Source organism: Micromonospora cynarisoli (assembly GCF_030518815.1).
Classification (GTDB): Bacteria; Actinomycetota; Actinomycetes; order Mycobacteriales; family Micromonosporaceae; genus Micromonospora; species Micromonospora wenchangensis.
This window is the reverse complement of sequence record NZ_CP130426.1, coordinates 346,030-461,372: the sequence shown is the minus strand read 5'-3', so window position 1 is coordinate 461,372 and position 115,343 is coordinate 346,030. Positions and strand designations below refer to the sequence as shown.

General features: G+C 72.8%; 87 protein-coding genes (2 of these 87 only partly in view). 34 read left to right on the top strand and 53 right to left on the bottom strand.

All coding sequences use genetic code 11. The features are described 5' to 3' along the window. On the top strand, positions 1-582 hold the final stretch of the coding sequence (locus Q2K16_RS01600; protein WP_302743165.1) for an ABC transporter ATP-binding protein. 1,113 nt of this gene lie to the left of the window's left edge; 582 of the gene's 1,695 nt are visible here — the last part of the coding sequence; the start codon falls outside the window, past its left edge; it ends in the stop codon at positions 580-582. Then, positions 579-2,426, top strand: coding sequence for an ABC transporter ATP-binding protein (locus Q2K16_RS01595; protein WP_302743164.1), 1,848 nt, complete (start codon positions 579-581; stop codon positions 2,424-2,426). The genes Q2K16_RS01600 and Q2K16_RS01595 overlap by 4 nt, the downstream gene beginning before the upstream one ends. On the opposite strand, the gene rpsD is transcribed toward Q2K16_RS01595, so the two are convergent. Next, positions 2,414-3,022 (bottom strand): 30S ribosomal protein S4, encoded by a 609-nt coding sequence (gene rpsD / locus Q2K16_RS01590; RefSeq protein WP_088642561.1) that lies wholly within the window; start codon positions 3,020-3,022, stop codon positions 2,414-2,416. The genes Q2K16_RS01595 and rpsD overlap by 13 nt on opposite strands. A gap of 73 nt (positions 3,023-3,095) precedes the next feature. Between rpsD and Q2K16_RS01585 the strand changes: the two genes are divergently transcribed. Continuing rightward, complete coding sequence (locus tag Q2K16_RS01585; RefSeq protein ID WP_302743163.1) at positions 3,096-3,830, top strand: DUF2470 domain-containing protein; 735 nt, start codon at positions 3,096-3,098, stop codon at positions 3,828-3,830. A 280-nt stretch (positions 3,831-4,110) separates the two neighbouring features. On the opposite strand, the gene Q2K16_RS01580 is transcribed toward Q2K16_RS01585, so the two are convergent. The 11 genes from Q2K16_RS01580 to idi all read right to left on the bottom strand — a co-directional run bounded on the left by Q2K16_RS01580 (position 4,111) and on the right by idi (position 17,247). Next, on the bottom strand, positions 4,111-4,578 hold the full coding sequence (locus tag Q2K16_RS01580; protein WP_302743161.1) for a cellulose binding domain-containing protein: 468 nt from the start codon (positions 4,576-4,578) through the stop codon (positions 4,111-4,113). Positions 4,579-4,794: 216 nt separating this feature from the next. Beyond that, positions 4,795-6,099, bottom strand: a complete 1,305-nt coding sequence (locus Q2K16_RS01575; protein WP_302743159.1) for an FAD-binding oxidoreductase — start codon at positions 6,097-6,099, stop codon at positions 4,795-4,797. Further along, positions 6,099-6,908, bottom strand: coding sequence for a polyprenyl synthetase family protein (locus Q2K16_RS01570; RefSeq protein WP_302743157.1), 810 nt, complete (start codon positions 6,906-6,908; stop codon positions 6,099-6,101). The genes Q2K16_RS01575 and Q2K16_RS01570 overlap by 1 nt, the downstream gene beginning before the upstream one ends. Further along, a complete protein-coding gene (locus tag Q2K16_RS01565) occupies positions 6,892-7,707 on the bottom strand; it encodes an isoprenoid biosynthesis enzyme family protein (protein WP_302743156.1) in 816 nt (271 codons plus the stop codon). The genes Q2K16_RS01570 and Q2K16_RS01565 overlap by 17 nt, the downstream gene beginning before the upstream one ends. Then, a complete protein-coding gene (locus Q2K16_RS01560) occupies positions 7,692-8,960 on the bottom strand; it encodes a glycosyltransferase family protein (protein ID WP_302743154.1) in 1,269 nt (422 codons plus the stop codon). The genes Q2K16_RS01565 and Q2K16_RS01560 overlap by 16 nt, the downstream gene beginning before the upstream one ends. 28 nt (positions 8,961-8,988) lie before the next feature. Further along, positions 8,989-11,127 (bottom strand): geranylgeranylglyceryl/heptaprenylglyceryl phosphate synthase, encoded by a 2,139-nt coding sequence (locus Q2K16_RS01555; protein ID WP_302743152.1) that lies wholly within the window; start codon positions 11,125-11,127, stop codon positions 8,989-8,991. Further along, positions 11,097-11,933: a radical SAM/SPASM domain-containing protein gene (locus Q2K16_RS01550; RefSeq protein WP_302743150.1), complete on the bottom strand. Its 837-nt coding sequence runs from the start codon at positions 11,931-11,933 to the stop codon at positions 11,097-11,099. The genes Q2K16_RS01555 and Q2K16_RS01550 overlap by 31 nt, the downstream gene beginning before the upstream one ends. After that, positions 11,930-13,126 (bottom strand): glycosyltransferase, encoded by a 1,197-nt coding sequence (locus Q2K16_RS01545; RefSeq protein ID WP_302743148.1) that lies wholly within the window; start codon positions 13,124-13,126, stop codon positions 11,930-11,932. The genes Q2K16_RS01550 and Q2K16_RS01545 overlap by 4 nt, the downstream gene beginning before the upstream one ends. Before the next feature lie 18 nt (positions 13,127-13,144). After that, the gene (locus Q2K16_RS01540; RefSeq protein WP_302743147.1) at positions 13,145-14,914 is read right to left on the bottom strand and encodes an ATP-binding cassette domain-containing protein; all 1,770 of its coding nucleotides are present in this window, start codon (positions 14,912-14,914) and stop codon (positions 13,145-13,147) included. A gap of 1 nt (position 14,915) precedes the next feature. Beyond that, positions 14,916-16,655 (bottom strand): ABC transporter ATP-binding protein, encoded by a 1,740-nt coding sequence (locus Q2K16_RS01535; protein WP_302743146.1) that lies wholly within the window; start codon positions 16,653-16,655, stop codon positions 14,916-14,918. Between the two features lie 4 nt (positions 16,656-16,659). Further along, positions 16,660-17,247, bottom strand: coding sequence for an isopentenyl-diphosphate Delta-isomerase (gene idi / locus Q2K16_RS01530; RefSeq protein ID WP_302743144.1), 588 nt, complete (start codon positions 17,245-17,247; stop codon positions 16,660-16,662). A 345-nt stretch (positions 17,248-17,592) separates the two neighbouring features. On the opposite strand from idi, the gene Q2K16_RS01525 reads away from it, so the two are divergent. The 3 genes from Q2K16_RS01525 to Q2K16_RS01515 are packed head-to-tail and all read left to right on the top strand — an operon-like array spanning position 17,593 to position 20,455. Continuing rightward, on the top strand, positions 17,593-18,678 hold the full coding sequence (locus Q2K16_RS01525) for a polyprenyl synthetase family protein (protein ID WP_302743142.1): 1,086 nt from the start codon (positions 17,593-17,595) through the stop codon (positions 18,676-18,678). A 44-nt stretch (positions 18,679-18,722) separates the two neighbouring features. Then, a complete protein-coding gene (locus Q2K16_RS01520; RefSeq protein ID WP_302743141.1) occupies positions 18,723-19,658 on the top strand; it encodes an NAD-dependent epimerase/dehydratase family protein in 936 nt (311 codons plus the stop codon). Next, positions 19,658-20,455: a glycosyltransferase family 2 protein gene (locus Q2K16_RS01515; RefSeq protein ID WP_302743140.1), complete on the top strand. Its 798-nt coding sequence runs from the start codon at positions 19,658-19,660 to the stop codon at positions 20,453-20,455. Before Q2K16_RS01520 ends, Q2K16_RS01515 begins: the two co-directional genes overlap by 1 nt. Positions 20,456-20,496: 41 nt before the next feature. On the opposite strand, the gene Q2K16_RS01510 is transcribed toward Q2K16_RS01515, so the two are convergent. Further along, positions 20,497-21,195, bottom strand: a complete 699-nt coding sequence (locus Q2K16_RS01510; protein ID WP_302743138.1) for a hypothetical protein — start codon at positions 21,193-21,195, stop codon at positions 20,497-20,499. Next, positions 21,192-21,872, bottom strand: coding sequence for an ABC transporter ATP-binding protein (locus tag Q2K16_RS01505; RefSeq protein WP_302743136.1), 681 nt, complete (start codon positions 21,870-21,872; stop codon positions 21,192-21,194). Before Q2K16_RS01505 ends, Q2K16_RS01510 begins: the two co-directional genes overlap by 4 nt. Positions 21,873-22,263: 391 nt before the next feature. On the opposite strand from Q2K16_RS01505, the gene Q2K16_RS01500 reads away from it, so the two are divergent. Continuing rightward, positions 22,264-23,292, top strand: coding sequence for a hypothetical protein (locus tag Q2K16_RS01500; protein WP_302743134.1), 1,029 nt, complete (start codon positions 22,264-22,266; stop codon positions 23,290-23,292). Between the two features lie 90 nt (positions 23,293-23,382). Here Q2K16_RS01500 and Q2K16_RS01495 read toward each other — a convergent pair whose 3' ends face one another. Genes Q2K16_RS01495 through Q2K16_RS01485 form a run of 3 tightly spaced genes read right to left on the bottom strand, consistent with a single transcriptional unit; the run spans position 23,383 to position 25,806 of the window. Further along, the gene (locus Q2K16_RS01495; protein WP_302743132.1) at positions 23,383-23,847 is read right to left on the bottom strand and encodes a hypothetical protein; all 465 of its coding nucleotides are present in this window, start codon (positions 23,845-23,847) and stop codon (positions 23,383-23,385) included. A gap of 5 nt (positions 23,848-23,852) precedes the next feature. Continuing rightward, positions 23,853-24,464 carry an RNA polymerase sigma factor gene (locus Q2K16_RS01490; RefSeq protein ID WP_302743131.1) on the bottom strand — a complete coding sequence of 204 codons (612 nt, stop codon included), beginning with the start codon at positions 24,462-24,464 and terminating at the stop codon, positions 23,853-23,855. 28 nt (positions 24,465-24,492) lie between these two features. After that, positions 24,493-25,806 carry a S8/S53 family peptidase gene (locus Q2K16_RS01485; protein WP_302743130.1) on the bottom strand — a complete coding sequence of 438 codons (1,314 nt, stop codon included), beginning with the start codon at positions 25,804-25,806 and terminating at the stop codon, positions 24,493-24,495. Positions 25,807-25,994: 188 nt separating this feature from the next. Here Q2K16_RS01485 and Q2K16_RS01480 point away from each other — a divergent pair, with 188 nt between their 5' ends. Continuing rightward, positions 25,995-28,607 (top strand): CHAT domain-containing protein, encoded by a 2,613-nt coding sequence (locus Q2K16_RS01480; protein WP_302743129.1) that lies wholly within the window; start codon positions 25,995-25,997, stop codon positions 28,605-28,607. A 28-nt stretch (positions 28,608-28,635) separates the two neighbouring features. On the opposite strand, the gene Q2K16_RS01475 is transcribed toward Q2K16_RS01480, so the two are convergent. From Q2K16_RS01475 to Q2K16_RS01440, 8 genes are all read right to left on the bottom strand, one after another. Further along, positions 28,636-29,418 carry an inositol monophosphatase family protein gene (locus tag Q2K16_RS01475; RefSeq protein WP_302743128.1) on the bottom strand — a complete coding sequence of 261 codons (783 nt, stop codon included), beginning with the start codon at positions 29,416-29,418 and terminating at the stop codon, positions 28,636-28,638. 179 nt (positions 29,419-29,597) lie between these two features. Then, a complete protein-coding gene (locus Q2K16_RS01470; RefSeq protein ID WP_302743127.1) occupies positions 29,598-30,188 on the bottom strand; it encodes a hypothetical protein in 591 nt (196 codons plus the stop codon). Beyond that, positions 30,185-31,591 carry a hypothetical protein gene (locus Q2K16_RS01465; RefSeq protein WP_302743126.1) on the bottom strand — a complete coding sequence of 469 codons (1,407 nt, stop codon included), beginning with the start codon at positions 31,589-31,591 and terminating at the stop codon, positions 30,185-30,187. The genes Q2K16_RS01470 and Q2K16_RS01465 overlap by 4 nt, the downstream gene beginning before the upstream one ends. Then, positions 31,588-32,388, bottom strand: a complete 801-nt coding sequence (locus Q2K16_RS01460) for an ABC transporter ATP-binding protein (RefSeq protein WP_302743124.1) — start codon at positions 32,386-32,388, stop codon at positions 31,588-31,590. Before Q2K16_RS01460 ends, Q2K16_RS01465 begins: the two co-directional genes overlap by 4 nt. A 78-nt stretch (positions 32,389-32,466) precedes the next feature. Beyond that, positions 32,467-33,270, bottom strand: coding sequence for a cupin domain-containing protein (locus tag Q2K16_RS01455; RefSeq protein WP_302743123.1), 804 nt, complete (start codon positions 33,268-33,270; stop codon positions 32,467-32,469). Then, complete coding sequence (locus Q2K16_RS01450) at positions 33,267-33,824, bottom strand: RNA polymerase sigma factor (protein WP_302743122.1); 558 nt, start codon at positions 33,822-33,824, stop codon at positions 33,267-33,269. The genes Q2K16_RS01455 and Q2K16_RS01450 overlap by 4 nt, the downstream gene beginning before the upstream one ends. 161 nt (positions 33,825-33,985) lie before the next feature. Continuing rightward, entirely contained in the window at positions 33,986-35,836 is a 1,851-nt protein-coding gene (locus tag Q2K16_RS01445) for a putative bifunctional diguanylate cyclase/phosphodiesterase (protein ID WP_302743121.1), read from the bottom strand. Continuing rightward, positions 35,833-36,639 carry an SAM-dependent methyltransferase gene (locus Q2K16_RS01440; protein ID WP_302743119.1) on the bottom strand — a complete coding sequence of 269 codons (807 nt, stop codon included), beginning with the start codon at positions 36,637-36,639 and terminating at the stop codon, positions 35,833-35,835. The genes Q2K16_RS01445 and Q2K16_RS01440 overlap by 4 nt, the downstream gene beginning before the upstream one ends. Positions 36,640-37,029: 390 nt before the next feature. Here Q2K16_RS01440 and Q2K16_RS01435 point away from each other — a divergent pair, with 390 nt between their 5' ends. The 3 genes from Q2K16_RS01435 (at position 37,030) to Q2K16_RS01425 (ending at position 38,737) form a co-directional block, all read left to right on the top strand. Next, positions 37,030-38,106, top strand: coding sequence for a sporulation protein (locus Q2K16_RS01435; protein ID WP_302743117.1), 1,077 nt, complete (start codon positions 37,030-37,032; stop codon positions 38,104-38,106). Positions 38,107-38,210: 104 nt separating this feature from the next. Then, positions 38,211-38,432 (top strand): hypothetical protein, encoded by a 222-nt coding sequence (locus Q2K16_RS01430; RefSeq protein ID WP_302743115.1) that lies wholly within the window; start codon positions 38,211-38,213, stop codon positions 38,430-38,432. A 134-nt stretch (positions 38,433-38,566) separates the two neighbouring features. Further along, positions 38,567-38,737, top strand: coding sequence for a hypothetical protein (locus Q2K16_RS01425; protein WP_302743114.1), 171 nt, complete (start codon positions 38,567-38,569; stop codon positions 38,735-38,737). A gap of 133 nt (positions 38,738-38,870) precedes the next feature. Here Q2K16_RS01425 and sigJ read toward each other — a convergent pair whose 3' ends face one another. Beyond that, entirely contained in the window at positions 38,871-39,815 is a 945-nt protein-coding gene (gene sigJ, locus Q2K16_RS01420) for an RNA polymerase sigma factor SigJ (protein ID WP_302743113.1), read from the bottom strand. Positions 39,816-40,036: 221 nt separating this feature from the next. Between sigJ and Q2K16_RS01415 the strand changes: the two genes are divergently transcribed. After that, positions 40,037-40,339: an antibiotic biosynthesis monooxygenase family protein gene (locus tag Q2K16_RS01415; protein ID WP_302743112.1), complete on the top strand. Its 303-nt coding sequence runs from the start codon at positions 40,037-40,039 to the stop codon at positions 40,337-40,339. A 253-nt stretch (positions 40,340-40,592) separates the two neighbouring features. Continuing rightward, positions 40,593-41,360 (top strand): hypothetical protein, encoded by a 768-nt coding sequence (locus tag Q2K16_RS01410; protein ID WP_302743111.1) that lies wholly within the window; start codon positions 40,593-40,595, stop codon positions 41,358-41,360. 257 nt (positions 41,361-41,617) lie between these two features. Here Q2K16_RS01410 and Q2K16_RS01405 read toward each other — a convergent pair whose 3' ends face one another. From Q2K16_RS01405 to Q2K16_RS01395, 3 genes are read right to left on the bottom strand one after another with little or no spacing between them, the layout of a single operon-like run. After that, complete coding sequence (locus tag Q2K16_RS01405; RefSeq protein ID WP_302743109.1) at positions 41,618-43,099, bottom strand: hypothetical protein; 1,482 nt, start codon at positions 43,097-43,099, stop codon at positions 41,618-41,620. Then, positions 43,096-43,617: a hypothetical protein gene (locus Q2K16_RS01400; protein WP_302743107.1), complete on the bottom strand. Its 522-nt coding sequence runs from the start codon at positions 43,615-43,617 to the stop codon at positions 43,096-43,098. The genes Q2K16_RS01405 and Q2K16_RS01400 overlap by 4 nt, the downstream gene beginning before the upstream one ends. Beyond that, positions 43,614-43,799, bottom strand: coding sequence for a hypothetical protein (locus tag Q2K16_RS01395; RefSeq protein ID WP_302743106.1), 186 nt, complete (start codon positions 43,797-43,799; stop codon positions 43,614-43,616). The genes Q2K16_RS01400 and Q2K16_RS01395 overlap by 4 nt, the downstream gene beginning before the upstream one ends. Positions 43,800-43,953: 154 nt before the next feature. Here Q2K16_RS01395 and Q2K16_RS01390 point away from each other — a divergent pair, with 154 nt between their 5' ends. The 3 genes from Q2K16_RS01390 (at position 43,954) to Q2K16_RS01380 (ending at position 47,562) form a co-directional block, all read left to right on the top strand. Beyond that, on the top strand, positions 43,954-44,079 hold the full coding sequence (locus tag Q2K16_RS01390) for a hypothetical protein (protein WP_255470019.1): 126 nt from the start codon (positions 43,954-43,956) through the stop codon (positions 44,077-44,079). Positions 44,080-44,155: 76 nt separating this feature from the next. Beyond that, positions 44,156-45,403 carry a hypothetical protein gene (locus Q2K16_RS01385; RefSeq protein WP_302743105.1) on the top strand — a complete coding sequence of 416 codons (1,248 nt, stop codon included), beginning with the start codon at positions 44,156-44,158 and terminating at the stop codon, positions 45,401-45,403. A 62-nt stretch (positions 45,404-45,465) separates the two neighbouring features. Next, positions 45,466-47,562 carry a tetratricopeptide repeat protein gene (locus Q2K16_RS01380; RefSeq protein WP_302743104.1) on the top strand — a complete coding sequence of 699 codons (2,097 nt, stop codon included), beginning with the start codon at positions 45,466-45,468 and terminating at the stop codon, positions 47,560-47,562. A gap of 110 nt (positions 47,563-47,672) precedes the next feature. Here Q2K16_RS01380 and Q2K16_RS01375 read toward each other — a convergent pair whose 3' ends face one another. Both Q2K16_RS01375 and Q2K16_RS01370 read right to left on the bottom strand, forming a co-directional pair. After that, positions 47,673-48,296, bottom strand: a complete 624-nt coding sequence (locus Q2K16_RS01375) for a helix-turn-helix transcriptional regulator (RefSeq protein ID WP_302743102.1) — start codon at positions 48,294-48,296, stop codon at positions 47,673-47,675. A 134-nt stretch (positions 48,297-48,430) separates the two neighbouring features. Beyond that, positions 48,431-48,763: a hypothetical protein gene (locus tag Q2K16_RS01370; RefSeq protein WP_302743100.1), complete on the bottom strand. Its 333-nt coding sequence runs from the start codon at positions 48,761-48,763 to the stop codon at positions 48,431-48,433. Between the two features lie 228 nt (positions 48,764-48,991). Here Q2K16_RS01370 and Q2K16_RS01365 point away from each other — a divergent pair, with 228 nt between their 5' ends. Then, complete coding sequence (locus Q2K16_RS01365; RefSeq protein ID WP_302743099.1) at positions 48,992-51,382, top strand: ATP-binding protein; 2,391 nt, start codon at positions 48,992-48,994, stop codon at positions 51,380-51,382. Continuing rightward, positions 51,379-54,870, top strand: coding sequence for an ATP-binding protein (locus tag Q2K16_RS01360; RefSeq protein WP_302743097.1), 3,492 nt, complete (start codon positions 51,379-51,381; stop codon positions 54,868-54,870). Before Q2K16_RS01365 ends, Q2K16_RS01360 begins: the two co-directional genes overlap by 4 nt. On the opposite strand, the gene Q2K16_RS01355 is transcribed toward Q2K16_RS01360, so the two are convergent. The 13 genes from Q2K16_RS01355 to Q2K16_RS01295 all read right to left on the bottom strand — a co-directional run bounded on the left by Q2K16_RS01355 (position 54,840) and on the right by Q2K16_RS01295 (position 77,298). Then, entirely contained in the window at positions 54,840-56,405 is a 1,566-nt protein-coding gene (locus Q2K16_RS01355; protein ID WP_302743095.1) for a serine/threonine protein kinase, read from the bottom strand. The two genes, Q2K16_RS01360 and Q2K16_RS01355, sit on opposite strands and share 31 nt — an antisense overlap. A 162-nt stretch (positions 56,406-56,567) precedes the next feature. Further along, a complete protein-coding gene (locus Q2K16_RS01350) occupies positions 56,568-58,919 on the bottom strand; it encodes a hypothetical protein (protein WP_302743093.1) in 2,352 nt (783 codons plus the stop codon). Between the two features lie 33 nt (positions 58,920-58,952). Continuing rightward, the gene (locus Q2K16_RS01345; RefSeq protein ID WP_302743091.1) at positions 58,953-59,258 is read right to left on the bottom strand and encodes a YbaB/EbfC family nucleoid-associated protein; all 306 of its coding nucleotides are present in this window, start codon (positions 59,256-59,258) and stop codon (positions 58,953-58,955) included. Positions 59,259-59,269: 11 nt separating this feature from the next. After that, positions 59,270-62,596, bottom strand: a complete 3,327-nt coding sequence (locus Q2K16_RS01340; protein WP_302743089.1) for a right-handed parallel beta-helix repeat-containing protein — start codon at positions 62,594-62,596, stop codon at positions 59,270-59,272. Between the two features lie 7 nt (positions 62,597-62,603). After that, positions 62,604-65,456 carry a hypothetical protein gene (locus Q2K16_RS01335; protein WP_302743087.1) on the bottom strand — a complete coding sequence of 951 codons (2,853 nt, stop codon included), beginning with the start codon at positions 65,454-65,456 and terminating at the stop codon, positions 62,604-62,606. A 7-nt stretch (positions 65,457-65,463) separates the two neighbouring features. After that, positions 65,464-66,813, bottom strand: coding sequence for a type VII secretion protein EccB (gene eccB, locus Q2K16_RS01330; RefSeq protein ID WP_302743085.1), 1,350 nt, complete (start codon positions 66,811-66,813; stop codon positions 65,464-65,466). 6 nt (positions 66,814-66,819) lie between these two features. Next, a complete protein-coding gene (eccD, locus tag Q2K16_RS01325; RefSeq protein WP_302743083.1) occupies positions 66,820-68,220 on the bottom strand; it encodes a type VII secretion integral membrane protein EccD in 1,401 nt (466 codons plus the stop codon). 184 nt (positions 68,221-68,404) lie between these two features. Beyond that, complete coding sequence (gene eccCa, locus Q2K16_RS01320) at positions 68,405-72,361, bottom strand: type VII secretion protein EccCa (protein WP_302743081.1); 3,957 nt, start codon at positions 72,359-72,361, stop codon at positions 68,405-68,407. Positions 72,362-72,380: 19 nt separating this feature from the next. After that, positions 72,381-72,731, bottom strand: a complete 351-nt coding sequence (locus Q2K16_RS01315) for a hypothetical protein (protein ID WP_302743079.1) — start codon at positions 72,729-72,731, stop codon at positions 72,381-72,383. Beyond that, positions 72,724-75,549 (bottom strand): hypothetical protein, encoded by a 2,826-nt coding sequence (locus tag Q2K16_RS01310; RefSeq protein ID WP_302743077.1) that lies wholly within the window; start codon positions 75,547-75,549, stop codon positions 72,724-72,726. Before Q2K16_RS01310 ends, Q2K16_RS01315 begins: the two co-directional genes overlap by 8 nt. 78 nt (positions 75,550-75,627) lie before the next feature. Then, a complete protein-coding gene (locus Q2K16_RS01305) occupies positions 75,628-76,554 on the bottom strand; it encodes a hypothetical protein (RefSeq protein ID WP_302743075.1) in 927 nt (308 codons plus the stop codon). An 89-nt stretch (positions 76,555-76,643) separates the two neighbouring features. Continuing rightward, complete coding sequence (locus Q2K16_RS01300; protein ID WP_302743073.1) at positions 76,644-76,946, bottom strand: WXG100 family type VII secretion target; 303 nt, start codon at positions 76,944-76,946, stop codon at positions 76,644-76,646. Between the two features lie 31 nt (positions 76,947-76,977). After that, positions 76,978-77,298 carry a WXG100 family type VII secretion target gene (locus tag Q2K16_RS01295; RefSeq protein ID WP_368052534.1) on the bottom strand — a complete coding sequence of 107 codons (321 nt, stop codon included), beginning with the start codon at positions 77,296-77,298 and terminating at the stop codon, positions 76,978-76,980. Between the two features lie 307 nt (positions 77,299-77,605). On the opposite strand from Q2K16_RS01295, the gene Q2K16_RS01290 reads away from it, so the two are divergent. The 5 genes from Q2K16_RS01290 (at position 77,606) to Q2K16_RS01270 (ending at position 91,466) form a co-directional block, all read left to right on the top strand. Beyond that, positions 77,606-78,025 carry a YbaB/EbfC family nucleoid-associated protein gene (locus Q2K16_RS01290; RefSeq protein ID WP_302743071.1) on the top strand — a complete coding sequence of 140 codons (420 nt, stop codon included), beginning with the start codon at positions 77,606-77,608 and terminating at the stop codon, positions 78,023-78,025. Further along, complete coding sequence (locus tag Q2K16_RS01285; RefSeq protein ID WP_302743069.1) at positions 78,022-79,059, top strand: WXG100 family type VII secretion target; 1,038 nt, start codon at positions 78,022-78,024, stop codon at positions 79,057-79,059. Before Q2K16_RS01290 ends, Q2K16_RS01285 begins: the two co-directional genes overlap by 4 nt. Before the next feature lie 10 nt (positions 79,060-79,069). Next, a complete protein-coding gene (locus Q2K16_RS01280; RefSeq protein WP_302743067.1) occupies positions 79,070-90,043 on the top strand; it encodes a DUF6531 domain-containing protein in 10,974 nt (3,657 codons plus the stop codon). Positions 90,044-90,117: 74 nt separating this feature from the next. Beyond that, a complete protein-coding gene (locus Q2K16_RS01275; RefSeq protein ID WP_302743065.1) occupies positions 90,118-90,453 on the top strand; it encodes a YrhB domain-containing protein in 336 nt (111 codons plus the stop codon). Continuing rightward, positions 90,450-91,466 carry a GlcNAc-transferase family protein gene (locus tag Q2K16_RS01270; RefSeq protein ID WP_302743063.1) on the top strand — a complete coding sequence of 339 codons (1,017 nt, stop codon included), beginning with the start codon at positions 90,450-90,452 and terminating at the stop codon, positions 91,464-91,466. Before Q2K16_RS01275 ends, Q2K16_RS01270 begins: the two co-directional genes overlap by 4 nt. Here the strand turns inward: Q2K16_RS01270 and Q2K16_RS01265 are convergent. Together Q2K16_RS01265 and Q2K16_RS01260 are read right to left on the bottom strand one after the other, a co-directional pair. Then, entirely contained in the window at positions 91,374-93,221 is a 1,848-nt protein-coding gene (locus Q2K16_RS01265; RefSeq protein ID WP_302743061.1) for an ABC transporter permease, read from the bottom strand. The two genes, Q2K16_RS01270 and Q2K16_RS01265, sit on opposite strands and share 93 nt — an antisense overlap. 149 nt (positions 93,222-93,370) lie before the next feature. Continuing rightward, positions 93,371-94,807, bottom strand: a complete 1,437-nt coding sequence (locus tag Q2K16_RS01260) for an extracellular solute-binding protein (protein ID WP_302743059.1) — start codon at positions 94,805-94,807, stop codon at positions 93,371-93,373. 802 nt (positions 94,808-95,609) lie between these two features. Here Q2K16_RS01260 and Q2K16_RS01255 point away from each other — a divergent pair. Beyond that, positions 95,610-97,169, top strand: a complete 1,560-nt coding sequence (locus Q2K16_RS01255) for a cellulase family glycosylhydrolase (RefSeq protein WP_489671844.1) — start codon at positions 95,610-95,612, stop codon at positions 97,167-97,169. Positions 97,170-97,321: 152 nt separating this feature from the next. On the opposite strand, the gene Q2K16_RS01250 is transcribed toward Q2K16_RS01255, so the two are convergent. The 4 genes from Q2K16_RS01250 to Q2K16_RS01235 all read right to left on the bottom strand — a co-directional run bounded on the left by Q2K16_RS01250 (position 97,322) and on the right by Q2K16_RS01235 (position 100,994). Beyond that, a complete protein-coding gene (locus tag Q2K16_RS01250) occupies positions 97,322-98,533 on the bottom strand; it encodes a chitosanase (protein WP_302743055.1) in 1,212 nt (403 codons plus the stop codon). A 218-nt stretch (positions 98,534-98,751) separates the two neighbouring features. Further along, positions 98,752-99,573: an alpha/beta fold hydrolase gene (locus Q2K16_RS01245; RefSeq protein ID WP_302743053.1), complete on the bottom strand. Its 822-nt coding sequence runs from the start codon at positions 99,571-99,573 to the stop codon at positions 98,752-98,754. Between the two features lie 19 nt (positions 99,574-99,592). Further along, positions 99,593-100,162, bottom strand: coding sequence for a DJ-1/PfpI family protein (locus Q2K16_RS01240; RefSeq protein ID WP_302743051.1), 570 nt, complete (start codon positions 100,160-100,162; stop codon positions 99,593-99,595). Positions 100,163-100,250: 88 nt separating this feature from the next. Next, positions 100,251-100,994, bottom strand: coding sequence for a GntR family transcriptional regulator (locus Q2K16_RS01235; RefSeq protein WP_302743049.1), 744 nt, complete (start codon positions 100,992-100,994; stop codon positions 100,251-100,253). A gap of 465 nt (positions 100,995-101,459) precedes the next feature. On the opposite strand from Q2K16_RS01235, the gene Q2K16_RS01230 reads away from it, so the two are divergent. The 7 genes from Q2K16_RS01230 to Q2K16_RS01200 all read left to right on the top strand — a co-directional run bounded on the left by Q2K16_RS01230 (position 101,460) and on the right by Q2K16_RS01200 (position 109,709). Further along, entirely contained in the window at positions 101,460-102,824 is a 1,365-nt protein-coding gene (locus Q2K16_RS01230) for an extracellular solute-binding protein (RefSeq protein WP_302743047.1), read from the top strand. After that, positions 102,821-103,774, top strand: coding sequence for a carbohydrate ABC transporter permease (locus Q2K16_RS01225; RefSeq protein ID WP_302743045.1), 954 nt, complete (start codon positions 102,821-102,823; stop codon positions 103,772-103,774). Before Q2K16_RS01230 ends, Q2K16_RS01225 begins: the two co-directional genes overlap by 4 nt. Then, a complete protein-coding gene (locus Q2K16_RS01220) occupies positions 103,774-104,691 on the top strand; it encodes a carbohydrate ABC transporter permease (RefSeq protein WP_302743043.1) in 918 nt (305 codons plus the stop codon). The genes Q2K16_RS01225 and Q2K16_RS01220 overlap by 1 nt, the downstream gene beginning before the upstream one ends. Further along, a complete protein-coding gene (locus Q2K16_RS01215) occupies positions 104,691-105,758 on the top strand; it encodes an ABC transporter ATP-binding protein (RefSeq protein ID WP_302743041.1) in 1,068 nt (355 codons plus the stop codon). Before Q2K16_RS01220 ends, Q2K16_RS01215 begins: the two co-directional genes overlap by 1 nt. Further along, positions 105,758-106,834 (top strand): ABC transporter ATP-binding protein, encoded by a 1,077-nt coding sequence (locus Q2K16_RS01210; RefSeq protein WP_302743040.1) that lies wholly within the window; start codon positions 105,758-105,760, stop codon positions 106,832-106,834. The genes Q2K16_RS01215 and Q2K16_RS01210 overlap by 1 nt, the downstream gene beginning before the upstream one ends. A gap of 91 nt (positions 106,835-106,925) precedes the next feature. Beyond that, the gene (locus Q2K16_RS01205) at positions 106,926-108,386 is read left to right on the top strand and encodes an NAD-dependent succinate-semialdehyde dehydrogenase (RefSeq protein WP_302743039.1); all 1,461 of its coding nucleotides are present in this window, start codon (positions 106,926-106,928) and stop codon (positions 108,384-108,386) included. A gap of 114 nt (positions 108,387-108,500) precedes the next feature. Then, positions 108,501-109,709 carry an iron-containing alcohol dehydrogenase gene (locus tag Q2K16_RS01200; RefSeq protein ID WP_302743037.1) on the top strand — a complete coding sequence of 403 codons (1,209 nt, stop codon included), beginning with the start codon at positions 108,501-108,503 and terminating at the stop codon, positions 109,707-109,709. Between the two features lie 64 nt (positions 109,710-109,773). On the opposite strand, the gene Q2K16_RS01195 is transcribed toward Q2K16_RS01200, so the two are convergent. Further along, the gene (locus tag Q2K16_RS01195) at positions 109,774-110,511 is read right to left on the bottom strand and encodes a maleylpyruvate isomerase family mycothiol-dependent enzyme (protein WP_489671843.1); all 738 of its coding nucleotides are present in this window, start codon (positions 110,509-110,511) and stop codon (positions 109,774-109,776) included. Positions 110,512-110,604: 93 nt separating this feature from the next. Here Q2K16_RS01195 and Q2K16_RS01190 point away from each other — a divergent pair, with 93 nt between their 5' ends. Next, on the top strand, positions 110,605-111,219 hold the full coding sequence (locus Q2K16_RS01190; RefSeq protein WP_302743033.1) for a DUF1062 domain-containing protein: 615 nt from the start codon (positions 110,605-110,607) through the stop codon (positions 111,217-111,219). Between the two features lie 183 nt (positions 111,220-111,402). Here the strand turns inward: Q2K16_RS01190 and Q2K16_RS01185 are convergent, their stop codons facing one another. Together Q2K16_RS01185 and Q2K16_RS01180 are read right to left on the bottom strand one after the other, a co-directional pair. Then, positions 111,403-111,933, bottom strand: a complete 531-nt coding sequence (locus tag Q2K16_RS01185; protein WP_145920617.1) for a hypothetical protein — start codon at positions 111,931-111,933, stop codon at positions 111,403-111,405. Continuing rightward, positions 111,923-112,621, bottom strand: a complete 699-nt coding sequence (locus Q2K16_RS01180; RefSeq protein ID WP_489671891.1) for an NUDIX hydrolase — start codon at positions 112,619-112,621, stop codon at positions 111,923-111,925. Before Q2K16_RS01180 ends, Q2K16_RS01185 begins: the two co-directional genes overlap by 11 nt. Before the next feature lie 250 nt (positions 112,622-112,871). On the opposite strand from Q2K16_RS01180, the gene Q2K16_RS01175 reads away from it, so the two are divergent. Both Q2K16_RS01175 and Q2K16_RS01170 read left to right on the top strand, forming a co-directional pair. Further along, entirely contained in the window at positions 112,872-113,750 is an 879-nt protein-coding gene (locus tag Q2K16_RS01175; RefSeq protein ID WP_302743027.1) for a 5'-methylthioadenosine/S-adenosylhomocysteine nucleosidase family protein, read from the top strand. Further along, on the top strand, positions 113,743-115,343 hold the 5' portion of the coding sequence (locus tag Q2K16_RS01170) for a hypothetical protein (RefSeq protein WP_302743025.1). Its footprint extends 595 nt past the window's final position; 1,601 of the gene's 2,196 nt are visible here — the first part of the coding sequence; its start codon is at positions 113,743-113,745; its stop codon lies off the right edge, out of view. The genes Q2K16_RS01175 and Q2K16_RS01170 overlap by 8 nt, the downstream gene beginning before the upstream one ends.

Below are 115,343 nucleotides of genomic sequence, written 5' to 3'. Positions count from 1 at the left end.
CTGCTGGCGGTGCCCGACGGCCATTCGGGTGACGTCCTGCTCGGCGGCGAACGCCTGGAGACCGTGGACCGGGACCGGGCGCGCCGCCTGCTGCACAGCGAACCGCACCACACCGACCTGTTCAGCGGCACCCTCGCCACGAACGTCGCCCTGCACGACCACGACCACGACGGCGGACGGCTCGACGAGGCCCTGCGCGCCGCTGCCGCCGACGAGGTGGCGCACCTGCATCCGGAGGGCCTGCGCATGCCGGTCACCGAACGCGGCGCGAACCTCTCCGGCGGCCAGCGGCAACGCGTCGCGCTCGCCCGCGCGTTGCTCGCCGGACCGCCGCTGCTGGTCCTGCACGACCCGACCACCGCCGTCGACGCGGTCACCGAACAGGCCGTCGCCGACGGCATCCGTACGCTGCGGCACGGGTCGGACGGCGGGTACGGCACCGTCGTCATCACCAGCAGTCCGACGTTGCTGGCCGCCACCGACCGGGTCGTGTTCGTCGCCGACGGCGTCGTCGCCGCCGAGGGCGCGCACGCGGAACTCGTCACCCACGACGACAGCTACCGCCGGGCGGTGCTGCGGTGACGCCCCCGACCCTGCCCGTGGCCGGCCCGCGCGAGAGCAGGGCGTGGCTCGGGGCGCAGCTACGGGCCCGCCGGGGCGTCGCCGTCGGCACGCTGGTCGTCGGGCTGCTCGCCGCCGCCACCGCGATCGTTCCCGCCTACGCCTTCGGCCTGCTGGTCGACCGGGTCCGCGCCGGTGGCGGCACCGGGGCGCTCGTTCCGGTCGCCGTGCTCATCGTGACCGCCGCCGTCGTCGGCGGTGCGGCCACCGGCGTCAGCGCCCACCTGATCCGCCGGTTGGGCGCTGGCATCCTCGCCGACCTGCGCGAACGCACCCTGGACGTCGCGTTGCGGCTGCCCGTGGCGGTGCTCGACCGGGTGGGCCGGGGCGACCTGGTCTCGCGGGTCGGCGCGGACGTGAGCGCCATCGACCGGGCCGTCACCGAGGTTCTGCCCACCCTGGTCTCGGCCCTGTTGCTGGCGGCGATCAGCCTCGGCACGATCGTCGGCATCGACTGGCGGCTCGGGCTGGCCGGCGCGGTCGCCGTCCCGCTCTACGTGCTCGGTTCGCGGTGGTACCTCCCCCGGGCCGCGCCGGCCTACGCGGCCGAGCGGGTCGCCGTCGCGCAGCGGTCCCAGCGGTTCGTCGAGAGCGTGCAGGGCATCACCACGGTGCACGCCTACCGGCTGGAGGACCGCCACCTCGCCGGCATCGCGGACGCCTCCGCCCGTGCCCGGGACCTCTCGACGAGCGTGTTCGCCCTCTACACCCGGTTCGTGGGACGGATCAACGGGGCGGAGCTGGCCGGGCTCGGGGCGGTGCTGGTGGTGGGGTTCCTGCTCGTACGCCGGGGGGCTGTCACCCTCGGCGAGGTGTCGGCGGCCGCGTTGCTGCTGCACCGGCTGTTCGGCCCGGTCCTGCAGCTGATGGTCACCTTCGACAAAGCCCAGGACGCGGGGGCGAGCCTCGCCCGTCTCGTCGGGGTGCTGCGCATGGACCCGGACCGTCGCGCGGGAGGCACCGGGCCGTCGACGCACGACCTCGTGCTGGACGGCGTCAGCTTCAGCTACGACGGGGCGACGCCGGTGCTGCGTGACGTCTCCCTGCGGGTCGGGGCGGGCCGGGTGGTCGCGCTGGTCGGCTCCACCGGCGCCGGGAAGACCACGGTCGCGTCGATCGCCGCCGGGGTCCTGCGACCCGGGCACGGCGTGGCCACCCTGGGTGGCGTTCCGGTCGCCGAGCTGCCCGCCCGGACGATCGCCCTGGTCAGTCAGGAGACCCACGTGTTCGCCGGTCCGCTCGCCGAGGACCTGCGGCTGGCCCGACCCGGTGCCTCGCCGGAGGAGCTGACCGCGGCCCTGGCCCGGGTCGGCGCCCTGTCCTGGGCGCTCGCCCTCCCCGACGGGTTGGACACCGTGGTCGGCGAGGGCGGCCACCCACTGACCGCGGCGCAGGCGCAGCAGTTGGCGCTCGCCCGGGTGGTGCTGCTCGACCCGGCGGTCGTGGTGCTGGACGAGGCGACCGCGGAAGCCGGCAGCGCAGGAGCGCGCGATCTCGAACAGGCCGCCGCCGCGGCGTTGGCGGGACGTACCGCCCTGGTCGTCGCCCACCGCCTCACCCAGGCCGTGACCGCGGACCACATCGTCGTCATGGACCACGGCGAGATCGTCGAGAGCGGCCCGCACGCTGACCTGGTCACGGCCGGCGGCAGCTATGCCCGCCTGTGGACGGCGTGGGCCGCCCGCGCCGACGCGACGCCGACCCGGGCCGCGCCGGGGCCGGTGGTGGCCGGCGGCGACCCGCCGGCGCCGTACCGGCGGCACGCGCGGTGGACCGGGCCGCCGCTGACCACTCAGCGGGAGTAGAACTCCACCACGAGTTGCTCGTCGCAGATCACCGGGACCTCGTGCCGGGCGGGCTCGCGCAGCAGGGTGACGCGCAGCCCGGTCAGCTCCACCGACAGGTACGGCCGGGGTCGGTCGTCGGCGTGCGCGCCGGCGGCGGCGAGCTGGAACGGTGGCAGGGCGCGGCTGCGCTCGCGCACCGCGACCACCTGGCCGGGCCGCAGCCGGTACGAGGGCCGGTCGACCTTGCGTCCGTCGACGCTGAAGTGGCCGTGCCCGACGAGCTGACGTGCCTGGTAGATGCTGCGGGCCAGCCCGGCCCGCAGCACCACCGCGTCGAGTCGCCGTTCCAGGAGCGCGACCAGCGACTCGCCGGTCTTCCCGACGCCCCGGGCGGCCTCGTCGAACGTCCGGCGCAGCTGGGCCTCGCTGACGTTGTACTGGTGGCGCAACCGCTGCTTCTCCAGCAACCGCACCTGGTAGTCGGAGGTCTTGCGCCGGTTGCGGCCGTGCACGCCCGGCGGGTAGGGACGCCGCTCGAAGTACCGCACGCACTTGCGGGTCAGCGGGATGCCGAGAGCACGGGAGAGCCGGGCCTTGGGACGGGGGTGGTTCACGTTCGACGTCTCCGATCGGATGGTCTAGCCTGCCAGTTAGGTAAGGCTAACCTACATTGAGGAGATCGGGATCATGCGACCCAGCCCGGCGGAGATCGTGCGCACCCTCGTCGCGGGCCACCTGCCCGCCCTCGCCCACCTGGCCCGCACCCCCGGCCCGCAGCAGGTCCGGCACGCCACCGACCCGCAGGGCCGGGTGCTGCTGCTGGTGCCGGCGCTCGGCGACCTCGCCACGGCGCTCACCCCATCCACCGGGGACACCGACGTCGCCGCGGTCCTCGACGTGCTCGACCTGCCGCCCACCGCCGGCGCACCGTCGCTCGGCCGGGCCTGGCTGTCCGGCTGGGCCGAACGCCTCGACGGCGACGAGGCACGACAGGCCGCGGTGGACTTCGCCGCCACCCGACCGACAGGTGACCTGCTCGACGTGGGCAGCCGGTTCCTGCTGCACCGGTTCGCGGTGACCGAGGCCCGCTGGGAACGTGCCGGCGCGACGCGGCTGATCGATCCGCAGGCGTACGCGCAGGCCGAGCCCGACCCGCTGCACGCGGCCGAGGCCGACCTGGTGGCCGACCTCGCCGACCACCACGCCGAGCAGGTCGCCGCCCACCTGCGCCGGCGGTTGACGCTGCCCGGGACCGAGACGCCCCGGGTGGTCCGGATCGACAGGTACGGCCTGCTCGTCGCCCACGGCCGGCCCGACACCCTCCGCCGGACCCGGGTGGGCTTCGCGCGACCCGTCGCCGACGTCGACGAGTTGTCCCGGCTGCTGCACCCGATGCTCTGCCCCCGGCAGGCGGCCGCCTGATCCGGACCCGACGGACTGTTCCCGGGGTTTCGCCGGTTGCCGGTTGCGGGTGGGCGTGAACCGCGATCTCGTGACGGCGTTGCGGGCCGCCTGGGGCCTACCGGAGTTCTGCGACGGGGTGCGTCACGTCGTCGACCTCGACGAGGTGGCGCTGCTGCTGGCCGCCACGCCGTCCTGCGCTAACTGCGCCGCACCGCGCCCTCGCCGGACGACGCAGCGGCCTGAGAACGCGCTCCGTCCGACGAGACCTGCGGGTCGGCCACGTCGCCTGGCCGCCTGCTCAGCCCAGGGAGCAGGGCGTCCCGTTGAGGGTGAACGAGGTGGGACCGCCGGTGTTGCCGGCGTGGTCGGCCACGAACCCGATCGCGATCGCTCCGCCCGGCCCGATGGTGACGTTGTCGTCCAGGCCACGGGCGGTGACCGTGCCGCTGGACGGCGAGTACACCGCGTTCCAGCCGGTGGTGATGCGTTGCCCGGTGGGCAGCGGGAACGTCAGCCGCCAGGAGGTGATCGTGGTGACGCCGGTGTTGGTGACGGTGATGCTGCTCGTCAGGTAGGTGTCCCAGGTGTAGGCCGAGTACCGGACGGTGCAGGCGGCCCCGCTGGGCGGCGGGCTGCTCGGCACGGCGGTGCTGGAGGACGGGGTCGTGCCGGCCGAGGCCGTGGTGGGCACGCTGACGCCGCCCAGGGCGGCGGCCAGCGTCACGGCCGCCGCGGCGACGCCGAGAAGGCAGTTCTTCGGTCTCATGGCGGCTGTGGTTCCTCGGGGACGGCGCAGGGCTGCGCGGCGGAGCGAGGATGCCTGTCGGCACCGAGTGTCGGTGCACCTCGCGAGCACCAACACTAATCGATTTGCGTCGATCATCTGTGGAATCGGACCGCCCTCGACGTGACCCGGTCCGGAACCGACACCGCCGGCACCGCGCGGGCGGGCACCCGCCGGCGGGCCGGGCCACGAGACGGTTCAGATCGGCAGCCGTGGGCCGAGCACGGTTCCCGGGTCGTAGCGGCGCTTCACCTCCCGCCACCGGTCGACGGTCGGCGCACCGAACTGGGCCCGGTAGAAGTCCCGCTCCACCCGGTGGTAGCCGTGCAGGTAGACCCGGCCGCCGAGGTCGTGACAGAGCGCCCCCGCCGCGTCGAAGTGCTCCCGGTACGCGTCGACCCGATCCGGAGGCACGATGCAGTAGAAACCGAACGTGCGTACCCGGTCGGCGGCGGGCAGCGGGCTCAGCGGTGGCCGGGGCCGGTCCCCGGGGCGCAGGAACGCGCCGTTGACCACCGGGATCACGGCGGGGTCGGCGAACCTGTCGCGGACCCCGGCGAAGAAGGCGTCGGCCTTCTCCATCGGCAGGAAGAAGTCGCTCCACAGCCGACGCGCCTCGGCGTCGTCCGCCAGCAGACCCGCGGCGACCTGGGCGCGGGCGATGCCGACGGAGAATCCCGCCTCCGCCTCGAACAGCCGCTGGTGGTAATCGGCGACCGGGGTCTCGTCCGACCCGGCCGCCGTCTCAGCCGACGCTGCCCGGCCCACCTCGACCTTCCACCGGCGGGCGGCGGTGGAGTACACCGTGCGACACACCCGCAGCCGCTCGTCGCCCCACACCTGCTCCGCCACCGTGGCGAGGTCGTCGCCGCCGAGCCGGCGGACCAGGACGGCCGGTTCCGCGGGGACCACCCGCAGGTCGGCCCGGACGATCACCGCCACCTGGCCGAGACCGCAGAGCGCGTACCGGAACAACTCCGGGTGCGGGCCGTCGGCGGTCGCGTGCACGAGCGCGCCGTCACCCGTGACGACGTCCAGCGCCGTCACCTGGTCGACGACCGAGCCGACGAAGGGTGACGTCGGCCCGAACCCGCCGACCGACAGCGTCCCGCCGACCGTGGCGTGTTCGTTGCTGGTGACGACCGGCAGGGCGAGGCCGTGCTCGTGCAGCCAGCGGTGCAGAGTTCCCCAGCGCACCCCCGGCTCGACCCGCACCGTCGCCGCCCCGACCAGTTCGATCCGGTCCAACGCGGTGGTGTCCAGTTGCAGGCCGTCGGTGAGGCTCTGCCCGTTGCTGCTGCACCCGTTACCCCGTGCGACGACCGCCAGCCCGCCGGCGAGGGCGTACCGCACCGTCTCCTGCACGTCGGCGACGCCTGCGGGGAAGACGACCGCCTGCGGCTGCCGGCGGTGGAGCCGGCCGAAGTCCCGCTGACCGCCCTCGGGTGCCGGATCCAGCAGTTTCCCGGCCAGCAGCCGGGCGAGCGGTTGGTGTGGCGTCATCAGACGGTCGCCGCCGGCCGGCTGAGCAGGCCCTTGAGCTTCACCGCGAAGTGGTCGAAGAACGGCACCAGGTCGCACACCGGGTCGCCCTGCCGTACCGCCGCGGCGGCCCGGTCGCGCCACTCGTCGATCGCGGCGGCGACGTCGGTCAGGTCGACCGCGCCCGAGACGACCAGGTGGGCGAGGTTCCCGTCGCGCTCCTCGATCTCGTCGAAGTCGACCGCGTCGTCGCCGATCATGTAGAGCACGCCCAGTGCCTCACCGAACTCCCGGGCCGGCCCCACCATCTCGGGAACCCCGCCCGCGAGGCAGTTGACCGCGGCGTAGTTGGCGAGCATCACCCCGGCCTTGATCCGGGCTGCCGCGATCCAGGACTCGACGGTGGTCGGCCGGGGTGCGGCGACCTCGACGATCTCCTGCCGCCAGATGTCCCGGTAGTCGTCCTCGAGCGTCTTCAGCACCTCGACCGGGCGCTCGTGGCTGGCCAGCAGCGTGGTGCCGACCGAGAGCAACTGGACCCCGAAGATCTGGTCACGCGGCGAGAGCGGCTGATCGTCGTCGATGAGGTCGTCGATCAGCTTCACGCCGACCGCGTGGATCGACACCCCGGCGCCGAGGTCGGCCCGCACCCGGGGGTCGCGCACCCACAACGTCGTGTAGTACGGCGTACGCGGGTAGCCGGGGAGTTCGCGCACGAAATCCAGCCCCTGTCGGGACATGCCCAGACTGGTGAGTTCGGTGAGACACCGCTGGACCACCCGCGCCTGGCTGGCGTCCATCTCGGCCTTGAACTCAGGAAATGTCAACACGGTCGTCCTCCAGCAGAAACGTGATCAGGCGGTCGGCGAAGTCGGCCATGAAGCCGGCGATCGGGAACTCGGGCGGGAACTCCGCCAGGGCGCGCAGCGCCTGCGCGCGCCACCAGCGGGTTGCCGCGACAGCCGCGTCGCGGCTCACCCGACCGCTGCGGATCAGGTGGCACAGGTTGCCACCGGCCTCACCGAGGTCGCGGTGGTCACGGATGTCGTCACCGATCATGAACAGGACACCGAACGCCTCGCAGAACGCGCGCGCGGCGGGCAGCCGGTCCACGACGTCGGCGGCCAGGCAGGCGGCGGAGGCGTAGCACATCATCATCCGACCCGACTTGATGCTGGCGTAGTGGATCCAGCTGTCCAGGTCGTGTGCCGGGCGTTCCGCCTCGTTGATCTGCTCCCGCCAGATCACCCCGTAGTCCTCGTCGAAGACGCGCAGCACCTCGGCCGGCCGGTGGTGGGCCCCGAAGGTCGCCGTGCTGCTCTGGGTGAGGAACATGCCGAGGATCTGGTCCCAGGGCCGGATCGGCTGGTCACCGTCCATCAGGTCGTCGACGAGCTTGATCCCCATCGCGTGGGTGCAGATCGCGATCCCCAACTCCTGCCGTAGTGCCGGGTCCGGCACCCAGAGGGAGGCGAAGTAGGGGATGCGGGGATAGCCCTTCATCTGCCGGACGTACTCCAGCCCGGCCGGGGTCATGCCGATCCCGGCGAGCCGGTCGGTGACCCGGTCCAGCAGGACGCGCTGCGCGACCGCCCACTCGTCGTCCAGGCCGCTCACTCCGGAGAGCACGGTTCCTCCTCGTCGATCCGCACCGGCCCGCCGTCGAGCACCGCGGCGACGGCGGCCACGGTCCGCCGTCGGGCCCGGTCCGGGTCGAGCAGCGTACGGGCCAGGGTGGTGGCCAGGTGACGGCGTCGGGGCAGTTCGTCGGGGTCGCCCAGCCAACGCACGGCGACGTCGACCAGGTCCTCCATCCGGTCGAAGCCGCGGCCGACCTCGTGTTCGGCGAGGAACGGGCCGACCCACTCCTCCATCGGTAGGCCGGAGCGCACCAGCAGTTGCGGGATGCCGAAGTACAGCCCCTCCAGCATGGAGTTCGGTCCGGTCTTGGAGATGAACAGCGGCGCATCGGCGGCGTGGAGCCAGGACAGATACCGCAGGTAGTCGCCCTGCGCCAGCCGGTCGAAGGTCTGCCAGGCCGGCACCTTCAACTCGGTGAGCAGTTCGGCGGCCTCGGCGGCGAGCGCCGGATTGTTGTACGCGATGAAGACCAGCGCCGCGGCGGGATGGGCGTCGGCGATCCGCTCGACGGCGGCGAGATACTCCCGTCCGCCCCGGTTGGACAGGATCAGGACCCGGGTACGCGCCTCGGCCAGCGCCGACTCGATGGCATCGGCGTCGGTGCCACCGATGCGGCCACCCTGCGCGGCGCCCTCGAAGACCTGGGCGGCCTGGGCCTGCGCGAGCAGCCGGCCGACCGGCACGACCCGCTCGGGCCGGTACCCGTGCTCGTGGACGAGATAGTCCCTGGCCCGGTCGAACTGCACCAGGTGCACCGGCAGGTGCGGGGCCCGGTGCACCGGCAGCCGGAGCAGCCCTTCGTTGGTCACGTAGTTGACCACCGGGATCGCCAAGTCCGCGACCCGCAGCGCGGCGTGGCTCAGCCGGGAGATCACCCCCTTGGTGCCGATCACCAGGTCCGGCTTCGTCCGGGAGAAGTGCTCGACGACGGCGGTCAGCCGGTCGGCGGTCGCCGTCGGCACCGGGTCGTCGTCCAGGCCGCCCGGCAGCCGGCTGGTGAAGTCGGCCATCAGGCGCAGGTAGCCGGCCCGGACCTCGTCGGCGGGCAGCCGGGCCGCCACCAGCTCACGGATGGCGGCCCCGGCCTCGGCGAACTGCGGGAAGATCGTCTCGGCCTCGACGACGGTGACGTCGACGTCGTCGAGGCCGGCGGCCAGGGTCGCGGCGAGTGTCCGGCCGGCCAGGAGGTTCCCCAGCTCTCCCCAGGTGCGCATCGAGATGACCTGCACGCTGCGGGTCATGCCCACTCCCTCCGTCGCGCTCGCGGTGTCATGCCAGCAGTCCCGGATTGAACAGACCCTGCGGGTCCAGCTCCCGGCGTAGCCGGCGCAGGGTGGTGAGGTCGTCGCCGTACATCGACCGCAGGTCCGCCTCGTCCAGGTCGTACCAGCCGGCGAGGTAGGGCCGCCCGCCGAGCGCGAGGCACTCGGCCAGCACCCGACGGTGCAGGCCCTGCACCCGGTCGACGGCGGGCCGGTCCCCGCGCGGGACGCTGAAGTACAGCCCGAAGCCGAGCGCCAGGCCCCGCAGACCGGCCGCCGGGGTGAACGGCACGCCCGGACGCTGCTCCGGGTGGTGCACGCCGAGCATGAGCAGCCGCCCCGCGCCCTCCCGGTAGCCGGGGCTCGTCAGGATCTCCGCGTCGAGGAACCGGGCGAACGCGACGGCGGTCGGCAGCGACAGGCAGTAGTCGGCCCAAATGAAGTGCACCGACGGGTCGGCCGGGTTGCGCCGCGACTCGCGCATCGACCGCAACGGCCAGTCCGCCTCGACCCGGGTCTCGACCTGTCCGCGGAGTCGCTCCGGCAGTGGGGCGTCGCCCCGCATCCCGTACGTCGCGATGAAACCGCCCTCGTAGTGCTGGGCGGAGAAGAGGTCGACAGGCGACCGTTGCTCCTCGGCCATCCACCCGATGCTCTCGACCAGGGCGCTCAGCGACGGGTGCCGGCACGTCGCGATGGTGGTGTGCCGCTGGTGGTCGATGGTGCGCAGCACCACCCGGTCCAGCACGCCCAGGGTGCCGAGCGAGCCGATGCCGTACCGGAACAGCTCGGGCAGTTCGACGGGCGAGCACCACCGGGCCTGCCCGTCGGGCAGGATCAGCCGGAACCGCTGGACCAGGTCGACCTGGCCGCCGTGGGTGATCGTGCCCTCGCCGTAGCCGCCGACCGACAGGGTGCCGCCGATGGAGACCGTCAGATGGTTGGTCAGCACCGGGATACTGCGTCCCTGTGCGTTCAGGGCCAGCTCGGCGGCGTACCAGGGGGCCCGGGCGGACACCTCGGCGGTGCCGTCGTCGAGCACCCGGACGGCGGGGTCCCCCGGCTCACCGACGATCAGTACCCCGCCGTCGGACAGGCCCTGCCGGCCGAAGGAGTGTCCACTTCCCCGCACCGCGACGGGTGTGCCTGCCGCACGGGTCGTCCGCAGGACGTGCGCGACCTCCTCGGCCGAGGTCACCGGGGTCACCACGGCCGGCAGCAGCTCGTGCAGCCGACCGACGTTCGTGGCGTAGGCCTGTCGACCTGCCGGATCGGACCGTACGGGCCGGCGCAGCCCGCGCTGCAACGCGGCGGCGAGTGCCGGGGGGACGGCGGGGTCGCCGACGCTGCCGGGCCGTCCGCCCGGACGGCCGGACATGCCGTGCAGGGTGTCCCGCCAGTCGGCGGTCTCCAGGCCGTTGCCGACGACGACCCAGTCGACGCCGCAGTCGTGGTACTCGCGGACCTGACGGTACGAGCTGACCCCGCCGCCGACGAAGAGCAGTTGCTGGGGTGCCAGGCCGCGCCGGTAGGCACGCAGGACCCGGTCGGGGACCCGGCCGTGCCGGTAGAGCAGGTAGGCGAGGTCGAAGTCGGCGGCGGCGACCGCGGCCACCAGCCGGGGCAGTTCGACGCCGTCCTCGGCCGCCGGGAGGGCGCCGACCGCCTCGTGGGTCTTGCCGTCGGTGCCGAAGGCGAACGACGCCGAGCGCAGCAGTTCGGGTCCGTCCTCCCCGAGCGCGGTCGCGGTGCGGGCGGTCGCGGCCAGGCCACCGGTGACGAAGAAGGACCGCACCGAGTTCAGCACCGCGTGCACCAGCACCGCGTCGGCGCCCGGACAGAGCGGGGCGCCCCGTCCGGGTATCGACGGGAAGTGCAGGATGAGCGGCAGGTCGGTCCGCTCGCGCAGTTCGGCGACGTAGGGGGCCACCTGCTGGTCGAACGCGGGGTTGTCGGTGCTGCCGACCAGTAGCGCGGGATGACCGAGGTCGGCCATCGCCCGAGCCTTCTCGACCGCCTCGGCCAGCGGCACCTTGTACGGATCCACGACGTGCAGCAGCCCGGGGGCCTGTGCCCGGAGCGCCGTCAGCACCGGGGCGGCAGCCGGGACCGTGCTCAGATTCCCGGAAAGTCGCACTTCGCGCATAGGTCGGTCCGCTCCTTTCGCAGCAGGCTCGCGCGGCGGGCGGTGTACCTGTCGTTGTTCCAGATCTCCTCGATGGTGTTGTCGTTGACGTTGCCCATGACCTCCTGCACGCTCCAGTCCTGGCAGCACAGGACGACGCGGCCGTCGTGGGTGATGTAGAACTCGTTGAACGGCCGTACGCAGAACTGGTTGAGCAGTACGGTCGGCCGCCCCAGCACGTTGCCGGCCCGGTTGGTGAGGGTGGCGTCCGGGTCGCGGTCGACCAGCACCAGTTCGGGTCGTGCCGGGTACCGGCGGACCTTCTCCAGCACCGACAGGTCGGTGGTGTAGTCGTTGACGACGACGGTGGCGTACTTCGTCAGCTCGTCGGCCAACTCCTCGGTGAGCTTGGAGCCGTTGGTCTGGATGGAGATCGACGCCCTGGTGCGTTCCTTGGCCATCCGCACCATCTCGGGCAGCCGCCGGTCCAGCAGCGGCTCGTTGAACAGGTACGGGTGGATGACGCCGGTGAAGTCGGCGAGTTGGTCGAGCAGCGACTCGTAGAGCTCCATCGACATCCGGCCGGACGGCATCTTGATGGTGCCGATGGGGCAGAACGAGCAGCGGTAGTTGCAGCCGCTCATCGTCTCGATCGCGATCATGCTGAACTGCGGTGGCGTACGGCTGGACTTCTGCTTGAGCCAGGCGGCGTCGCTGAGCGTCTTGGTTCCGGTGCCGTTGAGGTAGGTGCGGGACACTCCGCTGAGCACGTTGAGGACACCCTTGCCCTGTGCCCGTTGTTTGATGTATTTCGCGATGTCTGTCATGCGCGTTCCCCTCCGGAGGTCGTGGGAGACAACGGGACCGACGAGGCCGTTGGTTTGGCGTGCTTCTTGTATGCCGACCAGGGGATCTCGCGTCGGGGCCGGCCGGCGAGGCCGCGTACGGCCAGCCCCAACGCCACCGTCGAGAACCAGCCGAAGTGGATCGACTTGAGCAGCCACTTCTTCGCCGCGAAGCGGACCCCCTGGCCCCGGGCGGCGGGTGCCAGCGGCCACAGCCCGTAGAAGTACATGCGCCAGTACCGACCGGCGACGTCGGCGGGAAAGTCGGCCATCAACACCGCAGCGGTCAGCAGCGAGCGGTTGACGCGCTGTCTGATCTCGCCCGCCGGGCCGCCGGTCAGGTGGTAGCTCACGGCGTCCGCGACGATGTGCGTACGGTGCAGCGGGTTCTCGTCGCGGGGGTCGAGTAGCGCGAAGCAGAAGTAGTCGTCCTCGCAGGTGTAGCGGTCCGGGATGCCCCGGGCCACCAGGTCGGCGTCGACCACCATGCAGCAGCCGTGCGGGTAGCTGAACTTCGGCGTCTTGGTGATCCCCTTGCCCCGGTGCAGCAGCCGGGCCGCCGCGTAGGGGTTGGGTTGGGGCACCTTGCTCGCCCCGACCGAGCCCCGGGCGTCACGGGCGAGGAAGTCCTCGAACAGCCGGCCGATGCAGCCGGTGCTGAACGTCACGTCGTCGTCGACCCACGCCACGCCGGCCAGGCCGAGGCCGGTGGCCATCGCGAACGCGGCGTTGAGCATCCGGCTCTTCCCGGCCTGTGGCATCGCGATGCCGACGAAGGTCAGCCCGCCCGGGAAGGCCGCGACCTCGCTCAGCCGGCTCAACCGCTCGACCGCCTCGTCGTGCTGGTCGTCGCGGTACTGCATGCCGACGACCAGCACGAGCGGGCGGGCGGCCACCGTCGGGGGGAGATCGGTGAGCTGACTGACGAGTTCCTCGACGCTCTCGCGGTGGCTCGACAGCGGTGCGCGACCCACGTAGGTCGGCAGGACCAACGCCAACCCACCGGCGAAGCCGTCGCCGAGCGCCGCGGCAACCGCCCGGGCCCCGATTCCGGACCGGGCGACGGTCGGTCCGGGGTGGACCACGATGCACTCGGTGGGCGGTGGATCGCCCTCGGCGGGCTGGTAGCCGCGCCGGATCGCCCACCGGACCGGCCGGGTCACAAGCTCGAACATCGGTACCTCCGGATGGGGTCAGTCGTGGGCGGCGGACCAGAGCCGGCGTATCTCCTCGGAGCTGTCGAGCAGGTCTTCCGGGGCCCCGGCCGCCGTCGGCCGACCGTCGTGCAGGACGACGACGAGGGCGGCCCGGCGGAGCACCTCGGGCCGGTGGGACACCGCCAGGACGGTGCTGCCGCCGTCGCGGAGGATCCCTTCCCACAGGGCGTCGCTCGTCTCGGGATCGAGTGCGCTGGAGACGTCGTCGCACAGCACCAACGGGGTACGTCGCACGAGCATCCGCGCCACGGCCACCCGTTGTGCCTGGCCACCGGAGAGGCGCAGGCCGCGCGGCCCGATCACCGTGTCGAGCCCGTCGGGCATCGCCGTCAGGTCGGCGTCGAGCGCCGACCGGGACACCGCCTCGGCCAGCCGGTCCTCCGGCAGCCCGAGCAGGATGTTCTCCCGGATGGTGCCGGTGAACAGTCGCGGCACCTGCGGCGTGTATGCGCACCGGGGCGGCACGAGCACCGCGCGGCGGTCGTCGGGCAGCGCGACGTCGTCCCAGCGCACCTCACCGGTGGCCCCCGGCACCTGGCCGAGCAGGGCACGCAACAGCGTGGTCTTGCCCGAGCCGACCTGGCCCATCACCACCGTCAGCTGCCCGGCCGGCATCGTGAAGCCGACGCCGGCCAGCCCGTGGGCCGCGCCCTCGTGCCGGGCGGTGAGGTCCGTGACCGTGATCGTGGGCGGGCCCGCGGCGGGCGGCGGGGGCGGTTGCCGCGGCGGGACACCGGTCATCGCACCGGGCCGGCCGTGATCGAGGTCCATCCCGTGCCGGGGGTGCAGCCGGCCACCCGTGATCGCCGTCATCCGGCGCAGCGCGACGAGCACGCGCTGCAACTGGACGGTGAGCACGCCGAGGGAGGCGAGGGTGTCGACGAGCAGTTGGAGGTAGAAGGTGAACAGCACCATGTCGCCGATGGACAGGCGGTTGCTGCTGAGGGCCGGGGCGGCGATCAGCAGCACGACCCCGGTGCCGAGCGGAGCGGCGTTCAGCAGGGTGCTGCGCTGCACGACGACGGCGAGTTCCTCGGCGATGGCGACCCTGGCCCGGTCGGCGTTGAGCCGGTCGAGGTGCCGGGTGACCGCCTTCTCGGCCCGCGCGGCCTGCACGCCCAGCGCCACACCCGTCACCTCGCGCAGCGCCTCGGTGACCCGTGCGGTCTGGGCGCGGCTCTGCTCGCGGTAGGCCACCATCCGCCCGTGCACCAGGCGCATCAGCGCCACGATCAGCACGAAGAGCCCGAGGATGCTCAGTGTGATGAGCACGTCGATGCGCATCATGATGGTGATCGCGGCGACCGCGAAGAGCCAGCGGGCGATGTTGATCGGTGACCACACCACGAAGAAGCCGGCGTCGGCGGCGTCGGTGCCGACGGTCGCGACCGCCTCGCCCACGCTGCCGTGGGCGGCCTGCGGTGGCGGTTCGAGCAGTGACTCGAACAGCGACATCCGCAACGCGCCGACGGTGTGGTACTGCATGCGCGGTTCGAGCCAGGGCACGACCGTGCTGAACTGCAGCGAGATGCGTGCGGCCTCGATGCCGGCGACGAGCGCGACGACACTCCACAGGTTCAGGCCGGCGGCCGACTGTCCACTGAGGGAGTCGAATGCCATCTGCATCAACAGTCCCAGGGCGAGCATGCCCAGGCGCAGCACTGCCCACACGGCGGTGAGCACGGCGTACCGGCGTCCGCGACCGGCCAACAGCAGGCGTGCCCGGCCGCCGTTCGTCGTGGTCATGTCAGGACCGCCCCACGGGGAACCGCTGGTCGGCCGGCTCGTCGGTGCCGCCCGTCGGGTCGGGCCGGGGCGTCAGGCTCACGACCCGCCCCTCCTCGACCACCATCACGTCGTCGACGATGGTGAGCGTCTCGGGCCGGTGCGCGATGACGAGCGCCGTGCGGCCCTCGATGAACCGTTCCATCGTCCGGCGCAGCCGCCGCTCCGCATGCGGGTCCAGGCGGGCCGACGGCTCGTCGAGGAGCACGATGTCGGGGTCGGTCAGCAGTGCCCGGGCCAGCGCGAGCAGTTGCTCCTCGCCGGCCGACAGCCCGGCTCCCCCCGGTCCGATCCGCGTGTCGAGACCTTCGGGCAGGGCGGCGTACCAGGTGCCCAGGCCGACCTCCTCCACCGACCGGAGCAGTTCCTCGTCGGACCACCGGTCGTCGTAGAAGGTCAGGTTGTCGCGCAGGGTGCCGGCTATGACGTGCACGTCCTGGGTGACGAGCGTGATGCGGGAGCGCAGCGCGACGACGTCCAGCTGCCGGACGTCCACCCCGCCGATCGAGACCGTCCCGGCCTGCGGGTCGTACTGGCGGAACAGCATCCGCAGGATGGTCGACTTCCCGCCGCCGCTGCGTCCGACCAGCGCCACCCGACGGCCGGCGGGGATCGTGAACGAGACGTCCGACAGCACCGGACGGTCGTCGTAGGCGAAGGTGACGCCGGTGAAGCTCACCGCGCCGTGTCCGGGCGGAAGGGCGTCGCCGCCGTCGGGGACGATGTGGGCCTCGCCGAACAGTTCCTCGATGCGGCGGACGCTGCCCAGGACGTTCTCCACGTCCTGGAACCGCGAGGTGATGCTGACCAGGGGCATCCGCAGCAGGATCGCGTACGACAGCCCGGCGAAGACGGTGCCGACGCTGGCCCCCCGGTGCTGGCTGAGCCACACGCCGGTGGCCAGCGCCGCGCAGAGGTTGACGGCGGTGAGCACCTGGACGGCCGCCGGCCAGGTGACCGTGGCCCGGGCGGCCCGCCGGGCGAGCCGGTAGTGGTGCGTGATCCGTTCCCAGGCCGTCTGGAGGGCGTGCGTCGTCCCGCCGTTGGCGTTGAGGTCCTCCCGCCCGGTCAGGTTCTCCTCGAGATAGCCGAGCAGGCCCGCCTCCGCCCGCTGGCGGTCGGCGATGAGCGGCACCGCGCGGCCGAGCAGACGCCGCAGCAGCAGGAGCATCACCACGGCGAGCGGGGTGAACAGCGCGCCGTACCGCCAGTCGAGCAGGAACAGCGCCACGACGATGCCGATGATCATCAGCAGTTGGACGGCGATGTCGAGCACGAGTTCGGACATCAGCTTGGCCAGCCGCGTGACGTCGCCGTCCATCCGGTCGACCAGTTCCCCGGGTGGGTGCCGGAGGAAGAACGTCGGTCCCTGCCGCAGCACGTGCGCGAGCAGGTCGTGACGCACCTCGTTGGTCGTCCGCCAGGCGACCCGGCCGGAGACCCAGCCGGTGCCCGTCGACAGCACCTGCCGCACGACCGCGAGCACCACGAAGACCATGGCGTATCCGGCCAGCTCGGCCTGCGACCGGCCGCCCACCGCCGCGTCGATGAACCGGCGCACGACCTGCGGCGCCACCAACTGGGTGCCGACGTCGAGGGGGATGAGCGCGGCCAGGAGCAGGAACCAGCGCCGGTGGCCGCCGACGTAGGCCACGTAACGCGCCCAGTTCGTCGCAGCCGTCCGCGGTTCGTGAGACGTCATCTGGTCAGCCGTGCCCGGCGACTGCGGCTCGGGCTGCGGGAGGCAGCTCGGCGGCGTCGCCGGTGGGCCACTCGCCCGGCACGGGGCCGAGCCCCGCCAGTTCGTCGACCTGCAGCCGGCACCACGGGGAGAGGGTCGGGTCGGTCCGGACCCGGCCCCGGAACGAGTCCCATTCGACCCACTCGACCTGGTCGACCTCGTCCGGGTTCGGCACCGGGTCGCCCACCGCGCGGGCCACGTAGACCGGGCACAGCTCGTTCTCGACCACACCGTCGAGTTCGGCGCGGTAGCGGAAGCGGGGCAGCGCCAGACGAAGGTCGCTCAGCGTGAGGCCCAGCTCAGCGGACGCCCGCCGGTGGACGGCGTCGGTCATCGCCTCACCTGGGGCGGGATGACCACAGAAGCTGTTGGTCCAGATACCTGGCCACGTCTTTTTCCGCAACGATCGGCGCGACATCAAAAAGCGCCCGTCATTGCCGAAGACGTAACAGGAAAATGCGAGGTGGAGCGGTGTGTGTCCGTCATGGACAGTGTGTTTGTCCTGCTCACCAACGGCTTGGCCATCGTGGTCGAGTAGCACGACCCGCTCCATACCGCTCCCCCACCGTCCGGATCGGTCAATTTTCGCTCGCACAACAATCCACGGTCAATCGACTCTAGTCAACCCCCTAGAAGAACAAAACGCCCCACACGGGAAATTGGGATAAGTGAAGTAGGGGGTCCCGGACACCCACCGATCGGCTACAGTGGATACCCAGTCAGCCACGAGGGGTCACGTAAGTGCAGGCCACCCCCCATAGGCCGTCACTGATCGTGATCACTTCACATCGGGGGTCGGCCTCGCTCTGCCGCATCCAGCCTGCGCGACCGTTCAACCCGGCGGGACCGGACACCGGTTACCTGCCGTCGGCATCGCCTGCGACCGGACGGGGGACAGATGACCGCCACCAGCGAAACCGCCCGAGGCGTGCCCGGCCTCTCCGGGTCCGCGCTCAGGGTCGAGGTGGAACGCACGATCGACAGCTTCCTCACCGCCCGGCGGGACATGAACGCCAACCCCGAGTGGCGCGACGGAGTCGACGCCCTACGCGCCCTGGCACTCGCGGGGGGCAAACGCACCCGACCGACGTTCTGCTGCCTGGGCTGGCGGGCGTTCGGCGGTGACGGGGATCCCGGCATCATCATGGCCGCCGCGGCGCTGGAGCTGTTCCACCTCTTCGCCCTGGTGCACGACGACATCATGGACGACAGCGACGTCCGGCGGGGCAATCCGACGTTGCACGTCACCATGGCCGAGGCACACCGCCGGCTCGGTTGGCGTGGCAACCCCGAAAACTACGGCCGTAACGCGGCAATCCTCTGGGGTGACCTCTGCCTGACCTGGTCCGACGAGGCGTTCCACAGTTGCGGCCTGCCTCCGGAGCGGGTGACGGCGGCGGCCGGGCTGCTCCAGAGCATGCGCGTCGAGGTGCTGCTCGGGCAGTATCTCGACGTCCGCGGCGAGGCCGTCCGGGCCGACCTGGCCGACTGCCTGACGATCCTGCTCTACAAGTCGGCGAAGTACACCGTGGAGCGTCCGCTGCAGATCGGCGCGATGCTGGCCGGCGCGACCCGACCCGAGGTGGACCAGCTCTCCCGGTTCGGCGTCCCGATCGGTGAGGCGTTCCAACTGCGTGACGACGTTCTCGGCGTGTTCGGCGACGACGCGGTCACCGGCAAGTCGACCCTGAGCGACCTGCGCAGCGGGAAGTCCACCGTGCTCATGGCGCTGACCAGGGAACGGGCGGATGCCACCCAGACCGCCGAGATATCCCGGTGGCACGGCAACCCGCGCCTCGGCGAGCGGGAGGCACTGCGGCTGCGGGACATCGTGCGGGACACCGGCGCGTTGCGGACGGTCGAAGAGATGATCCACGCCCGCACCGAGCAGGCGGTGGCGGCGCTCGACTCCCTGCCCATCGCCGCAGAGGTGCGGGGCGCGCTGACCGACCTGGCCCACACGCTGTCGGTCCGGCGCAGCTGAGAGTCCACCGCCACGCACGTCCCCAGACCAGGGAGGGCACGGAAATGACGGTTCACGACCCACGGCGTACGGTGCTGGTGACCGGTGCCGCCGGGTTCATCGGGCGACACCTGGTCGAGTACCTGGGCAGCCGGGGCCAGCCGGTGATCGGCGTCGACCTGCGGCCCCAGCCCGGGCCTGCGGGCGGCAGGCACGTCGTCGCCGACCTGCGCACCACGGACATCCGTCCGTTGCTCGACGGGGTCTCCTCGGTGGTCCATCTCGCCGCGCTGCCCGGGGTGCGGCCCTCGTGGGACCGCTTCGACGACTACGTCGAGTCGAACGTGATCGTCACCAGGCGGCTCCTGGAGGCAGGTGCGCAGACCGGACTACGACGACTGGTGATCGCCTCGTCGTCCAGCGTCTACGGCAACCAGCCGGACGGGGCGATGACCGAGGACCAACCTCCCGCACCGATCTCCCCGTACGCCGTCACCAAACTGGCGGCGGAACACCTCGCGCTGGCCTACGCGGCGCGCCCCGCCTCCGTGCTGACCAGTGTGGCGCTGCGGTTCTTCACGGTGTACGGCCCGCGGCAACGGCCCGACATGCTGATCTCACGGATCATCTCCGCGGTCCACGACGGCCGGGAGATCCGGGTCTTCGGCGACGGCTCGCAGCGTCGCGACTTCGTCTTCGTCACGGACGCGGTACGCGCCGTGGCGGCGGCGGTCGACGTGCCGGGCCCGAGCCGGGTGTGCAACGTCGGCACCGGTGAGCAGATCTCGGTCACCGGGATCATCGATCTGATCAGTGAGTTGATGGGCCGCCCGGCGAACGTCCGCGTCGAACCCCACCGGGCGGGCGACGTGGTGTCCACCCGTGCCGACGTCACCCGTACGGCCGAGGCGCTGGGCTTCCGCGCGTCGGTCCCCCTCCGGGAGGGGCTACGGGCGCACATCGACGCGGTGCGGAGCGAGTCGATGCCGGTCGGCGCCTGATGGGTGGGGAACCCCTGCTGACCGTCATCGTGCCGCACTTCCGCTGCGCCACCTACCTGTCCGAGTCGGTCGCCTCCGTGCTCGGGCAGACCCATCGGGACCTGCGGCTCGTGGTCGCGGACGACCACTCGCCGGACGACGACTGGATCACCGCGCTCGAACCCTGGAGGGACGATCCACGGCTCACGCTGCTGCGTGCGTCCCGCAACGCCGGACCGCTGCGACTGAAGAACGCGGTGGTCGAATCGGTGTCCACGCCGTACATCGGCTTCCAGGATGCCGACGACGTCAGCGAGCCCGACCGCTTCGCCCGCCAACTGGCCGTGCTCGAGCGGGGCCGGGCCGATCTGGTCGGCTGCGGGTACCGCGTCATCGATGCGTCGGGCAACCCGCAGGGGGTACGGCACATGCCGCGCAACGGCAACCTCGTGCACCGGTTCGGCCGGAAGACGGTCGCGCTGCACCCGGCGACGGTCGTCCGGCGCGAGGTCTTCACCCGGCTCAACGGCTTCGACGGCACCGCAGCCTTCGGTTCCGACACGGACTTCCAACTGCGGGTCGCCTGGCTCTACCGCATCCGCAACCTGCGCCGGCCGCTCTACCGCTACCGGGCCTGGGCGGCCTCGCTGACCGCGGCGCCGGAGACCGGCTTCGGGTCACCCGCGCGTGACGAGTGCATACGACGCATGGCCGAGTTGGAGCGCCGCCGCCGGCAGGCCCGTAACCACGCGGAGCGGCTTCCGTTGCTGGTGGCACCGCCGAACGACGTGTCGTTCGACCTGCAGAAGGTGGTGTGAGCGTCGTGCGGGCGTGGCGCGCCACGCCCGCACGGCCACTCCTACCGGACGGCCGTCCGCATCTGCATGTGCTTGCGCTGTCGTAGCCGCACGCTGGCCAGCACCGCCGTGACCAGAATGAGGCCGATGCAGTACAGGGCGCCGTGCAGGAGCCCCTTGCGAAGGTACTCCGGGTCGCCGCCGTCGAGACCGAAGGTCCCGACCTGTTGAGTCGACCAGAACGGCAGGGCCTTGCCGAGTTTCTGGTCCGGCTCGACGAGGAACTGCAACCCGGTGATCGAGATCAGGACGAGGGTGCCCTCCAGATCGTGGGGGGCGACGGCGCTGATCAGCAGGCCCAGTGGGGCGGCGACCACGATCGTGAGCCCGAACTCGATGGCGACCGCGCCGGGCCGGGCCAGGTTGTCCTGGTCGAGATAGATGAGCACCCAGTAGACCGTGGCGAGGACGGCGCCCAGTGTCAGCAGCGCGGTGAGCGTGCCGAGGTAGAGGTGCGCCGGCCGGTAGCCGATTTGGCGTAGCCGCCGCTCCACGGCCTTTGTCGTGTTGCTCAGGAAGAGGCCGGCCGTACTCACCGCCCAGGCCAGGCCGAGACCGGCGAAACGAATCGCCTTCTCGGGATTACCGTCATGACGGGCCATGTAGAACAACAGTGGAACGAATGCGAGCAGCGCGAGGGCTACACGCCGCCGGGTGAGATCCCGACCCATCATCTCCGCAACGGTGAAAAGCTTGGTCATGAGTCGGCGGCCGCCTTCGCTCCGAGATCGAGAACGCCGTCGACCCGATCGAGTGAATTCAACATGTGCGTGATGACAAGCGTCGACTTGCCGGCGTCACGTCGCTGTAACACCCAGTCCCAGAAGTCGATGTAGCTGCCCCGGTCGAAACCCTGATAGGGCTCGTCAAGCAGCAGGATGTCGGGATCGGTCAGCGCGGCGAGAATGAGGTTGAGTTTCTGCTGGGTCCCGCCGGAAAGATGCCTGGCCTGCGTTGTCATGCCGCCGTCCCAGGCCAGGCTTTTCGCGAGCTGCCGGCCGGTGGCCTGGGCTTCGCTTCGGCCCATCCCGTGCCCGGCACCGAACAACGCGAAGTGCTCGTCGGCGGTCAGGAAACCCATGAGCCCTGCCTGCTGAGGGCAGTAGGCCATGCTCTCGTCCACGTCCACCACGCCGCTGGACGGGCTGACGAGACCCGCACAGATCTTCATGAGCGTCGATTTTCCGCAGCCGTTGGCGCCGATGATGGCGACCACCTCGCCGGCGCGTACCGTGAGATCGACGCCCTTCAGGACATGGTTCTTGCCGTACCGCTTGTGAATGTTCGCCGCATGGAGCCGGATCGGTGTCGACGAGTTGCCCTCCGCTGGACCGTGTCGGGTAGCGGTCACCTGCGAGGCGCTGTCACTCAGATCCATAGGTGCAACCCTAGTACACCCCTACGCCCGGCAGTGGTCGCGATCACGTCGAAAGCAACGTGTCGTTCGGGCGACACCCCGCCACCGGGGCCGGCCAGCCTCTTTTCCGGATTACCGCCCTGGTGAAGACTGCGGAACCGCTGGCCGGGATCTCCGTTCCGAATCACCACCGAGGGAATCGCAACACGCCGGGACTTCCCCGGTCCCGCCCGGACCGCAGGCGCGGCAGACATCGACGGCTGTCTTATTTGCCGGTCCTGGCGTCATCTGCTGGCCGGCCCCGCGACGGTATTTCCCGCCACGTCCACGGCTCTTCAACGACGTCATCACGTCGACACGGCACCGCAACACGCCGGACTCGGCGTCCCCCGCCGATGGGAGAGAACCTGTCATGGGCAAGGTAGGAAAGCGCGTCCGCCGCTCGACGCTGGCCGTCCTCACGGGCGCGGCACTGGCCGGGCTGCTGGCGGTCACCGCAGCCGCCGCGGCACCCGGCGAGGCACCGCAGGGCAGAGCCGCCGTGGCGGCCCGCACCGACGTCTACATGAAGGACGTCGCCGCCGACACCGGCATCCAGCCACACTCGTACGGCCCCCTGTGGGCCAGCCCCGACATCAAGGTCTGCCCGACGGCGGTGGAGTGCTCCGTCAGCCAGAACCCGAGGGTCGGCGTCACCAACTTCCTCTTCCTGAAGGTCCGCAACAACGGCCCGTACGGTTCGGGCATCGACAACGGGGTGCTGCGGGTCTACCGGACGACGCCGGGCGGCGGTGCCACCTGGCCGACGCACTGGACCCAGATCGGCGCGGTCAGCGTGCCCGTCTACCCGGGCGTCACCACGGTGACGATCCCGTGGACCGGGGTGCCCGGACCGGGCCACTTCTGCCTGCTGGCACGCTGGGTGTCGCCCACCGACCCGATGACCTTCGAGGGCCCGAGCACCAGCGTCAACACCCAGTACAACAACAACATCGCCTGGCGCAACGTCGACTCGGTCCGACTCGTCTCGGGCGGCCCGCGGGTCGTCCGGCCGTTCGCCATCGGCAACGTGACCGCCGCGGAGACCAGGAACGACCTGGTCTTCACCCAGCCGGCGGAGCAGGCCCGGGGCGCCCGGGTCTTCGTCGACCTCGGCCCCACCCTGTTCGAGCGTTGGCAGGCCGCCGGCAAGGTCGGCACGGGAGTCCGTCAGGTCGGCACGACCGAGCTGGAGATCGTGGAACCGACGAAGGCCAGCATCAGCGGGCTGGTGTTGAAGCCCGGTGAGCGCCTCGAATTCTCGCTGGCCTTCTCGGCCGACACCGTCCTGGACAAGGAGACCGCGCTCAACGTGACCCAGTTCGGGCCGGACGCCGACGGCACCGAGCGGGCCGACCTCGGCGGGGTGCAGTACCTGCTGGCGGCCGAGCAGCGGGGGTGACCTCGTCGCCACCGGGGGTGGGGCGCGGGCCGGACGGCTCGCGCCCCACCGTCGTCGGTCGGGTCGGGGCCGGATTCCGGCCGCCGCCGTTCAGCGCAGACTGACCCAGGCGGTGGACACCGCGTAGCCGACCGTGCGCGCACACAACTGGACCGGGCCCGGTGGTGGGACGCCCAGCGAGAAGAAACCCACGGCGTCCACCGAGGCCTCGTCGTAGGTGCCGGCGGCCGTCCGGGCACTGACCCGTCCGCCACCGGACGGGGAGAGCTGCCCGACGATCCCGGCGTCGGTCACCTCGATCTCCACCAGCACCGACCCGGCGCGGAAGGACAGCGTCCGCGCGGACGCCGCGGAACGGGTCATGCCGGCCAGCTCGGCGTCGACCGCCGAGTCGAACGTCAGCTCGGCGACGGCCAGTTCCGCGTCGGCGGTACGCCAGGTGAACGCGGCCAGCGCCGCGCTCAGGTACGCCTCCGAGACCGGCCCGGTGTCCCACAGGGCCGCGCCCAGCTCCGTCGTGAGTGCCTCGTCATCCGCCGGCGGCCACGGGTCCATCCGGTTCACCCCCGTTTCGTGCCGATGGTGGAAGCTCCGAGAAACTCGACGATCGCCGGGCACTCCCGCAGCCTACGCAGGCACCGCGCCTGGGTGGGCCCGATGCTGCCGACCGGCACGTCGAGCCGCTCGGCGACCTCCCGGTAGCTCATCGGCGGGTCGGCCGTCAGCAGCGCCAGCAACGCCTGGCAGCGCGAGGGGAGCTGCACGAAACCCGCACGCAACGCCTGTCGACGCTCGGCGCGCAGCAACTCGTCGTCCGGCGCGGGCGTCATCGCGGCCAGGTCCCGGGAGAACCCGTGCTGGCTCTCAAGGCTCTGGTCGTACGGGTCGACGGGGTGGGACCGGCGGCTCAGCCGGGACAGCCGGTAGCACTCGCGGCGGGTCGTGGTGGCCAGCCAGCCCGGCAGCGCCTCGGGTTCGCGTACCCGGCCCAACTGCTCCACCAGGCGCAGCCAGACGGTCTGGTTGACGTCGGCCGCGTCGGAGCGGCTGAGGTCGTAGGCGCGGATGACCGCGTACACGATCGGGGTGTACCGGTGGACCAGCTCGGCCCAGGCCGACTCGTCCCCGCCGGCGGCGGCGGACAGCAGGCTGGTCGCGCTGGCACCGGTCACCGGGTCACCGCCCGGGTGTCGACGCGGCTCATCCGACCAGCACCCCGTAGTCGGGGTGCCAGCGGGGGGCGGCGAGCAGGCTCGTGCGCGCCGCGTCCGCGCTGAGGCCCCCGGCGGTCATCAGGGCGGCGAGCCGCCCCGAGACGTGTGCGGTGGCGAACGAGGTGCCGGCCCAGATGGCGAACCCGTGGAACTGCCGTACCGGCCTGCCGGGCAGGGGTAGCTGCCCCTCGACGTAGGTGCTGTGCCGCTCACCGACGGCGCAGGCGTCCACCCAGGGTCCGTAGCAGCTGTCGGCCGCCGGCACCGGGCCGCCGGTCGTCTGGCTGACCGCCGCGACCGCCAGTACCCGGTCCAGGGCGGCCGGCCAGACCGGTCGGCTGGTGCCGGCGTTGCCTGCCGCCGCGACCACGGCGCTCGTCGCCGGTAGCGCCGCCAACGCGTTGGCCAGTGGCAGCGACGGCTGATCGTCCAGGGTGTAGCCGCCCAGCGAGAGGTTGAACACGGCGACCTGCGGCGCGAGCCGGCTCAGGGCGGCCACCACCGTCGACTCGTCGCCCACCCCGGTCGGGTCCAGGGCCAGTTCCGGATCGACGCGTACGCCCGGGGCGGCCTGCCGGACCACGCCGGCGACGAAGGTGCCGTGCCCGCCCTGCGGGGCGAGCACGTCGGTGTGGACGTAGAGCGGGTCCTCGTCGTCGAGTTGCGGCAGGTACGCGCCGCCGAGCCACTGCGGGTGGCAGGCGCCGGCCTGCTGCCAGATCCCGGTGTCGCAGATGCCGACGGTGACGCCGACGCCCTCACCGAGCCGGGTCGGGTCGGGGGGCGGCAGCGCCACGGCGGAGCGGGGCGGCGTGCCCGGGTTGCCCATGATGTTGCCCAGCCCGATCAGCACGTGGTGGGGCTGTACCGCCGGCACCGGTTGGCCGGGCCACTGTTGGGGGTCACGCAGTTTTCCCACCACGCCGGGAATGTCGGTCTCCCGGTCGAACAACAGCCGGGTGACACCGGCGAATCCGGCGCCGACGGTTACCGGGTAATCGTGGGCGCGTAGCCAGGTGGCGACCCGTTTGACGTCGGCGTCGGCGGCGAGCAGTTGCCGGGGGCGGTAGAGGACCTCGCGGCCGGGTGCGGTGTACCGGCGGACGTTCTGGTCGGCGGCCAGCGCGGCCTCGAACGCCTTCTGGTAGGCGGCGGCGTCCGTGTCGCCGGCGGCGGCCGGGGCCGGACGCGGCACGACACCGAACGGTGCCGCCACGGCCAGCGCGGACAGCGCCAGGACCCGCCGTCGGGACAGCCGGCCGCCCGGACCCGGCACGGTGGGGTGGTCAGACGGCGGCACGGATCCTCCATGCTCGTGAGAGAAGCGCGCCCACCGATGGTGGGCGCGGCGAATTCCCCGACCGCCAATTATTCCGAACCATCGCCGGTTGTCAATTGCGGGTAAGCGAGCAGGAGACCCATTGACGACATTCCCGCGTTGGATTGCCGACGTTGACTCACGGCTGTTCGTCGTGGACTCTCTAGGGCATGCCCGACAGCACCGGTTGCGGTGCCGCGGCGGCCCAGGCGGCGCTCGACGCCGTGCAGCGATACCCACCCGAGGCGATCAGCATCGCCCGGCGGGTGCTCGCCAGCCAGACCGCCGACGACGACGAGCGCTCCACCGCCGAGCGGGCCATCGGGCTGGCCCTGCGCGAACTCAACGACCTGCCCGGCGCGCTGCGCCACCTGCGCCGGGCGGTACGGGTGGCCGGCACCCCCCGTACCCGGGCGCTGGCCCGGATGAGCCTCGGGTACGTGCTGGCCAACGCCGGTCGTACCGCTGCCGCTCTGCGGGCGGTGACCGCCGCGCTGCCCCAGCTCGCCGGTGCCGACGCCGGTCGGGCCCGGATGCAACGGGGCGTGGTGCTGCACTACCGCGGGCGCTACGCCGAGGCGGTGCGCGACTACGGCATCGCCATCGACATCGCCCAGCGCGAGGGCGATCCGCTGCTGGAGGCCCGCGCCCGCAACAACCGTGGACTGCTCAACGCGCACCGGGGTTCCTCCGGTGGCACCGACGACGACCTCTCCCGGGCGGCGGCGGTCTTCCACCGGCTCGGGCTCGACCTCGCCGCGGCCGACGCCAGGTGGAACAGCGGCATCGCCGCCGGGCAACGCGGCGAGATCGCCGTGGCGCTGCGCTGCTTCGCCGACGTCGACGAGGAGTACCGGCGGCTCGACGTTCCGCGTCCGGCGCTGCTGCTGGACCGGTTCGAGCTGCTGTTGTCGGTGCCGCTGCTCGACGAGGCGGTCGAGGTGGCCGCCGCCGCGGTACGGGAGCTGCACCGCCGGGGTATGGCCTCGGATCTCGCCGAGGCGCTGCTCGCCCAAGCCCGGGCCGCGCTGCTCGCCGAGGACCTGGACACCGCGACCGCGGCCGCCGCGCAGGCCCGGGTCAGGTTCCGGCGTCAGGGCCGCCGCACCTGGGCCGCCTTCGCCCGGCACGTCGAGCTGCGGGCGGAGTTCCGCCGGGGCACCCGGACGGCGGCCCTGCTCACCGCGATGGTGCGGACGGCCGACGAACTCGACGCCACCGGGTGGCCGGGGCCGGCGCTGACCACCCGCCTCGAAGCCGGGCTGCTGGCCGCCGCCTCGGGTCGCGTCGGCCGGGCCGTGACCCTGCTCGACGTGGCGGCGCAGGCCCGTCGTCGGGGCACCGCCTCCCGTCGCGCCCAGGGCTGGTACGCCCTGGCCCGCTCGCGTCGGCTCACCGGTGACGACGCCGGGGCGGCCCGGGCGCTGCGGCGGGGGCTGGCCGTGCTCGACCGGCACCGTACGTCGCTCGGGGCCACGGAGCTGCGGGCCCACAGCGGCACGTACGGGCGGGAACTGGCCGCCGAGGGTCTCGACATCGCGGTGCGGGCCGGCTCCCCGGCCCGTACCCTGGCCTGGGCCGAACGGTGGCGGGCCAACACCCTGCGGATGCGTCCGGCGCTGCCCCCGGACGATCCGGACCTGTTCGCGGCGCTCACCGAACTGCGGCTCGTCAGCAGCCTGCTGGAAGACGAGGTGCTGGCGGGCCGGCCGGCGCACGCCCTGCGTGGTCGGCAGGCGCGGCTGGAGCAGCGCATCCGGGACCTGGCCCGCCGGGTGCCCGGTGCGACAGGTGTGGTGAACCCGCCAGGCGTGGGCGTGCTCGCCGGGCGGCTCGGCCCCCGGGTGCTGGTCGAGCTGGTGACCCACGGCGACCGGCTCCGGGCGGTGCTGGTCCGTGACGGCCGGGCCAGCCTGCACGATCTCGGTCCACTCGCCGAGGCGGTGCACCTGACCCGGTGGCACCGCTTCGCCCTGCGCCGGCTGGTCACCACCGGCGACACGGCGACCGCGCGGGCCGGGGCCGGGCACGCCGCCGCCGCGCTGGACCGTCAGCTCTTCGATCCGCTGCGCCGGCGCCTCGGCGACCGTCCCCTGGTGATCGTGCCGGTCGGGGCCCTGCACGCGGTGGCGTGGTCGGGTCTGCCGACCTGCGCCGGGCGTGCCGTGACGGTCGCCCCGTCGGCCACCGCGTGGCTGCGGGCCGACGACGGGGAACCCGCGGCCGGCCCGTCGGTCCTGGCCTGCGGGCCGCGCCTGCCGGCGGGTCGGGCCGAGGTGCGTCGGCTCGCGCAGGTGATGCCGGGGGCGACCCTGCTCACCGGTGCCGACGCCACCGCCGACGCGTTGACCGCGGCGTTGGACGGGGCCGGTCTGGTCCACATCGCCGCCCACGGCACCTTCCGCGCCGACAACCCGCAGTTCTCCACCCTGGAACTGGCCGACGGACCGTTGTTCGCCTACGAGTGGGAGCGGGTCGCCCGTCCGCCCGGCTGCGTGGTGCTGTCCGCGTGCGACTCGGGGCTGACCGGGGTCCGCCCCGGCGACGAGGTGATGGGCTTCACCGCCGTGCTGCTCGGCCTGGGCGCACGGTGCCTGGTCGCCACCGTGCTTCCGGTGCCGGCCGACCCCACCACCGCGCTGATGCTGGACCTGCACCGACGGATGCGGTCGGGGCTCCGCCCGGCGCAGGCACTCGCCGACGCCCAGCGGGCCTTCGTCGCCTCCGGCGACAGCACCGCCGGGGCCACGGCGGCGGCGTTCGTCTGTCTCGGCGCCGGTTGACGCCCCGCCCAGCGCCGCCGGTGCGGGTTCAGCCCAGCGCCGCGACCCGGGGACGCAGGCCGTCGATCAGCTCCGGCGGGGCGGCGAGCACCCGGCTGCCGTTCACCTCGACCGTGACGCCGGCCTCGACGGCGATCACCTGACCGGCCGCCCAGTCCCAGCGGAACGTGCGGTCCTCGACGTAGGCGTCGCAGCGGCCGGCCGCGATCCAGGCCAGCGCCAGGGCCGTCGAGCCCAGCATCCGCACCCCGCGCACGTCGCCGGCCAGGTCGGTGACCACCGCCGCCTGCACCCGGCGGTGGGCGACGTCGTAGGCGTAGCCGGCGGCGAGGACGACCTCGCCGAGCGTGACCCCGGCGCGCCGGGTCAGTGGCGTGCCGTTCAGGACCGCACCGCCGCCCCGGACGCCGCAGAACGTCTCGTCGTGGACCGGGTCGTGGACCACGCCGACGACCGGCCGCCACCCGTGCGGTGTCTGCTGCTCGCAGGCGATGCTGACGCACCAGAACGGTATCCCGGAGACGTAGTTGACGGTGCCGTCGAGGGGGTCGAGGACCCAGCGCAGCCCGGAGTCGCCGACGTGGTCGCTGCCCTCCTCGGCGAGGATGCCGTCGTCGGGGCGGCGGGCGCGCAGCAGCTCGACGATGCGCGTCTCGCTGGCCCGGTCCGCCTCGCTGACCAGGTCGGTGGGGGCGGTCTTGTAGTCGATGCGGCCGTGGTCGCCGAAGCGCCGCAGCAGTTCTCGGCCGCCGAGGCGGGCCGCCTCCTCGGCGACCCGCCGGCAGTCGTCCAGCTCGGCACCGGTCGCCATCGCGCTCTCCTCGGGTCGTCGGCAGGGCCGGTGGAGATCGTCGCACCCGCGCGGGCGTAGGCACCAGACAGACCCGGGCGTCAGGTTCCGGTCCGGCGGACCCCGGGCGACGCGACGCCCGGCCGCCCGGCTGTGCACCGCCGGACGCCCGGGGCGGTTCCCGCCCGCCGCCGCAGCCGCTACTCCGCCGGGTCGGTGCGGGCCGGCCCGGCGATCGCGTAGGCGAGCAGCCCCCCGAGGGCGAACGCCGCCGCCATCGCCGTGGCGGCCCGGCTGTCGGTCGGCTGGCCCTGCCACGTGGCGACCGCTCCCCAGGTGCCGCCCTGCGGGTACACGGCCGCGATGGTGGTCCAGCCCACCGGCAGGAACCAGGACCGGGCGGCGCCGACCACGCTCGTGCACAGCGCGGTCAGGCCGAGCAGCCCGGCGGCGTCGCGGACCACCAGCCCGGCCGGCCCGAACCGGGCTCCGGTGTGCAGCGTGGCGAGCAGCACCGCGAGGACGATCACCCCGCCGGCGAGCACGTGCGCGGCCCGCCGCCGGGGCCAGCGCAGTGACGCCGTCCGGTCCAGGTTCGCGTCCGGGCCGGCGAGGGTGGGTGCGAGCGCCGAAACCATCAGCAGGACGGTCAGCACCACCACCAGCGGGGTGGCGTCCCGGTCCTTGGCGAAGGCCAGGTAGAGCGCCCAGATCACCGCCGTGCCGCCGACCGCCCCGGCCAGGGCCAGGGGTACCCGGCGGGAGCGGAGGTAGAGCAGTGTTCCGGTCACCTGGTGCTCCGGGACAGCAGCCCCTCGGTGTCCTGGCAGGCCCGCAGGGCGTCGCGGACGGCGGTGACCCGGGCCGCCGCCTCCGCCTCGGGCAGTGCCCGCAGGCCCTGCCACAGGATCTTCGCCCCGGTGGTGATCGCCGGGTCCTCCTCGATCATCCCGGGGACCAGCCCGACGTCCGAGCGCGGCTCGCGGCCCATGAGCCAGTAGGCCGCCGCCCGTTCGACCGTCTCGTTGCGGTTCCGGCAGTCGTAGTTCAACGGGACGCCCAGCCCTCTGACGACTTCGAGGACCACGACGTCGGGGTGGGCGAGCCGGCCCCGCTTGTCGATCCGGACCTCGACCGTGACGACCCCGTCGGGGGTGGCCGGCGGGTCCTGGCGGTAGCCGGTGGTGCGGGTGTCTTCGTGCACGACGGTCGGGGCGTTCGGTAGTTTGGCCAGTGCCGCGAGGCCCGCCCGGGCCGGCGGGGTGATCGTGTCGAGCACGTTGGCGTGGACCCGGCTGACGCACACCGTCGGGGTGTCGTCGGTGCAGACCAGTTCCCGCGCGACCGGGTCGACCGGCCAGGTGAGCACGTCCCGGTCGTTGGGGAGGATCGCCGTCGCCACCCCGACGCCGAGCAGCACCGGCAGCACCGCCATCGCCCGGAGCCGCCAGCCGTCGGCGACGAACAACAGCAGCCCGGTGACGGCGAGCGTGATCATCGAGATCGCCAGCGCGCCGCTGACCCGGTTGTCGATCGTCTGGTAGTCGTGGAACCCGCCGGAGCCGTGCGCCGGGGAGATCGCCGCGGCCAACCGCTCCGGGGTCGAGATGGTGGCGAAGAAGACCAGCAGCACGCCGCCCACCGCCAGCGCCGGGGCGGTCACCAGGGCGGGCAGCAGCCGCCCGATGCCCAGTCCGAGCCACGCCGCGGCGACCAGGGACAGCGCGCCGACCGCGGTCACGACGACGAAGTTCAGCAGCGGCAGGTACGAGGCGGTGGTGACGATCCAGACGATGCCTGCCGCGGTCACCAGCAGGTAGGCGACCGTGAGGGTGAGGGCCATCGCGCCGAGCACCGGCAGCATCCGTGGGGTGGGGGGCCGGGCGGTGGTGGCGAACAGTTCGCCGACCTTCGCCCGGTGTTCGCGGCGGCCCTGCCAGGCTCCGGCCGCGAGGGCGAGCGGCCACAGCAGGAGCAGGTACTCCCGGATGGCCAGGGCCAGGGCCATCCAGCCGGTCGACCAGCGGCCGGTGGACACGTACAGCGCCCCGACCCCGACCACCACCGTGATCAACGCGGCGCCGAGCGCGGCGGAGCGGCGCAGTTCGATCCCCATGACGCCCACGCGGGCACCCCGCTTCCCCTCGGGCCGCCGGGTGGCGGCGGCGTGGACGTGGATGGTTCGCCCGCTCATCGGGTGGCCTCCGCACGGTGCTGACGCAGCAGCGCGGAGTAGCCCCGCTCGGCCGGGCTGTCACCGGCGTGGCCCGCGTCGCCCTGCGCGGCGAGCACCTCGGGCGTGCCCCGCCACACCAGGCGGCCCTCGTTGACCAGGACGACGTCGGTGCAGGCCGCCACCACGTCCTCGACGAGGTGGGTGGAGACCAGCACGCAGGTGTCGGTGCCGAGGTCGCGGAGCAGCTCACGGAAGTCGAGTCGTTGTTCCGGGTCGAGGCCGACGGTCGGCTCGTCGAGCAGCAGGAGCCGTGGGTCGTTGACGATGGCCTGGGCGATGCCGGCCCGGCGCAGCATGCCGCCGGAGAGGGTCTTCATCCGGGCGTCGGCCTTGGCGGTGAGTCCGACCCGGTCGATGGCCCGCTGCACCGCAGCGGCGACGCCCGCCTTGGGCATCTCCTTGAGCCAGGCCAGGTAGCCGACAAATTCCCGCACGGTGAACCGTGGGTAGTAGCCGAAGTGCTGCGGCAGGTAGCCCAGGGCGCGGCGGACCGCCCGCAGCTCGGAGCGGCCGTCGACGGGGTGGCCGAGCAGTGTCAACCGGCCGCCGGCCGGGGCCACGACGGTCGCCAGGGCGCGCATCAGCGTGGTCTTGCCCGCGCCGTTGGGGCCGAGCAGCCCGTGCACGCCGGTGGGCAGGGCCAGGTCGAGGCCGTTGACGGCGAGGTACCGGCCGGCCCGGACCTGGAGGCCTTCGGCGTGGATCGCCCAGGGATGGGTGGTGGTGGTCGTTTCGACCGCGCTCACCGCACGCATCGTCGCTGTCTCCTTCGGTAATTGCCAGGGCAGGGTGGCGGTCCGGCCGGGTGGCCGTGCCGCGAGGTCAGGGTGGGGTCAGTCGCGGTGGGAGAGCCGCCGGAAACCGTCGGCCCGGAGCAGGGCGACGACGGTCAGGGTGGCCGTGACCAGCGCCCAGGTGCGGGCGCTGTCCGCCGACAGCACCACCGGCATCCGGGCGGCGATGAGGCTGGGGGCGATCACCGCGAGCGTCCAGGCCGCGATGAGGCCGAGCGCGGCGCGGCGTACGCCGACGAGGGTGCCCAGCAGCAGGGTGGCTGCGGTGAACGCCAGGCAGGGCAGCAGCAGCAGCGCCAACGACGCTCCGGTCCCGGCGCCGACCACGGCGAGCGCGGGGATGACGACCGCCAGCACCGCAGCCGTGCGCCGCAGCAGCATCGTCAGGCCGGCGGCGGGCGTGGCCGCGACCAGTTCCCAGGCCGGGTCGGACCGACGGTGCCAGGCGACCGCCACGCCGGGCAGCGGTGCCAGGGGTGCGATCAGCAGCACCACCGAGGGCAGGTCGACCCACAGCGCGCCGAGCAGCGCGGCACAGCCGAGCACCGTCACCGTCATGACCAGCCAGGGCAGCAGGGTGCCGACGAACCAGCGGTGCCGGGTCATCGACCAGGATCGGCTGCGGCCGGCAGGGACCGGCGTGGCGGCGATCTCCCGGTCGAGCGCCGTCGCGACCCGGTCGATCACGGCCCGGCTCGCCGCCGTGGTGCTGCCTGCCAGGCGGGCACGGCAGTCGGCGCAGTCTTCGAGGTGCACCTCGATCGCCCAGACGCTCGGCTCGTCGAGATCGGGGTCGCCGGTGGCATAGCGGTCGATCTGGGTCAGGCTGGGGTGGGTGGTCATGACAGCGCCTCCCGTAGGGCGACCCGGGCCCGGCGGACGCGGGACTTCACCGTGTTTTCCGGTACGCCGAGCAGCACCGACGCTTCGCGAGCCGAGAGCCCGTCGAGGACCGTGGCCCGGAGGGCGGCCCGGACCCCGGGCGGCAGGGTGAGCAGGGCCTGCTCCAGTTCCTGGCCGATCCGGGCGGCCATCACCTCGTCTTCCGCGGCGGGGGCGGTGCTGGGCATCAGTTCCACCTGCGGCACCTGGCCCCGGCGGGCGCGGCGGCGGAACGCGTCGACCAGCCGGTGGGCGGCGATGGTCCACAGCCAGCCCACGGCGCTGCCCTGCGTCTCGTCGCCGGTGCGCGTCCGGGTGCCGGCGAAGCTGCCCGCTGCCCGCCAGACCGCCAGGTAGGTGTCCTGGAGCACCTCGGCCACCACGTCGGGGTCGGCGCAGCGGCGACGCAGCCGTACCTCCAACCACGGGGCAGTACGCCGGTAGAGCTCGTCGAACGCCTGGCGGTCGCCACGGGCGACGCGGCGTACGAGTTCACCCTCGTCGTCTGCTTCCATGTCTGTCCTCACACCTGGTAAGACGACGGCCGTACCGGATCGGGTCCCCAATCGGCGTGACCGGCGTCACATCACCGCCGGGTCGGGCTCCACCCATCCTGACGTACCCGCCAGCGGCGGCTCGGTGGGCCGCCGTGCGGCCACGGTGAGCGCGACGCAGGTCAGCGCGGTTGGGCCGGGAACGCCGGCAGGGTGGTGTCCCGGGACGCCGCGTCGTGGTCGCGCTGCGCGACGATGCTGGCGGTGATCTCGTCGGGCGGCACCGGACGGCCGAAGTGCCAGCCCTGCCCGTTGTCGCAGCCGGTCGCGGTCAGCCGGTGGGACTGCTGGGCGGTTTCGATGCCCTCGGCGGTCACCACCAGGCCGAGCCGGTGCCCGAGGGACACGACGGTGCGCAGGAAGTCGTCGTCGGTGCCGGGACGCCGGGCCCCCGGCCGCCGGACCGGCTGCGCCGAGGGACGGGTCAGGCTGGCATCGAGCTTGAGGCCGTGCAGCGGGAGGGAGCGGAGGTTGGCCAGGTTCGCGTAGCCGATGCCGAAGTCGTCGATGACGATCCGGACGCCGAGGGCCATCAGCGCCGCCAGGGATTCCGTCACCACGCCGGTCAGGTCGATCACGGCCTGTTCGGTGACCTCCAGCTGGAGCAGGTGGGGCGGCAGGCCCGTCCGGTCGAGGATCTGTGCCACCTCCCCGGCCAGTCCGTTCTGGCGCAGCTGGCGTACCGACACGTTCACGCTGACGTACAGCCCGGGTTGGACGAGCTGCCACCGGCTGGCCTGCCGGCACGCCTGCTCCAGCAGGTGGCGGCCGAGCGCCACCACGAGGCCGGTGTGTTCGGCGAGGTCGATGAACCGGGCGGCGGTCAGCAGGCCGAGTTGGGGGTGCTGCCAACGGGCCAGGGCCTCCACGCCGGCCAGCCGTCCGGAGCGCAACGCGGCGATGGGTTGGTAGGCGGCGGTGAACTCGCCACGGTGCAGCGCCGCCGGCATGGCCGCCGACAGCCGGTAGCGTGCCGCGTCGGCGGCGCTGCGGTCCTGGTCGAAGCGGCGCAGGGTGGCCTTTCCGTCGGCTTTGGCCCAGTGCAGCGCGATCTCGCTGTCCCGCATCAGGGTGGCACCGTCGGCGGCGACGGTGCCCTCGGCCACCCCCGCGCTCGCCGTCAGGGGCACTTCGGTGCCGTTGACGCGGAACGGGGTCGCGAGCGTGGCCAGGGCCCGGTCGGCGATCTTGATGGCGTCCTCGGCGCAGGTGGTGTCGCGGACCAGGATCGCGAACCGGTCGCTGTCCAGCCGTGCCACCAGGTCGATCCGCGGGTCGGTGAGGGCGGCGAGCCGGTGGGCGATCTCGCGCAGTAGCAGGTCGCCCACCTGGTGTCCGAGGACGTCGTTGACGGCCGCGAAGTCGTCGACGTCGAGGCAGCAGACCCCGACCCGGTCGACCGGCACGGCGGCGGAGCAGAGTCGTCCCAGTTCCTCGGTGAACCGGGTCAGGTTGGGCAGGCCGGTCAGCTGGTCGTGGGTGGCGAAACGGCGGAACCGGGCCTCGCTGACCCGCAACGCCTCCTCGGCCTGGGTGCGGGCGGCCAGCGCGGCCAGCCGGACCGTGTCCTGTTCCCGCAGGCTGCGGTCGTGTGCGGCGGACGCGAAGCCCGCCGCGAGATCCGCCAGCAGGCCGTTGAGCCGGGTGGCGCGGGCGGGGTCGGCGGCGACGGCCAGCGCGGCGGGCAGCCGTGCGCCGATGACCGCGATCGTCCCGCCGAGCGCCTCCGGCGAGCCGAAGCCGGCCGCCACCAGATCGGCACCGATGCGCTGACCGTCGCCGGGCCGTACCGGGTCGGCGAGGACGGCGGTGACCAGCCGGTCGGCCAGTGCGCTGACGATCCGGTGCCGCTGCTGGGCGCTGATCGGCACGTAGTGGGCCCGGTGCAGGGCGGTGGCCCACGCCGTGACGAACTCCTCGACGCCCGGCCGGTGCCGGTCGTCGATTCCGTCGGCGTCGGGCCGATCGCTCACCTGCGGCGTCCGACTCCGACGTAGAAGCTCATCTGCTCCGGGTGCTCGCCGACCTCGGCCGGTGACTCGGGACGCCACAGCGGTGACCACACCACGCCGGGTTCCACCAGTTCGAGGCCGGCGAAGAAGTCCTCCACCTGGGCCCGGGTGCGGGCGGTGACAGGCGTGTTCGTCCGGCCGCTGAGCCGGGTGCCCTCGCCCATCTCGTCCGGTCGGCTGTCGGTGGTGACGTGACTGATGGCCACGCAACTGCCGGGGGCCAGGGCCGTCCACAGTCGCTTGATCAGGCCGTACGGGTCGTCGTGGTCGGGGACCGCGTGCACCACCGAGACGAGCAGCAGGCCGACGGGACGGTCGAGATCCAGCAGCCGGCGGGTCTCCGGATGCTCCAGGATGGCCTCCGGGTGGCGGAGGTCTTCGAGCAGGGCCACGGCGTTGGGCTGGCCGGCGAGGATGTGCGTGCTGTGCGTCACCGCCACCGGGTCGATGTCCACGTAGACCACCCGGGCGTCCGGGTCGATCTGCTGGGCGATCTCGTGCACGTTGCCGACGGTCGGGATGCCGGACCCGATGTCGAGGAACTGCCGGACGCCCGCGTCGAGCATGAACCGCACCGCGCGGTGCAGGAACTCCCGGTTCGCCCGCGCGACCAGGCGGAGACCGGGCACCGCCGCCATCGCCTGGCGGGCGAACTCCCGGTCGACCTCGAAGTTGTGCGAGCCGCCGAGCCAGTAGTCGTAGGCGCGCGCCACGCTCGGCCGGCTGAGATCGACATCCGCTGGCGCCCACTCCGGCCGTTCCATCGCCGCCCTCTCCCACCACCACAGTGACGTGACCGCCGCCACTATAGTCGGATATTTTCCACTCCCGCACCGCACCGCGACCCCGGTGCGGGGCCATGAGGTCGGCCGCCGGCCGTCTGTCCACACGGTACAGACATCGACCGTCACGCGCGCTGCGTGGCCCGGAAGCCGGTCCGGCCGGGGGGTGGACGCCGCACCGGCGGGAGGTGACCGACGGTGGCGGTCACGGGCCCGCTTCACTCAGCCACCGTTCAGGTTGCGTTGGTAGCTTGCCGACGCAGCGGCTTCCACAGTGGATGCCGCTGAAGTCGTTGTCGGACAACGATTTTTGTGCACGTTCTGTCGGGTCCGTGGCCATCGCGGGCCCGACGGCCGTCGAGGGAGATGTTCGTGGTGTTCAAGAAGATGCTGGGTGCGTTCGGGGTGGGCGGCCCCAGCGTCGACACGGTCCTGTCCAATCCGAGCACCCGCCCGGGGCTGACGCTGACCGGGCAGGTGAACCTGACCGGCGGCAGCCACGACGTGGAGATCGACCAGATAACCGTCGGCCTGGTCACCCGGGTGGAGATGGAGGGCGCGGAGGAGGAGTACGACGCGCTCGTGGAGTTCCACCGGGTGCCGGTCGCCGGTGGCCTGTTCCTGCGCGAGGGGCAGCAGCTCAGCCTGCCGTTCCAGGTGGCGGTGCCGTGGGAGACCCCGGTGACCGAGCTGAACGGCCAGCACCTGCCCGGCATGACGATGGGACTGCGTACCGAGGTGGCCGTCCGGGGTGCGGTCGACAAGGGCGACCTCGACCCGGTGTACGTGCACCCGTTGCCCGCCCAGGAGCGCGTCCTGGAGGCGTTCGGCCGGCTCGGTTTCCCGTTGAAGGCTGCCGACCTCGAACGGGGCCACCTCTCGGGGCTGCACCAGACGCTGCCGTTCTACCAGGAGATCGAGTACTACGCGGCGCCGCAGTACGCCCACGCCGTCAACGAGGTCGAGCTGACCTTCGTCGCCAACGAGCACGGCGTGGACGTCGTGCTGGAGTTGGACAAGCACGGTGGGCTGTTCACCGGTGGACACGACTCGTACGGCCGCCACCACGTCGCCCACGGCGACGCGCACGGCGACTGGACGGCGCAGGTCGACGGCTGGCTCCGGCAGGCCGTCGACGGCCGGCAGGCTCCGCACGCCGGCTACGGCTATGCCCCGCCCGCCCCGGCCTACGGGACTCCCGGCTACCCGCCCCCGCCACCCCCGCCGCCCGGCTACGGCGCACCCGGCTACGGGCAGCCCGCTTACGGGCATGCGGGGTACGGGCATCCCGGCGGCCACCACAAGGAGGAGCGCCACGACCACGACGGGCCCGGCATGGGTGCGGTCGCCGCCGGTGTGGTCGGTGGCGCGGCGCTCGGCTTCGCCGGCGGCATGATCGCCGACGAGATCTTCGACGACGAGGACGAGGGCGGCGACGAGGACGCCTGATCCCCCGCCCGGTCCACTGTGGATTGGGCAGGGAAGTCATGATCTAATTCCTGTTGTTCGTCCGTATATGGTCGGAATTTCCGATCAGTAGTCAAGGAGTGTGCATGCCCGCAAGCGCCGACCTCACCAAGCTGGTCGACAAGGCATACCAGGACAAGACCCTCACCGAGATCGTCGATGCCCCGGTGTCCGCCCTCGCCGGCGTCAGCGACGGCGACGCCAAGCTGCTCAAGGAAGCCTTCGGCATCACCACCGTCGGCGACCTCGGCCGCAACCCGTACTTCCAGACCGCCAACGCTCTGGTCGCCCTCACCGGCGCCAGGTGACCTCACCCGGTGGCCCGGGACTCCCCCGGGCCACCGGGCACCACCCGTGCCGACCGCTGCCGGGCGGACCGCGACGACGCCGGCACGGCCGCTGCCGACAGGCGCGCCCGACCCTCGTGCCAGATAATTGCCCGATGACAAATCTTGACCTCGACCCGGACGTGTACCCGCCCCTCGACCCTGCCGAGCCGGTGCCGGACGACGTCGGCGAGCTTCTTCCCGACACGCCCGGCGAGCTGCCGGAGGCACCGGTCGAGCCGATGCCCGACGACGGCGATCCGGGGGGCGTGCCCGAGCCGGCCTGACGGCGGGCCCGGACCGGCCGGCCGAACGATCCCTCGTGGTCCGGCCACGCCCCGGTCGGCGCGGGTGCCGGTCGAGATGCCGCAGGGGTGGTGTCGACGCCACCGTCCCCCCCACGCCGGCCCGGGGCGTCGGTCAGCGGCCCCGGCCGGCGGGAACGTGCCGCCACCGTTCGAGCTTGCGGGGGTTGCGGACCACCCACAGCTGCCCGACCCGACCGGCGCCGGACACGGCGAACGCGAGCACGGCGAGGGTACGGCCGTGCCGGTCGGTGGCGACCAGACCCGGCTCGCCGTTGACGGACGCCTCGTCGACGACCAGGTCGGGTTGCCGGCCCCACACGCCCAGCAGGAAACCGGCGATGGCCTGCGGCCCGTGCAGCGGTACGGCGGAGGCCGAGACGAGGCCGCCGCCGTCGGTGACCGCGGTGGCGTCCGGATCGAGCGCGTCGACCAGAGCGGCGAGGTCGCCGGTCTGCCAGGCGGACCGGAACGCCCGCACGGCCGCGGCGTGCTCGGCCGGGCGCACCGGCGTACGGCGTTGCCCACGGACCCGACGCCGCGCCGACGAGGCGAGTTGCCGGCACGCGGCCGGGGTGCGGCCGACGACCTCGGCGATCTCGGGGTAGGTGAACCGGAACACGTCGTGCAGCACGAACGCGACCCGCTCGGCCGGGGTCATCGCCTCCAGCACCACCAGCAGGGCCATCGACACGGAGTCGTCCAGGCTCACCCGGTCGGCGGGGTCGACCACCGTCGAGGCTTCCTGGCTGCTCCAGCCGGTCGCCGGGAGGGGTTCGGGGAGCCACTCGCCGACGTACTGCTCCCTGCGGGCCCGTGCGCTGCCGAGCATGTCGAGCCCGATGCGGCTGGCGGTCCTGATCAGCCAGGCGCGAGGGTTGGCGACGGCGTCGCGTTCCCCGTCGCTGAGCCGGTGCCAGCGGATGTAGGTCTCCTGCACGGCGTCCTCGGCGTCGGCGAGCGAACCGAGCAGGCGGTAGCTGAGCCCCAGGAGCACCCCACGCTCGCGGGTCACCGGGTCCGGCACCCCCGGGTGGTCCGGCACGGCGTCCTGCGGCACCTTCTCCTCCCTCCCCCGGGGCCGGCGCAACGACCGTCGCGCGCCGCCCACCGCTATCGGATCACGTCCGGCGCGGCGGGCACCGCCTGACAGTTCGCCGACCCGCGTCGTCTACCTCACAGAGCGGGCGGTCCGCCCGCTCACCCGGCAGCTCCGCGCGGCGTCGGGTGCGGCCCGCCGTGGCGGCACCCCCCGTGGGGAGCGCGCACGAAGGAGAAGCGATGTCCGACCCCGTCACGTTCGTCAACGTCATCGACGTCGAGCCGTCCCGGCAGCAGGAGGTGATCGACCTGCTGGTCGAGGGCACCGAGAAGGTGGTGTCCCGGCGGCCCGGCTTCGTCTCGGTCACCCTGCTCGCCAGCCTCGACCGGGCCCGCGTGGTCAACGTCGCCCGGTGGCGCAGCGCCGACGACGTCAGGGCGACCCAGGCCGACCCCGAGGCGGCCGAGTACGCCCGGCGGACCGCCGCCCTGGCCCAGGCCAGCCCCGGTCTCTACGCCGTGGTCGGCGAGTTCACCGCGTGACCACGGCGGCGGGCCGACCGGCGACCGGCTGACCCCGGGACCGGAGTGGCCCGCCCGGCCATCCCCGGCCAGCGCCGGCGTCCGCCAGGTCGGACGGTCGGTGGTGCCCGGCCCACCCGGCCGGGCACCACCGGATCTTTCAACAACGTGGTGACAGACAGGTTGTTGAAAGCCCAGGCTGGCGCCACGAGCGGGTGCTGTCGCGCCGCGGCACCGACGCCGGCTGCTGGCGCGCTGCTGAGACACTGCGCTCATGAGTCAGGGTGTGCCCGGCGTGCCGCCCGGCCGGTGGTGGGGTGCGTTGCGGATCGCCCTGGTCCTGCTGTGGTTGCTCGGGGCCACGACGACGTGGTGGACCGCGCCGCGCCAGCAGGACTACGACCGGGCCAGGGCGGACGTGGTCGCGGGCCGGGTGACCGCCTACCAGTGGGGTGACCGGTGGGAGGTGGATCGTTCACCCCTGTGGTTCGGCTCTGCCACCCTGTGGGCCTCCGGCAGCTACGGGCCGCTGTTCGCGTGGAGAACGCCCGACGGCCGGCTGCACTGGACGGACACCGACCGGTTCGGACAGGTGACCACCACCGGTGCCGACGCGCGGGAGAGCTACTCCGGAGCCGGTGCCGTCGGCATCGCGCGGGAGTTGCGCGCCGCCGGGCTCGAACACCGCGCCGGTGACGTGCACGCACCGGTGTCCGTCGTCGGCGGGGCGGGCATCCTCCTCGCCGTCGTCGCTCTCGTCGTCGTGGTCGCCGGCCCGGCGCCGGTCCGGGGCACCCGGTGGTTCTGGTTCTGGCTGATCTTTCTCACCCCGTGCGGTCTCGGACTGCTGGCCTGGACGGCCCGGGAGCGCCCGTGGTCACGGTCGGCGGCGGCGGTGGCCGCGCGGAGTCCGGCGTACCCGCGGGACCGGGGCGTTCTCGGCTTCGGCATCGGCGTCTTCGCGTCGGTCCTGGCCGGCGTCGTCCTGCTGTTCCTCCATGAGGTACTGGGCGACTGGTGGGTGCCGCGACCTGACGCCTAGCAGCAGCCGGTCTCCCCGGGTACCCACCGGGCCGGTCCGAACGGTCCTCGGACGCGACCGGGTGCGGGACAATGCGCTTGTCGGTCCGTCGGCGACGGTGGCGGCCGTGGCGCTGGCCGCCTACGCCGACAGCCCACCCGCTGCGGCCCTGACCACGCCAGGTCACCCCGCCCACCGGCGCTGCGGCGTCTTCGGCCACCGCCGCACCGTGCGCCCCGGGCTCGGGGCGCACGGTGGACGCCGGGGTCGCGCCCGACTCAGGGCGGAAAGCCCGGTGGCCGGGGCCACTGCTCCGCCTCCGGGTCGGGTCGGTAGCCCGGTGGGGGCTGGCGTGCCGGGGTCGGAGGTGCAATGGGCGCGTCCGGACGGTGTGCTGCCACGGGTGGAGCACCGGCGCCCGGCGGGGGCGCGGCCGCGACGCCGACGACGGGCCGGGCCGGTCCGGGCCCGCCCGGCGCGGTCGCCGGTGGGGTGGCAGGCCCTGCCGTCGGTGGCAGGTGGCCGTCGGGCTGCGGTCCCGGGAGCGCCGCCACGGCGGCCCGGGGCCGCCAGACCGGTTCCGCACCGATCAGACCGCGGAAGTCGAACTGGCACTTCGGGCAGGTGCGTAGCGCGGTCTCGGCGCGGCGGTCACCGCACTTGCGGCAGTAGGTCACCACCGTCTCGTCGGCGTCCATCCCCTGGCAGCGGGGGCAGGCGAACTTGGGACCCTTGTTGTTGAGCTGCACCAGCCGGCCGGCGAGCACGTAGGGCGTGACGAGGCCGCCGATGCTGCTGGCCAGGTCCCGGGTCCGCCGGGTGCGCTCCTGCATGCGTTCCATCTCCGGGTTGGCGACCTTCTCCAGCCGGCAGGTGGTGCAGGTCCGCAGGGTCCGTACCGGCAGCAGGCCGCGCAGCCGTGCCTGCTGGTGCAGGAAGGTGACCGCCGGCACGTCCGCCGGCTCGACGGTGATCCGGTCGACGCCCCCGGCCGCGAGGTGTTCCTCGACCCGGAACACCAGCGACTGCACCTGCCCGACCAGCTTCGGTGGCATGCCCCCCGGTCGGCTGACGATCAGTGTGCCGACCATCAACATGCCGTCGGCCAGTTCGGCGGGGACCTCGGCGACGGCGTCGGCCGTCACGAAGGTGAAGGTCGCACCGCCGGTACGGGTGACCACCGCCTGCCGGTGCGCCTGCCCGTCGCCGTCGAGCAGCCGTCCCGCGTGCCGGGAGAACGCCGCCTGCGCCCGGTTGGCCAGGCCGGCGGCGTGCTGCATCATCGCCACGTCACCCGGGCCCGTCTGCCGCCACCACGGGGTGAACGAGGCCGCGGCCGTGGGGTCGAGCCGGCCGAGCACGGCATCGAACGTGCTCAGCACCGACTCGAAGAGACCGACGTACACCGAGGTCACACCCCAGTTCCGCCCCAGCCTGCCCGGCCAGCGGTCGACCAGCAGCACACCCACCCGGACCCCGGGGCCGTCGGCCTCCAGGGTGACCCGCAGCAGCACCGGCACCTGCGTCGGCGAGAGGGTGACCCCGCCGAGGCGGGAGCCGCGTACCGCCTCCAGGAGGCTGAGCTGCTCGATCTTCAGGTCGAAGGCGAGGTCACGGACGCTGCGCAGCAGGTGCTGGCGGGCCACGCTCGGCGGGACACCGAGCCGACGTTGGACGCCGGCCGCCAGCCGGCCGGGCTCCAGCCCGGCCGCGACGGCCGGCGGCACGGCACCGGGCCCACCGGTGTCGGCCCAGCTCATTCCGCCACGTCGTAGGAGATGCTGGTGTCGAAGCTGGACACGCTGGTGTCGTAGCCTCCGGCGTCGTACGAGGTGTCGTACGACGTGCTGGCGTCGTAGGTGGTCGTGTCGTAGGAGGTGCTGGCGTCGGTCCCGCTGGTGGCCCAGTCGACCTCGGCGGCGGCGGTCTCCACGTGGTCGGCGACGGCGTCGGAGTACTCGTCGGAGACCGTGTAGTTGTTCTCGGCGATGCTCGCGTGGTCGGCCGCCCGTGCCATGGCGCTCTCGGCGACCTCGACGTTGCCGGCCGCCGCGTTCTCCACTGCGTAGTCGGCCCAGTCCTGCGCGGAGTCGGCCCATTCGTCACCGCTGTCCGCGTGCCAGTTCGACCAGTCCTGGTCGTCGACCGCGCCGCTGATCTCGCTCTCCACGATGGATGCCGACGGCTCCGGCAGCGCCGCCACCGCCTCGGTCAGGGTGGTGTCCCCGATCGGCGTGTCGGTGGTCAGGAAGTCGTCCCAGTCCGAGTCGGCACTCATGCTCTGATTCCCCAGATTCTGATGAACGTCGCGGTCAACTGTCGTCGGCGGGTGGGCCGGCCGAACGACCAGAACTGTCCCACGCCCATGCCCCGGGCCGCGCAGTCGCGGCGGCGGGTCCGGCGGGCGTCGGCCGAGGTCAGGCCGGGTGCCGGCCGGCGGGGTGGCGGTGGTGTCAACATGCCGACAGACCCGGTCGACGCTGTGCCAGCTCACGGTCGGTGGTCCTGCGGCCCCCGACTCCGGCTTCAGCCGGCCTCGAGTCCGCTTCGAGCACCCACCCCTAGCCTGTGATCGGCTCATTACCGAGCGTCCCTATTCGAGGAGGGTTCTGCCATGGACACCAAGGACGTCAAGCCCGCTCGGCCGATGAAGAAGATCACCGTTCGCAAGGCCGGGTCGGTCCGACTGACCGCCAACGCGAACTCCCTGTACGCCCCCTTCTCCTGCTGGCCGTTCTGATCGTGGCGCGTCGCCCGACCGGCCTTCCGGTCGGGCGGCGCCCCGCCCGGACCGCCACCACCCACAGGAGGACGCCATGAGTGGCCACGCCGGCACCGACCAGGTCACCGTTGCGGCCGGGGAACCGGGGTTCGACCCGGACCGGCAGGTGCAGGTGCCACACCTGTCGTTCCTGCCCGAGGGCGACGGTGTCGTGGTGGGCAACGCCGCCACCGACTCGTACGTGGTGCTGCCCGCCGACGGTGCGGAGCTGCTCCGGCGGCTCGGAGAGGGGATGACGCCCCGGGCTGCCGCCGCCTGGTACGCCGACACCTACGGCGAGGAGGTCGATCTGGCCGAACTCCTCACCGACCTGGCCGAACTGGGCCTGGTCAGCCCGCCCGACACCGCCGGGCCGGCCGACCCCCGGGTCTCCGCCCCGGTCCGGTGGCAGCGGCTGGGCCGGGCCCTCTTCTCCCCGGTGGCCCTGCTCGCCTACGCGGCGCTGATCGTGGCCGCCGTCGTGGCCGCGGTGGCGCAACCCGACCTGCGCCCGCACTACCGGGCCATCTTCTTCACCGACTACCTGACGGTCGTCACGGTCGTGCTGGCGGTCGGCCAGTGGCCGCTGATCGCCCTGCACGAGGCCGCCCACGCGCTCGCGGGACGACGGTTGGGGCTACGCAGCCGGCTGACCGTCGGATACCGGTTGCAGTACCTGGTCTTCGAGACGGTCATGGACGGTCTGGTCACCGTCCCGCGTCGGCAGCGCTGGGTGCCGATGCTCGCCGGCATCGGCACGGACCTGGTCGTGATGGCGCTGCTGACCCTCGCCGCCGCCACGCTGCGTGCGCCGGACGGTTCGTTGCCGCTGCTGGCCCGGCTCTGCCTCGCGTTGAGCTTCGGCGCGCTGCTCCGCGTCGCCTGGCAGTTCTTCCTCTACCTGCGCACCGACCTGTACTACCTGCTCACGCTGGTGCTCGGCACCGTCGACCTGCACGGCAGCGCCAGCGTGCTGCTGCGGCACCGGTGGCGTCGGCTGACCGGCCGGCCGGGTCTGGACCGGCAGTGGGCGCAGCTGCACCCCACGGACCGGCGGACCGCACGCTGGTACTCGTGGCTGATGGTCGGCGGGTACGCCGCCACCCTGGCCACCCTGGTCTTCGCCGTCGTGCCGGCGGGCATCCACTTCTTCGCCGAGGCGGTGGCCGAACTCGACGGCCGCCACGGCACCGGCAACCTCGTCGACTCCGCCGTGGTGCTCGTCCTCAGCGGAGCTGAGCTGATCTTCGTCGGCGTCCTGGCGCTGCGCACCCGACGCCGTGCCCGCGCCACGCCTGCCTGAACGCCCCGCCACCCGAAGTGGACCGACCGCACCCCGGCCCGTAACCCTCCGAGAGGTGAACCGTGCACCAGACCCCCCACCGCTGGATCAGGGCCGCCCGACACCATGACCGGCAGCGGCTGCTGACCGCCGGGGTCGACGTGCCCGTGCTCGCCGAACTCGACGCCCACCGCTTCCTGCGCGGGCCGTACACCGCCACCGGTACGCTGCTGCGCGCCCTGGTGCCGGCGATGCTGGCGGAGCGGCCGGATCTCGTCACCCGGCACCAGATCGAGATCCTCTCGGTCGCGCCGGAGTTGCGGGAGTCCGTCCCGGCCACCCGGGAGACGCTCACCTCGCTCGCCGTGCCTGCCGAACGCACCCGGTTCTACTCGCGGATGCGGACCCTGCGTCACGCGCACGGGCTGGTCGATTTGCTCGACGCCTGGCTGCGGCACCTCGACGACGGGCCCCGGTGTCTGCTGGTGGAGAACCTGCACGAGGCGGACCCGACCGACCGGGAGTTCGTCGGGACGCTGCTGCGCCGGATCGACCCCGGGCTGCTGCACCTGCGCGTGGCGACGGCCACCGACACGGTCGAGGAGCCGCCGGGTGCGGTCGCCGTCCCGATCCGCACCGCCCTACAGCGGTACGCGGTACCCGTGGACGGCGATCCGTCGCCGTCGGTGACCGAACCACCGGCCGATCCGACGTCGTGCGCCCGGGCCTACGTCGACGGAGACTGCGTCGACGACGACCCGGCGGTGCTGGCCGCCTACCGGGAACTGCCGGCGCCGGTCCGGGCGGCCCTGCACGACGACCGGGCCGGGGAACTGCTCGCCACCGGGGAATGGTCGTGCCGCCTCGGTGCCGTCGCCCTGCACCGGGAACGGGGCAGCGCGCCCGGCTCGACAGGTGCCGACGCGCTGCGCGAGGCCCTCGAACACTGCGTCAACCTGGGCTTCTACCATGCCACGTTGGACTTCGGGGCGCGCGGCCGGGCGGTCATCGACTGGTCCGGGCAGGTGGAGCACTGGTGGGCGTTCACCACCAAGATGACCACCTCGTTGATGGCGTTGGAGCGGCCGTTGGAGGCGTTGGCCCTCTATGACGAGGCGCGGGCGCAGACCGACAGCGGCATGGTGCACATGCAGGCGGCGTACGCCACCGCCATGATCTACACCCGGCACCTGGAGACCGGGAAACGGGACCACCGCAAGGCGCGGGCCTGGTGCAACGCGGCGATCGCGTTCGCCCGGCTGGCACCCAACCCGCAGGACAGCGCGGCCAACCTGGTCTTCAACCGCAACGGGCTGGCGCTGGTGGCGATGCACGAGGGCAAACTCACCGAAGCCCTCGACCTGATCACCACGGGCATCGCCAGCATGGAGGCGGCGCTGGGCGACGACAAGCACCTGCTCCACCGCTCGGTGCTGCGCCACAACCGCTCGCAACTGCTCTCCGCGCTGGGCCGGCCGGAGGAGGCGCTGGCCGATCTGGACACGGTCATCGCGATCGACCCCAACCACGCCGAGTACCACCTCGACCGGGGCACGTTGCTGCGCCGGCTGGGCCGTCTCGACGAGGCGTTGGACAGCTACGGGCGGGCCGCCCGGCTCTCCCCGCCCTTCCCCGAGGTGTACTACAACCGGGCCGACGTGCTGTTGGAACTCGGCGCTCCGGACGAGGCCCTGGCCGGCTTCGACCGGGTGCTCGACCTCGACCCGGAGCACCTGGACGCCCGGATCAACCGGGCCGGGCTGCGCCAGGCGCTCGGCGACACCGAGGGAGCGTGGGACGACGTCCGGACCGGGCTGGCGCGCGACCCGGACAACGGCCACCTGCTCTGCGTACGTGGGCAACTGGAGTTGGAGACGGACCCGGAGCAGGCCCGGCGGACCCTGACCAAGGCGGTGGCGGCCGATCCGACGCTCGCCGCCGGTTGGGCCGCCCGGGGAGTGGCCAACTACGAGCTGGGTGACCTGCCGGCGGCCATCGCCGACCTCGGCCACGCGTTGGAACTCGACGACGATCCGGCGGTCCGGTTCAACCGGGCCCTCGCCCTGGCCGACGCCGGCCGGCAGGCCGAGGCGGACGCCGACTTCCGGGCATGCGTGGCCGCGGACCCGACGCTCGCCGCGGAGGTGGCCGAACACCGCGAGCGGCTGCTGCCCGCCTGAGCACGCCGGCCGGCACCCGGTCCCGCACGGCGTGCCGGCGGGCGCTCACCCGGCCGGCCGCGCTGCCCCGGGGGCCGTGGTGGCGCATGGCGTGCGGGGGTCCGCGCGGATCAGATCATGCCGGCGCGCAGCGCGTACGCGACGGCGTGGGAGCGGCTGCGCAGATTGAGCCGGTGCGTGACGCCGTAGATGACGTTCTTGACGGTCCGCTCGGAGTAGCAGAGCCGGCCGGCGATCTCGCCGGTGTCGCATCCGTCGGCCATGAGGCGGAGCACGTCCACCTCGCGGGTGGTGAGTCCGGAGGCGTTCAGGCCGTGCGGGGCGAGCACCTCACGCTGAAGCCGCTCGATGTGCTTGAGCAGTTCACCGACCAGGTTCGGTGGCATGACGCCGCCGCCGTTGGCCGCCGCGAGCACACTGTGGGCGAGCCGTTCGGCGGTCACCGCCGCGCGCGGCAGGATGGCCACCACCCGGCATTCCACCGCCGTGAGCAACTCGCTCTCGGTGATCTCCCGGAGTACGAGGACCACCGGCAGGCCGGTCTCGGCCGCCGAGCGGCGCAGCAACGTCACCACGTCCACGGTCAGCTGCTCGCAGCCGAACACCAGCACCCGGGCGTCGGCGCGGTCGTCGCCGGGCAGCAGTTCGATCGCCGGACAGGACCGCAGGAAGCTGTCCAGTCCCGCGTAGCTCAACGGGTCGGATGCCTGTAGGACGAGCCTGACCGTTTCCACCGAAACCTCCCTGTGTCCTGGCTGCGGTGGAAGTCTGCGCACCGGCCCTTCAGAAAACCTCCACGCCGTCTTCACGGGCGGCCCTCGGCCCGTGAAGGTTCCGCCGTCGGGGGCCGCCGCCGGCCGGCGTCCGGTCAGTCCAGCCGGGCCTGACGCAGCGCCGCGATGTACTTGGGGAGTTCGGCCACGGCCAGCTCCAGCCGGCCGGGTGCGAGCTGGTCGGCGAAGATGGCGTCGACGACGTCCGGGGCGAGGTCGTCGGGGATGTCGTCCATCCGCTGGGTCGGCGCGTGCTGCCAGATGCGCAGGATGCGCAGCCGGGCCCGGACCGCGGAGAGGGTGCGTTCCAGCTCGGCGATGGTCTGGTCGGCCTGGGCCGGGTCCAGCACGAACCGCCCCTCGCGGGCGAGGGCGAGCAGCAGCTCGCCGGCGAACGGACTCGACGGGACGCTCGGGTCAGCCGACACCTGTCGAGTGCATCAGCTGCCCGGTGGACGGGGAAGACGCCGGCGGCGGATCTGCCCGGACTCCGGCCCGGTCTGCCCGCTCTGCCGCGCCCGCCGCCGTCGCGTCTGCGCCCGGACGCGGCCCGGCGGCCATCCTGGCTGGGCAGCGTCGTCGTGGATGGTGGACAATCGGCGGGTGCGGAGCAAGCGGACGGGTGGGGCATCCACCGAGATTCCGTCGGCGGCGGGGTGGTAGATCCGCGGTGGCAGTCGCGCGGCGTCGGCACCCGGGACGGCGAGCCGGGGGCAGCCGGTTCGGCGGAGCAGGCGGGACTCGACCTCCGCCTGCTGGGTCCGGTGCACGCCCTGCGGGGCGGGTCCGAACTGGTGCTCGGCTCGGCACGCCGTACCGCCGTGCTGTGCGTGCTCGCGCTGCACCCGGGACAGCAGGTTTCCCGTGACGAGTTGGTCAGCGCGGTCTGGGGCGAGGACCCGCCGTCGAGCGCGACCGGCAACATCTACACGTACGTCTCCACCCTGCGGCAGATGCTGGAGCCGACCCGGGACCGGTGGACGGCGGGGCGGCTGTTCAGCTCGGGCGGCGGCACGTACCAGCTGCACCTCCCGCCGGAGTGCGTCGACGTGCTCAGATTCGAGTCGTTGCGCCTGACGGCCCGACGGCAGCGGTCCGCAGGGGACGTCGACGCCGAGGTGGACACGGTGGCGCAGGCCCTCCGGCTGTGGCGTGGGGAGGCGCTCGCCGGGGTTCCCGGGCCGTTCGCCGAGGGGCAGCGGTTGCGCCTGACCGAGCTGCGGCTCGCCACCGCCGAGCGGTACGTCGCGCTGCTGACCGGGTGCGGACGGCACGAGGAGGCCGCCCGGGTCCTGGACGACCTGGTGGCGGCCTACCCGCACCGGGGGGACCTGCGGGCCAGGCTGGCCGCCGTACCGCCGGTGCCGGGCGCGTCCGTGCCGCCGGGCGACGGCGGACGGCCCCGCGGCGACGGTGCGGCGGACGGCGGGCGGGAGATCCGTACCGGAGGTGGCCCCCCGGCCGGGCCCCGGGTCGACGCGACCCCGCTGTTCGGCCGGGACGCGGCGCTGCGCCGGCTCCGGCGGGGCGTGGCCGATGCCGTCGGCGGGCGGGGCGGCAGCATCCTGGTCGAGGGGCCTGCCGGGATCGGCAGGACGGCACTGCTCACGGCCGCGTTGGGTAGCGTCCCGGACGGGTGCCGCATCGGCTGGGCGGTCGGCGACGAGGGTGCCCGGGACGTCCCGCTCGGCGTCCTGCGTGACTGCGTCGGGGCGGCGCTGACGTCCGCAACGACGAGGGTGCCGGTCGCCGCGGCCGACCCGGCCGGAGACGACCGACCGGCCACCGCCGCCGGGTCCGGCGGCGACGACACGGACCGGGTGGGGAGCGACGACGCGGCCCGGATGGTGGACCTGGTCCGTCGCGCCACGGCCGGGGGCCCGCTCGTTCTCACCGTCGACGACCTGCACTGGGCCGATCCGACCACGCTGCGCGCCTGGGCCACGCTGAGCGGGCAGGCGGCCGGGCTGCCGCTGCTGCTGGTCGGCACCGTGCGTTCCGGCGCGGGTCCGGTGGCCGGGTGGTCCGTCGCCGAGGTCGTCACGCTCGGTCCGCTGGACCCCTCCTCGGCGGGCGCGCTGGTCCGGGCGCTCGCCCCGCGACCGCCCGGACCGCAGGAGCTGGCCCGGCTCCTCGACCAGGCCGGCGGCCACCCGGACTACCTGCGTCAGCTCGCCCGGCACGGGTCCGATCCGTTCCCACCGGCCGGCCTGGTCGCGGCGGTCGGGGCACACCTGTCGCCGTACCCGGAGGAGCTCCGCCGGGTGCTGCGGGCGGTCGCGTTCCTCAGCGCGTACGAGGTGCGGTCGCCTGGCACGCTGCCGGAGGGCTGCACGATGGCCGAGTTGGCGGCGGCCACCGACCACGGTGTCGAGGATCTCGGCCGGATCGTGGCCCCGGCACGGGCCGCCGGGGTCCTCGCGTCCGGGGACCGGTTGCGGCTGCGACACCGGGTGGTCGTCCGCGTCCTGCACGAGAGCACGCCGGCGGCGTTCCGGGTCGCCCTGTCCCGCCAGTACGCGAAGCGGCTCGCCGTCGTGGGCGCGGCACCGGAGCGGGTGGCGGCGCTGCTGCTCGCCGGGGAGGTGCCGTTCGACGACCGCACCGCCGGCTGGCTGGCCGGGCAGGTCGAACAGATCGCCGAGGCCTCGCCGCAGATCGCCGTCGCGGCGCTCGCCCAGGCGCACGCGCAGCATGCCCTCGCCCCCGACCGGCGGCTCACGTTGACCGCCTGGCTGGCCCGGCTGCTGCTCCGCGCGGGCCAGCACGCCGCGGCCGAGGCCGGTTGGGTCGCCGCGCGTACCGCCGATCCGGAGCTTGCGGGTGAGATGCGCTGGACAGCCGCGCACAGCCACGAGCGGCGGGGTGACTTCGAGACCGCGGCGGAGATCGCCCACACGGCGCTGCGGGAACGCCGGATCGGTCCGCAGTGGATCGACGAACTACGGGCGCTGCTCGGGCGCATCCGGCCGAGCCTGCCGGGCAACCCGACCGAACCGCAGCTGTCCCGCTCGGGCCTCGTCGGCGGCACCCGGGACGCTCCGTGACCGGTGGCGACGCCCCGCCCTCCGACGCCGAACCGGAAGGGTCGACGACGACCGCACCGGAGGGCCGGCTGCGGGTGTCCGTCCTCGGGCCGGTCCGGGCGTGGCGCGGCGACCGGGAGGTTGCGTTGGGTCCCGCCCGGCAGCGGGTGGTCTTCGCGCTGCTCGCCGCCGCCGTGGGACGCGACGTCGGGCGGGACACGCTGATCGCGGGGGTGTGGGGTCCGTCGCCACCCGGCACGGCGGCGGGCAGCGTCTACACCTACGTCTCCGGGTTACGTCGTGCCCTCGGACCGGGGTCGCTGACCTCCGGTGCGGGTGGTTACGCCCTGCGCCTGCACCCCGAGGACCTGGACAGCGCGCAGTTCGAGGCACTCGACGCCGAGGCCGGGCGGTTGCGTGCGGCCGGCGACCGGACGGCCGCCGTGGCCCGGCTCGACGAGGCGCTGCGGCTGTGGCGCGGCGAGGCGTACGCCGGGCTCACCGGTGACCGGATCGATGCGGCGCGGGACCGGCTCGCCGAGCGGCGGCTCGCCGCCGCCGAGGCCCGGGCCCGGATGCTCATCGAGATCGGTGACGACACCGTGGTGGCGGACCTCGCGGTGCTGGTCCGCGACCATCCGCTCCGCGAGTCCCTGCACGAACTGCTGGTGCTCGCGTTGCACGGCGCTGGCCGGCGGGCCGAGGCGGCGGCGGCGTGGCGGGCCGCCCGGGACACCCTGCGGGCCGAGTTGGGGGTGGAGCCGGGTGCCACCCTCGCCCGGCTGCGCCCGGTCGTCGCCGGCGAGCCGCACGGGGAGCCGGCGGGCCGCACGGGTGCCGGCGCGGGGCGGGCGACGGGGCACGGCGGGTCACCTGCGGTGGACCTGCCGGGCCGTGAGGCGGAGCTGCGCCTGCTGCGGGAACTGGTCGGTGCGGTCGTCGCCGGACGGGGTGCCGCCGTGTGGGTGGAGGGTGAGCCGGGCATCGGCAAGACGAGTCTGCTGCGCGCCGCGTTCGACGGGGCGGCCGAGCGGGGCTGCCGGGTCGCCTGGGGGTCCGGCGCGGAGCCCGACCAGCACGGCCCGCTCCCGGCGGCGTCGCGGGCGTTGGGGCTCGCGGTCGAACCCGGTGACCCGACCGTCGCCGGGCTGCCCGGCGGGGCCGCGGCCGCAGCCGGCAGCGTCACCGACCGGGTGTTGGCCGAGGTGCGCGCCGTCTGCGCCACCGGTCCCCTCGTGCTGGTGCTCGACGATCTGCCCGGCGTCGACCGTGACGGTGCCGGCCCGTTCTGGGAACGTCTGGTGGCGCTCACCCGCCGGCTGCCGCTGCTCCTGGTGGCGGCCGCCCGACTGGAGCCGGGTGGCCGGGAACTGTCCCGGCTACGCCGTGTCGTGCAGGTCCGGCAGGGTCACCTGCTCCACCTGGACGGGTTGCCCACGGGGGTGGTGGAGCAGGTGGTGGCCGGTCTGGTCGGCGCGCCGCCGGGGCCGAACCTGGCCGAGGTGGTGGCCGACTCGGCGGGCAACCCCCGCTACGCGCACGAGCTGACCACGGCCCTGCTGCGGCGGGGTGTGGTGCGGGTGCTCGACGACGTGGCCGACATTCCCGACGGTACGGCGATCGATCCTCCCCGGCCGTTGCTCGCGATGATCCGCGCCACGATGGACGGCCTCACCTCCGGCACCCAGGAGGTGCTCCGGACGGCGGCGCTGCTCGGTACCCGCTTCTCGGTCGACGACGTCGGCGCGGTGGCCGGTCACCCCGGCCTCGACCCGGTGGCCGGCCTGGAGGAGGCGCTCGCCGCGCGGGTCGTCGTGGACGCCGGCACGGACCTGGCCTTCCGGCACCGGTTGGTGCGGCAGATGCTGTACGAGGGCATCCCCGCCCCGGCCCGCTCGGCGTTGCACCGGCACATCGCCGAGGTGCTGGCCGACGGCGGCCGGCCGGTGGTGCGGGTCGCCGAGCAGCTCGCTGCGGCGACCTCGGCGGTGGACGGCTGGGTGGTCTCCTGGCTGACCACCCACCACGTCGAGCTGGCCCGTCGGGCGCCCCGGCTCGCCGGCGGGCTGCTGCGTCGGGTGCTCGGCACCGACCGGCCCGAACCGGGGCAGCGGGTACTCCTGCTGGTCGCGCTGGTCCGGCTTGAGTTCCGGCACGGGCGTGCGGCTCCCGGGCAGGCACGGGAGGCGGTCCGGCTCGCCACGGACCCGGCCGACCGGGCCGAGATGCGGCACCTGCTCGCCATGATGGCCCACCGCGACGGCGACGTGGCGGCGGCGCTCGGGGTGGTGGAGGAGGCGCTCGCCGATCCCGCCGTCCCCACTCTCTGGCACACCCGGCACCGGATGCTGCGGGCCAGCCTCCGTCGGGGTCCCCTCGACGACCTCGACCGGGCGGACCGGACGGCGGCGGCGGCGCACCGCGCCGCGCTCGCCGCGAACCAGCCGTACGAGGCGGCGTTCGCCCTCCAGACCACCTGGCTGACGAACACCATCCGGCGTGACCACGAGCGGGCGCTGGAGTACGTCGACCGCGCGTTGGACGTCATGCGTGACAACCCGGCGTTCGGCGGCCTCTACCTGGACCTGTTGGACAACCGGGCGTTCACGTTGCAGAACCTGGACCGGCTGGAGGAGGCGGAGCGGACGCTGCGGGAGGCGGCGCTGTTCGCGTTGCGGCACCGGTTGCCGTCCGGGCTGCACGTCGCCGCCGCGGTGCAGCACTACTGGTCGGGACGTTGGGACGACGTGTTGACGGTGGTCGGAGCGGTCACCGACGATCCCCTCGGGTCCACCCTGCTGGGTACCCGGGAGCCGGGTTCGGCCGCCATGCTGCTGCACGGTGCCGCCGCGTTGGTCGCCGCCCACCGCGACGACCCGGTGCTGGCCGGCGGGCATCTCGACGCGACCGAACTGGTGCCGGCCACCGAGGCGGAGCGGGAGAACTCCGACTTCCTGCTGGTCGCCCGCGCGCTGGTCGCCGAGCGGCAGGGCCGTCCGGAGCAGGCCCTGCACCTGCTCGACCCGCTGCTGGTGCCCGCGTACGCCCCGATGCTGATGCGGCACCAGTGGCTTCCCGGCGTCGTGCGGCTCGCGCTGGAACTGGGTCGCCGCGACGTGGCGCAGCGGGCGGCGGCCATCTGCGCCGACGAGGCGGCCAGGGAGGTCAGGCCGGTGCGGGCGTATACGGCGGCGCTACGCTGCCGGGCGCTGCTCACCGGCGACGCGGAACCCGCGCTGGCCGCGGCCGGGCACTACCGTGCGGTCGGTCGGGTGGTGGAGCGGGCGGCGGCGCTGGAGGACGCGGCGGTGCTGCTGGCTGCCGGCCGACGTCCGCACGAGGCGGCCCGGGCCGGCGGTGCGGCGGCGGAACTGTACGCCGTGCTCGGTGCCGCGTGGGATCTGCGCCGGACCCGTCGCCGGCTGGGCGGGTACGGGGTGTCCCCGGCCGCTGACGGGCGGGCGGAGCACCGGGGCGCTCAGCGCACCTCGATCTCGTGCAGGGAGTAGCCGCGCTCGCCGCTCTGCTGGGTGCCGTGCATCTTCACGAAGCGGCCGGTCACCCCGTCGAGGGGGATCCGGTCGACCTCGCCGTTGCCGAAGATGCCGTTGTACACCGTCTTCCACTGCCGACCGTCGGCAGAGGTGTCCACTCGGAAGAAGACGGCGCGGGCGGTGGGTTGCCAGCGCAGCACGATCTCGCTGATCCGCCACAGCGAGCCCAGGTCCACGATCAGCCACTGCGGGTTGTGGTACTGGCTGCCCCACCGGGTGGCGGGATCACCGTCGACGGCGTTGGCCCCGGCCAGGGTCGGGCTCTGCTCGCTGGAGGCGGTGACCTCCCGGCCGAGGGCCAGGTTCCGGCGGGAGGTGTTCACGGCGGCGCGTGCCGCCGGTGTGGTCGTGGTGCTGCCCGTCGGCAGGATTCCGCCCCCGTCGTCGTCACCGGCCCGGGCGGACCGGGTCGGAGTGGGTGCGGTGGTGACCGTCGGCGTGGGTGTCACGCTCGATGGCGATGGCGACGGGGACGGCGACCCGGTGCGGCCGGTGCGGGACGTGTCGCCGGCGACCAGGCCGGCGATGCCGACCCCGGCCAGGACCGGCAGCACGACCAGGGCGCTCAGCACCGCCCGCCCGCGTCGGGTCGAGCGGAACGCCCGTGGCGACCCCGTGGGCGGTGGCCGGTCGCCGGCCGGTGCCGGCGTGACGGATTCGCTGCGCAGCAGGATGGCGAGCAGTTCCGGTGCGGTCGGCCGGTCGGCCGGGTTTTTCGCCAGGGCCGCGCCCACCGCCGTTCGCAGGGGCTCCGGTAGGCCGTCGAGTCGCGGCGGCTGGGTGAGGATGCGGGCTGCCGTCGCCGACGGGGAGTCGCCGTGGAAGGGCGTCTTCCCGGTGGCGGCGAAGACGATCACGCAGCCCCAGGCGAACACGTCGGCCGCGGCGGTGACGGGGGTCTCCGACTCGCCGGAGAACCGCTCGGGGGCCATGTAGGCCACCGTGCCCACCATGACGTCGGTACGGGTGTGCTGGCTGGTGGCTTCGAACGGTCGCGCGATGCCGAAGTCGATCACCTTGGGGCTGCCCGGTGCGAGCAGGACGTTGTCCGGCTTGAGGTCACGGTGGATGATGCCCGCGCCGTGGATGCCGGTCAGCGCGGTGGCGACCCCCACGGCGAGGGAGTGCAGCGCACCACCGCGCAGCGGACCCCGTTCGGTGACCACCTCGTTCAGGCTCGGCCCGTCGATGTACTCCACGACCAGGTACGGCGGGTCGTGGTCGAGGTCGGCGTGGAGGAACTCGGCGGTGCAGAACGGCGGTACCCGCCGTGCCCGGTCGACCTCGCCGCGGAAGCGGCAGGCGAACTCGGGGTCGGTCGCGAGGAACGGGTGGATGAGCTTGATCGCGACGTAACTGCCGTCGTCACTCTCCGCAAGGTAGACCATGCCCATGCCGCCGCCACCGAGCCGGCCGACGAGCAGGTAGTCACCCACGCGCTCCGGATCGGCCGCACCGAGCGGGCGCACGCGGTAAGCCGTGTCGATCATGTCTCCTTCATGGACGGAGTCGACGAATCCGAGCGCGCCGATGCCGGCCCCGTCAGGTATATCAAGGCCCCGACTGATCGACAACGACACGGATCGTGACCGGTCGGCACCCCGGGAGGAGACCGGGTGGCAGTCGCCGTGTCGCGATTCCGCTACGCTGCGTCACACGATGCCCGGTAGGTGAAGGAACCGGGGCACCGCCGCGCTGCCGACCCGGGTCCGACGCCCGGTCGCCGTCCAGCGCTCGTGGCAGCGGAGCAGCGAGGTCAGCGCGAGGTCGTCGAAGCGACTACGCCTGCGCAGCGGCTCCTCGGCGTCGAGTTCCCGCAGCAGCAGGCGGCCGGGCCGGTCGTGCTGCGGTGGTGTCGCCTCCAGCACCGTGAAACGGGTGCCGGGCAGGAAGACCACCCGGTCGGCGGCACGCTGGTCGTCCGCCGGCTCCAGCAGCCGGGTCCGGCGGGCGGTCATCGACCAGAGCAGCACCTCCACGTTGCCCGGGAGGTTCGTCGGCGGTTCGGTCACCGCGTGGGTGAACCCCCAGTCCGTCAGCGTCTCCCGCGCGGCGACCTCCCGCAGGTCATCGGCGGAGAGCGTGACCCACAGGCAGGCGGCCCCCCGGTGCGGGGGTAGTCGGGCCACCCCGGCCGCCACGCACCTGGCGAAGCGGACCGCGTCACCCGTCGACCCGGATCGCAGCGCGTCGTCCACGGGCCCGCCCGTCCCCGACAGGTAGAGGCGGACGGCGACGGTGTCGACCACCGGGTCGCCGCCCTCGTGCAGGCGGGGTTGCTCGGCGAGCAGCCGGGAGACCGCGTTGGCGGCGGCGGTGAACTCCTGGCTGAACCGCCGTCGCAGCCAGGAGCGTTCCGCGTCGAGCCCCGCCGGGGTGGGCAGGCCCTGCGCGTCCGGCGTGGGCGTGGCCTGGAACCGCAGGGGTTGCCGGGCGGCGTCGGACGGGTGGGCCCCGGTCGGCGCCGTGGACCCGGTCGGCACCTCGACCAGGGTGGGCACGGCGTTCGGTGGTTCCGGTTCCGTGACGGGGGCCGCCACGAGCGCGGCGGCCGGAGCGCGCCCGCCCGCCGCCCGGGCATCAGGCGTCGACGGCGGCACCCGGGACGGGGGGCAGGGGCCGGCGACGGCGGGCGCCCCGGCGGACGGCGGGGCCGCCTCGACCGGCCCGACTGCCAGGTCCGCGGCCGTGAAGCGGTGGGTCAGTCCGTCACCGAGGTTGCCGTCGGCGCGGCCGGTGTGCTGCGCCCGCCGCCCGGTCGCCACCGCCGACGCGAGGTGCAGGGTGCAGCGGTCACGGGTGGCCGGGTCGAGCCGGGCGGCCAGGTCCTCGGCGAGTTCCCGCAGGCGGGCGACCCGGGAGGGGACCGTGTCGTCGACGATGAGGGCGTGCCGGGCGGGGTCGGCCGGGTGCGCCCGGACCGGGCCGGCGGTGCGCGGCGTGTCCTCGGCGCGGACCCACAGCCCGGACTGGACGATCTCGACGACCGCGTCCGTGGCGTAGCGGAAGCTCAGCGGGCCGATCGGGTCGCCGAGCAGCGCCGGGGCCCGGTGGCTGAGAATCCGGGGCGGCGTGGCCGCGGCACCGGGCGTGCGACGCGGGGTGTACCGGAGTTCCCGGGCGAGGACCTGCCAGCCCGGGCGACCGTCCGGGGTGACGGTGCGCATCCGGGTGCGGTCCGGTCGTCCGACGGGGATGCCGCCGAAGCAGACCACTGGCGATTCCAGCACGTCCGCCAGCCGTTGGCCGAGCGTCTCGCCGGCCGGCAGGTCGACCGGCCCGTACTGCACGAACCGGGCCTGTCGCCGGCCGTCCGGGTCGAGGCTCCGCCAGAATCGCGCGACGTCGTCGACGGCCAGGGGCGGCGTGCCGGGGCACCCGAGGACCACCGTCATCGCGTCGGGCTGGCACGGCAGCGCCGACACCAGCCAGCGCCAGCGATCATTGGTCACCTGCGGGTCGCGGGTGTCGCGGATCCAGACCCCGCCGGGGAGCGGCTCGACGGCACCGACGGCACTGGTCGCCCGGAACGGTCCGGTTGCGGCGTCCCACGCCGGGGCGGGATAGCGTCGGGACTCCCACACCGGTGCCCGGCCCGGGCGGTAGCGCACCCAGCCGCTGCCGTCGGCGGCACCCACCATCAGGGTTCCGTCCGCCGCGCGGATGGTCGGTCCGTGCGGTGTGACGACCGGGCGGCGCAGCCGGTCGCAGAGCCACTGCGCGGCGAGGGCGCCGGTGTCGGTGGATGCCCCGCAGACGATGAGCCGGATGCCGCGCCGCTGTCGTCGCAGCGTCGTGGCGACCGACCGCCAGGCGCCGATCGGCAGTTCGTCGTGGAGGTCGAGGACGACGATGTCGTTCTCGGTGTCACCGGCGACCGCCAGGGCCAGTGACCGGGCCGCCGCACCGATGCGTTCGTGGGCGTGCAGGACGAGCGCGTTGCCGACCTGGTGCCGGTGCATTCCCACCGGTTCCTCGCCGCGCGGGGAGCGGGTGATCCTCATTCGCTTCGTCCTCACCACGCCCGGCGGTGCCGGTCAGTAGAGATTGATCTCGACCGCGCCCATCTCCTGGCGGGCCAGGTCGGCCGCGTTGGCCGCGGCGGCGCGGATCGACTGGGCGATCGCGTCCTGCAGGGCCGTCACGTCGCGGGTGTCGAACACGGTGGGGCTGACCTGTACGGCTTTGAGCTGCCCGAGGCCGCTGGCCAGCACGACCACGGCACCGTCGGCGGAGCGGCCGGTGACCAGCGCCTGCCCGAGGCTGGCCTGGGCGCGGCGCAGCCGCTGCTCGAAGGCGCGTCCGGCCTCGATCATCTCCTCGCGGGTGGGCTGCTGCGGCATGGTGTCTCCTCTCAGCCGACCGCGGCGAGGCCGCCGTGGTGGCGGGCCGCCTGGGTGGCCGGATCGGTGCGGCTGACCAGACCGGTGACGTCGGCCAGCGCGAGGGTGCGGGACCCGGTGGCCCGGCTCAGGCTCCGGGAGAGCAGGTGGGCGGCGCGTACGGTCCGCTCGGGTGCGCGGGCGGCCAGTTCGGTGAGCGCGGCCCGGACGTCCTCGGGGATCTCGTGACCACGGCGGACCAGATGCCGGGCTACCACCTCGGCGAGTTCGGTGACGGTGAGTTCCGGGATGTTCCACTCCTGGCCGAACAGTTCGCCGAGACCGGGCACGGCGGCCCTGAGCCGGGCGAGCGCGGTCGGCTCGGCGAGCAGGACGACGACCGGGTCGCCCGCCCCGGGACGCAGCTGCCCGATCAGCGTGTCGACGGTCTCCGCTGCGGCACCGGTGCCGTCGTCCACGTAGTCGATCATGAGGATGCCGCCCGCGGCGTCCTGGAGCGCGCCCCGCAGCAGGCTGTGGGTCTGCCCCGGCCACTCGGGGGCGAGGTGCTCGGCGGTCGAGACCCGCACCAGTTGGCCGACCGGGACGAGGTCCAGTTCGGACAGGGCGGCGGCGTAGTGCCTGACGACTTCGCTGCGGCCGCTGCCGGGCACCCCGCAGACCAGGGCGTTGCCGTGTCGGCCGTAGGAGCGGCGGCGGTTGCGCAACTCGCAGAGCTGGAGCAGGGTCGCTCCGATCGCGGCACGGGCGTCGGTCGCGCCGACCAGTTGGCCGATCCGCTGCCAGCTCCGGGCGGCGTCGATCGCCCCGGCCGGGTTCCGGCTCGGGTCGGGCTGGGGGTTCTGTTCCACCGGAAGGTCGGCCAGCAGGTCCAGCTCGGGGGCGAGGTCATCGGCGGTCAGCCGGTTGATCTGCGCGTCCTTGGTCGGCGGGGTGGCCGCCAGCCGGGACGCCTGATTGTTGATCATGGCTTCGAACAGTTTGCGGGCAACCCGGCCGTTGCCGAACGTCGAGGTCCTCGGAACCCGCTCGAAGTAGGCGGTCAGTCCCGCGACGGCGTCGTCGGTCAGCTCGAAGTAGTGCTTGCGGCACAGGTTCGAGGTGATGGTGACCAGTTCGTCGACGGAGTAGTTCGGAAACTCGACGGTCCGGGTGAACCGGGAGGCCAGGCCGGGGTTGGAGGCCAGGAACTGCTCCATCAGCTCCGAGTACCCGGCCACGATCACCACCAGTTCGTCGCGCTGGTCCTCCATGATCTTCATCAGCGCGTCGATCGCCTCCTGGCCGAAGTCCGGGCCCGACCCGCCGGAGCCGGCCGACAGCGTGTACGCCTCGTCGATGAAGAGCACCCCACCGATCGCCTTGGTGACCAACTCGGTGGTCTTGATCGCGGTCGAGCCGATGTACTGGCCGACCAGGTCAGCCCGGGCCGCCTCGATCATGTGCCCCTTGGCCAGGATGCCCAGTTCGGCCAGGACCGCCCCGTAGAGCCGGGCGACCGTGGTCTTGCCGGTGCCGGGCGGGCCGGCGAAGACCAGGTGCCGGCTCATCGGCGGCATCGGCAGGCCCATCCGCTGCCGGACCTGGGCCATCTTGATCAGGTTGATCAGCGCGGTGACCTCCTGCTTCACCCCGCGCAGACCGATCAGGCCGTTGAGTTCCCGCAACGGTCCGCTCAGCTCGCCGTCCGCCGCCACCTCCGGATCGCCGGCCGGGGCCGCGCCCGGTTCGTATCCCGAGCCGACCGGGGCCGGGGAGGTGGGCGTCACCGGCCTGACGGCCCGTCCGGTGGTCAGCGCGGTGACGGTGAGGGTGGCGTCGTCGGCCTGCCGGATGTCGTCGCCGCCACTGTCCCGGGCGACGCAGTTGCTGATCGACACCGGCTCGGCGGTGTCCACGTCGAAACCGGTGGCACCACTGTCCAGCACCTCGCAGTCGGTGAAGGTGCCCCGGGAGCCGCGTTCCAGCCGTACCCCCGCCTGGCGGGCCCGGCGGACCCGCACCCGGTGGGCGGTCACCGCGCCGGTCGCGCCGACCTGGAGGCCGTCACCCGCCACGTCGACGAACTCGGTGTCCTGTAGGCGCAGGTCCGCGTGGTCGGTCACCCGTATCCCGACGCCGTCGAGCACCGCGGACCGCAGCGCCAGCGACGCGCCCGAACCGATCAGGACGCAGGTCGCCGCCGTACCGCTGAACCGGGCGTCGCGGACGGTGCCGCGCGCCGACTCGCGCAGCTCCAGCGCGACGGCACCGGCCGCGTCGACGACCAGGTCGGTGCCGTCGAGGCCGGCACCGTCGGTGACCAGCAGCCCGGACCCGCCGGTGACGGCGAGCCGCAACTGCCGCACGGTCATCGTCGCCGCGCCGGTCACCACCGCCGCCCGCTCGCCGGTGTCCCGGATCGTCATCGTCTCGAAGTGGGGCGCGCTCCGGTCCTCGACGGTCACCCCGACCGGCGAGTCGGCGAAGACGCAGTCGGTGAACGTCGGCTTCGCCTCCCCGGTGACATGGGCGGCGCTGCGCCCGGCCGCGCCGAACGTGCAGCCCCGGAACGTCGGGGCGGCACCGCCGGCGACGTGGACGGACTGCAGGAGCGCGCCGGTGAACTCGGAATCCGTGACGACCACGTCGACTTCGCCGCGCACGAACACGTCGACGTTCGCGCTCCCCCGCACCCGCAGGCGGTTGATCCGGGCGTGCCCGCGCTGGTCCACCACGAGCGCCGGTTTGCCGGCGTCGGTGATCTCACAGTGCTCGGCGACGAGCCGGCCGTCACCGTTGACGCAGATGCTGTTCGCGCCGGTCCGCTCCACCGTGCAGCGGCGCAGCGTCAGCGACCCCCGGTCGCTGATCACGACTCCGGAGGTGGCGGCGTCACGGATCACGGTGTCCTCGACCGTGCTCGTGCCCGGCGCGGTCACCACGATCGCGGCACCCGTGGTGGAACTGATCTCGCAGTTGCGCAGCGCGATCGTCCCGTCCAGCCGGGCCAGCAGGGTCACCCAGGCGGCACCGGTCACCCGGCAGCCGTCCAGGGCCGCCTCACCTGCGTACGCGTCGACCGCGGCCAGTTTCGGATCGGCGCTCGACAGCGCGATCCCCCGCACCTGCGCGCCGTCGCCGTGCACGGCCAGGACGCTGCCCTCCTGCGCGTGCACCTCGACGAGGGCACCCGGGGCGGCGGCGACGGTGATCCGGTGACCGACGACGAGCTGTTCGGTGTACCGGCCGGTGTGGACGGTGATGGTGGCGCCCGGTTCCGCGCGGGCCACGGCCGCGCCGATCGTGGCGAACGCGCCGGGTTGTCCGCCGCCCACGGTCAGGACCTGTCGGGTCATCTCGGGATCACCCCTTCTTCCCGGCCGGCGGGCCGACGAGACCGGGCAGCGTGCCGAAGCGGCCGGTCGAGGCGGCCCCGATCCGCGTGCGGGGGTCCGCGCCCGCCCACCTGTCGACGCTGCGACGCAGGGACGTGACGGCCAGGTCGTCGAGTGACAACCGCTTGCGGTCGACGCGGCCGTCGTCGTCGATCTCGGTGGCGCCGATCTCGCGGAGCAGGATCGCGCCGCGCCGCCCACCGTCCGGTGGCGTCGCCTCCAGGATCTTGAAGTGGGTACCCGGCAGGAACACCACCCGGTCCTCGACGTGCTCGTCGCCCTCCGGTTCCAGCAGGGCGGTGCGGCGGGCGGTCATCGACCAGACCAGCACGTCGGTGTCGCCGTCCTGACCGGCGCAGGGCGCGGACAGCACGGCGACGAAACTCCAGTCGGTGACCAGTCGCCGCTCCCGGTACAGCCGCCACTCGTCGGTGGTCGGCGAGGTGCGGACGATGGTGCTGCCCCGAAACGACGGCAGCCGGGACAGGCCGGAGACCGCGCAGCGGGCGAGCGGGACGTGTGGACCGATCGCGCCTGAGCGCAGGCCGGTGTCGATGCCGGCACCCCGGCGGGTCAGGAACAGCCGGGTCGCCACCGAGTCGACCAGGACGTCGTCCGCGCTGCTGTCGCCGCCGGCCTTCATGCCGGGGTGCTCCGACATGATCCGGGAGACCGAGCTGGCCATGGCGTCGAAGTCCCGGCTGAGGGAACGGCGCACCCAGGCCCGTTCCTCGGCCAGGCCGTGCGCGGGCAGCAGGGCGGCGGCGTCGGGCCGTACCACCGGCTGGAGCCGCACACCGGACGTCGGGCCTCCCGCCGTCGGTTCAGGTGTGCGCACCGGCTCCACCGACCCGCCCGCGTCCGCCGGCCCGCCCACGCTCGTCGGCCCCGCCACGCCAGTCGTCTGCGGTGCGGTCGCGACGGACGGCGCGGGAGCGGAAGGCGCAGCGGGCGGCGCGGGAGGGGGCAGTGGGACGGGCGCGGAGGACGGTAGCGTCGGGTCCGTCGCGGTCGCCGGGCCCGGACGCCCGGCGACGGGACCGTCGATCGTCGACTCGGTCGGGATCTCGACCGGAGCCGGCGGAGCGACGGGCGCAGCCGGGGCCACCCGAGCCACGGGCACCCCCGGGGCCACGGGAGCGACCGGCGCCCCGGGAGCCGGCGGCGCCACAGGAGCCGACGGGGTCACGGGAGCCGACGGGGCCACAGGAGCCGACGGCGCCACAGGAGCCGACGGGGCCGGCGGGGTCACGGGAGAGGGCAGGGCCACGGGGGCCGGCGCGGTCTCGGGAGCCGGGGCGGGCGCCGGAACCGGCGGGGCGGGCCGGACCGCAGGAACGGCCAGGACCGCGGACACGGGCAGCGACGCCGGAGCGGGGGTGGACACCCGGATGCCGGGGGCCGCCGGTGGGGCCGGGGACAGGTCGATCGGCCCGGGGACGGCCGTGATGCCGACTGTCGGAATCTCCGTCGCCGCCTCCGGCGCGGGCGCGGCACCGGCCACCGGCGCGGGTGGCGACGCCGTCGTCAGGGTCGCCGCCGCGTGGCCGCCCGGCAGCTGTCCGGGCACCAGCACCGACGCCGGGAACAGCGCGTGGGGTTGTCCCATGGCCCGGTCGATCCGGGCCGCCAGGTCGGTGGCGAGTTCCCGCATCCGCGCCGTCCGCTTCGACTCGGTGTCGTCGAAGATCATGGTGATGCCCCCGGGGTCCAGCGGCGTCGCCCGGACCCGTTCCGCGTTGCCCGGTTCGTCCGCCGGGCGGATCCAGAGCCCGGCCTCGATCACCTCGACCACCGCGTCCGGCGCGTACCAGTACACCCGGGGCTCGATCTCCTCGGTCCACCGCAGCGGGCCACGGTGGCTGAGCAGCATCGGCCGGCGGGCCAGCGAGTGGGGGTGCACCCGGGGCGAGTAGCCGAGTTCCTGGGCGAAGGGCGGCCAGCCGAGGACGCCGTCGGCGCGTACGGTGCGGATCTCGAACCGGCCGGGCGCGCCGATCGGGACGCCCGGGTAGCAGACGACCCGGGCGCCGAGCTGGTCGGCGAGCGTCTGGCCGAACGACTCCCCCTGCGGCATGCGTACCTCGCCGTACTGCACGAACCGGGTGCGTAGCCGGTTGTCCGGATCCAGGTCCCGCCAGAACCGGACCACGTCGTCGAGGGAGAGCGGTTCGGTGCCCGGGCAGCCGAGCAGGACGGTCATCGTGTCCGGCTGGCACGGCAGGTCCGCGACGAGGCGGCCCCGGTGCGCGGCGACGACCTCGGGTGTCCGTACGTCGTGGATCCACACCCCGCCGGGCAGGGGTTCGATCTCGCCGGTGGAGCTGGAGGCCCGGCGTTCGGTGGCGGCCGTGTCCCACAGTGGCGTCGGATACCGTTTGGCGTCCCAGGCGGGAGGGCGGCCGGGCCGGAACCGCACCCAGCCGCTGCCCGGCTTCGAGTGCACGAACAGCGCGCCGGCCGATCCCCGGACCAGATCGCCGTCGGGTGCGATGACCGTCCGGTTCAGCCGTTCCGACAGCCACTGCCCGGCCATCGCCGCCGTGTCGCTGCGTTGCCCGCAGGCGACCAGCCGGATACCGCGCCGCCGTCGGGGCAGGACGACCGCCATCGACTCCCAGGAGCCGATCGGGATGCCGCTGCCCAGGTCCAGCACGACGAGGTCGTTGTCGCCGTCGGCCGCGACGGAGAGGGCGAGCGACTGGGCCTCGCCGCTGATCTCGTCCGGGTGGTGCAGGACGAGCGCGTTGCCGACGGTGTGCTGCACCACGTCGCCGGGCGCGCTCCGCCCGCCACGCAACAGATTCCGGATGGATGCCATGGACGCGCTACCCCCTAGCAGGACCGTTGACGGCCGTACGGCTGAGCACCGGGCCCTGCGGCATGGCCGCGAGCAGGCCCTTCGGGAACGGGACGGCGGCCGAGGCGGCGAGTTTCAGGGAGGCGACGGCGTCCGGGCCGGCGAGCCGGTACGCGATGCCCGCATCCGAGATCAGCACCGTCTCGGCGACGGGTCGCGTCCGGGGCACCGGGGTCACCGTCATGCCGGACCCGGGTTCGGCGACCACCATGGGTGTGCCGTCGTCGAAGATGCCTGCGACGTACCGTTCGGCCAGCACCACCTCGGTGGTCACCGTCTCACCGAACGGTCGTTGCCGCAGGCAGAGCACCCGGCGGCCGGGGTCGTGCCAGCGGTGCCCGGTCAGGTCGGGCAGCCGCTCGGTCAGCGTCCGGTCGGCCGAGCGGGGCGCGGCGACGACGTCGGCCGCGGCCAGGGTCACCGGTGTGCCGCCGCGCACCGTGGCGAGGGCGAACTCCATCCGGTTGACGGGTGCCAGCCCGTCGGCGCGGAGCACGAAGAGTTGTTCCGTCCCGGTGGTGGGCTGCTGTCGGAACAGGGTGCCCACCGTACGGACCCGTCCGCCGATGCGGGGCCCGGGGGTGCCCGCGCCGGGGATCGTGGCGGGGCCGAGCGTGACGCCGGTCGGCACCTCGTCGAGCCAGGCGGCCGGGGCGGCGGCCGCCCGCGCGTTGGCGGCGCCGAGGGCGACCAGCACCGACTCGTCGGCCACCGGGAACTTGAACGGGCCGGCGAGCACGTAGGTGACCCGGTCCGGTCCGCGTACCACCGTGAAGGCGTCGTCGGCGACCGGGGTGGCGGGGGCGTGCGGGTCGAGGTTCATGCCGAGCCGTGCGCCGGGCCGGTCCACCACCGATCCGGGCAGGCAGGCCAGCCACGGGCCCCGGACGAGCGCGTCGGCGGGCGGAACGGACTGCGGCGCGTCGACGATGCCGATCTCGGGGCCGCGTGGCAGGTCCTTGAGGGAGTTGCGCGAGATGAGCTTCACCGTGGCGGCCGGCCCCTGCAGCAGCATGGCGGAGGTCAGGTTCGGCGTGGGGTGGAGCACGCCGTCGCGGTAGACGTACCGCACGCCGCTCTCCTTCTCGACCAGGATCGCGCCGGCCTGCCGGTAGGCCCGGCTGCCGCCGGGCACGATCCAGCCGTAGACCGCGAATCCGCCGCCGACCAGGAGCACCACGATGATCCCGATCAGCAGGCCGGTCAGCGCCCGCTGGCCGGGGATCTGCGCGCTCGTCGGCTCACCCTGCACGAGCGCCGAGCTGAGCCGTCCGGTCATGAAGCTGTGGGCGTGCACGTGGTCGCGTTGGGTCTGCATCGCGGGCTACCCGAAGAGCCCGCGGGCCCAGGCGTAGCCGCCGAGGACCTGCGCCAGGATCGGCAGTACGGCCACGCCGGTGGCGACGTCGAAGAAGGTCGCCGCGTACTCCCAGAAGGGCAGCATCCGCCGGGGCCAGGGGCGCAGCGCCGCCAGCACCAGCGGGACCAGCAGTGCGACCAACGCGCTGAGCAGCACCCACCGCCAGGCGGGTGACAGCAGGTCGGCAAGCTTCGTGATCACCATGAGGTAGCCGACGGTACCGGCGGCGACGAGCGGGCAACGCTGCCACAGACCGAGGAAGGTACGCGAGCGCAACAGGATTGCACTGGCGACCACCAGCACGAAGCTCCACCCGGCCCAGCCGGGTACACCCATCGTGAGGTGGAACAGCGCCGGTAGCACCAGCGCCGCCGTGACCATCGCACCCGTGAGGTAGGTGTCCGCGTCGTCGGTGCGCCGGTGGACCTGCTCGGAGGGGACGGGTTCGATGTCGTACGACATGTCCTCGCTGCTCTTGGGCAGTTGCGGACCGCGTAGTCGGGAGAGTTTCACCGCCAGCCGGGGGGCCAGCACGATCACCACGAAGATGGCCAGGACGGCGATCGCGGCGGCTCGTGGCATGCTCATCCCGCTGCCGTCGCGGATCAGCAGCACCACCGTGGTGACCAGGCCGGTCAACCCGGCCACCAGCAGCGGCGGCAACGGCAGGTGGGGTGCGACGGTCCGTTGCGCGAGCAGCAGGAGCGCGGCGACGGTGAGGACGGTGACGGCGGCGGCGAGGACGGCCGCGCCGGTCACCGCGATGCGTTCCGGGTCGCCGTCGACCGCGCCGGCGGCGGCGACCGCCGCGAAGCCTGCCGCCCCGCCGCCGAAGAGCAGCGAGAACGCGCCGTCGGTGAGTCGGCGGCCACAGGCCACCGCCGTGGCCAGGAACGCCGCGGCCAGTACGACACCGGCCACGACCTGCGGCAGGGCCGGGCCGTGCGCGGTGAGCACGGTGGCGACGACGCCCATGAGGACGACCGACAGGGCGAGGAACAGGACCCGGCGGTACTCGGGCTGCCACCGGTCGGGGCGGCGGTTGACGGCGGTGGCGATCCCGTCGGCGAGGTCGTCGAAGTCGAGTTCCGGCAGCGGGTCCCGGGCGGGGCGCAGGTGCAGTTCCTCCCCTTCGAGCCAGTCCAGGCTCTCCGGGGTGCCGGCCAGTTCGAACGGCGTCTGGCCGAGACGTTGCAACACCCAGGCCGGATCCGTTTCGGGGCGCTGGGCGCCCTCCGTGGTCTGCTGCACCAGCAGGGGCAACAGGGTGGCCACCGTGGTGGTCGCCGGGACCGCCAGGTCGACCCTGCGGGCCGGGCCGACCACGGTGACCCGGCAGAGTTCGGCGCTGAGCGTGGCGCTCACGGTGCTGGCCTTTCGGTCGCGACTGCGGGGCTCGCAAGCTCACTCCTCGCGCTCACCCGTACCGGCCCTTCGTTCGCGACTGCGGGGCTCGCAAGCTCACTCCTCGCGCTCACCCGTACCGGCCCTTCGTTCGCGACTGCGGGGCTCGCAAGCTCACTCCTCGCGCTCACCAGTCCCTCCTTCCTCATGTGACGTGTCCGGTCTGGATCAGCTTGACGCTGCGCCGGGTGACGAGTTGGGCGCGGCCGGGCGGCAGCCTGCGGGGTGCCGCCTCGCCGAGGAACTTGCCCTCTTCCTTCGGGTACGACAGCAGCGTGGCCGGGGTGCCGAGTTCCCACATCCGGCGCAGGACCGGGTCCATCATGGCCCGCATGGCGCCCGACGTGCTCCGCGCGATGATCACGTGCAGTCCGATGGAGACGCCCTGGGCCAGCAGTGGCAGCACCGGTTCGAGCGCGGAGCCCACGCCGGTGGAGCGGGTCATCAGGTCGTAGTCGTCGACGATGACGAACAGCTCCGGTCCCTCCCACCAGTCGCGTCGGCGCATCCGCTCGGAGGAGATCTCCGGGCCGGGCACCCGGCGGTTCATCGAGACGCTGGTCTGTCCGGCCAGTTCGTGGAGCCGGTCGCCGGTGAAGCCGAAGCCGACCTGGTAGTCGGGGGTGATCGCGGTGTCGAGGTCACGTCGTGAGTCGCCGAGGACGACCTTCGCCCCCTCGGGTGGGTAGTGCTGCTGGATCGCCCGCAGCACCAGCCGCAGCAGGTTCGACTTGCCTGTCTCGTTGTCGCCGAAGACCAGCAGGTGCGGGGTGGTCAGGAAGTCGTGCCACACCGGGGCCAGCCGTTGCTCGTCGCGGCCGAGACACACCCGGAACGCCGGTTCCGGCGCGGGCAGGCTCTCCACCGGCAGTTGGGTGGGCAGCATCCGGACGCCCGGGGCCGGTGGTCCGTTCCAGAACGTGCCGATCTCCTCGACCGTCGACTTGGTCGCCTCGGCGAGGTCGTCGACGCCGGAGCTGCCGTCCATCCGGGGCAGCGCGCCGAGGAAGTGCAGGCCCCCGCTGGTCAGGCCCCGGCCGGGCTGGTGGGGCACGGTGGCGGCCTTGCGTGAGCCCACGTCGGACTCCATCGAGTCGGCGAGCCGCAGTTCCAGCCGGGTGCCGAGCAGGTCCCGCAGCCAGGTGCGCAGTTCCGACCAGCGGGTGGTGGAGATGATCACGTGGATGCCGAACGACAACCCCCGGGAGACCAGTTCCTGGAAGCGCGTCTCCAGGTCGCTGAAGTCCTGCTTCATGGTGTACCAGCCGTCGACGACCAGGAACACGTGCCCGTACGGGTCGTCGATCTCCCCCCGGGCGCGGGCCGCCAGGTAGGTGGTGACCGAGTCGAGGCCACGGTTGGCGAACTCGTACTCGCGACGTTCCATCACCTGCCAGACCTCCTCGATGGTCCGGACCACCCGGTCGCGTTCCATCCGGGTCGCGATGGAGCCGATGTGCGGCAGCCCGGCGATCGAGGCGAGCCCGCCGCCGCCGAAGTCGAGCCCGTAGAACTGCACCTCGCGCGGGGTGTTGGTGAGTGCCAGCCCGAGGATCAGGCTGCGCAGCAGGGCCGACTTGCCGCTCTGCGGCGCACCGGCGATGCCGACGTGCCCGTCCGCCCCGCCCAGGTCGATGGTGAGCAGTTCGCGGAGCTGGTCGGCGGGACGGTCGACGATGCCGACCGGCACCCGGAGCCGGCCCTGCGCGGCCGGGTCGTCCACCGTCATGCCGCGCCGCGGGTCCGGCACGACGCTGGGCAGCAGCGTGTCCAGGCTGGGTGGGGTCGACAGGGGTGGCAGCCACACCTGGCGGGCCGGTGGGCCGGTTCCGGCGATCCGGTTGATCAGCACCTCGACCAGGCTCGGTCCGGGGGTGCTCTCGGTCTCGTCCGGCTCGCTCTCGGCGACCGGGTCGGTGGTCCGGGCGCGGCCCGGGTCGTGCCGGACGGCGACCTGCCCGGTGGTGAACGGGACGACCTCGGCGGTGATCCGTTCGTCCTCGTCGGTGCCGCTGGACAGCCCGCTGCCCCGGTACGGCCCGGACACGTAGGCCGACTTGAAGCGCACCAGGTTCGTGGTGTCGATCTTCAGGTAGCCGTTGCCGGGCTCGGGCGGCAGCTCGTAGGCGCGACCGACGCCGATGACCGAGCGGGACTCCATGCTGGAGAAGGTCCGCAGCGCGAGCCGGTACGACAGGTGGCCCTCGACCCGGTTGATCCGGCCCTCGTCGAGCCGCTGCGAGGCGAGCAGCAGGTGCACGCCGAGCGACCGGCCGAGTCGGCCGATCGAGACGAACAGGTCCATGAACTCGCTCTTGCTCGACAGCAGCTCGCTGAACTCGTCCACGATGATCAGCAGGACCGGGAACGGCATCAGCTGGGCGCCGGCGGCCCGCGCCTTCTCGTAGTCGAACAGTGAGGTGTACCCGCTGGCCCGCAGCACCTCCTGGCGGCGGGTCAGCTCCCCGTTGAGGGTGTCCTGCATCCGGTCCACGAGCGGCAGCTCGTCGGCGAGGTTGGTGATCACGGCCGAGGTGTGCGGCAGTTTCTCCATGCCGAGGAAGGTCGCCCCGCCCTTGAAGTCGACGAGCACCAGGTTGAGGATCTCCGAGGAGTGGGTGGCGGCCAGCGCGCAGACCAGGGTCCGCAGCAGTTCGCTCTTGCCCGATCCGGTCGCGCCGATCAGCAGTCCGTGCGGTCCCATGCCGCCCTGCGCGGACTCCTTGAGGTCCAGCTCGATGACCTCGCCGCCCTCGGTGACACCGATCGGGACGGTGAGCCGGTTGCGTTGCGGCGCGCGGGTGCGCCACAGCGCGGCGACGTCGAAGGTGTGCGCGTCGTGGATGCCGAGCAGGGTGGTCAGTTCGAAGTCGCTCTCCAGCGGTTCCTCGACCACGTCGAGGGTGCCGCTGGTCCGTTTGGGGGCGATGATGCGGGCCAGCGCCTCGCACTCGGTGACGCCGAGCCCGTCGCGCACCGCGGAGCCGGTGGTGTCCCCGGCGGGGAACGTCACCTGCGGCCCGTCCAGGGTCAACCGCAGCACCCGGGGCCCGCCCGGCATCCGACCGGTCAGGTCCAGCACCACGACGTTGCGGATGCCCGCGCCGAGCAGCCGCGAGCTGTCCGGCAGGTCCGCCAGGTGCGCGACGATCACCACGAACGGTTCGGTGGACGAGGGTCGCGCCTCCCGGTCGTGGTCGCCCCGGTCGGTGATCTCCGTGCCGAGCAGGTCCATCAGTTCCTCGTGGCCGCCGGCGAACATCCGCACCGGGCCGGCGGCGTCGAACGCGGTCGGGTGGGCGTTGTGCGGCAGCCACTTGATCCAGTTCCACGGGTCCCGGTGAACCTCCGGGGCCAGCACCGCCACCCGCAGTTCGTCCGGCGCGTGCAGGGTGACCAGCGCGGCCACCATCGCCCGGACCAGGTCGACGGCCGCACCGGCGTCACCGGCGAACTCGATGCTGGTGAAGCTGCGCAGGCCCACCGAGGTGGGCACGCCGGAGACCATCCGGTACGCCTCGGAGAAGCGGCGCAACGAGATGGAGGCCAGCGGTTCGAGGTCCTCGATCGGTTTGGTCTGCGGCGGGAGGAACCGCAGCATCGCGTTCTGCCGGCCGAGCCCGATCCGGACCCGGGCGAAGTCCTCGTGGCTGGGCCGCCGTTCCCACAGCCGGCTGCTCATCGCCGTCGACCAGAGCCAGTCCGGCTGCGGGTTGTTCCAGATCACCGCCTGCCGTTGCTGCTCGGCGGCCTTGCGCGCCTGGCGGCGCAGCTGGGCGATGTAGCGCAGGAAGTCGCGGCGTTCGCCGCGCATCTGGCGTTTACGGTCGGCTGCCGCCCGGCCGATCTGCACCACGCCCATGACGAGCATGCCCACGGCCATCGCGCCGCCCATCACGTACAGCACCGGGGCCCGGTTGTAGAGGCCGAACATGGCCATCATCGCGCCCATGCCGAGGCCCATCGGCACGATCATGGCGAACGACCGGAAGTCCAGCGGCGCCTCCTCCGCCATCAGCGGCGGTTCCTGCAGCTCCACCTCCCCGTCCGGGGTCTCCGGGCCGGGGGCGCGGGGCGGACGTTTGACCGTGACCGTGCTCATGCCGGTCCCCCGTCGCGGCTCATCCGAGCACCCCCGTCCCCGCGCCGCCGCCACCCCAGGCCGAGTCGTCCTGCCGGAGCAGCCCGACCGCGTAACGGTCCCTGCGCGGCCGTTCGGCGGCGAGCGGGTCGTCGTCCTCGTCGGTCGGCTTCGGGGGGCGGCGTCGGGCGGCCTTGCGCGCCTCGGTCTGCTCCCGCTCGCGGGCGGCCTCGTCCATGGCCCGCTGCTTCTCGCGCATCAGGTCGAGGCGTTGGGCGGCGGTGTACTCCGGGCCGCCGCACATCGCCGGCCGGGCACCGCCGGACGGCGACGCCCCGGGCCGTTCCCGTTTCCACGCCCGCAGGGGCGTCGGTTCGGGCTGGTCAGCCATCGGTCGTCCGCTCCTCACGCTCGTCGTCGTGCAGCCACCACGCGTCCCCGTAGTCGTCCCAGGCGGACGTCCCGGCGTTCGCTGCGACCGGCTGGACGATCACCACCCGGTGCTCGTCCACAGGTGGTTCGACGCCGGTCCAGGTGGGCTCCTCCTCGTGGAGCAGTCGGGCCGCGTCCGGACGCTCGACAGGTGTCGGTTCCTCGTCCCGGTGGCCGACGGGCGGCACGGGCGCGGCCGGGACGGTGGTGACCGGGTCGGCCCCGACCACCGGGGTGTCGGCCTCGACGACGGCGACGGCGGGTGCGTCCTGCGTCCGCCACTCCTGCGCCGTCGCCCCGGCCGGGTCCACCACCCCGGGTCCCGGTTCGGGTTCCCGGTCCCGTCCGCCGGGCGGCGGCCCGGACCGCGATGGCGTCGTCGGCGTGCGGGGTGGGGTCGGCGTGTGGGGTGGGGTCGGCGCGGTGGGCACCGGGAGGACGACCGGCACCGGCGGTTCGGCGGGTCCGGGGCCGCCCTGGAGCCCGGTGCCACCGGCGGCGGCACCGTCGGGGGCGGACGGCAGGTCGGTCCCCTCCGTGGGCGGCAGCCAGTCGGTCGGATCACCGTCGACCAACCCACCCGCATCCGGACGGTCCGGCGTACCACCGCCACCGGGACCCGGGGAACCCGGCGACCCGGGCGAACCCGGAGGCGGCACCGGCACCCCACCCGGTCCCGTCGCGGCCGGCGGCTGCTGCACCGGCGACGGCCCGACGGGCGGCTGCTGCACCCGGGGGTCCCGCAGGCCGACACCGCCGGCGGCGGCACCGTCGGGGGCGGACGGCAGGTCGGTCCCCTCCGTGGGCGGCAGCCAGTCGGTCGGATCACCGTCGACCAACCCACCCGCATCCGGACGGTCCGGCGTACCACCGCCACCGGAGCCCGGGGAACCCGGCGACCCGGGCGAACCAGGAGGCGGCACCGGCACCCCACCCGGTCCCACCGCACCCGGCGGCGGACTGATCCCCGGTTCCCTGACGCCGCCGGGGTTGGCGCCGCCGGGGGCGGACGGGTCGCCGGGTAAGGGGACGGTGGGGGTCCAGTCGTCCTGGTCGCCTTCGACCAGTCCGGCGGCGTCGGGGCGTTCCGCCGACGACCCGCCGCCCGGTCCGCCGCCCGGCGATCCGGGCGTCCCCGGCATCGGCGCGGCGGGTGGCGGATTGCCCGTGGGCAGGCCGGGGGGCGCTGGCGCGGCGGGCGGCACGTCGATCCCGCCCGGCGGGGTCGACGTGCCGGGCGGGTTCACGCCGCCCGGGACACCGCCGCCGGCTCCGGGAGCGCCCGGCAGGTCCACGCCGCCGGGGCCGTTCGGTGGAGCGCTGACCGCGGGCGGGACCACCGGCCGGTTCGGGCCACCGGGCGTCCCGCCGGGACCGTTCGGCGGGGCGCTGACCGCAGGCGGGACCACCGGCCGGTTGGGGCTGCCGGGCGGCCCTGCGGGCACGTTCGGTGGGGCGTTGACCACGGGTGGGACCACCGGCCGGTTCGGGTCACCTGGCGTTCGGCCGGGACCGTTCGGCGGGGCGTTGAGCCCCGGCGGGGCCACCGGCGGGTTGGGGCTGCCGGGCGTCCGGCCCGGGCCGTTCGGCGGGGCGCTGACCGCAGGTGGGACCACCTGCCGGTTCGGGCCGCCACCCGGGTTGCCGCCGCCCGGCGGGCCCGGCACCACAGGTGGGATGACGCCGCCCGACCCGCCACCGCCACCCGGCCCGTTGCCGAGACCGGGTGGGGCGCTGACACCCGGCGGGTTGTCGACCCGGCTTTCGAGGCCGGGTAGTCCGCCGGGTGGACCGGAGGTGACCGGAGGGGCGAGGGGCGGGCCGTCGGGTCCGGAGCCGGGTGGGTCGACGCCCAGGCCGTCGGGCGGAGGCACGGCGGGGACCTCGGCCAGGGCCGGGGGAGGCGGCTCGGCGACGGGCGGCGGCACCGCGTCCGGTGGTGGCGGCACGTCGCTCGGCGGCGGTACGGACGGCGGCGGGGGCGGGGTCACCTCGACCGGCGGCGGCGGTTCGTACGGCGGTGGGGTGGGCGGGTCCGGCGGTGGGGTCGGCTCGGCCGGTGGGGTCGGCGGCTCGGGACCGAGGCTGCCGTCGCCGTCGGGCCCGCTGACGGAGCCGTAGCGTAGCCGCGCGTACTGCTTCGCCAGGGTCTGTGCGACCTGGAGCATCTGGTCGGTCATCGGGCGGGCGAAGCGGGTCGAGCTGATCGCCACGTTGCCGCCGCCGGTGTGGTTGGCGCCGTCGGCGGCGGCGATCTGCGCCCAGGACACGTCGAGGTAGTCGACCTGTTCCTGGGCCCACTTCAGGTAGCTGGCGTTCAGCATCAACTGGTACGGCACGCTCGACGTCTCGGGCATGCCGGCGCCGCCGAGCAGCCGATCGGCCTGACTGCCGAGGAAGTCACCGAGGTAGTCCATCTTGGCCAGGAAGGCCCGGGCCGCCGTGCCCTGCCAGGGTTTCTCCTCACCGGCGATGGCGTGCGAGTGGACGCTGACGAACGTCTCCAGCCAGTGCAGCAGGTTGTACGCCTCCTGGAAGGCGTTGGCGGCGTCGATCAGGCTCTGGGGGTTGACCAGCGACGCGGCGTACTCGCGGCCGGCGTCGCTCTCGATCGCCGAGCCGCCCTTGATCGCCGCCTTGATCCGACGCCACCCGGGCGGGTCCATCCGCGCCCAGGTCTCCAGGTCGTTGACGTCCTCGATCGAGGTGTTCGGCGGAGGAAAGGTCGCCTGCTTGTCGACGGAGTTGGTCCAGTCTTCCGAGTCTGTGTCTGCCATGCCCTGCACCAAGCTCCTGAGTCGAATTCGAGGACGCCGACGTACGGCACACCGGGACGCCCCGACCGGGCGCGGTGCCTACTTCTCCCCGTCGCCCGAACCCTTGCCGCTGTCCGAGCCGTCCCCGTCGTTTCCGCCGCTGCCGCCCTCACCCGAGGAGCTGCCGTTGCCGAAGTCGCCGATGTCGTTGATGTTTCCCCAGGAGTCGCCCATCGCCTTGCTGAACTCCTCCTCGGTCAGCGCGTTGAACTCGGCGGTCTTCTCCTCGAAGTCCTTTCCGGTGCGCGCGTTGCCGTCCTCGGTCTTCTCGTAGGAGTCCGCCACCGCGAGCAGGTCCAGGCGCAGGGTGTAGAGCGTCTGGTGGACCTTCTCCATCAGGCCCTGGGTGTCGCCGATCAGGCCGACGCCCTCGCCGCCCCCGTGGACCTTGCGGCGCATGATCTCGGCCACGGCGAACTTGCCGGGCAGCACGTCGAGGTCGCCGAGCTTGTCGCCGACGGTGAGCATGAGGCTGCCGCCCCTGCCGTTCGGGTTGTCGAAGAGTTCGCCGATGGAGTTGGCGAAGTGTCGGATGGCCTCGGTGCTGACCTTGAGGTCGCCGTCCTTGTTGTCGCCTCCGGTGTACGCCTTGACGTCCGGGGTGTCGATCTTCCCGTCGATGTCGAGCTTGTCGGACTCGGAGAACTCGTCCCACGTGACGGACTTCTCGTCGGGGACGTCGTTGTCCTTGAAGTCCTTGACGACGTCGTCCCAGTTGTCGACGACCTCGTCGCGGTACCAGTCGTAGGCGGCCCGTTCCTCCGCCGTGTAGTCCGACCAGTCGATGTGGTTCACCCGGCTGCTGCTCGACAGGTAGTCGGACTGAACCCGGTCGATGACCGCCTGGATCCACCCGTCCGGGTGTTTCTTCGCGAAGCCGTCGATCTCACCGTTGTTGAACTTGTCGAGGATGCCGATGTAATCGATGGCCTTGTCGTTGGGATAGCCGAACTCGATGGAAGCCATCCGTCACTACCTTTCACGGCAGACAGGGAGGAGAGGGTGCCCGGAGCGTGCCGGCTGCCGGGGGCACCAGCCCGGCAGCCGGCAGGTGCTCAGCCGCCGCGGACGTCGTTCCAGATCTTGGCGTGCCGCTGTTCGGTGGTGCCGTAGTTGTCGGAGATCCGCAGCAGCGTCTGGCGGGCCTGCTCCAGGTGGACAGTCATCTGGCCGGCGGCGCCGCGCCATTCGGCCTTGGCCGCGTAGTAGGCGCTGCGCGCGTCACCGGTCCAGTCCTGGAGGCTCCGCTCGACCTGGCGCTCCATCTCGTCGAGCGCGTTGGAGATGCGGCCGTTGATCTGGTTCATGTCGTGGAGGGTGGCGTCGGCCTGGTTGAAGTCGAACCGGTAGTTGGACACCGTCGGTCCTTTCGCTGAGAGGGTGGACGGGTCAGACGCCGGGCAGTGCCGCGCCGAACGACTGGGCGGTCTGCGATGCCTCGTCCTCGGTGTTGCGGTAGCCGGCGGTCGTGACACCCATCACGTCCAGCATGTGCAGCAACTGGTTGATGACGGTCTGGAAGGACCGCTCCCAGTTGTCCATCGCCTGGTTGAAGTTGTTCGAGGCCGTGCCGTGCCAGCTCGCCTGGAGGGCGGCCATCTCCGTGTTGACGCTGCGGAGATGACCCGTGAACTCCTGGGCCTTGGCGGCGAACTCGTTGGCAGCCGCCTGCATGCCCGGGTCGGTGGTCTGCACCGTCGGCATGGTCACAACGACACTCCTTTCGTCGTACGTCCAGGGGTGACGACGTCGAACCAGCTGTGCTCGGCGTCCGCCGTGCCGAAGATCCTGGTGATCACCCCGGCCCGGCAAGCTCCGTGCGGGGCCCATGTCCGAATGACAGGCGACTCTGCCCCGTTCACCCCCGGACGCCCCACGGCGCGTGCCGGTGACCAGCCCGCAGCCGTGCGGTAGGGAAGGAACTCCTGCACGTTCGTGCCCGACCCGCGCCGTTGCCCTTCCGTCCCCGGTCACGGCGGCCCTGTACTGGATCTCTCGTGTAAGGGGGGTCGGACCGGTGAACGTGGATGATCGCGTCGAGGAGTTGTTCGCGGAGTACGCACGTCAGCGCAACAACCTGAGTGACCTTCAGCAACGGATGAGCACGGTGCAGGGCTCCGCCACCTCGCCCCGGCAGGAGGTGACGGTCACGGTGGGACAGAACGGCGTCCTGACCGAGATCGCCTTCCCGACCGGCGCCTACCGACGGATGACCCCGACCGAGTTGCAGGCCACCATCCTGCAGACCTTCGCCGAGGCGAAGGAGAAGGTGATGACGCAGGCGGCGGAGCTGATCGCGCCGCTGCTGCCACCGGGTATGGACGCGGCCAAGATGGTACGCGGTGAGGCCGGTCCCGACATGTACCTACCGCCCGGCGGCCCCCGGATGACCAGCGGTGTCCGCGCCCTGCTCGGCCTCGACCCGGAACAGCCGTGAGCCACCCGAACGGTTCCCTCTGGGTCGACCCCGAGGGCGTCATCGCGGTCGGCGACTCGTACCTGCAACACATCGAACGCTACGACGAGTGCCTGCGTCAGCTGGGGCTGCTCCGGGCGCGGTACGGACTCGCCTGGGGCGACGACGACCTGGGCAACGAGTTCCAGAAGCGCTTCGACGCCACCATGGACGGTGTCCAGGGCAGCCTCCTCGGCGTCCGGGCCTTCCTGGAGTACGCGGCGGTCGGACTGCACGCCAGCGGCGAGGGCTACCGGCAGGCGGACGAGGACGCGGCCCAGGCGGGACGGCGGGTCGCCGGCGAGTTCGCGCACCTTCCCGCGTCGTTCGCGGCGGCGGGACCCGGCGAGGACCCGTCGGGGCCCACGCAGCTCACACCGACCCACGGCCTCATGGCCTTCGCGGTCGACCCCCCGGTCCCGGGTGGGCCCGAGCAGCTCACCCCCACCCACGGCTTCGTCGCCGCCCGGACCCCACCGGCCGGGGACGCCCCGCACGCGGACGAGCCCATCCCGCTCAAGCCGGTCACCTCGTTCGCCCCGCGCTACACCCCGCCCACCCCGCTCGAACCAGTCACCTCGTTCGCCCCGCTCACCCCCCTCGAACCAGTCACCTCGCCCGCACCGCAGAGCGCCCTGTTCACCCCGCTCGAACCGCAGTCCGCCCCGCTCACCCCGCTCACCCCCGCGATCTCGACCTTCCGGTCGTACGACACCGCCGGGTTGCTCATCGAGGGCGTGCCGGTTCCGCCGGGCTACCAGTTGCAGGCGGTGACCACGTTCGCCGACGGCACCTCACGGATCGACGCCAGTCACTACGATTCGATCGTGCCGTTGGGCGGTCGGCGGCCGACCACCGCCGACGGCCAACCCGTCGACCCCGGCGACGGCCAGTTCTTCCTGGTCAAGCGCAAGGAAGATGTCGATGCCGAGATCAGCGCGCCCGACCACCGTCCACTGTTGATCAGTTACGGCCCGGACGGATCAGCGACGCCGATGACCGGGTATCCCGGCTGACGCCGTACCGATGGGCGACTTCCACATCCCCGACGACCCCAACTGGCAGTGGGCGTACGACGCGATCCTCTACACCGTCGGCGAGCAGTTCCCCAAGGGTGATCCGTCGCAGCTCAAGGCGCTCAGCGCCGACCTGCACCAGTTCAGCGCGAACCTGCGCGACGGGATCGCCGCCACCCGGGCGCTCGGCGTCGGGTTGCAGGGCAACCTCGACGGTCCCGCCGCCGACGCGTTCGCCCAGTTCCAGCAGATCATCACCCGACCGCTCCCGGAGGGCATCCGCCGGGCCCTGATCGCCGGCGACGTCGCCAACCAGGCCAACGAGCAGATCGACTACGGCCAGACCCAGATCGTCGTGGCGGCGTTCATGATCGTCCTGGACATCGCCATGGCGTTGGCGTCCGGTTTCGGCGCCACGCTCGTCCCGGCGTACATCAACATCGGGCGGAAGCTCACCGAGGCGTTGCTCGACCGGTTGCAGAGCCGACTGCAGCAACTGTCGGCCCGGCTCGTCATCGGGGCGGTCGACGAGGGCATCGAGGAGGGCACGGAGAACGTCATCGCCCAGACCTACCTGATCGCCAAGGACAACAAGAGCGACGGGTTCAGCGGGTCGGACGTGCTGGACTCGGTCGGTGCCGGTGTCGCCGTGGGTGCGGTCGCCAGCGGGGTCTTCCTGGTCGGCGGTCGCTACTTCCCCCGGGTGGCCGCCAACACGCACGGGCAGGCCGGGCTCGGCGCGATAGGTGAGACGCTCGGTGAGTTCGCCTACCTGGCCATGATCGGGGCGGCCGGGCAGTTCAACGCGCTGGCCACGGCGATCTCGTCCGGTGTGGGCACGTACGCCAGCCGGTACGCCCACGACCTCGGCGGGGCCTTCGGTGGCGGCGGGGGAACTCCCACCCCGCCGGGCGTCGCCGGCCCCGGTCCCGCGAGGGACCTGGCGGTCACGGGTCCCGGCTCCACCGGCCCCGGTGCCGTCGGCTCCAACGGGCGGGCCGGCGTCCGGCCCCGATCCGGCGATCCGACGACCGGCCCGCCCCCTCCCACGCGCGGCCCGGTCAGCCCCACGGCCGACCCGCCCACCGCCGGGGGCAACCCGGTTCCGAGGCCCGGGTCCGAGATCCCCGGGTCCGTGGTCCCCGCGCCCGGCTCGACCGGACCGCCGTCCCGGGGTCCGGCCCCGGTGGCCCCGCCCGGCCCGAGGCCGCCGTCCCCGGGTCCCGCGCCGATCGCCCCGCCCGGCTCGACAGGGCCGCCGGCCCCGGGTTCCGCACCGATCGCCCCGCCCGGTCCGCAGCCGCCCGGTCCGCAGCCGCCCGCCGGGCCGGTGCCCCGACCCACGCCGCCGGCCTTCGTCGTGGACGGCAGCCGTCCGGGGCCGGGGCAGTCCGGCGATCAGGCAACCGGTGGTTCCCCCGCCCGGCCGCCGGCCGGACAGACCGACCTGGCACGTCCGGGCCCGGCAGGGGGGAACCCGGGTGCCGGCCTGCCCGGCTTCGAGGCCCCGCCGGTGGACCGTTCCGTCGTCGGTTCGCCGGTCGACGCGGTCGCGCAGGTCGGGGCGACCGCTGGCGGCGGCCCGTCCGCCGGGGCTCCGCCGGTCGTGACCGGCGGGAATCCGGCACCGCCTCCCGCAGCTGTCGCCGCCCCACCCGGCCAGCCTCCGGCGGGCGCGCCCGGGCAGGCGACGCCGACCGGGCCGGTACCCCCGGCGGCGACCGGGTCCACGACGCCCGCCGCCCCGGCGGCGACTCCCCCGACGGCACCGCCCACCACCACGGTCCCGGCAACGCACCCGGCGTCGCCCACCACCGCGCCTCCGGCCTCCCCACCGCCGCCGACCACACCGCCGGCCGTCGACCTGACCGGGCCACCTGCGGGGACGACGCCAGCGGCACCGGCCACCGCCGCCCCCACGCCGCCGGGCGCCCCGCCGGCCGTGGCCGTGCCGTCCGTCCCAGCCCCCGCCAGCCAGGCGGACCCGGCCGGCCCCGGCACGACGGGGTCCGCCACACCGCCGGCCACCCCTCCGGTGGCCCCCGCCGCGCCCGTGTCCACGGCCACGGCCGGCCCGGTCACCGGCACGCCCGTCCCACCAGGCCCGGAGGCCGACGCGACACCGGGGACCACTGCCGCCCCGACCCCGCCCGCCCCGATCAGCCCGGCCCCACCACCGGCCACGTCGGCACCGCCCCTCGCCCCGCCCGTCGCGCTCTCCCCCGCCACCGCCCCACCCGCCGGTGACCACCCGGCCGGGCCCCAGCAGGGCGGTGAGCACGCCGCCGGGTCACCGCCCGGCGTCACCCCGCCCGGCGTCGCCGCGGGCAGTTCCACGGCTGCGCGCGACACGCCGGCCGAGACCTCCCGGCCCGGGTCGACCCCTACCAGCCCGAACGGGCAGGACCAGGTCACCCGCAGGGACGGCGACACCACGCGGCCCCCGCACGACCGGGTCGCCGGCCCGACCGTCGCTGCCGCCGCACCGGGGAGGACGACGGACCCGAAGACCACCTCGACGCCGGGCGTGGGCGGTCGACCCGTACCGCCGCCGGTGACCCCACCGTCCTACCCGGACCCGGTCGAGCCGTCACCGCAACCGGAGACGTCCGACGCGGACCCCCCACCGCCGTACGCCGACCTGACGCCCTCCCCGCCGCCCTACCAGCCCCGCGACGACCCCGCTCGACGCGATCCCGGCACGAAGGCCACGGTCACCCCGGTGTCCGCCACGACGCCGCCGGTGGAGCCCGTGGTGGACCGTGGGCACGGGGGGAAGGACCGCCCCGGGTCGGTCGCGCCGGCGGGTGGCTCCCGCCGCACGGTCCCCATCGCCGAGAAGGGCAGCACCTTCCGGGGCCCCCAGCCCCAGGTGCCGGTCCCCTCGAAGCCGTTCACCCGCCCGGGTGGAGCGTTCGACGGCCTGTCGCCGGCCTCGGTGGTGAAGAGCACCGCCGAGACGTGGTGCGAAGCCGACCCGGTCGACGTGAGCACCGGTCGGATGATCCTGACCGGGACCGACGCCGCGCTGCCCGGCCTGCCGCTGCTGCGGACGCACCGCTCCGACTACCGCTGGGGCCGCTCCTTCGGCCCCTCCTGGGCCTCGACGCTGGACCAACGTGTCGTCGTCGACGGTGAGCGGGTGCGGTACCTGGCCGCGGACGGGTCGATCCTGACCTATCCGCTGGTCGCGGAGGGGTCGACGGCGCTGCCGACGATCGGGCGTGCGCTGCCGCTGCGCCGGCTGGTGGGCGGCGGTTGGCTGCTCACCGACCCGACCTGCGGCCAGGTCCACGTGTTCGCCCCGGCCGGTCGGGGCGAGTCGCTGCTCAGCGACGTGACCGACGGCCGCGTGCGCTGGTCGTTCACCCGCGACGACGACGGCACCGTCACCCACCTGCGGTCCTCGGCCGGTGCGACAGTCGGGGTCAGCTCCGTCGACGGGCTGGTGACGGCCCTGCACCTGCCGGCCCCCGACGAGACGCTCGCGTCGGCGTCCCGGTTCGACTACGACCGGGACCGCCAGCTGATCCGGGTGGTCAACTCCTCGGGCGACCCCGAGCGCTTCGGGTACGCCGACGGGCGGATCGTGCGCTGGGAGGACCGCAACGGCGAGTGGTACACCTACGCCTACGACGAGGCGGGACGCTGCGTCGACACCGACGGCCGGGGCGGTTACCTGCGTTACCGGTTCGCGTACTCCGACGGCCTGACCGTGGTCACCGACTCGCTCGGCACCGAACGCCGCTACGAGCTCGACGACCGCCTCCGGGTGGTGGCGGTGACCGACGGTCGGGGCGCGACGACCCGGCACGAGTGGGACGAGGCGCTCCGGCTGCGGTCGCGGACCGACCCGCTGGGCCGTACGACGCGCTACGAGTACGGCGTCGACGGGCGGCCGACCGTGGTCGTCCGGCCCGACGGCAGCCGCTCCACCGCCCACGACGGGCAGGTCCCGTCGACGACCGGCGGCAACGGCGTCACCCGTCACGGATACGACGACCTCGGCCGGGTGGTCGTCATCGCCACCGGCGGGGGCAGCACCACGCTCGGCTGGACACCTGAGGGGGACCTGGCGTCGCGCGTCGGTCCGGACGGAGCCCGGCAGGAATGGCACTACGACGGCGAAGGGAACCTGGTGGAGAGCATCGACGCAGCAGGTCGGGCGGTGCGGTTCGAATACGGGCCGTTCGACCTGCCGACCGCGCGGATCGACGAGGTCGGCAACCGCACCGAGTACGGGTACGACAGCGAACTACGGCTGGTCTCGGTCACGAACCCGGCCGGGCGGGTCTGGCGGTACACCTATGACGAGGCCGGCCGGCTGACCGGGGAGACCGACTTCGACGGTCGCGTCCAGCGGTACACCCGCGACGCCGCCGGGCAGGTGACCGCCCACACCGACCCGGCCGGCGACACCACCCACTACCGGTACGACCTGCTGGGCCGGGTGGTCGAACGGCGCGTCGGCGACGTCGTGACACGGCTGGAGTACGACGCGCGGGGCCGGCTCGCGGCGGTGACCAACCCGGACGCGGTGGTCCGCTTCGAGCGCGACGGGCAGGGCCGGATCGTCGCCGAGACGATCAACGAGCAGACCGTGCGCACCGCGTACGACGGGGGGCTGGTGCGGACGCGGACCACGCCGTCGGGACGGTCGGGTCGGTGGTCGTACGACGCCGACGGCCGGCCGGAGAGCCTGGACACCGGCGGTCACCTGGTGCGCTTCGGGCACGACGACCTCGGGCGGGAGATCAGCCGGACCGTCGACGACGTGGCGGCGCTGCGGCAGACCTTCGACGCCGCCGGTCGGTTGGCCGCCCAGCACGTCGCCGGCACCTCCGAGCGTGACTTCAGCTACGACGCCACGGGCCGGGTGACCGCGATCGCCGACACGCTCGACGGGCACCGGTCCTTCGCGGCCGACGGGACGGGTCGGATCGGGCGGGTGGTCGCCGACGGGGCGGAGCGCGAGCGGTACGACTACGACCCGGCCGGCACCCTGGTCGCGGCGGGCGGGGACCGCTGGGAGTTCGCCGGCACCATGCTCGTCCGGTCGGACGACGCCACGTTCACCCACGACGGGAAGGGCCGGCTGGTCGGCCGGGTCGACGCGGCCGGGGCGTGGCGTTTCACCTGGGACGCCGAGGACCGGCTGGTGCGGGTGGTCACGCCGGGCGGGGACCACTGGCGGTACCGCTACGACGGCTTCGGTCGCCGGATCGCCAAGCAGCGTCTCGCCGCCGACGGCGGTGTGGTGGAGGAGGTGCGGTTCGCGTGGTCCGGTGACCTGCTGGTGGAGCAGCACCACCGGGACGCGACAGGCGGCACCGCCGTCACCTCGTGGGAGTACCGGCCGGACGGGTCGGTCCCGGTGACCCAGACCGACGACGACGAGCTGCGTACCGTCGTCACCGACCTGATCGGCACGCCGACGCACCTGGTGGGGCCGGACGGCGCGCTGCACTGGTGGGCGCGCAGCGACCTGTGGGGCCGTGGCCACGGCCCGTCGGCCACCCCGCTGCGGTTCCCCGGGCAGTACTTCGACGCCGAGACCGGCCTGCACTACAACCGGTTCCGGTTCTACGATCCGGCGACGGCGCGCTACCTGAGCCCCGACCCGCTCGGCCTGTCCGGCGGGCCGAACCCGGTGGCGTACGTGCCGGACCCGCTGACCTTCGCGGACCCGCTCGGCCTGGCGAGTTGCAAGGTGTCCCAGCCGGCGTTGGACCCGCTGGCCACGCCCGCCGTGACCCCGGACGGGGAGCCCAGCCAGGTGCCGCCCCGGGCCGTGCCGCCGTCGCCGGAGGCCCTGTACGGCACGCCACCGCTGATGCAGGTGGTGACCACCGACCCCGACGGCAACCAGACCGTCACGTACCAGCCGCGTCCGTCGTCGCCGACGACGGGCGTCACGGCCGACGGCACGGTACAGCCCGCCGACGCGTGGTTCTCCGAGGTCGGGTCGACGCCGCTGGCGCAGAGCGCCACGGTGGACGGGGTCCGGCAGCAGTTGCCGCCGTTGCCCGAGCGGGGCAGCCGGGCGGTGGGCGAGGGCGGTCGGGACACGGCCACCCGGCGTCGGGGTCGGGTGGTCGAGGACTCCGACGGGACGCAGTTCGGGCCGATCCGGCCGGTCTTCACCCCGGCCGGTCTGCGCATGCTGCACGAGACCGACGTCGCCCACCAGTCCCACGCCGACTCGCTGCCGGTCGGGCCCGACTACAAGGTGGCGGTGGAGGGCGTCGACGGTGAGATCGTGGCCGGTGGGCACGCCTACGATCCGGACGTCATCGGCGGGCTGATCGAGAACGACCCCGGCTGGAACAACCGGCCGATCACCGTCGTCGCCTGTGACGCGGGTCCGCTGTTCGCGGTCGACCTGGCGAGGCGGCTGCCGGACGTGCCGGTCACGGCCGCCCAGTCGACAGTCTTCACCACCGGTCGGGGGCACGCCTTCTCCGACGACGTCTGGGTGACCTACACCGCGGACTCCGACGGGCGGGTCACCGAGGTCGTCCACGACCAGTCCCACATGCCCGGTGGTCCGGTCCCGTCCGCCGCCGACATCGCCACCGCCGACACCCACTGGCGGATCGCCACCGAGACGGAGATCGCCGTCCAGATCGGCGCGCGGGTCGAGGGTTTCCGCCTCGAACTGGGGGACACGATCGCCCGCGCGCCGGGCCTGGTCTTCAAGGTGGACAGTCAGAACCGCACCATCGGCGACCGTACCGGCACGGTCATGATCATCGAGGTGGTCACCGGGCCGAGCCGGGTGGAGTCGTGGGAGGAGGCGCCGCGCACCAGCTCGGTACGCGATGCGCGCGACGAGGCGCTCGACGCCATCCTCCGCGTACCACGGGGTGAGATCGTCGCCCTGCGGGACGTGCTGCGGGACGTGCCGGGAATCCAGTTCCGCCACGTCGGCGGCATCTCGACGGGCATCGGGGTCGGCGTCCAGGGCGGGCAGTTCGCCTCGCCGTACACCCAGTGGACGGTGGGCCTGTACAACCACACGTTGCCGCGCTTCCTCGGGTACGCCGCCGACAACTACTCCCGCACCGCGAACCAGACCCCGCGACAACTCGCGCAGAGCGCCATCGACCTCGGCCGCCGGGTGGCCGCCGACTTCCGCGACCAAACCGGGAGCCGGGCACTGCCCTGGCACGAGAGCCGCCTGAACGGGCACATCGCCATGACCTTCCCGGCCATCGCGACGCCGGTCGTGGCCGTGGTGCAGGAGGCGGCCAGCGGCACCCGGTTGTTGAACAAGCACTTCCTCCTGCTGGCGCCGCGCAAGGAGTTCCGGGACATGCGCGCCGCCCTGCCGAAGCCGATCCGGGACTACCTGGTGGATCGCGCCGACCACATCAAGCAGTTGATGCACGGGCACCTCGCCCGCTACGACACGAACCAGGTGTTCGCACAGACCCGGCAGCTCTTCGACTATGAGACGAACCAGGTCGACTACTTCGCCAACCCGACCATCAGAAACGCGGCGGACAACGCCCTCTACGGATACCGCTACACCGACGGCCGGGACGTGCCGTTCTTCAGTCTGGAGAACGACTTCGGCATCCACACCACGCACGACACCGTCGACCCGCCACAGATGGTGGGCGCCGAGTTCCGCTACCTGACGACCCGCAGCGCCAGCATCGCCGGCGTCGACCGGCAGTCCGACGAACTCATCGCCATGGTGCGGAACAACACCACGCCGCCCCCGCTCACCTCGACGCAGGCGCACCGGATCATCCAGGGCATCCGCGACCAGGACGGGCGGATCGAGGAGACCCTCCGCGACATCGAGCACGAGCTGCGGCGGGACCGGTCGTCGAGCCGGGTGTACGCCACCCTGGCGGACCAGCTCCGACGGGCGGAGCGCGCGGCTTCCCGCGCCCGGCGCAACGAGTCCTTCGCCAAGGAGCTACGGGAGGCCGCCCAGGCCACGTTCGGGCACAACGACACCGCCCGGCGTAATGCGAAGACGTACCACCACAACACCCGGGAGCGCACCGAGGCCGCGGACCAGCTCGTGGCCCGGATCCAACGCTATCTGTCCGAGGCGCCCGCGCCGACGAGCAGCCAGCCGTCGTACGGTGGGAACAACGGTCCCGGCAGCGGCGGGTACCCGGGTCCCTCCTACCCGGGCTCCTCGTACCCGAGTTCCGGATACACCGGTGCGTACGGCGCGGCCACCACCTCCTACGGTCCGGTGCAGTACAGCAGTTACTCCGGCATGTCCTCGAATCCCTACGGTTCCTACGACCCGTACATCCAGATGGCTTTCGTCGACGTCGCCGCGACGGACCCGACGGGGCCCGCTCCACGGGTGCTCGACCCCGGCCTCGGGGTCGACGGACGCCAGCGCATCCTCGACGATCTCTCCGCGCTGGCCGACGACCGCGCCGACGCCGTCCGGGACTTCCTTGGCCGGCACGAGTCCCATCCCGAGCACGCCACCGCCGCCGCGTTGTGGGACAGCTTCGTCGCGGCTCTCGGCCCCGCCGGCCAGGCCGACCTGCAACCGGTGGTCAACCTCTACGAGCAGACCCACGACCAGATCGTCGGTCTCGACCCGGACCACCCGCTGCCGGCGCTCGGGACGACGCTCGACGACTCGGACTTCCTTCCCCGTGCGTCCGTCAACCCGCAGACCCTGCTGCGCGACGTGCCGTTGACCGACGGCTCCCACCTCCCGGTCATCGCGCGCAACGTGCACGGCACGGCCACCGACTCCGATCTGGCGGACTTCGACAGCCGGTACCTCGGCTGGGTCGCCGGGGTCGGGAACGGTCGGACCGGCATCGAGTCGGCGCTGATGGTCGACGAGTACCAGCGGTCCGGACGGGTCCTCGACACGCCGCCGACGTCAGTTCCGCAGACCCTGGACGATCTGCGCAGGTCGTACCCGGGTGGTGCCGTCACGGAGGTCGGTACCGCGCAGGGGCTGATGGACGCGCTCGGTGCCCTGCCGCAGGGGGCCCGCAGCCAGGGCATCGTGGCCGTCCGCACCGGACCGGCCGGCACTCCCGTCCAGGTGCTGAACGTGACGCGGTTCCCCTCGGGTCCGGTCGTCTTCATCGACCGCCAGGCCGGTGGCCTCGGCACCGTCCCGGCCATCGGTCCGGACGGCGCGGTCGTCCTCATCGACACCACCGACCAACCGGGCGTCGTCGCGGAGACGACGCTGGCGTCGTTCCTCGACGTGCCGCCGGCCACGGTCGCCAAGACCACCGAGCAGACGCCGACCGCCGGTGACCCCATCGACGTGACCACCGGGCGGATGATCCTCACCGAGACCGACGCGGTGCTGCCCGGCCTGACCCTGGAGCGGACCCACCGGTCCGACTACCGGTGGGGCCGCTCGTTCGGCAGGTCCTGGGCGTCGACGCTGGACCAGCGGGTCGTCGTCGACGGTGACCTGGTCCGTTACCTGGCCGTGGACGGGTCCGTGCTCACCTACCGGCTGCCCGCCGAGGGAGCGGAGGCGCTGCCGGAGGTGGGCCGGGCCCTGCCGCTGCGCCGGTTGGCCGGCGGTGGCTGGCTGCTGACCGACCCGACGACGGGACGCGTCCTGGTCTTCGCCGCCGGGGACGGTCCGGAGTCGCTGCTCAGCGACGTGGTCGAGGGTGAGCTGCGCTGGTCGGTCGCGCGCGACGAGGCGGGCACCCCGACCGAGCTGCGTTCCACGGCCGGCGCCCGGGTCGGTTTCAGCTCCTCCGCCGGCCTGCTGACCGTGCTGTGGCTGCCGAACCGGTCCGGGACCATGCTGGCCGCGTACCGGTTCGGCTACGACCGGGAGCGCAACCTGGTCGACGTGGTCAACAGTTCGGGCGAGGCCACCCGGTTCGGCTACGCCGACGGTCGGATCGTGCGCTGGGACGACCGTAACGGCGAGTGGTACACCTACCGCTACGACGAGGCCGGGCGCTGCGTCGGCACCGACGGCAAGGGCGGCCACCTGCGCTACCGGTTCGCGTACTCCGACGGCCTGACCGTCGTCACCGATTCGCTCGGCGCGGTGCGCAGGTACGAACTGAACGACCGCTACCAGGTCGTCGCGGAGACCGACCCGCTCGGTGCGACGACCCGCAGCGAGTGGGACGACGCGCACCGGCTGCGGTCGCGGACCGACGCGCTGGGTCACACCACCTCCCACGACTACGACGCCGACGGGCGGCTGTCCACCGTCACCCGGGCCGACGGCAGCCGGTCGACGATCACGTACGACGAGTGGGGCCGTCCCTCGTCCTGGACCGACTTCGACGGCAGCACCCGCCAGCGGGCCTTCGACGACGACGGCCGGGTGCTCGCCGAGACCGACGCCGCGGGCGAGGTGGTGCGCTTCGACCGGCCGGTCGAGGACGGGCCGGGCACGGTCACCCAGGCCGGTCCGACGGCCGTCGTCCGGGACGCGGCACGGTTGATCACCGCGATGACCCACGGCGACACCCGGACCCGGTTCGAGTACGACAACCTGGGCCGGGTCGCCGTCATCGAGGACGACCGCGGCATCACCCAGGTCGGCTGGACGCTCGAAGGTGAGCTGGCCTGGCGGGAGCACCCGGACGGCAGCGTCGAGGAGTTCAGCTACGACGGCGAGGGCAACCTGGTCGAGTCCGTCGACGCCGCCGGCCGTCGCACGCGCTTCGAGTACGGCGCGTTCGACCTGGTGACGGCCCGGATCGACGACGCGGGCAACCGCACCGGGTACACGTACGACACCGAGTTGCGGCTGACCGGCGTCACCGACCCGCAGGGCCGGACGTGGCGGTACACGTACGACCCGAACGGCCGGGTCACCGAGGAGACCGACTTCGACGGCCGCACCCAGCGGTACGCGTACGACGCCGTCGGGCGGCTCGTCGAGCACACCGACGCGGCCGGTCAGGTCACCGTGTTCAGCCGTGACGCGCTCGGCCGGGTGGTCGAGCGGCGTACCGGTGGGGCGGGGAAGACCCCGGTGCCCGCCATGTGATCCGGCCGCCCGCCCCGGTCACCGGGGTGACCGGGGCGGGCGGCCCCACCCGAGGACGAGGAGAGGACCGAGGAATGAACGCCGACAGGGCACTCACCCGCGCCACCGCGGCGCTGCGGCGCATCGAGGGGGACGGGTCGAAGGATTCGCTGACGCTGGTGCCGGGGGCGGCCACGGAACGGGGGTGGTGCTGGCTGTTCCCGTTCGACACCGTCCGGGCGGTCGAGACCGGTGACATCATGGCGAGCATCGCCACCGGCCCGCTGGTGGTGCCGAAGAACAACGCGCAACCGTGGGTCGCGCCGTCGAGCGGGCCGGTCGAGCGCTGGCTCAACAGGTACGCCATGGAGCACGATCTGCCCCTGGTCGTCGAGCCGGTGGAGCCGGACCCGTTCGCCGCCGCCGCATGAGCATCTTCGTCTCGGTGGCGGCGTACCGTGACCCCGAGCTGGTGCCGACGGTGCTGGACTGTCTCGCGAAGGCCGACCGCCCGGACGAGCTGCGGATCGTGGTCAACTGGCAGCATCGCGGCGACGAGGACGTGTCGGCGTTGCACGGCGATCCCCGGGTGACGGTGCTGGAGTTCGACGCCCGGCGCAGCCGTGGGGTGGGGTGGGCCCGCGCGCAGGTCCAGCGCCGGTACGTCGACTCGGACTGGTATCTCCAGGTGGACAGCCACACCCGGTTCGCGGCGGGCTGGGACACCCGGTTGATCGCGATGGCCGGGCGGACCAGGGCGGCCAAACCGATCCTGAGCTGCTATCCCCCGGGCTACGATCCGGCTCGGGAGTTCACCGGCGGCGGTGAGCCGACGCTCATCGCCCTGCACGGTTGGACCCACGACGGCCTGCCCCGGTTCCGGCACGTCGGGATTGCGGGGTGGCAGCGGGCGGGTGGGCCGGTCCGGGCCCGGTTCGTGGCCGCCGGGTTCCTGTTCGCCCCGGGGTCGTTCGTCGGTGAGGTGCCCTACGACGAGCGCATCTACTACCAGGGTGAGGAGATCAACCTCGCCACCCGCGCGTTCACCTGGGGCTACGACCTGTTCCACCCGGTCGAGGTGCTGGCCTGGCACCACTACGGGCGCAAGGACCAGGTCCGACACTGGATGGACCACCGGACACCGGGCGACGGGCACTGGTACGACCTGGACCGGGCCGGCCGCCGTCGGGTGACGACGCTGCTGCGGTACGTCATCGTGGGTGGTTTCGGTGCCGGCCCGGTCCGCCCGATGTCGGCCTACCAGGAGTACGCGGGCATCGACTTCGGGCGTCGTACGGCGACGGAGGAGACGCTCGCCGGTCGGGTGCCGGGTGTCCGGCGGTGGTGGGGGTCAGCCCTTGACCGCTCCGGCGGTGAGTCCTTCGGTGAGGAATCGCTGCCCGAAGGCGTACATGATCACCACGGGGATGCTGACCAGCAGTGACGCGGCGGCGAGTTGCCCCTGCGGCACGACGTCTCCGGTGATCATCGACTGCATGCCCACGGGGAGGGTCTTGTACTCGTCCTTGGTGATGAACACGAAGGCGAAGAGGAACTCGTTCCAGGCGTTGGTCAGGGTGAACAGGGCGACCGCCAGCAGTCCGGGCTTGGCCAGGGGCAGCACCACCCGGCGGAACGCCTGCAGCCGGGTGCAGCCGTCGACCAGCGCGGCCTCCTCCAGCTCGACGGGGATCGACGCGAAGTATCCGGCCAGCAGCCAGGTGGCGAACGGCAGCGTGAAGGTCGGATACGTCACGACCAGCGACCACAACGAGTCGGTGAGCCGGGCCCCGATGAGCAGTTGGTACAGCGGGATGAACAGCAGCGCGCCAGGCATCACGTAGGTGACCAGGACCGTGACGGTGAAGCCCTGTGCCCCGCGGAACCGCAGCCGGGCCAGCGCGTAGCCGGCCAGGGCGGCGCAGACCAGCGCCACCACGGTGGACGCCGTGGACACCAGCACCGTGTTGAGGTACCAGCGGCCGAACGGTTTGGTGGTGAACAGGTCGGTGAACTGTTGCAGGGTCCACGGTGTCGGCCACAGGTCGCGCTCGTGCATGACGATCTGGCCGTCGGACTTGAAGGCCGTGACGACGATCCAGTACAGCGGGGCCAGGACGAAGACGAGCAGCGCGGCCAGGGCGATGCCGGAGGCCAGGCCCGACACCAGGGCGGACGTCCTGCGCCGTCCCCACGACTGCACCGTCGAGAGGACCCGGCCGACCGCCGCCGCGACCAGCAGGATCACCCCGAGGACCAGCGCCGCCTTCCCGAGGATGTGGGGGGACGCCCAGGCCAGCGCGCCGGTGACCAGCACGGCGGCGGCCCACGGCAGGGCCCGGCGGGCCGGCCCGGCGGGTCGGGCGGGTGCGCTGTCGGCGTCCCGCCGCAGCAGCCGGACCAGCACGTACACCAGCACGCCGATGACCGGCAGCATGACGAGCGTGACTGCCGCTCCCGCGCCGTACTGGAGTTGCAGGATCGCCTTGGAGTACGCGACCAGCACGTACGGTGCGGTCGCGTCGCCGGGGCCGCCCTGGGTCAGCAACCAGATGAGGTCGAAGTTGTTGAACGTCCAGATCGACGACAGGGTGACGGTCACGGTGATGACGTGGCGCAGTCCGGGCAGCGTCACGTGGACGAACCGCCGCCACGGCGACGCCCCGTCGACGGTCGCCGCCTCGTACAGGTCGGTGGGGATGGCTTTCAGGCCGGCGAGGAAGGCGACGGTGAAGAACGGCACCCCCTTCCACACGTTGACCATGATCACCGACGGCATGGCCAGGGACGCCTCGGACAGCCAGCCCGCCGGCCAGCTGTCGACCAGGTGCGCGTCGACCAGCAGCGGCCCGATCCCCGACTTCGTGAGCAGCATGTTGACGCTGCCGAAGATCGGGTCGAGCAGTGCGCGCCAACTGAACGCGGTGACGACCGTCGGCACCACCCACGGCAGCAGGAGCAGGCCGGCCAGCACGGCCCGTCCCCGGCGTCGGTGGTGCAGCAGCAGCGCCGCGGACAGGCCCAGCACCACCTTGAACACCTCGGCGTACGCGGTGAAGACGAACGAGTTCACCACGCCGGTGTGGAACTGCTCGTCGTCGGTGAGGGCGAGGTAGTTGGCCAGACCGACGAACACGCTGTGCTGGCCGTGCCGTTCGGTGGTGCTGGTGACGACCGCCCAGCCGATCGGGACGAGCACGAGGGCACCGACGAGCACGGCCGTGGGAGCCAGGAACAGTGCCGCCAGCCGCCAGTCGCGTCCGAGCCGTCGTCGGGTCGCGGGTCGCGCGCCGGGCTTGCGCCGTGGGGATCCTCCTGACGCCGGGGCCGACGCCGGGCGGACCGACGTCACTGCGGCAGACCCTGCTGGGTGAAGATCTGCACCATCCTGGCGTGGGCGGCCTGTACGGCCCGCGCGGGTGGGGTGCCCTGGATGACCTGCTGCATCATGTCGGTCAGGACGTAGGCGCCGACGGCGGCCTGCTGCCCGGCGCTGGCCTTCTGCGGGAAGTCCAGGCCGTTCTTCGTCGACAGCGGCAGTTTCTGTTGGGTGATCCGGCGCATGATGGGGAACGCCGGGTCGCCGCTGGTGAAGAACGGGTCGGCGTCCCAGACCCGGTCCCAGGCCGGCAGGGCCAGCCCCGGGGCCTCCTTCGCCACGCCGACGAGGGCGGGCGCGCTGACCAGGTACTGCGTCAGGAGCTTGGCGAGTTCGGCGTTCTTGGCGCCCGTGAAGATGACGAAGCACTGGGACTGGCCCAGCAGCAGGGAGGTGTCGGTGGCCGGGCCGGTGCAGTCCGGGAAGACGTGGGTGCGTTCGTAGACCGGGTTCTTCTTGGTCTTGGCGTCGGCGTAGACGCTGAACTGGTTGCGGGTGTAGCCGAGGATGCCGGCGAGCCAGTTCTCGTTGTTGCTGGAGTCGGTCCAGGCGGCGATCCCCGGCGGCAGCATCGGCTTGTACGTCGGGTTGGTGTAGATGTCGCCGAGGAAGGTCACCGCCTGGACGGTCTCGGGAGAGTCGAAGGTGACCTTCCTGCCGTCGTTGGAGGCGATCGCCCCGCCGTAGGAGTTGATCAGCGCCTCGATCATGCCGTTGGCGTCGCCGGACCGGTTCACGGTCATGCCCCAGCCGAACCGCCGTTTGCCGGGGTCGGAGATCGCCAGGCAGAGGTCCCGCAGTTCCTCCCAGGTGTAGCCGTCCTTGGGGGTGATGCCCTTGTCCTGCATCCAGTCCTTGCGCAGGAACGACCCGATCCCGATGAAGTGGTAGGGGATGGCGAACCACCTGCCGTCGAAGACGCAGAAGTTCTTGGACTCGGCGGTGGGTTCGCCGTACTTCGCCGTCAGTGCCTGGACGACGTCCGTCACGTCCTCCAGGTCGCCGAGCGCCTGGAACTGGGCGACGAACCGCGAGTCGGTCATGAACGCGAGGTCACGCGCGACGCCACCCTTGACCTCGGCGTGGATCTTGGCGACGACGTCCCCGGCGTCGGCCTGGACCAGGCTGTTTCCGATCTTCGTGCCGGTGGTGTCGGCGAACTTTCTGATCGAGCTGTCGAGGGCCGCGTTCGCCGCCTCCGAGTACAGCTTCTGCGACAGCATCCCCATCGAGGAGCCCTTCAACGCCGCCGCGGCGTCGACGAGTTCCTTCGGGACCTCGGCCTGCACCCTGGGCGTCGACGGTCCGCTTCCTCCGCAGGCGGCGAGGCCGGCCGCTCCGAGCAGCCCCACCCCCATTCCCAGGAAGCCGCGTCGGGTCCGTAACGAGCCGTCCTCCGTGGACATCTGTCTCCTCCGTTTCGCCTCACCGCAACTCACCGGAGGCCAGGAAGGGTGAATCTCCCTTGTGGACACCGGTGCCGTTCGCAATCGAGGACGATCGCCCGTCCTGGTGGAATGACCGCAGCCTGCTTTTGGCGCGTGGTCATCGGGGAGTCGTCCCGCCGGCGGGACATCCCCGGCCTGTCCGCGATACTCGTGCCCCGAACGGCGGGATGTCGATCGGGGCGGCGCTGCGCTCACTCTACACATTTCGGAAAGTCGCGACCAGACCTTCATTCCCACCGGACGGCACTTTCGGAAATTTACTATGATCAATATGGGTTGCGGTGCTCCCGACGTCGGACACCCGCATGCGGCACACCTGCCGGCCGGGACCGACGGGGCGGCACCCGGCGCGAGCACCCCCTGCGGCACGGCGGCCCACCGACACGACGGACGACGGCCGCGGCCGGGCCGCGCGGCGTCGACACGGCGGACCCGCGCCCGCCGATCCGACGGCACGAGACGCACGCGCACACCGCCCACGAACCCGGCGTCCACGCCGGCGCGACGCAGCGCGGGTCGCCGCCCCACCCGGCCGCCACCTCGACCCGGCACCACCCGGCCCGCCCCGCAGTAACCGCACCCGTCCGCCGACAGCCTCCCGTTGCCGATCGATGCATGTGCATCTATTCTTTGGCGGCCCATCGATTGCCGTAACGGGCAGTCGAAATACTGTCGAAACGCTTCGACAACCGTCGCGTGACGGTTGACCCGAAGACGGGAGATGCTAGTGAGATCCACACTGAGGAGGGTTCAGTTCGCCGTGCTATCCGGCGTACTGGCGCTGGCCGGATCGACGGCCGTGATGACGAGTTCCGCGTCGGCCGACAGCATGACCCCACTGAACGCCACCCAACTCGTCGCCGACATGGGGGCGGGCTGGAACCTGGGCAACTCCCTGGAGGCCAACGCCAACGGAATCCCCAGCGAGACGGCATGGGGCAACCCGGTCGTGACGCAGGCATTCATCGACCGGGTGCGGGCGGCGGGATTCAAGACGATCCGTATTCCGGTCTCCTATCTGGGAAACATCGGGGCCGCCCCGAACTACACGATCAGCCCCGCCTGGCTGAACCGGATCCAGGAAATCGTCGACTACGCCTACGGTCGCGGTCTGTACGTGCTGATCAACATGCACGGCGACGGCTACAAGACCATCAACGGTTCGTGGCTGATCTGCGACTCGTCGAACCAGACGACGATCAGGGACAAATACCAGAAGGTCTGGCAGCAGATCGCGACCAGGTTCCAGAGTTACGGCGAACGCCTCGTCCTCGAATCCATGAACGAGGAGTTCGACGGGCAGTACGGCAATCCCACCCAGCCGTGCTACTCGAACATCAACGCCTACAACCAGATCTTCGTGGACACGGTCCGCCGGACCGGCGGCAACAACACCTCGCGTTGGCTGCTCATCCCCGGCTGGAACACCAACATCGACTACACCGTCGGCAACTACGGCTTCGTGCTGCCGACCGACCAGTACCGGTCGTCGTCCGTTCCGGCAAACGAGCAGCGGCTCATGATCTCCGTGCACTACTACGACCCCTGGGACTTCGCCGGTGAGGAGAACGGCACCATCACGCAGTGGGGGCCGGCCGCCACCAACCCGGCGCGGAAGTCGACCTGGGGACAGCAGGACTTCATGGACGGGCAACTGAAGAAGGTGCGGGACACCTTCGTCGCGCGTGGATACCCGGTGTTCGTCGGTGAGTACGGTTCGGTCGACAAGACCTCGGCCGACTCGACGAACAACCGGTACCGGGCGGACTACGCGCGCACCCTGGTGGCCACCGCCAAGAAGTACGGGGCGGCCACCGCCTACTGGGACAACGGCTACAACGGGGCGTACGGGTTCGGGCTGTTCAACCGCAGCAGCGGTGCCGTCACCCAGCAGGGCATCATCGACGCCATCATGGGCGCCGTCGGCGGCACCACCCCGACCACGCCGCCGACCACCACGCCGCCCCCGACCACCGCTCCCCCGACCACCGCCCCGCCGACGACCCCGCCGCCGGGCACGCGCTCCTGCTCGGCGGCGTACACCGTGACCGGTCAGTGGCAGGGCGGCTTCCAGGCCGAGGTGCGGGTCACCGCCGGCAGCTCGGCGATCAGCGGCTGGACGGTGACCTGGACGTTCGGCAACGGGCAGCAGGTGTCGCAGGCGTGGAGCGCGACGCTGTCCACCAGCGGCGCGACGGTGACCGCCCGCAACGTCAGCTACAACGGTTCGCTCGCCGCCGGCGGCAGCACGACCTTCGGTTTCCTGGGCTCGGCGGGCGGCACCAACGCCGTACCGTCGGTGTCCTGCACGGCGAGCTGAGCAGGCGGTGACCGACGCGGGCCGGGTGTCACGCCCACCCGGCCCGCGCGGACCTGTGGGCCGCGGACAGCACCTGGCACGTCACGACGCCCTGGACGCCCTGAGCGGGCCGCGGTCCCGCCGGGGCAGCCACGCCGCCCCGGCGGGGAGGGTCAGCCGATGCGGAACTGGTCGCCGTAGACGGCGAACACCAGTGGCGTGTTCAGGTCGAAGTTGCCGTTGTCGAGGAACACCCGCTGGGCGGTGTCGACGCGGGAGGTGTCCGAGTGGGCCTCCTCCTTCCTCATCTCGACGACCCGCTCGTCGAGGAACGCATTGAGCCAGGTCCGCTCGTTGCCGCCCTGCGCCGGGGGCTTCGCCCGGGTGAGGGCGCGGCTGCGGATCTGGCGCATGCCCTCGTACCCGTGCATGACCGCCGCGTCGTAGTAGGCGAACTGGCCGAGTGCCCGGACCCCGTCGTTCTTCCCGTCCCGCACCGACGGGGTGAAGTAGACCCGGTCCCGTTCGGACTCCTGCGCGGCCCGGAACACCTGGTCGTTGGCGGCGGTGCGCCAGTCACGGGGGTAGTTGGGGTCGAGACCGGCGTGCGAGGCGGTGCCGTTGACGGCGCGCAGCGCGGGCAGGTAGCCGGCCAGCACGTTGCCGGGCTTGGTGTTCGTGTACGCCTGGACCAGTTCGAGCATGTCGCCGGTGCCGGAGCAGAAGCCGATGATGCCGGCGGTGTAGCCGCGACCGTCGCCGATGTCCTCGATGTAGGAGAACTGGGCGCGCCAGTCGAGCGAGGAGTTCTCGGCGGCCGACACGAGTTGCATGGCGACGTCCTTCTTCGCCGGGTCGTCGAGGTTGGTGCCGGTGGGGGCGGTGGCGGTCGGGGTGGGGGTGCCGCCACCGGGCAGGGTCCACTGCTGGTTGGTGGTGCCGCCGCAGGTCCAGATCTGGAGTCGGGCACCGTTGGCGGTGCTCCGGTCGGTCACGTCGAGGCACCTGCCCGAGGCGGGGTTGACCAGGGCGCCGCCGCTTGCGGTGGTCCACTTCTGGGCGCCGGTGGCGTTGCAGTCGTACAGCTGGATCTTGGCGCCGTTGGTGGTCGACGCGGCGGTGACGTCGAGGCACTTGCCGAGCGCGCGGATCGAGTTGTCGCTGTTGCCCACCGTCCAGGTCTGGGCGGCGGTGCCGTTGCAGTCGTAGAGCTGCACCGCGGTGCCGTTGGCCGGGTTGGCGCCGGCCACGTCGACGCACTTGCCGGCCAGGCCGGTGATCGGGCCGGCGGTCGCGGCGCTTGCCGACGGGAGGCCGTAGCCGACCGCCGCGATGCCGGTCAGCAGGGTGCCCACGGCGTAGGCGAGTGTTCTTCTGCGCACCATGGCGTTCCTCGGGGGGAAGGGCGGGGGGCCGCCGGCCGGTCGGTGTCCGGGGGGCGACGTGCACCCGGGTGGGCACCGCAGCAATCAGTAAGGTATGTTTACTGATAGCATTACGTCGATCAACTGTCAACCGCGCACCCGGCGATCATGGCAGGTCAGGGCGGAGCCCGGTGCACCGGCCGGGCCGTACCCGGCGGCCGGACCGGGTCACTTCACGGTCAGGATCGGTGCTCCGGGCGGAGGAAACCCGACAGCAGGTACCGGAACTCGTGCGGATGCTCGATCGCCGGCACGTGCCCGCACCGGCCGAACACGTGCAGCCGGACATCGGCGAGGTGGTCGAGCAGGGGGCGGGTCGCCGGGTCGAGCGGGGTGACCCGGTCGTCGACGCCGTGCACGAGCAGCACGGGCGCACGGATCGCGGCCAGCGTCCGCGCCGGGAGGGTGAGGTCGTCGACCCACCGCTGCCGGGGTGGCGGGAACAACGACGCGTACGCGGCGGCCCCTGCCAGCATCGCGTCCGCGCGGGCGGCGACGGCCGCGTCGGTCACGAGCGCCTGGTCGAGGACGAGCCGGCTCAGCATGTCCCGCGCCGCGGCCGGGCCGGCCGGGGCGGCCCAGAGCGCGTCGAGATCGGCCGACAGCGGCGCCCCGGGGGCGCCCATCGTCGAGACCGCCACGACGCGGGTGACCCGCCGGGGCTGCTCGGCCGCCAGGGCCAGCGCCACGGCCCCACCCATGGAGTGGCCCACCACGGCGTAGTCGCCGATGCCGAGCGCGTCCATCAGGCCCGCGGCCTGTCGGGTCCACAGTCGCAGACCGCCCCGGGAGCCCACCGGGACGGGGGTACGGCCGAACCCGGCGTGGTCGGGGGCCAGCACCCGCCAGGACGGGCCGAGCGCCTGTGCCGTCGCCGCCCAGGCCCCGGACCCGGTGGTGCCGGGTCCGGAGCCGTGCAGCATCAGCACCGCCGGCCCGGCACCGCTGTCGAGGACGTGGACGGGAGAGCCGTCGACGGTGACCGTCCGCAGTGTCGTCATCGGCACGGGCCGGGCGCGCTCATGCCGAGGGGGCGTCGACGGACTTCGCGAAGAGTTCCATCATGGCCCGGCCGAACTGCGGCATGTCGGGCCAGCCCCGGCAGGAGACGAGGTTGCCGTCGACGACGTCGGGCGCGTCGACGACCGTCGCGCCGGCGTTCTCCATGTCGCCGGTGATGGGCGGGAAACACGCCGTCCTGCGGCCCTTGAGCAGGCCGTAGACCGCCGGGACCTGCGCGCCGTGGCAGACCAGGGCGACGGGGAGGTTGCGGGCGAAGAAGTGCTCGGTGATGCGCCTGACGTCGGCGTCGACCCGGATCCACTCGGGGGCGCGTCCCCCGGGGATGATCAGGGCGTCGTAGCGTTCGACGTCGACCTCGGCCCAGGGCACGTCGACAGGCAGTTTGCGGCCGTTCTTCTCCACGTAGGCGTCGGAGTTCGGGTCGAACTCGTGGATGACCAGTTGCACGTCACGCCGTGTGCGTGACGTGACGTCGACGTCCCAGCCGCCCTCCTGGACGCGGTAGTAGGGGTACATGGTGTCGAGTTCCTCGGCGGCGTCGCCGGTCAGGAGCAGCGCTCTGGGCATCTGCTTCTCCTCGCAATGTGGTGGCGGTGAGGTGGACGCGATCCAATCCGATCCGATTGAGCTAGCATTCCCCCGCCCCGCCCGCCCGTCAAGACTGCGCGGCCATCGCGTCCGCGTCCCTGATCCCGTCGAACAGCCGACGGAAGCGCTCGCCGGAGCGCAGGATGTGCCGGCGCATCGCGTAGGCGGCGGCGTCGGGGTCCCGCGCGGCGATGGCGGCCACCACGTCCTCGTGCTCGGCCATCGCCAGGTGCGTCACCTGGGTGTCGTGGTGCAGCCGGAACAGGTGCACGTGGCTGTGCAGGCGGGCGAGCGCCTCCCGGATGACCTGGTTCTCCGCGCTCAGTGCGACCAGGTCGTGGAAGGCGGCGTCGCGCAGCCCGAAGGCACCGTAGGCGGCGGGCCCGACGCCCCCCTCCAGTTCCGCCATCTCCTCCAGCATCCGGCGCAGGCCGGCCACCTGTTCCAGGGAGGCGCGTTCGGCGGACCGGCGCGCCGCCGCCGGCTCCAGGAGCAGGCGGACCTCCAGCATGTCCTCGAAGCGGTGGCGGGTGATCTGGGGTGGGATGCGGTAGCCGGCGTGGGGCACCCGCACGACCAGGCCCTCGGCCTCCATCCGGTTGAGGGCGTCCCGGATCGGCGTCTGCGAGACCCCCAGCTCGCGCGCCAGGACGTCGATCGTGACGCGGGAGCCGGGCTCGATCCGTAGCGACATCAGCTGCCCGAGCAGCGTGTCGTACACCTCGTCGGCGAGCCGGCCGCCGGAGCGTCCGGGCGACGCCCCGCCCGGCGCGGCCCTGCGGCCCCGCGCGCCCATCGCTTCGTCGTCCATCGTGACGTGAGGTCCTTTCGTGCGCCTTCGGGAACCTGTTGACATCAGTTACGACGCTGCGACATGCTGACGCCCCCCACCCGATCGTATAGGAAACTGACGGGTGACCGTCAGTCTGCACCGTCGCCGTAACGCCTGCCATCGCTCCACCCGATCATCTGGAGCTCCCATGAGCATGCTCGACATCCCGCCCGGTTCGTCACCGGGTCGCCGACGGGCCGACGTACCTCCCGCCGGCACGACGACGAACCGGCACGTCGCGGCGCGTCCGTGACCGGTCCACCGGTCGGCCCCCGCACCGGCCCGGCACCACGGCCGAACAACGAAGCACCTGCTCGGCGAGGCACATAGCGAGGCCCGGGAAGTCCCCACCACCCCCAGAAAGCAGGTACCACGATGCGGCATCCGAAGCGAACTGGTCGAACATCGGTCTCCCGGCGGACGGTCCGGCTGGCGACGGCCGCCATGCTGCTGGTCGCCACGACCCTGGCGGCATGCGGCGACGGCGGGGACGACGGCACGAAGACCAGCGCCCCGAAGGCGCCGGCGACGGTCCCCGAGCTGAGCAAGGACCCGCTGACCCTCAGCTTCATCTGGTTCGACTGGCCCCCGGCCCACGCCCTGGAGGACTTCGCGAACGCGGAGTACAGGAAGGAACGGCCGAACGCGACCATCAAGGTCAACACCGTGCCGAACGCGAACTGGCACGACGCGATGTTCACCCAGTTCGCCGCCCGCAAGACCGACTTCGACATCGCGATCCTGGACTCGCAGCACATCGGCGAGGCCGTGACGAACGGCAACATCCTCGACCTGACCGACTTCGTCAAGAAGAACATCGAGGTCGACGCCTACGACCCGTACCTGCTGGCGGCGTACGGCCAGTTCCCGCAGGCCGAGACCGGCAAGCGTGACGAGAACGCCAGCCTGTACGGGCTGCCGCTGCTCGGTGACACCTGGACGATGATCTACCGCAAGGACCTGATCGGCGACAAGCCCCCGCAGACCTGGGACGAGATGATCTCGGTCGCCGCGAAGTGCCAGGCGGACAACCCGGGCGTCAGCGGGCTCGCCTTCCACCAGGCCAACGGCTCCGACGCGGCGGCCGTCACCTACAACACGGTCAACGGCGTCTACGGCGGCAACCTCTGGGACGCCAAGAGCCGCAAGATCGACGGCGTCCTCAACGACGCCGCGGGTCACGAGGCGATGGACGTCCTGGTCAACAAGATGAAGCCGCTGACCGCCAAGGGCTCCGGCAACTGGTTCATCGACGAGGTGAACGCGGCGGTCGCCCAGGGCAAGGCGTGCATCGCGTTCAACTGGATCGCCGCGAGCGGCGGCCTGCTCGACCCGAAGCAGTCGACGCTCGGCACCACCCGGGAGCAGATCCTCGGCAAGCTGGGGTTCGCCACCCTGCCGACCCAGAAGACGAACCTGGTCCCGCTCGGCGGGATGGGGATGCACGTGTCGGCCTACTCCCCCTCGGCGAAGCAGGCGGAGGCGCTGAACTTCATGCGGTGGTTCGAGCGGGCCGACGTGCAGAAGAAGTGGGCCGCGGCCGGTGGCGTGCCGTCGCGTACCGACGCCCTGCAGTCGCCCGAGTTCCTCAACGCCGGACCGTTCAACCAGGTGTACGCCGACTCGGTGCCCCGGATGCGGGACATGTGGAACGTCCCCGAGTACGCGCGTCTCGTCGACATCGAGAACACCAACGTCAACGCGGCGCTCAACGGCGCGAAGAGCCCGAAGGCAGCGCTCGACGACATCGCCCGGGAACAGCAGGGCGTGCTCGACTCCAGCAACCGCAAGGGCGGCGGCGGGCTGTGAGTGACCCCGACCCGCTGACGACCGACCGTCCCGGGCAGGTGGCGTCCGCGACGCCCCCTGCACCGGGTCGGTCCCGCCCCCGGCTGGGCGACCGCGGCCTCGCCGTGGCCTTCATCTCCCCCGCGCTGCTGCTGTTGCTCGGCATGTCGGTGTTCCCGCTGCTGTGGGCGTTGTACCTGTCGTTCACCGACTACTCCGCCACCCGAGGGGGACCCGCCCGTTTCGTCGGGTTCGGCAACTACACCGCCATCCTGACGTCGGCGCAGGTCCACCAGCGGGCCCTGACCACGGTCGTCTACGTGGTCGGCGCGGTCACCCTGCAGACCGTGCTCGGCTTCGCCATCGCCTACCTGATCTCCCGCCGCACCCACGGGCGGGGCCTGCTGACCACCCTGTTCCTGGTGCCGATGATGCTGTCGCCGGTCGTGGTGGGGCTGTTCTGGCGGTTCATGCTCGACGCGCAGTTCGGCGTGATCAACAGCATGCTCGGGTCGCTCGGCCTGGGCCAGGTGGAGTGGCTCACCCGGCAGCGGACCGCACTGGTGTCCCTGATCGTCGTCGACACCTGGCAGTGGACGCCGTTCATCATGCTCATCGCGCTCGCCGGACTCACCGCGGTCCCGAAGTACCTGTACGAGGCCGCCTCGATCGACCGGGCGTCCGAGTGGTTCCGGTTCCGCACCATCACCCTTCCGCTGGTGTGGCCGCTGCTGCTCATCGCCGTGCTGTTCCGGGCCATCGAGGCGTTCCGGCTGTTCGACCTCGTCTACATCCTCACCAGCGGAGGACCGGGGGTCTCCACCGAGACGTTGTCGTTCCACGTCTACAAGGTGGCGTTCCTGGGCTTCAACACCGGCACCGCCTCGGCGTACGGGATCCTCATGGTCCTCGTCGTCATCGTCCTCACGCAGCTCTACCTGCGCTACCTGAACAAACTCAAGGAGGGCTGATGGCCGTCTCCGTCGACGAGGCCGTGTCCGCGGGCCCGGCCCCGGACCACCCGCCCCCCGCCCGCCGCGTGCGCCGCCGGGGTCGCGGCCGGTCGGTGCTGGAGGTCGTGCTGCTGACCGCGCTGGCCGTCGTGATGCTCTTCCCGGTGCTGTGGATGATCGAGACGTCCATCAAGGAGAACCGGGACGTCTACGCCGTGCCGGCCGAGTTCTTCGGCTTCACGGTCACCCTCGACCACTTCCGGGACGTCTTCGTCGGCGCCGACGGCGGCCGCTCGGCCCTGTCCGTGGCGTTCCTCAACTCCGTGGTCGTCGCCGGCGTGTCCACGGTGCTGGCCACCGTGCTGGGGGTGCCGGCGGCATGGGCGTACTCCCGCTTCACCCTGAAGGCCAAGAAGGACCAGCTGTTCTTCATCCTGTCCACCCGGTTCATGCCGCCCGTGGTGGTCGTGGTGCCGATCTTCCTCATGTACCGCCAGGCCGGACTCATCGACACCAAGCTCGGCCTGATCCTCATCTACGCCGCGTTCAACGTCCCGTTCACGATCTGGATGATGAAGGGGTTCGTCGACGAGGTGCCCGCCGAGTACGAGGACGCCGCCATGCTCGACGGCTACAGCCGCCTACAGGCGTTCTGGAAGTTCACCCTCCCCCTGCTCGTGCCCGGCATCGCCGCGACGGCGGTGTTCGCGCTCATCTTCTCGTGGAACGAGTTCGTGTTCGCCATCTTCCTCACCTCCAGCGACGACGTGCGCACGGCCCCGCCGGCCATCGCCGGCCTGATCGGTGGCACCACCGTGGACTGGGGTCTGGTGGCCGCCGCCTCGGTGGTGTTCGCCCTGCCGGTGCTCGTCTTCGCCTACCTGGTACGCCGGCACCTCGTCGCCGGTGTGACCCTCGGGGCGGTGCGACGCTGATGGCGGGCATCGAGGTGAGCGCCCTGCACAAGCGCTACCCGGACGGCACGGTCGCCGTCGAGCACGTCGACCTGTCCATCGGCGACGGCGAACTGTTCGTGATGCTCGGCCCGTCGGGGTGCGGCAAGACGACCACGCTGCGGGCCGTCGCCGGCCTGGAACGGCAGACCAGCGGCGACATCCGCATCGGCGACACGCTGGTCAACGACCTGCCGCCGGCCGAACGTGACATCGCCATGGTGTTCCAGTTCTACGCGCTGTACCCGCACCTGAAGACCCGGGACAACCTGGCGTTCCCGCTGCGGGCCGAGGGACTGCCCAAGCACGAGGTGCGGGAGCGGGTCGAGGAGGCCGCCCGGCTGATGCGGCTCGGCCCGCTGCTGGACCGGCGGCCCCGTCAGCTCTCCGGCGGGGAGCAGCAGCGGGTGGCGCTCGCCCGCGCCCTGGTGCGCCGGCCACGTGCCTTCCTGATGGACGAACCCCTCACCAACCTGGACGCGGAGTTGCGGGCGGACATGCGCACCGAGATCAAGCACCTGCAGGGGGAACTGGGGGCGACGATGGTCTACGTCACCCACGACCAGGTCGAGGCCATGTCGCTCGGTCACCGCATCGCCATCCTCAACAAGGGCCGCGTCGAGCAGATCGGCACCCCGCTTGAGGTGTACGACCGGCCGGCGAGTCTGTTCTGCGCGGCGTTCATCGGCTCCCCGCCGATGAACCTGATCGAGGTGGAGGTGGCCGACGGGGCGCTGCGCGGTCAGGGCGGACTGGTCCTCACCCCACCGCCGGGCCTGCCCCGCGACCGCCCCCTGGTGGCGGGCGTACGGCCGGAGGCGCTGGAGGTCACCGCGCCGGGGGCGGACCGGTCGGTGCCGGCCCGCGTGGTCTCGGCCGAGTGGCTCGGCGACGAGATCATCTACGTGGTCGACCACAGCGGCGGACGCGACGTCCGGGTCCGGATGCCACCGACCGTACGGTTCGCCGCCGACGCGAAGGTCGGGCTGCGGCACACCGGCGGGACCCCGGCGGTCTACGACGTACGCACGGAAGAGCTGGTGGCCTGATGGGAACCGTCGCGGTACGGGGGCTGTGCAAGTCCTTCGGTAAGGTGCGGGCCCTGGACGGGGTGACGCTGGACGTGCCGGACGGCGCGTTCTTCGTCGTGCTCGGGCCCTCCGGGGCGGGCAAGACGACGACCCTGCGGGCCATCGCCGGCCTGGACAGGCTCGACGCCGGGTCGGTGCACCTGGACGGCCGGGACGCGACCGCCGACGCCCCGGCCGTCCGTGACCTGGCCATGGTGTTCCAGAACTACGCCCTCTACCCCCGGCACACCGCGTACGAGAACATCGCCTCGCCGCTGCGGGCGCGTCGCCGCCCGGCGACCGAGATCGCCGCCGCCGTCGAGCGGATGTCGGGTCTGCTGCACATCGAACGGCTGCTGCACCGTCGTCCCGCGCAGTTGTCGGGCGGTGAGATGCAGCGGGTCGCACTGGCCCGGGCGCTGGTCCGCAGTCCCCGCGCGTTTCTCATGGACGAGCCGTTGACGAACCTCGACCTCAAGCTCCGCGTCGAGATGCGCACCGAGCTGACCCGCATCCACCGCAGCCTCGGGGCGACCTTCGTCTACGTCACCAACGACCAGGTCGAGGCGCTGTCCATGGCCGATCGGGTCGCGGTCCTCAGGGAGGGGACGGTGCAGCAGGTCGGCACCCCCACCGAGGTGTACGAGCGGCCGGCCAACCAGTGGGTCGCCGGGTTCGTCGGGAGCCCGCCGATCAGCCTGCTCGCCTGCCACGCCGAGGGGGACCGGCTGGTCGGCGCGGCGGGCTGGACGCTGCCCCGACCCCGGTGGGCCACCGCCGGGGACGGTCAGGCGCTGCGGCTGGGCCTGCGCGCGGAGGACCTGTCCGTGGAGCGGCGCGGGGACGCGTCGCTGCCAGGTGAGCTCTACGGCCTGGAACCCCTCGGTGACCGGACGGTGGTCGACGTGCGGGTGGGCACGGAGATCCTGAAGGTCAAGGCGCGACCCACCGTCACCGGTACGCCGGGCGAACGGCTGCGGGTGACTGTCGACCTGGACCGGGCGCACCTGTTCGACGCGGGCACCGGGCTGTCGCTGTCGGCGGCCGGGCGGTAGCCGCACGGTGCCGGCCGGCACCGGTACGGGCAGGTGACCCGTGTGCCGCCGCTCCCCGGACATCACCACGAAGATCACAGGAGGCGACGCAATGAGTGACCCGATGGACGTCCTGGCCCCCGAGCACCGGCGGCTGCGGATCGGCGACTCCTGGCGGGATGCGGCGAGCGGCGTCACCTTCGCCGTCGAGGACCCCGCCACCGGTACGACCATCGCCGAGGTCGCGGACGCCGGCGTCGTCGACGGCCTGGCCGCGCTGGACGCGGCGAGCAGGGCGGCGGCGCAGTGGGCGGCGACCCCGCCCCGCAGACGGTCGGAGTTGTTGACCGCGACGTACCGGGCCCTGACCGACCGGTCCGAGGAGGTCGCCCGGCTGATCACGCTCGAAATGGGCAAGCCGCTGGCCGAGGCCCGGGCGGAGGTGGCCTACGGCGCCGAGTTCTTCAGGTGGTTCGCCGAGGAGGCGGTACGCGTCGAGGGCCGCTACAGCACCGCGCCTGCGGGGGGATACCGCATCCTCACCGTGCCGAAGCCGGTCGGACCGTGCGTGTTCGTGACGCCCTGGAACTTCCCGTTGGCCATGGGCGCCCGCAAGATCGCCCCCGCGTTGGCCGCGGGCTGCACGACTGTCACCAAACCGGCGGCCCAGACGCCGCTGACCATGCTGCTGCTGGCCCGCATCATGGAGCAGGTCGGCGTCCCTGCGGGTGTGGTCAACGTGGTGACCACCAGACGTGCCGGTGAGGTGGTCTCGGCGCTGCTGGCCGACACCCGGACCCGCAAGGTGTCGTTCACCGGGTCGACCGAGGTCGGGCGGGTGCTGCTGCGCCAGGCGGCGGACAACGTGCTGCGTACCTCGATGGAGCTGGGCGGCAACGCGGCCCTGATCGTGTGCGCCGACGCCGACCTGGACGTCGCGCTGCACGGTGCGATGGTGGCCAAGATGCGCAACATCGGGGAGTCCTGCATCGCGGCCAACCGGATCTACGTCGAGGAGCCGGTGCGCGAGGAGTTCACGAAGCGGTTCACCGAGCGGATGGGCGCGCTGGTGGTGGGCAACGGCCTCGACGACGGCGTGGACGTCGGGGCGTTGATCGACGAGCCCTCGGTCGCCAAGCTCGACGACCTCGTCGCCGACGCGGTCGGTCGGGGGGCCCGGGTCCTGGTGGGCGGCGCGCGGCCGGACGGGCCCGGTCACTTCTACCCGCCGACGGTCCTGGTCGACGTGCCCGACGAGGCGCGGATGCTGCGGGAGGAGATCTTCGGCCCGGTGGCGCCGATCATCGGGTTCACGTCCGACGACGAAGTGATGGCGAAGGCCAACGACACCGAGCACGGCCTGGTCGGCTACGTCTTCACCCGTGACCTGCAACGGGCGCTGCGGTTCGCCGAGGGGCTGCAGACCGGGATGATCGGCGTCAACCGTGGCCTGGTCTCGGACCCGTCGGCCCCGTTCGGGGGCGTGAAGCAGTCAGGCATCGGCAAGGAGGGGTCGCACGAGGGCATCCTCGAGTACCTCGACGTCACCTACGCGGCGATCGACCTGCCGTGAGCGTCCCGCCGCCCGCCGGTCGCCCGCGCGACCGCGACGACGTCGTCGCGGTCGCGCGGGCGACCGGGACGTCCGACCAGCACATCGCCGCCGACGTTCCGGGAAGGCACCACCATGCTTGAAACCGTCCGTGGACCACGCCAGCTGATCATCGGCGAAGGGGTCGCACAGAACATTCCCCGGGTGGTGGCCGAGAACGGCTCACGCGTCCTCGTCGTGACCGACCGGACCCTGCTGGGGCAGCCGGGCGTGGCCGGGATCGTGGCCGCCGTGCGGGAGAAGGTCGAGGTCGTCGAGGTGTTCTCCGACGCGACCGCCGACGTGCCCCTCGCCGACGTCGACCGGGCCGTCGCCGCCGCCGCCGCGGTGGACGCCGACGTGATCCTCGCCGTCGGTGGTGGCACGGTGATCGACCTCGCCAAGATCGTGGGCGTCATCCGGTGCCACGGGGGGACGCCGCGCGACTTCTACGGCGAGTCGCGGGTGCCGGGGCCGACGACTCCGCTCGTCGCGGTCCCGACGACGTCGGGCACCGGCTCCGAACTGACCCCCGTCTCGGTGCTGACCGACCCGGACCGTGAGCTGAAGGTGGGGGTTTCCAGCGTCCACATCGTGCCGGACTTCGCGATCGTCGACCCCGAGCTGACCTACACCTGCCCGGCGACCGTCACCGCCCACTCCGGCATCGACGCGTTCTGTCACGCGGTGGAGAGCTACACCGCGCGACCCCGGCCCCACGGGCCGCGCGACCCGGTGGAGCAGGTGTTCCTCGGCCGGAACCCGGTCACCGACCACTACGCGCTGCTGGCCGCGCAGCGGATCGCCCGGAGCCTGCGGCGGGCCGTGCGGGACGGCGGCGACACCGACGCGCGCGCGGACATGTCCTACGGGTCGGTGCTCGCCGGGCTCGCCTTCTCCCACGCGGGCAACGCGGCCCCGCACGCTCTGCAGTACCCCATCGGCGCGGCCACGCACACCCCGCACGGCCTGGGCGTCGGGCTGCTGCTGCCCTACGCGTTGGACGCGGCCCGGGACGCCGTCGGTGACCGGCTGGCGACCCTCGCCAGGGTGTGCGGGCTCGACGTGGCCGACGCGTCGCCGGCCGAGGCCGCCGAGGTGTTCCTCACCTGGCTGCACGGGCTCCTCGCCGACATCGGTATCCCGCCCACCCTGGCGGACATCGGGGTGGCCCGCGCCGACCTTCCCCGCTTCGCGGAGATGGCCTCCGGCGTCACCCGCCTGATCCAGAACCATCCGGGGCCGACCGACACCGCCAGCCTGACCGCGATCCTCGAAGCGGCCTGGACCGGGGACCGCACCTGACGGGCCCGGCCGTCGTGCGCCGGGTTCGGGGCCGGCGGACGGCGGCCGGGCCCGTCATCAGGTTCTAGTCCTCCGGCTCCCAGGCGATCAGCTGCTCGAAGACGCGCCGGTCGCCGTCGACCCGCAGCGAGTCCATGCTCACGCGGCCGTAGCAGAACATGACCAGCTCGTGGGCGGTGCCCCAGGCGGCGGCGTGGGCCAACTCCGGGTCCTCGACGGCGGCCGGGGCGGGCAGGCGGGCGGTCCGGGCGCCGGCGGCGGAGAACCGGATCCGCCAGGAGCGGCCCTCGGTGGCGTGGTAGTCGATGACCGCGGGGGCGTGCGGCCACGCGACCGTCGTCGCGACGCAGGTGGTCAGGAACTCGTCGACACCGTCGAGGGCCACCTCGACCGGCAGCGGCTGCGGGGCGCCCACCGCGACCTGGGCGTCGTAGGTGTGCACGGCGACCTGCTGGAGCTGGTGGCGGGCGACGGCGCCCGTCGTCTGTGGTGCCTGCGACGAGCCCCACCACGTCCAGCAGCCCCGGTCCGGGCCGGCCTGCCGCAGCGCGTCGAGCAGTTCCCCCGTCGACGCGGCGAACCACGCCAGCAGGGCCTCGCGGTCGCGGGGCACCACCGGGGTGGGCGTCGCCGGCGGAGTGTCGGCGGGCCCCGCGGCCACGATGGCGGCCCACCTGCGGCGTCCCTCGCCCAGGTGCTGCACGAGGTCGAACAGTGTCCACTCGGGGCAGGTCGGCACCCGCCCGTCGAGGCTGGGTGCTGCGGCGACCGCCGCCCGGAAGGCGTCTGATCGTTCGTCCATCAGTCGCAACAGGTCAGCGAACTCCAGAATCTCTTCCACTGCGGCTTTGTACTACCCCCGCCCGACGGGCGACAGCGGTTTTTCCGGCGGGGCGTGGGGAAGACCCGTTGCCCGGCGGCCGACGGTCAAGCGCTGTGGGTGGTCAGCGAGCGCGCCCTGCCCACCATCGTCAGGGCCGGTGTGTCGTGCCGGTCCACGCGGCACCGTCCCTCCGGCAGGATCCGGGTCAACGCGAACCACACGTTGTTGGACGTGTGGCTGCTGATCTGCTGCGTGCTGTGCGGCCGCACCTCGAAGATCGCCGTCCACGAACGCATCGCCGTGCGGGCGCTGGACGACGAGCGGCTCCTGATGTTCGAGAACAACGATCCGGCAGGGGTGCGGCAACTGGCCATGGACGCGACGCTCGCCCGCCGGGCCGGCTACCAGCCTGACTGGACCGGCACCTGGCGGCTGGACACCGACCTGCCGTTCTACGACCTCCAGCGCACGGATGCCGCGCCGTTCGAGGGCATCGTCAGGTTCGAGCTGCCGGTGCCTGTACGGGTCGGGAAGCTGCTCACCGCCGGGTTCGGTCTGAGCCGGTCCGCCCTGCCGGGCATGGTCGACTCCGGGCGCATCCGGCTGCCCCTGCCCGTCACCGCCAGGGCGTGCGAGGATTTCCGCTTCCTGGTCGTCGCTCCGCCGCTGTCGGCCGAGCGGGCCTGAGTTGCCACCCCGGGTGCCATCGAGCAGCCTGACTGCACGGCACTCGTCGGTGTAGTCGGATCAGTCGGCCACCCGGGACAGCACGGTCTTTGCCCCGAAGGTGTCGGCTTCGAGGCCGAGTTCCGGCCGGGCGCGCCGGCCTCGTGTCTGACCGGTCCCCTCCCCCGACCGGTTCGGTACGGTTCAGGCCAGGTCGACGTGCAGAAGGCGCTGCCAACCCAGAACGGCGCTCGCGATGAGCAACAGCAGCGACACGGTGATCAGTGACCAGTGCCAGGGCCCGTTGACCCAGTAGTAGACGAGCCCGCCGAGCGCTGGGATATTGAAGGTGAGCAGGTCGGTCGAGGCCTGGAGGATCTTGCGCAGTCGTCGACGTTGGTCGCGTCGATGCGTCCCCTCCCAGTCGAACACGGGCGCGGCCCGGGGGTGCAGGTCTTCCACGCGTGGGGCGAGCGCTGTGCGGACGTAGCGACCGATCGCGGAGATCTTCTCGTCGTTGGCAAGGTGCGTCCAGCCCAGGACCGTTGCCGCTCCCGAGAGGATGAGCAACAACGCCCCCTGGCCGCCCAGGGTGGTCACCCCCACCACGATGGCAGCGTATGCAGCCAGGGTGACGTAGATGAGGTTGTCGCGTAGGCCGATGCGGGCGCGCTGTTCTTCCTTGAGCTGCCCGTACTCGGCCAAGAGCAGCTCGCGCAGCGGATCAATGGACATTGTGGACCCCCTCGTGACGGGCGCGCAGGATGGGGATCTGCACCAGCCAGGTGTCGCCGGGGCGGTAGAGCGCGGCGGGCCGCCCACCGTTGCGGGTGGTCTGTTCTCCGGTCGGGCGGACGAAGTCCGGCACGGCGAGAACCTTCCGGTGGAAGTTGCGGGCGTCCAGGGACCGCCCCCAGACGATTTCGTAGACCCGGCGGAGTTCGGACATGGTGAACTCGGGACCGCAGAAGGACGTGGCGACGGTGGTGTACTCAAGCTTGCTGCGGGCGCGTTCCACGGCGTCGGCGAGGATCTGGGCGTGGTCGAAGGCGAGCTGGCTCGGCTCCGCGAGAATCTTCTCCACCGGGTACCAGTCGGCGTGGCGCGCGTCGCCGCCCGCAGCAGGCGCCCCCGGCGTCGGTGTCAATGCCAGATAGCAGACAGTGACGACCCGCTGTCGCGGGTCCCGGTCCGGTGTGCCGTACGTGCCGAGCTGCTCAAGATGCACTCGACCGGGGTCGAGCCCGGTTTCCTCCGCCAGCTCCCGCACCGCGGCGCGGGTCAGATCCTCCTGCACGGTCGCCAGAAAACCGCCTGGAAGGGCCAGGGAGCCGAGGTCCGGCTCGATGCCGCGCTCGACCAACAGGACAACGAACCGGTCCGCCAGGACGGTGAAGACCGCCAGGTCGACGGCGATCGCGATCAATGGGGCGGTCCACTGCTTGTCATTCGGCACAACGCCCTCCTCTTTTAGTCAGCTTGACTATATCATCGACGAACAATTACTCTCGGCAGGGAAGTCCTCACCGAGGCGGCAGCTCGGCTGAGCATCTCCATGGGTCGCCCCCTTGGTCCGCACCTCGCAAATCACCCGCAACCGCAGAACCGGACCCGGTTGCATCCATCGACCGTCCAAATAGGACGAACAGCGAGAGACGTACGAGGAGTGTCTGATGATCGTCGTACTGGTGGCGCTCGAGGTGGAGCGCAGCGAGATCAGGAAACGCCTACGGGACATACGTGTCGAGCGGCACCCCGCCGGCACCCACTTCGACATCGGCACCCTCGTCGGGATCGACGACGGGCCGGGCCGCCAGGTCGCGCTGGCGCTCGTCGGACGCGGTAACCCCGCCGCCGGGGTCATCGCCGAGCGCGCCATCAGCCACTACCGGCCGAGCGCGATGCTCTTCGTCGGGGTGGCCGGCGGACTGCGCGACTGGCTCGCCCTCGGCGACGTCGTGGTCGCCACGAAGGTGTACGCCCACCAGGGCGGGCGCAGCGAGGACAGCGGATTCCGGGCGTACCCGCAGGCCTGGCCGATCGCGTACGAACTGGAGCAGGTCGCCCGCCACCTCGCCCTCGACGGAGGCTGGGCGAGCGGCCTGCATCCGGCACCGAAAGTCCACTTCGAGCCCATCGCCGCAGGCGAGGTGGTGCTGAACGGGCGCACCACGCCGGAGGCGCAGCGCCTGCACGAGCACTACGCCGACGCCGTAGCGGTGGAGATGGAGAGCGCCGGCGCAGCACACGCCGGACACGTCAACCACGCGGTGCCGACGGCCACCATCCGCGGCATCAGTGACCAGGCCGGCGGCCGCAAGGACCAGACCGACGCCGAGGGATGGCAACCCAGGGCCGCGGCACACGCGGCGGCGTTCGCGCTGGCGCTGGCCGCCCGGCTCGACCACGGCGACGCCGGCACGCCGACCGCCCCGGACGACAGCCGCTACACGGTGCACACGTCGGGGGCGCAGTCCCCGGTGATCGGCACCGGCGGCACCATCCACGGCGGCGTCCGCCTCGACTACCGGGGGGAGCAGGGAGATGGCTGAGGTTCCCCGTCAGCACGTACACACCTCCGGGGCCAACTCGCCGATATTCGCGGCCGGCGGCACCATCCACGGTGGCGTGCACACGTACTACGTCGGGCCGAACGACCCACCCGAGAGGAGGTACGAGGTGGCGGTCCGCCTGCTCGACGGTGGCATGTCCCGAGCCGCGGAGCAGCTGCTGGCCGAGGTGCTCGCCACCCCGTACGGTCAACGGCCGGGGGTGTGCTACCACTACCTCGTCGCCACGCTCAGCGACCGGACCCTGAGCGCTCTCGACGATCGGCACCTGCAGGCGTTGGGCAACGCCCGACGGCTGGTCGCCAGGGGCGGCGCCCCGGGCCAGGAGAGCGCCGAGGACTTTCTCGACCGCAAGCGGCTGGGCAGCCTGGTGACCCTCATCGACGTCGCCATGGGCATCAGCGACCGTGCGACGGACGCCGGCGTCAGGGCAACCTCGGAAACCAACCTTGAGGAGATGGCAGCGGCGTACGGGAACCTTCCCGAGGAGCACCAACGGCACCTCGACGGCCTGCTCGCCGGCCCCGTCAAGGACGAGGTGTTCCGTCGGATCGCCGACCGGGTCCGGGAACAACGCTCCGGCGACATCCCCGGCCGCAAGGACCGCGTCTGGAAGTTCTTCCAACCCGACCCCGCCGAGCCCAGGGAGCTCGGTGGGGCGCAGGTGCCGCCGTCACGCGGGCTTACCGTGACCCGTTGGGCCGGGCTGGCGCTGGGGGTGGTCGGGACGGTCGTCGTCGCGGTGCAACTCGGTCTGGTCGGCGCGTTCACCACCCTGGCGATCACGCTCGTCCTCACCGGGGTCGGTGTGCCCCTCGCCGGCTATGCGCGGTGGAGAAGGCAGCACCGCCGCATCCTGCTCGCGTTCAACCATGATCGGTTCCGCGGTGTTCTCGGCCTGGGCGTGACCGTCGATCCGGGAGCGATGGCCGCTGCGGTCCACACCGTCGAGGAGGCCTTCGCGAGTGAGGCACCGGGACAGCAGAGTTGGGATCCGATGACCGCCGGGCTGCGCCAGGCCCTCGCCCGTGAGTTCGCGATCCTCTACGACGAGACGGAGCTGCGTAACGGGCACCTGCTGTGGCTCGCCCGCTGGCATGCCTGGCAGACCCGCGACGTTTGGCGCACCCGCCGGCTACTCGCCTACGAGGACACGTACCGCGAGCGGCCACTGCTGAGGCGGGCCGAACAATTCGCGGTAGCCCTGCTGACGGTCGCGGCGCTGCTGGTGCTCGCCCGGTTGCTGCCCGACGGCAGCACGGAGTCGGGGCTTCCGCTGCTCGCCGCCATGGTGGGCATCGCCCTGCTCTGGTACTCCCAGCCGCTGTTACGGGCGCGCGAGTCGACCTACCGGATCGTGTCCCGGGAACGGGCCGAAAGGTATCAGGCCGAGCGAGCCGAGTGGGACAGGTGGTGTGCGGTCCTGCGTGACCGCCCCACCGACCAAGAGATGGCGACGTGGCTTGCCCAGGACGTCCTGGTCTTCAGGGCGGACATGCTCCGTGAACGGGGGATTCCCGCCTCGGAGGTGGCGTACGCGCTGGAGCTGACCACCGGCGCACCGGGGGCGAGCAG

What these genes read in the sequence shown, in the direction of transcription:
- Q2K16_RS01585 (WP_302743163.1), top strand. Translation starts at nt 3,096, where the DNA reads ATGCGACCCAGCCCGGCGGAGATCGTGCGCACCCTCGTCGCGGGCCAC.
- Q2K16_RS01580 (WP_302743161.1), bottom strand. Translation starts at nt 4,578, where the DNA reads ATGAGACCGAAGAACTGCCTTCTCGGCGTCGCCGCGGCGGCCGTGACG.
- Q2K16_RS01575 (WP_302743159.1), bottom strand. Translation starts at nt 6,099, where the DNA reads ATGACGCCACACCAACCGCTCGCCCGGCTGCTGGCCGGGAAACTGCTG.
- Q2K16_RS01560 (WP_302743154.1), bottom strand. Translation starts at nt 8,960, where the DNA reads ATGACCCGCAGCGTGCAGGTCATCTCGATGCGCACCTGGGGAGAGCTG.
- Q2K16_RS01555 (WP_302743152.1), bottom strand. Translation starts at nt 11,127, where the DNA reads ATGCGCGAAGTGCGACTTTCCGGGAATCTGAGCACGGTCCCGGCTGCC.
- Q2K16_RS01550 (WP_302743150.1), bottom strand. Translation starts at nt 11,933, where the DNA reads ATGACAGACATCGCGAAATACATCAAACAACGGGCACAGGGCAAGGGT.
- Q2K16_RS01545 (WP_302743148.1), bottom strand. Translation starts at nt 13,126, where the DNA reads ATGTTCGAGCTTGTGACCCGGCCGGTCCGGTGGGCGATCCGGCGCGGC.
- Q2K16_RS01540 (WP_302743147.1), bottom strand. Translation starts at nt 14,914, where the DNA reads ATGACCACGACGAACGGCGGCCGGGCACGCCTGCTGTTGGCCGGTCGC.
- Q2K16_RS01535 (WP_302743146.1), bottom strand. Translation starts at nt 16,655, where the DNA reads ATGACGTCTCACGAACCGCGGACGGCTGCGACGAACTGGGCGCGTTAC.
- idi (WP_302743144.1), bottom strand. Translation starts at nt 17,247, where the DNA reads ATGGAGCGGGTCGTGCTACTCGACCACGATGGCCAAGCCGTTGGTGAG.
- Q2K16_RS01525 (WP_302743142.1), top strand. Translation starts at nt 17,593, where the DNA reads ATGACCGCCACCAGCGAAACCGCCCGAGGCGTGCCCGGCCTCTCCGGG.
- Q2K16_RS01520 (WP_302743141.1), top strand. Translation starts at nt 18,723, where the DNA reads ATGACGGTTCACGACCCACGGCGTACGGTGCTGGTGACCGGTGCCGCC.
- Q2K16_RS01515 (WP_302743140.1), top strand. Translation starts at nt 19,658, where the DNA reads ATGGGTGGGGAACCCCTGCTGACCGTCATCGTGCCGCACTTCCGCTGC.
- Q2K16_RS01510 (WP_302743138.1), bottom strand. Translation starts at nt 21,195, where the DNA reads ATGACCAAGCTTTTCACCGTTGCGGAGATGATGGGTCGGGATCTCACC.
- Q2K16_RS01505 (WP_302743136.1), bottom strand. Translation starts at nt 21,872, where the DNA reads ATGGATCTGAGTGACAGCGCCTCGCAGGTGACCGCTACCCGACACGGT.
- Q2K16_RS01500 (WP_302743134.1), top strand. Translation starts at nt 22,264, where the DNA reads ATGGGCAAGGTAGGAAAGCGCGTCCGCCGCTCGACGCTGGCCGTCCTC.
- Q2K16_RS01495 (WP_302743132.1), bottom strand. Translation starts at nt 23,847, where the DNA reads ATGGACCCGTGGCCGCCGGCGGATGACGAGGCACTCACGACGGAGCTG.
- Q2K16_RS01480 (WP_302743129.1), top strand. Translation starts at nt 25,995, where the DNA reads ATGCCCGACAGCACCGGTTGCGGTGCCGCGGCGGCCCAGGCGGCGCTC.
- Q2K16_RS01475 (WP_302743128.1), bottom strand. Translation starts at nt 29,418, where the DNA reads ATGGCGACCGGTGCCGAGCTGGACGACTGCCGGCGGGTCGCCGAGGAG.
- Q2K16_RS01465 (WP_302743126.1), bottom strand. Translation starts at nt 31,591, where the DNA reads ATGAGCGGGCGAACCATCCACGTCCACGCCGCCGCCACCCGGCGGCCC.
- Q2K16_RS01460 (WP_302743124.1), bottom strand. Translation starts at nt 32,388, where the DNA reads ATGCGTGCGGTGAGCGCGGTCGAAACGACCACCACCACCCATCCCTGG.
- Q2K16_RS01455 (WP_302743123.1), bottom strand. Translation starts at nt 33,270, where the DNA reads ATGACCACCCACCCCAGCCTGACCCAGATCGACCGCTATGCCACCGGC.
- Q2K16_RS01450 (WP_302743122.1), bottom strand. Translation starts at nt 33,824, where the DNA reads ATGGAAGCAGACGACGAGGGTGAACTCGTACGCCGCGTCGCCCGTGGC.
- Q2K16_RS01440 (WP_302743119.1), bottom strand. Translation starts at nt 36,639, where the DNA reads ATGGAACGGCCGGAGTGGGCGCCAGCGGATGTCGATCTCAGCCGGCCG.
- Q2K16_RS01430 (WP_302743115.1), top strand. Translation starts at nt 38,211, where the DNA reads ATGCCCGCAAGCGCCGACCTCACCAAGCTGGTCGACAAGGCATACCAG.
- Q2K16_RS01425 (WP_302743114.1), top strand. Translation starts at nt 38,567, where the DNA reads ATGACAAATCTTGACCTCGACCCGGACGTGTACCCGCCCCTCGACCCT.
- Q2K16_RS01415 (WP_302743112.1), top strand. Translation starts at nt 40,037, where the DNA reads ATGTCCGACCCCGTCACGTTCGTCAACGTCATCGACGTCGAGCCGTCC.
- Q2K16_RS01410 (WP_302743111.1), top strand. Translation starts at nt 40,593, where the DNA reads ATGAGTCAGGGTGTGCCCGGCGTGCCGCCCGGCCGGTGGTGGGGTGCG.
- Q2K16_RS01405 (WP_302743109.1), bottom strand. Translation starts at nt 43,099, where the DNA reads ATGAGCTGGGCCGACACCGGTGGGCCCGGTGCCGTGCCGCCGGCCGTC.
- Q2K16_RS01400 (WP_302743107.1), bottom strand. Translation starts at nt 43,617, where the DNA reads ATGAGTGCCGACTCGGACTGGGACGACTTCCTGACCACCGACACGCCG.
- Q2K16_RS01395 (WP_302743106.1), bottom strand. Translation starts at nt 43,799, where the DNA reads ATGTTGACACCACCGCCACCCCGCCGGCCGGCACCCGGCCTGACCTCG.
- Q2K16_RS01390 (WP_255470019.1), top strand. Translation starts at nt 43,954, where the DNA reads ATGGACACCAAGGACGTCAAGCCCGCTCGGCCGATGAAGAAGATCACC.
- Q2K16_RS01385 (WP_302743105.1), top strand. Translation starts at nt 44,156, where the DNA reads ATGAGTGGCCACGCCGGCACCGACCAGGTCACCGTTGCGGCCGGGGAA.
- Q2K16_RS01355 (WP_302743095.1), bottom strand. Translation starts at nt 56,405, where the DNA reads ATGATCGACACGGCTTACCGCGTGCGCCCGCTCGGTGCGGCCGATCCG.
- Q2K16_RS01350 (WP_302743093.1), bottom strand. Translation starts at nt 58,919, where the DNA reads ATGAGGATCACCCGCTCCCCGCGCGGCGAGGAACCGGTGGGAATGCAC.
- Q2K16_RS01345 (WP_302743091.1), bottom strand. Translation starts at nt 59,258, where the DNA reads ATGCCGCAGCAGCCCACCCGCGAGGAGATGATCGAGGCCGGACGCGCC.
- Q2K16_RS01340 (WP_302743089.1), bottom strand. Translation starts at nt 62,596, where the DNA reads ATGACCCGACAGGTCCTGACCGTGGGCGGCGGACAACCCGGCGCGTTC.
- Q2K16_RS01335 (WP_302743087.1), bottom strand. Translation starts at nt 65,456, where the DNA reads ATGGCATCCATCCGGAATCTGTTGCGTGGCGGGCGGAGCGCGCCCGGC.
- eccB (WP_302743085.1), bottom strand. Translation starts at nt 66,813, where the DNA reads ATGCAGACCCAACGCGACCACGTGCACGCCCACAGCTTCATGACCGGA.
- eccCa (WP_302743081.1), bottom strand. Translation starts at nt 72,361, where the DNA reads ATGAGCACGGTCACGGTCAAACGTCCGCCCCGCGCCCCCGGCCCGGAG.
- Q2K16_RS01315 (WP_302743079.1), bottom strand. Translation starts at nt 72,731, where the DNA reads ATGGCTGACCAGCCCGAACCGACGCCCCTGCGGGCGTGGAAACGGGAA.
- Q2K16_RS01310 (WP_302743077.1), bottom strand. Translation starts at nt 75,549, where the DNA reads ATGGCAGACACAGACTCGGAAGACTGGACCAACTCCGTCGACAAGCAG.
- Q2K16_RS01305 (WP_302743075.1), bottom strand. Translation starts at nt 76,554, where the DNA reads ATGGCTTCCATCGAGTTCGGCTATCCCAACGACAAGGCCATCGATTAC.
- Q2K16_RS01280 (WP_302743067.1), top strand. Translation starts at nt 79,070, where the DNA reads ATGGGCGACTTCCACATCCCCGACGACCCCAACTGGCAGTGGGCGTAC.
- Q2K16_RS01275 (WP_302743065.1), top strand. Translation starts at nt 90,118, where the DNA reads ATGAACGCCGACAGGGCACTCACCCGCGCCACCGCGGCGCTGCGGCGC.
- Q2K16_RS01270 (WP_302743063.1), top strand. Translation starts at nt 90,450, where the DNA reads ATGAGCATCTTCGTCTCGGTGGCGGCGTACCGTGACCCCGAGCTGGTG.
- Q2K16_RS01260 (WP_302743059.1), bottom strand. Translation starts at nt 94,807, where the DNA reads ATGTCCACGGAGGACGGCTCGTTACGGACCCGACGCGGCTTCCTGGGA.
- Q2K16_RS01250 (WP_302743055.1), bottom strand. Translation starts at nt 98,533, where the DNA reads ATGGTGCGCAGAAGAACACTCGCCTACGCCGTGGGCACCCTGCTGACC.
- Q2K16_RS01245 (WP_302743053.1), bottom strand. Translation starts at nt 99,573, where the DNA reads ATGACGACACTGCGGACGGTCACCGTCGACGGCTCTCCCGTCCACGTC.
- Q2K16_RS01240 (WP_302743051.1), bottom strand. Translation starts at nt 100,162, where the DNA reads ATGCCCAGAGCGCTGCTCCTGACCGGCGACGCCGCCGAGGAACTCGAC.
- Q2K16_RS01235 (WP_302743049.1), bottom strand. Translation starts at nt 100,994, where the DNA reads ATGGACGACGAAGCGATGGGCGCGCGGGGCCGCAGGGCCGCGCCGGGC.
- Q2K16_RS01230 (WP_302743047.1), top strand. Translation starts at nt 101,460, where the DNA reads ATGCTGCTGGTCGCCACGACCCTGGCGGCATGCGGCGACGGCGGGGAC.
- Q2K16_RS01220 (WP_302743043.1), top strand. Translation starts at nt 103,774, where the DNA reads ATGGCCGTCTCCGTCGACGAGGCCGTGTCCGCGGGCCCGGCCCCGGAC.
- Q2K16_RS01215 (WP_302743041.1), top strand. Translation starts at nt 104,691, where the DNA reads ATGGCGGGCATCGAGGTGAGCGCCCTGCACAAGCGCTACCCGGACGGC.
- Q2K16_RS01210 (WP_302743040.1), top strand. Translation starts at nt 105,758, where the DNA reads ATGGGAACCGTCGCGGTACGGGGGCTGTGCAAGTCCTTCGGTAAGGTG.
- Q2K16_RS01205 (WP_302743039.1), top strand. Translation starts at nt 106,926, where the DNA reads ATGAGTGACCCGATGGACGTCCTGGCCCCCGAGCACCGGCGGCTGCGG.
- Q2K16_RS01200 (WP_302743037.1), top strand. Translation starts at nt 108,501, where the DNA reads ATGCTTGAAACCGTCCGTGGACCACGCCAGCTGATCATCGGCGAAGGG.
- Q2K16_RS01195 (WP_489671843.1), bottom strand. Translation starts at nt 110,511, where the DNA reads ATGGACGAACGATCAGACGCCTTCCGGGCGGCGGTCGCCGCAGCACCC.
- Q2K16_RS01185 (WP_145920617.1), bottom strand. Translation starts at nt 111,933, where the DNA reads ATGTCCATTGATCCGCTGCGCGAGCTGCTCTTGGCCGAGTACGGGCAG.
- Q2K16_RS01175 (WP_302743027.1), top strand. Translation starts at nt 112,872, where the DNA reads ATGATCGTCGTACTGGTGGCGCTCGAGGTGGAGCGCAGCGAGATCAGG.